This is a genomic window from Pseudomonas sp. RGM 3321, assembly GCF_022836805.1.
Lineage (GTDB): Bacteria > Pseudomonadota > Gammaproteobacteria > Pseudomonadales > Pseudomonadaceae > Aquipseudomonas.
The window spans coordinates 114,047-226,190 of record NZ_JALHBH010000121.1 but is presented as its reverse complement, the minus strand read 5'-3'; the positions used below and the strand labels follow the sequence as shown (position 1 = coordinate 226,190).

General features: G+C 57.9%; 119 protein-coding genes, 1 tRNA gene and 1 pseudogene (2 of these 121 cut by a window edge). 44 read left to right on the top strand and 77 right to left on the bottom strand.

The window, feature by feature from the left end:
- The 22 genes from RGM3321_RS26625 to RGM3321_RS26520 all read right to left on the bottom strand — a co-directional run.
- Positions 1-743: the beginning of a phage tail tape measure protein gene (locus RGM3321_RS26625; RefSeq protein WP_244395530.1), read on the bottom strand. It extends 1,999 nt beyond the left edge of the window; the window shows 743 of its 2,742 coding nt (coding positions 1-743); its start codon is at positions 741-743; its stop codon lies beyond the left edge, outside the window.
- Between the two features lie 139 nt (positions 744-882).
- Positions 883-1,155 carry a phage tail assembly protein gene (locus RGM3321_RS26620; RefSeq protein ID WP_003377418.1) on the bottom strand — a complete coding sequence of 91 codons (273 nt, stop codon included), beginning with the start codon at positions 1,153-1,155 and terminating at the stop codon, positions 883-885.
- Positions 1,156-1,201: 46 nt separating this feature from the next.
- A complete protein-coding gene (locus tag RGM3321_RS26615) occupies positions 1,202-1,711 on the bottom strand; it encodes a phage major tail tube protein (protein WP_244395529.1) in 510 nt (169 codons plus the stop codon).
- 12 nt (positions 1,712-1,723) lie between these two features.
- A complete protein-coding gene (locus RGM3321_RS26610) occupies positions 1,724-2,887 on the bottom strand; it encodes a phage tail sheath family protein (protein ID WP_244395528.1) in 1,164 nt (387 codons plus the stop codon).
- A gap of 92 nt (positions 2,888-2,979) precedes the next feature.
- Positions 2,980-3,522 (bottom strand): phage tail protein, encoded by a 543-nt coding sequence (locus tag RGM3321_RS26605; protein ID WP_122339628.1) that lies wholly within the window; start codon positions 3,520-3,522, stop codon positions 2,980-2,982.
- Positions 3,523-3,530: 8 nt separating this feature from the next.
- Complete coding sequence (locus RGM3321_RS26600; RefSeq protein WP_244395527.1) at positions 3,531-5,600, bottom strand: phage tail protein; 2,070 nt, start codon at positions 5,598-5,600, stop codon at positions 3,531-3,533.
- Positions 5,597-6,202 carry a phage tail protein I gene (locus RGM3321_RS26595; protein ID WP_060400784.1) on the bottom strand — a complete coding sequence of 202 codons (606 nt, stop codon included), beginning with the start codon at positions 6,200-6,202 and terminating at the stop codon, positions 5,597-5,599. Before RGM3321_RS26595 ends, RGM3321_RS26600 begins: the two co-directional genes overlap by 4 nt.
- A gap of 1 nt (position 6,203) precedes the next feature.
- Positions 6,204-7,085, bottom strand: coding sequence for a baseplate J/gp47 family protein (locus tag RGM3321_RS26590; RefSeq protein WP_058822401.1), 882 nt, complete (start codon positions 7,083-7,085; stop codon positions 6,204-6,206).
- The gene (locus RGM3321_RS26585; RefSeq protein ID WP_058822400.1) at positions 7,082-7,408 is read right to left on the bottom strand and encodes a GPW/gp25 family protein; all 327 of its coding nucleotides are present in this window, start codon (positions 7,406-7,408) and stop codon (positions 7,082-7,084) included. Before RGM3321_RS26585 ends, RGM3321_RS26590 begins: the two co-directional genes overlap by 4 nt.
- 3 nt (positions 7,409-7,411) lie before the next feature.
- Positions 7,412-7,690 (bottom strand): hypothetical protein, encoded by a 279-nt coding sequence (locus RGM3321_RS26580; RefSeq protein ID WP_244395526.1) that lies wholly within the window; start codon positions 7,688-7,690, stop codon positions 7,412-7,414.
- A 42-nt stretch (positions 7,691-7,732) separates the two neighbouring features.
- Positions 7,733-8,317: a phage baseplate assembly protein V gene (locus RGM3321_RS26575; RefSeq protein WP_244395525.1), complete on the bottom strand. Its 585-nt coding sequence runs from the start codon at positions 8,315-8,317 to the stop codon at positions 7,733-7,735.
- On the bottom strand, positions 8,317-8,844 hold the full coding sequence (locus RGM3321_RS26570) for a hypothetical protein (protein ID WP_244395524.1): 528 nt from the start codon (positions 8,842-8,844) through the stop codon (positions 8,317-8,319). Before RGM3321_RS26570 ends, RGM3321_RS26575 begins: the two co-directional genes overlap by 1 nt.
- Positions 8,837-9,493 (bottom strand): hypothetical protein, encoded by a 657-nt coding sequence (locus RGM3321_RS26565; RefSeq protein ID WP_244395523.1) that lies wholly within the window; start codon positions 9,491-9,493, stop codon positions 8,837-8,839. The genes RGM3321_RS26570 and RGM3321_RS26565 overlap by 8 nt, the downstream gene beginning before the upstream one ends.
- Positions 9,490-9,804, bottom strand: a complete 315-nt coding sequence (locus RGM3321_RS26560; protein ID WP_244395522.1) for a hypothetical protein — start codon at positions 9,802-9,804, stop codon at positions 9,490-9,492. Before RGM3321_RS26560 ends, RGM3321_RS26565 begins: the two co-directional genes overlap by 4 nt.
- A 2-nt stretch (positions 9,805-9,806) precedes the next feature.
- Entirely contained in the window at positions 9,807-10,028 is a 222-nt protein-coding gene (locus RGM3321_RS26555) for a hypothetical protein (protein WP_244395521.1), read from the bottom strand.
- A gap of 1 nt (position 10,029) precedes the next feature.
- A complete protein-coding gene (locus RGM3321_RS26550) occupies positions 10,030-11,058 on the bottom strand; it encodes a major capsid protein (RefSeq protein WP_122287411.1) in 1,029 nt (342 codons plus the stop codon).
- 12 nt (positions 11,059-11,070) lie between these two features.
- The gene (locus RGM3321_RS26545; protein WP_116894010.1) at positions 11,071-11,421 is read right to left on the bottom strand and encodes a head decoration protein; all 351 of its coding nucleotides are present in this window, start codon (positions 11,419-11,421) and stop codon (positions 11,071-11,073) included.
- A gap of 13 nt (positions 11,422-11,434) precedes the next feature.
- Positions 11,435-12,667, bottom strand: coding sequence for a S49 family peptidase (locus RGM3321_RS26540; protein WP_244395520.1), 1,233 nt, complete (start codon positions 12,665-12,667; stop codon positions 11,435-11,437).
- Between the two features lie 2 nt (positions 12,668-12,669).
- Positions 12,670-14,271, bottom strand: a complete 1,602-nt coding sequence (locus RGM3321_RS26535; RefSeq protein ID WP_244395519.1) for a phage portal protein — start codon at positions 14,269-14,271, stop codon at positions 12,670-12,672.
- A 2-nt stretch (positions 14,272-14,273) separates the two neighbouring features.
- Positions 14,274-14,489, bottom strand: a complete 216-nt coding sequence (locus tag RGM3321_RS26530) for a hypothetical protein (protein ID WP_004663043.1) — start codon at positions 14,487-14,489, stop codon at positions 14,274-14,276.
- Between the two features lie 10 nt (positions 14,490-14,499).
- Positions 14,500-16,389 (bottom strand): terminase gpA endonuclease subunit, encoded by a 1,890-nt coding sequence (locus RGM3321_RS26525; RefSeq protein ID WP_244395518.1) that lies wholly within the window; start codon positions 16,387-16,389, stop codon positions 14,500-14,502.
- 43 nt (positions 16,390-16,432) lie between these two features.
- Positions 16,433-16,954, bottom strand: coding sequence for a terminase small subunit (locus RGM3321_RS26520; protein ID WP_225651189.1), 522 nt, complete (start codon positions 16,952-16,954; stop codon positions 16,433-16,435).
- 236 nt (positions 16,955-17,190) lie between these two features.
- On the opposite strand from RGM3321_RS26520, the gene RGM3321_RS26515 reads away from it, so the two are divergent.
- A complete protein-coding gene (locus RGM3321_RS26515) occupies positions 17,191-17,418 on the top strand; it encodes a hypothetical protein (protein WP_244395517.1) in 228 nt (75 codons plus the stop codon).
- Between the two features lie 51 nt (positions 17,419-17,469).
- On the opposite strand, the gene RGM3321_RS26510 is transcribed toward RGM3321_RS26515, so the two are convergent.
- The 8 genes from RGM3321_RS26510 to RGM3321_RS26475 form a co-directional block, all read right to left on the bottom strand.
- Positions 17,470-17,658 carry a hypothetical protein gene (locus RGM3321_RS26510; RefSeq protein WP_244395516.1) on the bottom strand — a complete coding sequence of 63 codons (189 nt, stop codon included), beginning with the start codon at positions 17,656-17,658 and terminating at the stop codon, positions 17,470-17,472.
- Positions 17,618-18,004: a hypothetical protein gene (locus RGM3321_RS26505; protein ID WP_244395515.1), complete on the bottom strand. Its 387-nt coding sequence runs from the start codon at positions 18,002-18,004 to the stop codon at positions 17,618-17,620. Before RGM3321_RS26505 ends, RGM3321_RS26510 begins: the two co-directional genes overlap by 41 nt.
- A complete protein-coding gene (locus RGM3321_RS26500) occupies positions 18,001-18,324 on the bottom strand; it encodes a phage holin, lambda family (protein WP_060402700.1) in 324 nt (107 codons plus the stop codon). Before RGM3321_RS26500 ends, RGM3321_RS26505 begins: the two co-directional genes overlap by 4 nt.
- Positions 18,325-18,575: 251 nt before the next feature.
- A complete protein-coding gene (locus tag RGM3321_RS26495) occupies positions 18,576-19,058 on the bottom strand; it encodes a hypothetical protein (RefSeq protein ID WP_244395514.1) in 483 nt (160 codons plus the stop codon).
- A gap of 328 nt (positions 19,059-19,386) precedes the next feature.
- Positions 19,387-22,080, bottom strand: coding sequence for a bifunctional DNA primase/polymerase (locus tag RGM3321_RS26490; protein ID WP_244395513.1), 2,694 nt, complete (start codon positions 22,078-22,080; stop codon positions 19,387-19,389).
- Entirely contained in the window at positions 22,077-22,283 is a 207-nt protein-coding gene (locus RGM3321_RS26485) for a TraR/DksA C4-type zinc finger protein (protein ID WP_004407080.1), read from the bottom strand. Before RGM3321_RS26485 ends, RGM3321_RS26490 begins: the two co-directional genes overlap by 4 nt.
- A complete protein-coding gene (locus tag RGM3321_RS26480) occupies positions 22,276-22,764 on the bottom strand; it encodes a phage regulatory CII family protein (RefSeq protein ID WP_024681704.1) in 489 nt (162 codons plus the stop codon). Before RGM3321_RS26480 ends, RGM3321_RS26485 begins: the two co-directional genes overlap by 8 nt.
- A gap of 228 nt (positions 22,765-22,992) precedes the next feature.
- Positions 22,993-23,220, bottom strand: coding sequence for a YdaS family helix-turn-helix protein (locus RGM3321_RS26475; protein ID WP_244395512.1), 228 nt, complete (start codon positions 23,218-23,220; stop codon positions 22,993-22,995).
- 99 nt (positions 23,221-23,319) lie between these two features.
- Between RGM3321_RS26475 and RGM3321_RS26470 the strand changes: the two genes are divergently transcribed.
- The 13 genes from RGM3321_RS26470 (at position 23,320) to RGM3321_RS26410 (ending at position 31,045) form a co-directional block, all read left to right on the top strand.
- Entirely contained in the window at positions 23,320-24,036 is a 717-nt protein-coding gene (locus RGM3321_RS26470) for a LexA family transcriptional regulator (RefSeq protein ID WP_057422735.1), read from the top strand.
- Positions 24,037-24,177: 141 nt separating this feature from the next.
- Positions 24,178-24,471 (top strand): DUF1654 domain-containing protein, encoded by a 294-nt coding sequence (locus tag RGM3321_RS26465; RefSeq protein ID WP_244395511.1) that lies wholly within the window; start codon positions 24,178-24,180, stop codon positions 24,469-24,471.
- A 75-nt stretch (positions 24,472-24,546) separates the two neighbouring features.
- Positions 24,547-24,741 carry a hypothetical protein gene (locus RGM3321_RS26460; RefSeq protein ID WP_244395510.1) on the top strand — a complete coding sequence of 65 codons (195 nt, stop codon included), beginning with the start codon at positions 24,547-24,549 and terminating at the stop codon, positions 24,739-24,741.
- Entirely contained in the window at positions 24,738-25,310 is a 573-nt protein-coding gene (locus RGM3321_RS26455) for a deoxynucleotide monophosphate kinase (RefSeq protein WP_244395509.1), read from the top strand. Before RGM3321_RS26460 ends, RGM3321_RS26455 begins: the two co-directional genes overlap by 4 nt.
- A gap of 49 nt (positions 25,311-25,359) precedes the next feature.
- Positions 25,360-25,596 (top strand): hypothetical protein, encoded by a 237-nt coding sequence (locus RGM3321_RS26450; RefSeq protein ID WP_244395782.1) that lies wholly within the window; start codon positions 25,360-25,362, stop codon positions 25,594-25,596.
- Positions 25,593-25,967 carry a hypothetical protein gene (locus RGM3321_RS26445; protein WP_244395508.1) on the top strand — a complete coding sequence of 125 codons (375 nt, stop codon included), beginning with the start codon at positions 25,593-25,595 and terminating at the stop codon, positions 25,965-25,967. Before RGM3321_RS26450 ends, RGM3321_RS26445 begins: the two co-directional genes overlap by 4 nt.
- Complete coding sequence (locus tag RGM3321_RS26440; protein ID WP_031596526.1) at positions 25,964-26,206, top strand: pyocin activator PrtN family protein; 243 nt, start codon at positions 25,964-25,966, stop codon at positions 26,204-26,206. Before RGM3321_RS26445 ends, RGM3321_RS26440 begins: the two co-directional genes overlap by 4 nt.
- Positions 26,207-26,255: 49 nt before the next feature.
- Positions 26,256-26,606: a hypothetical protein gene (locus RGM3321_RS26435; protein ID WP_003342461.1), complete on the top strand. Its 351-nt coding sequence runs from the start codon at positions 26,256-26,258 to the stop codon at positions 26,604-26,606.
- 40 nt (positions 26,607-26,646) lie between these two features.
- Complete coding sequence (locus RGM3321_RS26430; protein ID WP_244395507.1) at positions 26,647-27,456, top strand: DUF2303 family protein; 810 nt, start codon at positions 26,647-26,649, stop codon at positions 27,454-27,456.
- Between the two features lie 220 nt (positions 27,457-27,676).
- The gene (locus tag RGM3321_RS26425) at positions 27,677-28,033 is read left to right on the top strand and encodes a hypothetical protein (protein ID WP_244395506.1); all 357 of its coding nucleotides are present in this window, start codon (positions 27,677-27,679) and stop codon (positions 28,031-28,033) included.
- On the top strand, positions 28,030-30,090 hold the full coding sequence (locus RGM3321_RS26420) for a DNA cytosine methyltransferase (RefSeq protein WP_244395505.1): 2,061 nt from the start codon (positions 28,030-28,032) through the stop codon (positions 30,088-30,090). Before RGM3321_RS26425 ends, RGM3321_RS26420 begins: the two co-directional genes overlap by 4 nt.
- Positions 30,087-30,779 carry a hypothetical protein gene (locus tag RGM3321_RS26415; protein WP_244395504.1) on the top strand — a complete coding sequence of 231 codons (693 nt, stop codon included), beginning with the start codon at positions 30,087-30,089 and terminating at the stop codon, positions 30,777-30,779. Before RGM3321_RS26420 ends, RGM3321_RS26415 begins: the two co-directional genes overlap by 4 nt.
- Complete coding sequence (locus RGM3321_RS26410) at positions 30,776-31,045, top strand: pyocin activator PrtN family protein (RefSeq protein WP_244395503.1); 270 nt, start codon at positions 30,776-30,778, stop codon at positions 31,043-31,045. Before RGM3321_RS26415 ends, RGM3321_RS26410 begins: the two co-directional genes overlap by 4 nt.
- Before the next feature lie 173 nt (positions 31,046-31,218).
- Here RGM3321_RS26410 and RGM3321_RS26405 read toward each other — a convergent pair whose 3' ends face one another.
- Positions 31,219-32,598, bottom strand: coding sequence for a P-loop NTPase fold protein (locus RGM3321_RS26405; protein ID WP_244395502.1), 1,380 nt, complete (start codon positions 32,596-32,598; stop codon positions 31,219-31,221).
- Between the two features lie 694 nt (positions 32,599-33,292).
- Here RGM3321_RS26405 and RGM3321_RS26400 point away from each other — a divergent pair.
- Positions 33,293-34,933 carry a methyl-accepting chemotaxis protein gene (locus RGM3321_RS26400; protein WP_244395501.1) on the top strand — a complete coding sequence of 547 codons (1,641 nt, stop codon included), beginning with the start codon at positions 33,293-33,295 and terminating at the stop codon, positions 34,931-34,933.
- Positions 34,934-35,436: 503 nt separating this feature from the next.
- Here the strand turns inward: RGM3321_RS26400 and RGM3321_RS26395 are convergent.
- The 8 genes from RGM3321_RS26395 to RGM3321_RS26360 form a co-directional block, all read right to left on the bottom strand.
- Positions 35,437-36,360, bottom strand: coding sequence for a LysR family transcriptional regulator (locus tag RGM3321_RS26395; RefSeq protein ID WP_244395500.1), 924 nt, complete (start codon positions 36,358-36,360; stop codon positions 35,437-35,439).
- Between the two features lie 282 nt (positions 36,361-36,642).
- The gene (locus RGM3321_RS26390) at positions 36,643-37,089 is read right to left on the bottom strand and encodes a cupin domain-containing protein (RefSeq protein WP_244395499.1); all 447 of its coding nucleotides are present in this window, start codon (positions 37,087-37,089) and stop codon (positions 36,643-36,645) included.
- Positions 37,090-37,096: 7 nt separating this feature from the next.
- A complete protein-coding gene (locus tag RGM3321_RS26385) occupies positions 37,097-37,807 on the bottom strand; it encodes an iron-containing redox enzyme family protein (RefSeq protein WP_244395498.1) in 711 nt (236 codons plus the stop codon).
- Complete coding sequence (gene ectB / locus RGM3321_RS26380) at positions 37,807-39,075, bottom strand: diaminobutyrate--2-oxoglutarate transaminase (RefSeq protein WP_244395497.1); 1,269 nt, start codon at positions 39,073-39,075, stop codon at positions 37,807-37,809. The genes RGM3321_RS26385 and ectB overlap by 1 nt, the downstream gene beginning before the upstream one ends.
- Positions 39,076-39,116: 41 nt before the next feature.
- The gene (locus RGM3321_RS26375) at positions 39,117-39,776 is read right to left on the bottom strand and encodes a GNAT family N-acyltransferase (RefSeq protein WP_244395496.1); all 660 of its coding nucleotides are present in this window, start codon (positions 39,774-39,776) and stop codon (positions 39,117-39,119) included.
- Positions 39,751-40,974: an MFS transporter gene (locus RGM3321_RS26370; RefSeq protein ID WP_244395495.1), complete on the bottom strand. Its 1,224-nt coding sequence runs from the start codon at positions 40,972-40,974 to the stop codon at positions 39,751-39,753. The genes RGM3321_RS26375 and RGM3321_RS26370 overlap by 26 nt, the downstream gene beginning before the upstream one ends.
- Before the next feature lie 43 nt (positions 40,975-41,017).
- A complete protein-coding gene (locus RGM3321_RS26365) occupies positions 41,018-41,947 on the bottom strand; it encodes a ThiF family adenylyltransferase (protein ID WP_032660524.1) in 930 nt (309 codons plus the stop codon).
- 15 nt (positions 41,948-41,962) lie between these two features.
- Positions 41,963-43,072 carry an alpha/beta hydrolase gene (locus tag RGM3321_RS26360; protein ID WP_244395494.1) on the bottom strand — a complete coding sequence of 370 codons (1,110 nt, stop codon included), beginning with the start codon at positions 43,070-43,072 and terminating at the stop codon, positions 41,963-41,965.
- Positions 43,073-43,215: 143 nt separating this feature from the next.
- Between RGM3321_RS26360 and RGM3321_RS26355 the strand changes: the two genes are divergently transcribed.
- Positions 43,216-44,031, top strand: coding sequence for an isocitrate lyase/phosphoenolpyruvate mutase family protein (locus RGM3321_RS26355; RefSeq protein WP_244395493.1), 816 nt, complete (start codon positions 43,216-43,218; stop codon positions 44,029-44,031).
- Positions 44,032-44,110: 79 nt separating this feature from the next.
- The gene (locus RGM3321_RS26350; protein ID WP_244395492.1) at positions 44,111-44,404 is read left to right on the top strand and encodes a hypothetical protein; all 294 of its coding nucleotides are present in this window, start codon (positions 44,111-44,113) and stop codon (positions 44,402-44,404) included.
- A 93-nt stretch (positions 44,405-44,497) separates the two neighbouring features.
- On the opposite strand, the pseudogene RGM3321_RS26345 reads toward RGM3321_RS26350, so the two are convergent.
- The 4 genes and pseudogenes from RGM3321_RS26345 to RGM3321_RS26330 form a co-directional block, all read right to left on the bottom strand.
- Positions 44,498-45,626, bottom strand: a pseudogene (locus RGM3321_RS26345) (HAMP domain-containing sensor histidine kinase).
- A gap of 132 nt (positions 45,627-45,758) precedes the next feature.
- Complete coding sequence (locus RGM3321_RS26340; RefSeq protein ID WP_244395491.1) at positions 45,759-45,998, bottom strand: hypothetical protein; 240 nt, start codon at positions 45,996-45,998, stop codon at positions 45,759-45,761.
- Between the two features lie 78 nt (positions 45,999-46,076).
- Positions 46,077-46,520 carry a S24 family peptidase gene (locus RGM3321_RS26335; protein ID WP_244395490.1) on the bottom strand — a complete coding sequence of 148 codons (444 nt, stop codon included), beginning with the start codon at positions 46,518-46,520 and terminating at the stop codon, positions 46,077-46,079.
- 137 nt (positions 46,521-46,657) lie between these two features.
- Positions 46,658-47,920, bottom strand: a complete 1,263-nt coding sequence (locus RGM3321_RS26330; RefSeq protein ID WP_244395489.1) for a M20/M25/M40 family metallo-hydrolase — start codon at positions 47,918-47,920, stop codon at positions 46,658-46,660.
- A 354-nt stretch (positions 47,921-48,274) separates the two neighbouring features.
- Here RGM3321_RS26330 and tal point away from each other — a divergent pair, with 354 nt between their 5' ends.
- The gene (gene tal, locus RGM3321_RS26325; RefSeq protein WP_244395488.1) at positions 48,275-49,201 is read left to right on the top strand and encodes a transaldolase; all 927 of its coding nucleotides are present in this window, start codon (positions 48,275-48,277) and stop codon (positions 49,199-49,201) included.
- A gap of 87 nt (positions 49,202-49,288) precedes the next feature.
- Here tal and rssC read toward each other — a convergent pair whose 3' ends face one another.
- A complete protein-coding gene (gene rssC / locus RGM3321_RS26320; protein WP_003315067.1) occupies positions 49,289-49,774 on the bottom strand; it encodes an anti-sigma factor antagonist RssC in 486 nt (161 codons plus the stop codon).
- Positions 49,771-50,955: a two-component system response regulator RssB gene (gene rssB, locus RGM3321_RS26315; protein WP_244395487.1), complete on the bottom strand. Its 1,185-nt coding sequence runs from the start codon at positions 50,953-50,955 to the stop codon at positions 49,771-49,773. The genes rssC and rssB overlap by 4 nt, the downstream gene beginning before the upstream one ends.
- Positions 50,956-51,222: 267 nt before the next feature.
- On the opposite strand from rssB, the gene RGM3321_RS26310 reads away from it, so the two are divergent.
- A complete protein-coding gene (locus RGM3321_RS26310) occupies positions 51,223-51,522 on the top strand; it encodes a PilZ domain-containing protein (RefSeq protein ID WP_002552896.1) in 300 nt (99 codons plus the stop codon).
- Between the two features lie 88 nt (positions 51,523-51,610).
- Here the strand turns inward: RGM3321_RS26310 and RGM3321_RS26305 are convergent, their stop codons facing one another.
- Entirely contained in the window at positions 51,611-52,312 is a 702-nt protein-coding gene (locus RGM3321_RS26305; protein WP_244395486.1) for a VacJ family lipoprotein, read from the bottom strand.
- Positions 52,313-52,510: 198 nt separating this feature from the next.
- On the opposite strand from RGM3321_RS26305, the gene RGM3321_RS26300 reads away from it, so the two are divergent.
- Together RGM3321_RS26300 and RGM3321_RS26295 are read left to right on the top strand one after the other, a co-directional pair.
- Positions 52,511-53,119 carry an HAD family phosphatase gene (locus RGM3321_RS26300; protein WP_244395485.1) on the top strand — a complete coding sequence of 203 codons (609 nt, stop codon included), beginning with the start codon at positions 52,511-52,513 and terminating at the stop codon, positions 53,117-53,119.
- A 103-nt stretch (positions 53,120-53,222) separates the two neighbouring features.
- Positions 53,223-53,492 carry a DUF4404 family protein gene (locus RGM3321_RS26295; RefSeq protein WP_122280301.1) on the top strand — a complete coding sequence of 90 codons (270 nt, stop codon included), beginning with the start codon at positions 53,223-53,225 and terminating at the stop codon, positions 53,490-53,492.
- A 158-nt stretch (positions 53,493-53,650) separates the two neighbouring features.
- On the opposite strand, the gene queF is transcribed toward RGM3321_RS26295, so the two are convergent.
- From queF to RGM3321_RS26275, 4 genes are all read right to left on the bottom strand, one after another.
- Positions 53,651-54,481 carry an NADPH-dependent 7-cyano-7-deazaguanine reductase QueF gene (queF, locus tag RGM3321_RS26290; protein ID WP_244395484.1) on the bottom strand — a complete coding sequence of 277 codons (831 nt, stop codon included), beginning with the start codon at positions 54,479-54,481 and terminating at the stop codon, positions 53,651-53,653.
- 130 nt (positions 54,482-54,611) lie between these two features.
- Positions 54,612-55,856, bottom strand: a complete 1,245-nt coding sequence (locus RGM3321_RS26285) for a lipoprotein-releasing ABC transporter permease subunit (RefSeq protein WP_244395483.1) — start codon at positions 55,854-55,856, stop codon at positions 54,612-54,614.
- 76 nt (positions 55,857-55,932) lie between these two features.
- The gene (gene lolD, locus RGM3321_RS26280; protein ID WP_011168252.1) at positions 55,933-56,616 is read right to left on the bottom strand and encodes a lipoprotein-releasing ABC transporter ATP-binding protein LolD; all 684 of its coding nucleotides are present in this window, start codon (positions 56,614-56,616) and stop codon (positions 55,933-55,935) included.
- A gap of 7 nt (positions 56,617-56,623) precedes the next feature.
- Positions 56,624-57,874 carry a lipoprotein-releasing ABC transporter permease subunit gene (locus RGM3321_RS26275; RefSeq protein WP_244395482.1) on the bottom strand — a complete coding sequence of 417 codons (1,251 nt, stop codon included), beginning with the start codon at positions 57,872-57,874 and terminating at the stop codon, positions 56,624-56,626.
- Positions 57,875-57,976: 102 nt separating this feature from the next.
- On the opposite strand from RGM3321_RS26275, the gene RGM3321_RS26270 reads away from it, so the two are divergent.
- Both RGM3321_RS26270 and RGM3321_RS26265 read left to right on the top strand, forming a co-directional pair.
- The gene (locus RGM3321_RS26270; protein ID WP_244395481.1) at positions 57,977-58,564 is read left to right on the top strand and encodes a PilZ domain-containing protein; all 588 of its coding nucleotides are present in this window, start codon (positions 57,977-57,979) and stop codon (positions 58,562-58,564) included.
- Between the two features lie 71 nt (positions 58,565-58,635).
- On the top strand, positions 58,636-59,358 hold the full coding sequence (locus tag RGM3321_RS26265; RefSeq protein WP_244395480.1) for a glycerophosphodiester phosphodiesterase: 723 nt from the start codon (positions 58,636-58,638) through the stop codon (positions 59,356-59,358).
- A gap of 42 nt (positions 59,359-59,400) precedes the next feature.
- On the opposite strand, the gene sthA is transcribed toward RGM3321_RS26265, so the two are convergent.
- Together sthA and RGM3321_RS26255 are read right to left on the bottom strand one after the other, a co-directional pair.
- Positions 59,401-60,795 (bottom strand): Si-specific NAD(P)(+) transhydrogenase, encoded by a 1,395-nt coding sequence (gene sthA / locus RGM3321_RS26260; protein WP_058409715.1) that lies wholly within the window; start codon positions 60,793-60,795, stop codon positions 59,401-59,403.
- 166 nt (positions 60,796-60,961) lie between these two features.
- Positions 60,962-61,945 carry an FAD:protein FMN transferase gene (locus RGM3321_RS26255; RefSeq protein ID WP_244395479.1) on the bottom strand — a complete coding sequence of 328 codons (984 nt, stop codon included), beginning with the start codon at positions 61,943-61,945 and terminating at the stop codon, positions 60,962-60,964.
- 426 nt (positions 61,946-62,371) lie between these two features.
- Between RGM3321_RS26255 and RGM3321_RS26250 the strand changes: the two genes are divergently transcribed.
- Positions 62,372-63,664, top strand: coding sequence for an MFS transporter (locus tag RGM3321_RS26250; RefSeq protein ID WP_058402029.1), 1,293 nt, complete (start codon positions 62,372-62,374; stop codon positions 63,662-63,664).
- A gap of 83 nt (positions 63,665-63,747) precedes the next feature.
- Here RGM3321_RS26250 and RGM3321_RS26245 read toward each other — a convergent pair whose 3' ends face one another.
- Both RGM3321_RS26245 and RGM3321_RS26240 read right to left on the bottom strand, forming a co-directional pair.
- Positions 63,748-65,010, bottom strand: coding sequence for an MFS transporter (locus RGM3321_RS26245; RefSeq protein ID WP_244395478.1), 1,263 nt, complete (start codon positions 65,008-65,010; stop codon positions 63,748-63,750).
- Between the two features lie 146 nt (positions 65,011-65,156).
- On the bottom strand, positions 65,157-66,620 hold the full coding sequence (locus tag RGM3321_RS26240) for a glyceraldehyde-3-phosphate dehydrogenase (protein ID WP_219171208.1): 1,464 nt from the start codon (positions 66,618-66,620) through the stop codon (positions 65,157-65,159).
- Between the two features lie 190 nt (positions 66,621-66,810).
- Here RGM3321_RS26240 and mfd point away from each other — a divergent pair, with 190 nt between their 5' ends.
- The 3 genes from mfd (at position 66,811) to RGM3321_RS26225 (ending at position 73,619) form a co-directional block, all read left to right on the top strand.
- Positions 66,811-70,263 carry a transcription-repair coupling factor gene (gene mfd, locus RGM3321_RS26235; protein WP_244395477.1) on the top strand — a complete coding sequence of 1,151 codons (3,453 nt, stop codon included), beginning with the start codon at positions 66,811-66,813 and terminating at the stop codon, positions 70,261-70,263.
- An 11-nt stretch (positions 70,264-70,274) separates the two neighbouring features.
- On the top strand, positions 70,275-70,799 hold the full coding sequence (locus tag RGM3321_RS26230; RefSeq protein WP_011267303.1) for a CsiV family protein: 525 nt from the start codon (positions 70,275-70,277) through the stop codon (positions 70,797-70,799).
- A 75-nt stretch (positions 70,800-70,874) separates the two neighbouring features.
- Entirely contained in the window at positions 70,875-73,619 is a 2,745-nt protein-coding gene (locus tag RGM3321_RS26225) for an SNF2-related protein (RefSeq protein WP_244395476.1), read from the top strand.
- 13 nt (positions 73,620-73,632) lie between these two features.
- Here the strand turns inward: RGM3321_RS26225 and RGM3321_RS26220 are convergent, their stop codons facing one another.
- Positions 73,633-74,199, bottom strand: coding sequence for a cysteine hydrolase family protein (locus tag RGM3321_RS26220; protein ID WP_244395475.1), 567 nt, complete (start codon positions 74,197-74,199; stop codon positions 73,633-73,635).
- A 113-nt stretch (positions 74,200-74,312) separates the two neighbouring features.
- Here RGM3321_RS26220 and RGM3321_RS26215 point away from each other — a divergent pair, with 113 nt between their 5' ends.
- The 3 genes from RGM3321_RS26215 to RGM3321_RS26205 all read left to right on the top strand — a co-directional run bounded on the left by RGM3321_RS26215 (position 74,313) and on the right by RGM3321_RS26205 (position 75,957).
- Positions 74,313-75,062 carry a 3-oxoacyl-ACP reductase family protein gene (locus tag RGM3321_RS26215; RefSeq protein WP_244395474.1) on the top strand — a complete coding sequence of 250 codons (750 nt, stop codon included), beginning with the start codon at positions 74,313-74,315 and terminating at the stop codon, positions 75,060-75,062.
- Between the two features lie 178 nt (positions 75,063-75,240).
- A tRNA-Ser gene (locus RGM3321_RS26210) sits at positions 75,241-75,330 on the top strand.
- 48 nt (positions 75,331-75,378) lie between these two features.
- Positions 75,379-75,957 (top strand): helix-turn-helix domain-containing protein, encoded by a 579-nt coding sequence (locus RGM3321_RS26205; RefSeq protein ID WP_244395473.1) that lies wholly within the window; start codon positions 75,379-75,381, stop codon positions 75,955-75,957.
- A gap of 117 nt (positions 75,958-76,074) precedes the next feature.
- Here RGM3321_RS26205 and RGM3321_RS26200 read toward each other — a convergent pair whose 3' ends face one another.
- From RGM3321_RS26200 to RGM3321_RS26190, 3 genes are read right to left on the bottom strand one after another with little or no spacing between them, the layout of a single operon-like run.
- Complete coding sequence (locus tag RGM3321_RS26200) at positions 76,075-76,527, bottom strand: hypothetical protein (RefSeq protein WP_044323915.1); 453 nt, start codon at positions 76,525-76,527, stop codon at positions 76,075-76,077.
- Positions 76,505-76,900 (bottom strand): polymorphic toxin type 44 domain-containing protein, encoded by a 396-nt coding sequence (locus tag RGM3321_RS26195; protein WP_004659794.1) that lies wholly within the window; start codon positions 76,898-76,900, stop codon positions 76,505-76,507. Before RGM3321_RS26195 ends, RGM3321_RS26200 begins: the two co-directional genes overlap by 23 nt.
- A gap of 29 nt (positions 76,901-76,929) precedes the next feature.
- A complete protein-coding gene (locus RGM3321_RS26190; protein ID WP_057401578.1) occupies positions 76,930-77,430 on the bottom strand; it encodes a type VI secretion system tube protein Hcp in 501 nt (166 codons plus the stop codon).
- A gap of 69 nt (positions 77,431-77,499) precedes the next feature.
- On the opposite strand from RGM3321_RS26190, the gene RGM3321_RS26185 reads away from it, so the two are divergent.
- Complete coding sequence (locus RGM3321_RS26185) at positions 77,500-78,477, top strand: IS5 family transposase (protein WP_244395471.1); 978 nt, start codon at positions 77,500-77,502, stop codon at positions 78,475-78,477.
- Between the two features lie 128 nt (positions 78,478-78,605).
- Here RGM3321_RS26185 and RGM3321_RS26180 read toward each other — a convergent pair whose 3' ends face one another.
- The 3 genes from RGM3321_RS26180 to hrpL form a co-directional block, all read right to left on the bottom strand.
- Entirely contained in the window at positions 78,606-78,908 is a 303-nt protein-coding gene (locus RGM3321_RS26180; protein WP_279614139.1) for a CesT family type III secretion system chaperone, read from the bottom strand.
- A 146-nt stretch (positions 78,909-79,054) separates the two neighbouring features.
- Positions 79,055-81,358, bottom strand: a complete 2,304-nt coding sequence (locus RGM3321_RS26175) for a type III effector HrpK domain-containing protein (RefSeq protein ID WP_244395468.1) — start codon at positions 81,356-81,358, stop codon at positions 79,055-79,057.
- 73 nt (positions 81,359-81,431) lie between these two features.
- Entirely contained in the window at positions 81,432-81,986 is a 555-nt protein-coding gene (hrpL, locus tag RGM3321_RS26170) for an RNA polymerase sigma factor HrpL (RefSeq protein ID WP_244395467.1), read from the bottom strand.
- 242 nt (positions 81,987-82,228) lie between these two features.
- On the opposite strand from hrpL, the gene sctW reads away from it, so the two are divergent.
- Genes sctW through sctU form a run of 12 tightly spaced genes read left to right on the top strand, consistent with a single transcriptional unit; the run spans position 82,229 to position 92,703 of the window.
- Positions 82,229-83,335 carry a type III secretion system gatekeeper subunit SctW gene (gene sctW / locus RGM3321_RS26165; protein WP_244395466.1) on the top strand — a complete coding sequence of 369 codons (1,107 nt, stop codon included), beginning with the start codon at positions 82,229-82,231 and terminating at the stop codon, positions 83,333-83,335.
- A complete protein-coding gene (sctV, locus tag RGM3321_RS26160) occupies positions 83,335-85,422 on the top strand; it encodes a type III secretion system export apparatus subunit SctV (RefSeq protein ID WP_244395465.1) in 2,088 nt (695 codons plus the stop codon). Before sctW ends, sctV begins: the two co-directional genes overlap by 1 nt.
- Positions 85,423-85,455: 33 nt before the next feature.
- Positions 85,456-86,430, top strand: coding sequence for a type III secretion system inner membrane ring subunit SctD (gene sctD, locus RGM3321_RS26155; RefSeq protein ID WP_244395463.1), 975 nt, complete (start codon positions 85,456-85,458; stop codon positions 86,428-86,430).
- On the top strand, positions 86,427-87,776 hold the full coding sequence (hrcN, locus tag RGM3321_RS26150; protein WP_004418817.1) for a type III secretion system ATPase HrcN: 1,350 nt from the start codon (positions 86,427-86,429) through the stop codon (positions 87,774-87,776). The genes sctD and hrcN overlap by 4 nt, the downstream gene beginning before the upstream one ends.
- A gap of 2 nt (positions 87,777-87,778) precedes the next feature.
- On the top strand, positions 87,779-88,225 hold the full coding sequence (locus tag RGM3321_RS26145) for a type III secretion protein (RefSeq protein WP_244395462.1): 447 nt from the start codon (positions 87,779-87,781) through the stop codon (positions 88,223-88,225).
- Between the two features lie 6 nt (positions 88,226-88,231).
- Positions 88,232-88,804: a type III secretion system HrpP C-terminal domain-containing protein gene (gene hrpP / locus RGM3321_RS26140; protein ID WP_244395461.1), complete on the top strand. Its 573-nt coding sequence runs from the start codon at positions 88,232-88,234 to the stop codon at positions 88,802-88,804.
- On the top strand, positions 88,801-89,517 hold the full coding sequence (locus tag RGM3321_RS26135) for a type III secretion system protein (protein ID WP_244395460.1): 717 nt from the start codon (positions 88,801-88,803) through the stop codon (positions 89,515-89,517). The genes hrpP and RGM3321_RS26135 overlap by 4 nt, the downstream gene beginning before the upstream one ends.
- Entirely contained in the window at positions 89,507-89,908 is a 402-nt protein-coding gene (locus RGM3321_RS26130) for a FliM/FliN family flagellar motor switch protein (RefSeq protein WP_244395459.1), read from the top strand. Before RGM3321_RS26135 ends, RGM3321_RS26130 begins: the two co-directional genes overlap by 11 nt.
- The gene (sctR, locus tag RGM3321_RS26125; protein ID WP_004406534.1) at positions 89,905-90,558 is read left to right on the top strand and encodes a type III secretion system export apparatus subunit SctR; all 654 of its coding nucleotides are present in this window, start codon (positions 89,905-89,907) and stop codon (positions 90,556-90,558) included. Before RGM3321_RS26130 ends, sctR begins: the two co-directional genes overlap by 4 nt.
- 7 nt (positions 90,559-90,565) lie before the next feature.
- A complete protein-coding gene (gene sctS / locus RGM3321_RS26120; protein WP_003339811.1) occupies positions 90,566-90,832 on the top strand; it encodes a type III secretion system export apparatus subunit SctS in 267 nt (88 codons plus the stop codon).
- On the top strand, positions 90,833-91,627 hold the full coding sequence (sctT, locus tag RGM3321_RS26115; protein ID WP_104653024.1) for a type III secretion system export apparatus subunit SctT: 795 nt from the start codon (positions 90,833-90,835) through the stop codon (positions 91,625-91,627).
- Positions 91,624-92,703: a type III secretion system export apparatus subunit SctU gene (gene sctU / locus RGM3321_RS26110; RefSeq protein ID WP_004406538.1), complete on the top strand. Its 1,080-nt coding sequence runs from the start codon at positions 91,624-91,626 to the stop codon at positions 92,701-92,703. Before sctT ends, sctU begins: the two co-directional genes overlap by 4 nt.
- 390 nt (positions 92,704-93,093) lie before the next feature.
- Here sctU and RGM3321_RS26105 read toward each other — a convergent pair whose 3' ends face one another.
- The 14 genes from RGM3321_RS26105 to RGM3321_RS26040 form a co-directional block, all read right to left on the bottom strand.
- Positions 93,094-93,441, bottom strand: coding sequence for a negative regulator of hrp expression HrpV (locus RGM3321_RS26105; RefSeq protein WP_003339817.1), 348 nt, complete (start codon positions 93,439-93,441; stop codon positions 93,094-93,096).
- 2 nt (positions 93,442-93,443) lie between these two features.
- Entirely contained in the window at positions 93,444-93,647 is a 204-nt protein-coding gene (gene hrpT / locus RGM3321_RS26100; RefSeq protein WP_003314144.1) for an HrpT family type III secretion system protein, read from the bottom strand.
- Positions 93,644-95,749: a type III secretion system outer membrane ring subunit SctC gene (sctC, locus tag RGM3321_RS26095; protein WP_244395458.1), complete on the bottom strand. Its 2,106-nt coding sequence runs from the start codon at positions 95,747-95,749 to the stop codon at positions 93,644-93,646. Before sctC ends, hrpT begins: the two co-directional genes overlap by 4 nt.
- A 1-nt stretch (position 95,750) precedes the next feature.
- Positions 95,751-96,191, bottom strand: coding sequence for a type III secretion system protein HrpG (locus tag RGM3321_RS26090; protein WP_244395457.1), 441 nt, complete (start codon positions 96,189-96,191; stop codon positions 95,751-95,753).
- Entirely contained in the window at positions 96,169-96,393 is a 225-nt protein-coding gene (locus tag RGM3321_RS26085) for a type III secretion protein (protein ID WP_003314139.1), read from the bottom strand. The genes RGM3321_RS26090 and RGM3321_RS26085 overlap by 23 nt, the downstream gene beginning before the upstream one ends.
- A gap of 83 nt (positions 96,394-96,476) precedes the next feature.
- Positions 96,477-97,058 (bottom strand): type III secretion system stator protein SctL, encoded by a 582-nt coding sequence (gene sctL, locus RGM3321_RS26080; RefSeq protein WP_244395456.1) that lies wholly within the window; start codon positions 97,056-97,058, stop codon positions 96,477-96,479.
- Positions 97,059-97,091: 33 nt separating this feature from the next.
- A complete protein-coding gene (locus RGM3321_RS26075) occupies positions 97,092-97,619 on the bottom strand; it encodes a type III secretion protein (protein WP_244395455.1) in 528 nt (175 codons plus the stop codon).
- Positions 97,619-98,425 carry a type III secretion inner membrane ring lipoprotein SctJ gene (sctJ, locus tag RGM3321_RS26070; protein WP_244395454.1) on the bottom strand — a complete coding sequence of 269 codons (807 nt, stop codon included), beginning with the start codon at positions 98,423-98,425 and terminating at the stop codon, positions 97,619-97,621. The genes RGM3321_RS26075 and sctJ overlap by 1 nt, the downstream gene beginning before the upstream one ends.
- 8 nt (positions 98,426-98,433) lie before the next feature.
- Positions 98,434-98,808 (bottom strand): type III secretion system inner rod subunit SctI, encoded by a 375-nt coding sequence (gene sctI, locus RGM3321_RS26065; protein ID WP_003314135.1) that lies wholly within the window; start codon positions 98,806-98,808, stop codon positions 98,434-98,436.
- Positions 98,809-98,835: 27 nt separating this feature from the next.
- Entirely contained in the window at positions 98,836-99,864 is a 1,029-nt protein-coding gene (gene hrpZ / locus RGM3321_RS26060; protein WP_244395453.1) for a type III secretion system effector HrpZ, read from the bottom strand.
- Between the two features lie 52 nt (positions 99,865-99,916).
- Positions 99,917-100,243, bottom strand: a complete 327-nt coding sequence (locus RGM3321_RS26055; protein ID WP_244395452.1) for a hypothetical protein — start codon at positions 100,241-100,243, stop codon at positions 99,917-99,919.
- A 92-nt stretch (positions 100,244-100,335) separates the two neighbouring features.
- The gene (gene hrpS / locus RGM3321_RS26050; protein ID WP_244395451.1) at positions 100,336-101,244 is read right to left on the bottom strand and encodes a transcriptional regulator HrpS; all 909 of its coding nucleotides are present in this window, start codon (positions 101,242-101,244) and stop codon (positions 100,336-100,338) included.
- Between the two features lie 45 nt (positions 101,245-101,289).
- Positions 101,290-102,234 (bottom strand): transcriptional regulator HrpR, encoded by a 945-nt coding sequence (gene hrpR, locus RGM3321_RS26045; protein WP_244395450.1) that lies wholly within the window; start codon positions 102,232-102,234, stop codon positions 101,290-101,292.
- Between the two features lie 1,074 nt (positions 102,235-103,308).
- Positions 103,309-104,832, bottom strand: a complete 1,524-nt coding sequence (locus RGM3321_RS26040; protein ID WP_244395449.1) for a lytic transglycosylase domain-containing protein — start codon at positions 104,830-104,832, stop codon at positions 103,309-103,311.
- A 219-nt stretch (positions 104,833-105,051) separates the two neighbouring features.
- On the opposite strand from RGM3321_RS26040, the gene RGM3321_RS26035 reads away from it, so the two are divergent.
- Complete coding sequence (locus tag RGM3321_RS26035; protein ID WP_244395448.1) at positions 105,052-110,421, top strand: AvrE-family type 3 secretion system effector; 5,370 nt, start codon at positions 105,052-105,054, stop codon at positions 110,419-110,421.
- Positions 110,422-110,483: 62 nt separating this feature from the next.
- Here RGM3321_RS26035 and RGM3321_RS26030 read toward each other — a convergent pair whose 3' ends face one another.
- Both RGM3321_RS26030 and RGM3321_RS26025 read right to left on the bottom strand, forming a co-directional pair.
- Entirely contained in the window at positions 110,484-110,873 is a 390-nt protein-coding gene (locus tag RGM3321_RS26030; protein WP_244395443.1) for a type III secretion system chaperone, read from the bottom strand.
- A 105-nt stretch (positions 110,874-110,978) separates the two neighbouring features.
- Positions 110,979-112,144, bottom strand: the 3' portion of a protein-coding gene (locus tag RGM3321_RS26025; protein ID WP_244395442.1) for a restriction endonuclease. It continues 997 nt past the right edge of the window; 1,166 of the gene's 2,163 nt are visible here — the last part of the coding sequence; its start codon lies off the right edge, out of view — the gene reads right to left on this strand; its stop codon occupies positions 110,979-110,981.

The window sequence follows — 112,144 nt, the reverse complement described above, 5'->3', positions numbered from 1 at the left end:
AGGGCTTTTTCCATGACCTTGGGGTCGGTGATCTTGGCGTTCTGCTGCAGCGCCTGAATCATGTTGGCCGTATCGTTGCCGCTAGCCCCCTGCCCGACCGCAAACTTCGCAGCGACCGGAGCGTAGGAAAGCGCCTTCTCCAGGCTCATGCCCGCACCAACCAGCTTGTTGACCAGGTCGGCGACGTCATTGCGTGCCATGCCTGTGTCTTGCGAAGTCTTGATCACCGAGGTGGTCAACTCCGCTTCCTGCGGCTGATTGGCTACACCGGCCTTGATGGCGATGTCCCGGATGATTGCCTGATAGTCGGCGCTGATCTTGGTCGGCACAGCCATTGCGCCAACACCGGCGACGGCGGTGCCGATCCCCGACTTGAGCCCGGCCTTGCCCTGCTCGATCTGTTGATGCCCCTTGACCTTGAGGTCCATGCTTCTTGCCACACGGTCAAGGGACTGATATTCCTGCCTGAGCTTTCCAACCTGGACACCCTGTTTACGCAGCGTGTCGAGGTTGGTCTCAAGCTTGCGCAGCAAACCAGAGGCCGATGCAGCACCACTGTCGTGCGTTTTCTTCCACTCATCACGCAGGCGCATGGTTTCGCCAATCGTGTTTCTCAGCACCTTGGCCTGATTACCGCGCTGCTCCAGCTTCTTGATGCGGTTTTCAACGGTGTTGAACGCTGCACCCACAGTCGGGCTGACAGCGCCGCCAATCACCAGGCCCAATGCCAGATTGTTCGCCATCACTCCACCTCTGATGTTGGGATGGGCTCAGTCCGTGAGCCACCAGATCATGTCCGAGAAAGACATGGACATGATTTCCGCCGACGAAAACCCCAGCTCTTTTGCGAGCCGCTTCGCCGCGATCCTCTGCAATGCGGGGTCAAAGCTCGTCGTCGCGCACCAGGCGAAAATAACCGGCCTGCAGGCGGCTGTAGTCCTTGAGGGACAGCCCTTCAAGATCGCGGACGCCCATCTCGGCCAGGGATGCAAACAGGTTCAGCTCGCGTTGTTCGTCGTCGCCGTTGGCAGCTGCCTGGGCGGTGCGCACATCGCGCACGGTAGGTGCGCGCATGGTGATGGTGTCGACCTGAACGCTGTTGACCTCGGCAGGCTTGGTCAGCTTCACCGACACACTCTCGGCCGTCAGGGTCATCCACTTTGGATTGGTATTTACTTGAGACACAGGATTTATCCTTCTATCAGAGGCCAAGGGCCGAACGTTCTGCCGCGAGTTGATCGACACCGTTGATCACACGCTTCATGCCCAGCGCATCGATCTCGTAGACCACACGGCCATCGACTTCCAGCTTGTAGTAAGTGAGCGCGACCGCGTGTTTGATCTCGGCCTTGTCACCCGCTTTCCAGTCCCCCATGTCGACCTCTTTGAGTCGACCACGCTGGGTCACCACGACCGGGGTGATTTTGCCTTTGAGCCCTTTGAACGCCCCACGGAACACGCCATTGAAAGCAGTGCCGTCCGCCAGGCCAAAGAACTTCAGGGACTCGTGACGCACGCCTGTGGTGGTGAAGTTGGACTCCTGCTTTTCCATCCCCATGTCCAACTCGACCGGCAAGTCCATGCCACCGCCACGGTGTTCTTCAGTCTTTAGCGTCATCTTGGGCAGGGTCAGGCTGGGCACATCGCCCTGAAAGCTGACACCGTCCACGAACAGGTTCAGGTTGCTCAGTGTTTCGGGAATCATTGCCATCGTTGCAGCTCCTTAAGCGGCAGAGTCGAGCACTTCGGTCAGCCATTGATTGGTGACTTCAACGCGGAAGTTGGGGTTTTCGGCAGGTGGCACGTCGGTGAAACGGATGTTCCAGTACACCTTGCCCTGCTCCAGCTGGCTGGCCGTGTTCAACTCGGTGTCCGCGAACACTTCAAAGTTGATGATCGCGCCCTGGTTTTTCAGATCACGCATGAACGCCTGCAGGCCCTCGGTCACATCCTTGACGTAGGTGGCAGTGATCGAGCGGTCGACCGCCCACTTGTGCCCGTAGAGGATCGCGTCCATGACGATGTCCATGGTGCGCACGCGGGTGACGAACGCCCATTTGGGATCGCTGCTGAGCGTGCGATTGCCCCACAACCGATAGCCGTCGTCACGGATGATGGTGGCGATATTGGCGTTGTTGAGCAGGTTGGCCCGGCAGGTTTCATCACCGTCGAGAAACTCGATGGGCCGCTTGGTGCCCGTGATGCCTGCAAACTCTTTGTTCGACGGCGAGGCCCAGAACCCGTACTCCGCATCAGTCCAGGCGAACAGGCCCGCCACCCAGGCAGAGCCCGGTGCATCAACCGTCTCGCTGGCCGTCGTATCCCAATACTGAACGCCGGGGTCGACCATGAAAGAGCGCTTGCCGCCGAAGTTCTTGGCGTAAGCCATAACGGCTTCATCAGTGGTATTGGGGCCATCGAAGATCGGCAGCGCCCGCAACTTGTCCGCAAGTGCAGCCATGGCAGTACCAACCGCCAGGATCGAGCTGTGCTCGGGAGCGATCAACAATCGCGGCTGAGCATTGAAGCGGCTCTTGCCGTCGAGCAGTGCTTGAAGTCCTGTACGGGTACCATCGGCTTTGACACCGCCGATGATGGCGGAGGTCTGCAGGGCCGCGTCGTCCAGCTTGGCGACGCCGCACGCAACGATCACTGCCTTGGCTTTGACGTAGATCGCCTGGCAGGCTTTGGTGATCGCCGAGTCAGGGCCAAACGCTGCAATGGCCTCGCGCTCGGAAGTGATCAGCACCAGGTCATTGACCTTGGCGCTGTAAGCAGGCGCTTCAGTGAACGTATCCACCAAGCCAATGATCGAGGACGTGGGCAACGAGATGGTGCGCGCGCCGGTGTCGACGTTCGTGACAGTCACGCCGTGGAAGAAACTCATGGGACGATCTCCAGAAACGAAAAAACCCCATAAGAGGGGTTGGTGGTGGAATGCGAACAGCAGGAAAGAAAACGCCCCGTTAGTGCGGGGCGTCAGGTCTTGGGCGCTTCATCATCAGCGGCATCCTGCGCAGAGCCTTCGGACTCAGGCGGCTCGTACACGAACGGATTCGCAGGCGGCGTCGGCCATTCAAAGTCCAGCGGATAGCCTGGCAATGTGTCGAGTTGGGCGAGCTTTACGCGGTACACACGCTGCGCATTGAGTTCGGCCTCCACGGCAGGCAGCGCCTTGAGTTGCTCGTCGGTGGCCATTTTCAACGCTACGGCATCCTGCACTGTCTGGTACTCGGTCATCAGCTCGTCAATCCGGGCCGTGGCCGCAGCCGAGCGATCACCACGAATGCACATGACCTGCACACGCACCAGCTCAATCGGCGTGTCTTGAACCGGACCAAACTCACCCGCCAAGGCTCGTTCGTACAGCTCTACACCGTGGGGCTCAGGGTCATGGGGAGAAGCCGTGAACGGCAACTCCCCATGTGTTTCCACCAGACCCTCGAAAGCCACCATCAATTCGATGGTAGTGCGGGCCTGAGAAGACCAGTATGGATTGCGGGCACTTAATATTGTGGACATGGTTGAACCTACTGGATTCGTTGAAAGAGCGTGCGCTCTGTATTGTTGAAAGCACCATGGGCGCGCCAAACACCTATTGCGATAGCGCCGGAGTTGCTGCTTGTGCCATCACCCACAGCCGTGGAACTGAAAATAAGGTTAGAGCCGGGGACTGAAGTGCCTTGGTTAATTGAATTTCCGTAGGCGGTAATGACTCGCGCAAATGCGTATTGCCCAATGCCAGTAAGCCCCTGCCCCGCAACCTTGGCCCCGAGATTCAGGTCGCTGACCAGATAGTAAACCGCACTGTCGGCAGAGCGCCGCATGTAGGGCGCAGCTGTATTATCTCCGGCAAAACCCACATGCGTGATTGAGTCAGCTACAGGCCGTGTCGAAATACGTGTGTCAGTTTCAGACTTCGTGTAAACATCGGCCTTGGCATAAACCTCCGATTTTAGAGGCCGCTCCATGTCCCGAGCATCTGTTTCGTTCTTGGTATAGGCGTCGGTAATACCGTAAGCAAATAACGTGCTGCCGACGTTGGCTTTTTTGGACGGATCAAAGTTGCCGGAATACCAGAGATTCCCGAAGTCGGTGTTATCGACCGCCAACTTAACCTGACCTGCGGACGTATATCCGATCTTGATCAGGTTGTTTAACTGGCCTGCCCCGGTACCTTGCTGGACAGGCACAAAACCAAGCCTCGTCTGAAGAAAATACGTCGTGTTGTCACTGGCACGCCGCATGTAAGGCTGGGTCGGGTCATTGGCCGCAAGCCCAATGTTCGTGATGCTGTCCGCCAACGGTCGTTGCGAATCCCGCGCATCGGTTTCAGCCTTGGTGTAGACATCGGCTTTGGCATAGACCTCTGTCCTTAAAGCCCGCTCGGACACTCGCTGGTCAACCTCCGCCTTGGTGTAGGCATCGGTGATGCCGTAAGCAAACAACGTGCTGCCCACGTTGGCCTTGGTGGAAGGATCAAAGTTGCCCGAATACCAGAGGTTGCCTAAATCAGTATTATCGACCGCCGCCTTAAGCCCGCTACCCGACCAGCCGAGCCTGACCTGATTGTTCAGTTGGCCCGCGCCAGTGCCCTGCTGCACAGGAACAAACCCGAGCTTGGGCTGCAACGCCGCCACCCGCGCATCAATTTCCGTCTTGCTGTAAGCGTCAGCGATGCCGTAACCGCCCAAGGTGGTCGGGTTAAAACCAGCCATCACCAGGCCGCGCCGGTCTACCGTGACCCGGTTGTAGGTACCGGGCAAAACGCCAGTCGGACCTGCGATTTGCTCAAAGACCAGTGCAGTCGTACCCAAGGTAATTGGCGCGTTCGTCGTCAACTGCCAGAGCGTGTCGAACAACGTTTCACCCTGCTCGACGCTGACCATAAGGTTAGGTGTCACCTCGACGTTTGCATCCGCGTCAACTACGCGCAACCAGGCATCACCCGCGACGACTGAGTACAGACCATTGTCTTTGCCGCTGGCCTGATTTTTCACCAGCACCCGGTCGCCTGCAACGAGCGCAACGCCATCGACCGTCTGGATGCCAACAAGGGCAATGGGGCCGGTCGTAGCAGCACGAGCCGATTGTTTATTGTCGAGTTTGGAAAGCTCTTCTTGAATCCGCAGATCCACAAAGGAACGTGTTGCCAGGACAGCCGTTGGGTCAATGCGCAACTCGACATTGCTGGTATTGCTGACCAGCAGGTTGATGCGCACGATCTGCGTGCGCCCAGACCCTTGTGCCAGTGACGGCTTGTACGACGGCGCGCAGTTCGCAACCGCCACCAGATCCCCATCCGTATCGTACAAGCCAATTTCACGAATCCAGAAGCCACCGACTTCAGCAGGGATAACCTGTTCGGCGATGATGATCGCGTTGTTGGCTGGATCAACCTTGAGCTGGTTGAGCGGAGCACGGCGGCGCTCGTTAATAAGCTTCTTCTGTGTAGCATCTGGCACCGGGTCGGCCCCGTTTGCATCACCCACACCCATTTGAGCTATTTTCCAAGGCACGCCGAGGGCATCGGCATTGGCCTGCTTTGCCGCACCGACATTGGTCAGGGTGGCAAAGAATTGCGAAGTCTGATCGATCATGCGAAGACATCCAGAGTATCGATAGTGGTTTCACGCCCACCCAGCCCCATACGCCCCGTGACTTCAATGTCTCGCGGTACAGGTGGGTAAACATCGATTTCGTCGCCTTCAGAGACCGAAGCGGCGAGGTAGAAACGGCCGGTCGTTTCAAGGCTGATGGCCAGTTCCAGCATGTGACGGCTGACAGGCTTGGCGTCATCGATCAGGGCCGTCAGTTCCTGATACATCTCCTCGGTGATGCCGGTGTCCAGCACACCCACCTTGAGCGCAAAAGTACCGGGGATTCCCTCAGGTGCGGTCTGCCACCATTCCAGGACATCGATGAGGTAGCCAAGCGGTTCAACCACTCGGCGTATCGCGCCAATCGTCCCTTTGCGTTCATGGATGAAGAACGAAGCGGCAATGGCTGCACGCTTTACCGGCTCAGACCATCCATCATCCCAACGGTCCACAGACCAGGCCCACGCAAGGTGGTAGAGCAAGTGCGCGGGACAGGTCTGTGGGTTGTACAGAGTGCGCAGGGGAATCGTGGTGACTTCATCCGTGGCAACCTCAATGGCGCGCTCAAGCGGGGAACTGTTGAGGGGGAGCAGACTGGTCATCTCAACTACCCCGCGTCACGGTGAATGCTTCGCACCATGCTGCCTGCGCCTTGGTCGGACGGATGTCCGTCCAGCCCTGCAGATCCACCCGACTGACGCCGCTGATGTGCAGCTGCGCGTCAATGCCAGATCGAGCCACCTCAAGACCCAAGCGTCTCCTGGGGTTGATCCAGGCTCCCAGCCGGTTCTTGCATTCAGCCAGGGTGGCCTCAGTCTCAGGTCCGCTCCCGACCATGTGGACGACAGCATTGATGCGGTAAGGCAGAATCTCAGCGCTCTGAACCGTCAGGCGATCCCCCAAGGGGCGCACATCCTCGTCATTGAGGTTGAGCCTAACTGTCTCCAGCAGATCCGCTGCAGCCGCACCGCTACCGTCCAGAGCAAGTACCGTAACCACCACGACCGCCGGGGTTGGGCTTTCCGCTGTAGCGTCGGCCACCTGACCAGAGGCGTTGCGCGCGTGAAGGATGTAACTGTTACGCGGGCCAGCAGTAGTCAGCCCCTCGTAAGCAAGCTGCACCCGCTCCCGAAGCGCATCGTCCTCTTCCATCACAGCTGCAGTAGGCGGCACTGCAACAGGGTCCGCTGCCTGTATCTCCAGACGTTTGAGATTGACGTTGGCTGCCAACTGATCAAGGTCGGCTTTCTGGGCGTATGCCAGCATCAAAGACTTTGCCGCATCGTTGACACGCGCCCGGTTCTGAAGTCGCCTGTAAGCCCCCAGCTCGAGCAATTTGGTGACCGGGTCGCTTTCCAGCAAGGCGCTCCAGTTGTCACCCATGTATTCGCGAAAGGCGGATAGCTCGCCCTGATACTCTTCTTCAAAGTCCAGGTCCTCAAGGACTTGCGGCGCGGGCAGCGCCGACAGTTCAATCAAGCTCATGCCGTCACCTCCAACACCGCATTGTCACCCAGATACATCCCCTGCACCTCCAAGGTGACCTGGCCGTTCAGGACCGCAATCACCCTGACACGCTCAAGTCTCAGGCGAGGTTCCCAACGCCCGAGCGATCTGGCCACCTCGGCCTGCACCGCGCTTTTCCAGCCATCATTCACAGGCAGATCGACAAAGCGCCGGATCTTGCTGCCGTAGTCCGGGCGCATTCGGCGGCTGCCGACGGGAGTGCCCAGAATGTCTTCGATGGACTGCCGCAGGTGCGCCAGGCCGGAGACAGGCTGACCGGTACGGCGATCCATTCCTATCATGAATTACTCCAGCGGCTCAAGGTCCGGATGTGCACGCAGATACTCCAGCGCGACAGTGTCGTCGGCCTGCGCCTTGGCAATGCCCTTAGCGACAGACAGGGTGCGGTCATCCGGCAGAATCAGCGTGCGCGAGGTGAACAGCGTGTCTCGATACATCCGCACCGCTACTGCGGGCGCGGGATTAGACACGGCTTCCGCTACTGATATCGCCGTGGGTGTGACCTGGCTTGTTGGTGCTGCTGGTTCATCAACAGAAGTCTTGTCGATTTTTACGGTCGCCATGGGTTATCTCCAGACATTAAAAAGCCCGCAGTGCGGGCCGGGTCAGTGCTTGTGGTTCGGGGTGTTGCCACCCGTGTCGATAATCTGCCCGCCGCCATGGATATCACCGACTACGGCGAGCGTTCCGCTGATCGTGACATTGCCATCAAGCGTGATCGTGGCTGCCTTGGCAGTGATCGTTCCGGAGGTCGCAGTGATAGAGTCGTCGGTCACAACGGCCGAGCTGGCTCCGACTGTGACAGTCACCGTTCCCGAGGGCAGATCAATTGTGTAAGTGTTGGCCTGCCAGTCGTAGATCAGGGAGCCGCCGTCGTCAAAGCGCCAGACTTCGACATGGTCGCGGTTATCAGGCTGTGCACCGGCATTGCCATACAGTCCCGGAATGAACGTGCCCTGCGACACGTCACCGCTGGCACTGAACAAGGTGCCCTGCTCACCAAGGGTCGGTGCACGCCAGTGCCGCGCCTTGCCCGCCGCAACGCTGTGCCAGCGCACCCAGGCACTCACCCAGTTTCCGTCTGAAACACGACAGACCGGAGGTGATGCGGTGAGGTCCAGCGCTACGACGTAGCAGTCCTTCACCACACCGGCCAGCATGCGGTCATGTTCTGCCAACGCGAAACTCATCACATATCCTCAGGCGATTGGTACCGGTTTTCGTTGTCACGCCCGGTGTCGGGACTGAACGCGAACACCAGCGTGCCGGGTGGCTCATTTGGCCACGGCCATTCCTCCTCGCCGAGATAGATCCCTTGAGTCCACTCGACGACCCAGACCGCGTAGCCGTCCAGCTCGGGACGCGACCAGTCCTGCGCGGCCCGGACAAACTCGGAAGGCTCGACTTCAAGCCCCCAGGTTTGCAGCCTGAGCAGGACAGCAAGTTGCGAGGCTGCAAAGGCTGCCTGCTGCTGACATTGCTCGCGCTCTGACCCCACGATGACCCGTGCTTCGAACCGGGCAATCAAGGCCGTTTCCCCGGTGCCCTGATCAACGCCTGGCTCCAGCTCCACCAGTTCGATCAGCACGGCCGGCACAGCGACCTGCTGAAGCATGTCAGGCATGGTGCCGACGTACTCAAGCCCGACTATCGCGGCACTGATGTGTCGCTCCATCGCTTCGTAAAGCGAATCGAGACTGAAAGCTTCGTCAGGCACGGGCAGTTCCTTTCAAGTGCTTCTGCAGTTCGTAATTGAACTCCTGCTTGAGGATCTCCAGCAGGCGCTCATCAGCACGTTTCACCCAGCTGTCGAAATGTGGCCTCGCCTCTTCAAGCGACACCTTGGCTTTGGCCAATGGAAAGCGGCTGCCGTTTTCTTCGATAAAGCCGGAGCGACGTTTGCCTTGTCTTGTCTCCGCATACGCACCTGAGTCGAAGTGCTTGCTCGCGGTGCGGATCCAGATATCGGGACTGCCGCCGTAAACCGTTTTGAAGAACGCGCCCTGATAACGGCGACCGGCAACGGATACGCCGGTACGGCTCTGACGCGCACGGCCGATACGACTGGCAGAAATGGCATCCAGACCAAACCAAAGCTTGCCGCGCATCGCGCCACCGCTGACCGGGTAGGCCCGGAGGCGTTGCCGAACGGCCACGACCGCGATGCGCTCTTGCCGCCCAACTGCCCTGGCAATGTGCGTGCGCAACCAGCGTAGCGTCTTGTTGATGGCTCGCCGCTGGGCCGCTGCCGCAGCTTTGGGAACCGCTGCAGCAAAGTCCTTGAACGCGTCCAGATCACCCCCAGAAGGCTGCAGGGTGATCATGCCGTCCTTGGCTGACTGCTTGTAGAAGCTGCCTATGCTCATCGCTTAAGCCTCAGGATAAGAGATACCCAGCCGGTACCGTCAGGCTCCAGGCCGACCAGGTCATACCGACCGCCACCGTCCTGCTCAGGCAGGTCGATGGAGACGATCTGACCAATCGCAACCGCAGTAGCATCATGAACACGTATCGCGAAGTGCGGCTCCCTGATGCCGGTGTTGATGCGTCCGAGCTTGGGTTGCAGCCACGGGATTGAAATAAACCCCGCGATATCGCGTCCGTCGACGGTTGCGATATCGCCCAGAGATTCAAGAATCTGGGCGTCCATGTCCTCAGCCAGTTCTCGAAAGCTCATGGTCAGTCACCGTCAGTGGCGTCGTCAGTATCGCCACCGCTAGCTGCCTGGGACTGGATGGCCTCTTGCGCCCGAGGGTCCGTGCTCATGGCGATACGCCCCTCTACAACCAGCGCATCCTCCATCTCTTTGCTGGCCGGAGTGTATGGGCTGCCTCTGACGATGACGTTGCGTCCCTCCTGAATGCAGCCATCCACCACGATATAGCCGGGCTTCTTGGCCATATCACACCACCTTGGCGTAGATGAATGCGTCCGGCTCCAGCAAACCGGCGAGTGCCGCGCTCTGCAGCTTCAACCAGCGGGCGCTCGGCTCCTGGGTCGTCCAGCTCTTGGGGAAGCGTGCCGCTTCGACCAGCCCGCTCTCGATGGCTTCCAGATCCTGAATGGCACCGTAAAGCATGGCGTTACGCGTGGACGTCGCGCCCAGAATCAAACCGCCTGCAGGGATCATGGGCTGCTCATCACCCTCGTCATCCAGGTACCACTCGTCATAACCGTAAAGGTCGACGCCCGGATCGTTCAGGTAGCCCAGATAGGTGACGCCGTCTGGCAGCTCTTCTGGCTTGATCAGGCCCATGTCTACGCGGCGAGTATTCAGTTGCTTGATGACCGTCAGATTGGACTGGAATGCATCAAGCGCCTCACCGCTCAGCGCAGCAGTGTTGGCAGTGCGGCCGGAGTCTTTGGCAATTTTGCGTTTCCAGGTGCGCAGGTTGCCAATCGGATCAGAGTTGTCGGTGCCCCACTGCCCGGTGCCCAGCGTGATCTTGTGATCGTTGGCCATCAGGAAGTCGATCGTGTCATCAACGCCGTCGCCCAGCACGCGGACCTTGCCGGTGGTCAGTGCCTGGGCACACATCCACTCCTCACGACGAATGATCTCGTCGTCCAGATCGCGCAGATCCTTGCCCAGCATCTGGCCTGCCCGCTCCAACGGCGTCCGGCTGGAGAAAGGGTTGTCCCCTGCCGAGCGTTTGAGGACCAGCTCAGCGGTCGTTTCACGCTTGGGCTGGATGTACGGCGGCGCGTAGGAGTCAGTCCGGTAACCGTCACGAAGCGAAATGCTGCCGGGCAGGCGCGGATGAACAAACGGTGCCATTTTGCGCTGGCCTTTGACGATATCAATGTCCACCGTTTTGGTGGGGAACGTCACGGGACTGCCGCCATTGAAGAACGTGTTCAGGAGAAACCGTCGCGCCGTGGGCATCTGCTCGACGGCTTCAAGCATGGTACGGGTGTCAAAAATATCCATCAGAAGCTCCGGTTAACGAATGAACAGGCACAGCGGCCGCAGGGCTGCTTTTGCTTTTGCGAGTGACAGGCCTTCGCCCAACATGAGCTCAGAGCCCAGCACCTCGCCGGTGAGAAGGATTGATGCTGGAAAAGCACCGCCGGTGGTGTCTACGTCTTGGTCGAGCACAGCCTTGGGTGCCTGAGAGCCGTTGTCGGCAGCGGCGGCGCTGAGCACGTACTCGCCCGAGGCTTCGACCTGACCGAGCACCGCGCCGCGCTTGAGTTTCTGGCCTGCCGCAATGATTCCGGTCTCAATCACCACAGGGAATGCACCTGCAGAGAGATGACTGGGGACATAGGTCTGACGGGTTGGGTTACTCATGATGTTCTCCTGATCAGCGACGCGAAGCGCCCGCGACAATGGCTCCGACTACGGCTTTGCGCTCACCCTGAGCGTTGCCATCGGAAGGTGTAGAAGTCGACGCACGGGTGCTGTCGGCCTTAATGGCGCTCAACGAAATGCCACGGTCCTGGGCAGCCTTGAACAACTGCAAGGCGGTTGCCTCGACCGAGGCCCCGGAATCGATGGCCGCCGTGATCTCAGCCTCGAACCCCTTGCTGGCCAAGCCGTTGATGCCCTTGATCCGTTCACGCTCGGCGGTGACTGCCTGCGCGCTCGCTTGCGTACGTGCGCTCTCCAATTCGGACTGGCTGGCCTGGGCAATTTCGATGGTGTTTGGGTCGGTACCAGCGGCCAGTGCTTCGCGCAGCTGAGCGGTGGAGTTGACGGTGGTCATAGTGAATGTCCTCGGTTGTGTCGCGGCCGGTTTGGCCAGTTCAGTAATTAGTCCTTCCAGCGAGCCCAGGCGGTGTGCAAGACCCGATTCAACGGCTGCTACACCTACCCGCAAGCCGCCAAAATCTCCCATTGCAGGAACAGCTTCGGATGCCACACCAAGGTTGCGGGCGACCTTTGCCACAAACACCTCGCCCATTGCGTCCACGGTTTCACCGACCTTGGCGCGCCCCTCTTCGGTGGCCATGTCGAGCCGTTTGTTGGGAGCGTTGCGGCTGACAATCTGGTAGCGCTTGCGCCCGCTGCTAGCCTCCCCCTCGACCACGGCTTCCACCACAACGCCGATGCTGCCGAGCAATGCCGTCTCATCGATGACAATCTCGCTGGCCGCAGACGCCAGCCAGTAAGCAGCGCTGGCCCCCGTTCCACCGACGTAGGCCACAATGCGCTTGCGCGCGCGTCCCGCATGGATCTGGTCAGCCAGCTCGTTGATGCCCGCCGCCACCCCGCCAGGGCTGTCGATATTGAGGATGATGGACGTGATGCTTGGGTCATCCAGTGCCGACTGCAGGTCGGTGGCCAGTACCTGGGTGCTGGTCGCGCCACTTATCTCGGTAAACAGATTGGCGTAGCGAAAAACCGGACCGACCACCGGGATGATGGCGACGCCGTTGCGAACGCTGACCGTGCGGCTGTTCTCCAGCCGAATACCGGTTTTGCTCTCCAACGCACCCGGATCGCCCATGCGATCAGCAATAGTCAGCAAGTTATCCAGGGCGTCAGGCAGCATCAGCCAAGGCTGCGATGCAGCCAGCTCCAATGCGCGGGGCATGGTTATTCCTCGTTGGGTGGTGTGGGTGGGTCAGCGATGACGCCGCCTTTGGGCAACATGTGCAGGTTGTCTGCGCGTCGCTGCTCGACCTCGCGAACACGCTGGCGATAGACCTGCTGCCAGGGCTCGCCCGTCATCGCGGCCGTTTCTAGGGTCTCGTTGCTGACCCCGATTTCGATCCGCTTACCGGCTGCGTTGGCTTCTTTGAGCTCATCAATAGCGCCCCGCGCCGGGCCGATCCAGATCCCCTGACAATAGGCTTTACGCTTCGCAGGATCTGAATAACCCGGCAGGTGAATCAGTCCCCTCGCCACGGCCTCATCAATGATCAACTCTCGGCTGGGCTGACAGAAGTCACAAGCCAGCCACCAGCGCCGAACGCTGTAGAACCGCCACGCCTGCAGCATCGCAGCGCGAGCCGCGCTGTAACTGCTGCTGTAATGCAGCAGCAACTCTTCCATCGGCTGTTCCAGCGCCGCGCCAATCTCTTTAACGACCGCCGTGAAGAAAGGGTCGAACTGGGCGTTGGGTCGAGCCGGGTTTGCTACCACCGGCTCCTCGCCCATACCCAGGTCGACAATGGCACCCTCCCCCAATGCCAGCTCACCATCGTCGGTGGTATCACCACCCGCGCCCTCGTTACCCATGGCGGACATGGGCAAGTTGGAGACGTTGAAGTCGTTGTTCTTTTTGATGAACACGGTGAACATCGCCGAGATAACCGCCGCCATCAACTCGGCACTGCTGTAGCGCTCCAGCTTCTGCAACGGTTCCAGCACCGGAGCCAGGTAGGGAGCGCCTCGCTTCTGGCCGGGCCTTTCCTTGTCCGACATGACGTGCATGACCCGACGTCTGCCGGTCGAATCACCGAACGCAGGCAGGCGCTCCCACGCAAGGCTCTGCCCTGCCAGAAACTCATTGGGATAGCCATTGCAAACGTGATACGCCAAGGGGGCTCCCAATCGGTCAAACTCGACACCTTCAACCATATCTGCGCGGTCCATACCCCCGTCGGGATTGCAGACACGATCCGATTCAATCAACTGCAAACGGGTGCTGAAGATGCATCCCGGACGCTCATCGTCGGGGCTGGCGATCAGAACGTCGCCGCAGACCATGGCCGATATGAGCACCAGCGCCTGCAGTTGGTAGTGATTGAGCGTGGCTTCGGCATCACACTCGCGGGGGTCATCGGCATACAGCGACCAGATCCTGTCCAGTTGAGCATTGAGTTGCTCGGCCTGCTGCTCGTCGATGCCGACAGCGACATGATCGATCTGTGCACGGCAGACCAGGCCGGTGCCCACCACATTGGTGCGCAGACGGGTGATAGCCGCCCGAGCGATCAGGTGGTTGCGCATGGCATCACGCGACCGGGCTACCAGCATGCGCCGCTCGCTGTGGTGCAGGTCGCGCCTGGCACTGCCCAATCCCGGAATCCAGCCTGCCATGCTACGCAGCACACGGGATGCACCGCGCCAGCGGGTTTCAACCCCGCCACCGCCACCCTGCGCTTTGGCAGGCGACCCTTCAGACACAGACTTGGCGAGCTTGAGTGCCTCTCGCATCAACAACTCGGCAGGGTCTTTACGGAAAAAACCCATAATCAAATCACCATGTAGGAGATGCGATTTCGCCCCCTGCCCTGCAGCGATGCTTGTTCCAGCGCGACCTCTTTGGCGTATTGCTGTTCCAGCAAACGCAGACTGTCGAGCTCGGCCCGATAGATCTCGCGATCCGCTCGCTTCAGCCGCTGACCCTTTTTGAGGACGTCAGAGATCGCCGCCCGTACCTGCTCCAGGCGCATTTGTGCGTCAGTCATGATTGAACCTCTAGTAGCCTGCACGGCTGCGCGTGCCACGACCGCGAGCATTCGCTTTACGTGGCACAGGAGTGACGGCCTGCTCGGTGTTGAAAAGAGTGGGTTGCAGCAGTTGTTGCTCCAGTTGGTCCCACTCATGTTCGCGTAACAGATGGGTCTTCAAGCTTCTGGCCGCATGCAGTGCATACACTTCGCAGTCCAGCGCTTCGTTACGGCGGCCCGCCTTCTTCTGCCACACCATCTTGCTGGGGTTGCGCGCGTGCGGGGCCAGCACTTCATTGGTGAGCTGCTCGTAATAGTCCGAGCGGATCTCGCTGTACCAGTGCATCCGCCCCGGCCCTGTGCCGGTCAGTCGAAGACGCCCGTCGATCAGCGTCTTGGCCTTGTGGGTTCCGACAATGTAGACGCGCAGACCGTATTTCGATGCTTTGGTATTGTCCTGAGAGGAGTCAACCGACGGGGATGGCCGGGTAAAAATCTCCTTGTCACGGCTGTCAATCGACGCACCTTTGATAGCCATGATGTTGTAGCGCTGCCGGTCCCGGACGTACCCGTAGACCGCGTCGCTGGTGTTGCCGTCCGAGCTGTCGATACTCACGGCGGAAATGACCAGCTGCGCGCCGCCCTCTGTCGCCACCGGCTTGGCGATTAGTCGATCCAGCTCCTGCCAAACGGCGTCATGCGGATCGATGGGATTACCGTAGAGCTCACCCCAGTACAGTCGCCACGATTCTTCACCCCGGCCCCAGCCGATGATTACCAGCGCCAGCCGGTCCCCCTGAACGTCGACGCCCACCGTAATCAGCAGCACCCCGTTGGGGGCTGTCAGCTCTGCGTAAGGCTCAGCCCGCTTTTCCAGTTCATCGGTTTTGGGTGCGTCGCTTTTGTATTCGTAACTCTCCCCCTTGGAGCTGTTGACGAAGGCAATCATCGGCCCAATGTTGCCGTGGGACGCGGCGTGCTCGGCCTGAAGCTTTTTCTCCATCAGCGCCTGGAAGCGCGATCCCCAGAAGGTGGCGTACAGCTCGTTGAGAATGTAACCGGCGATGCCTCTAAACTCGGCCGTCGCGACCCAACGGCCGTGTTTGAGGTTGGCGTTTTTCTGGTTGTCATCCCACGAACAGCCGCAGTGTGGGCAGGCGTAATACGCATGTTCCGGCCGCTTCTTGCCGTACACCTCGTGGTGATAGTCGGGGTCGTCCGCACAGAACAGATTGTCGAAACTCAACGCGTGCGACTGACCACATTCGTGGCAAGGCACGAGCCCTTCGCGCTTGTCGGAGATTTCCAGCTCCGCATCAATGGCCGACAGGCCCTTGATGGTCGGGGTGCCGCCGATGATGATTTTCGAGCGGCGAAACGTCTTCAGTCGTTCCTTGGCCAGCTTGATGCTGTCCCCCTGCCCCCGCAGGTTGAGGTTGCAGTCGTCAGGCTCCTCGACAGCGACTCTCGGTACCGGCGTGGACTTCACGCTCGCAGGACTGTTGGAGCCCACCATTTTTAGAAAGCCGCCCGGAAAACGCTTGAAGTCTTGACGCTGTTGCAGCTTGCGACTGCGTAGATCGACTTTCTTGCGAAGCCGGGGCGTCGCCTCAATCATGGGCTCAAGCTTCTCGCCCACGTACTGCTTGGCCGCTTCAGCTTTGGGAAACAGCACCAGTATCGGAGACGGGTCAATGTCGATCCACTTGCCCAAGGCGTTACCCAGCACGCCCGATGTCCAGGCCACCTGCGCAGACTTGCGCCCTACGATTTCAGTAACGTTCGGGTCGTCCAGCGCCTCAAGCGGGCCACCCGGCCAGACCAGATGCGGGGTCACATCGAACCGGTACTTACCCGGCCGAGCCGCCTCCTCCGCAGACAACCAGCGATACTTGTCTGCCCACTCGATGATGCTCATCCGTGGAGGTGGAGCCCACTTCAAACAGGCCTTGTGTAGCGACTCACTCGCCGTCTTCCTCAACGCCCTCCGGGTATGGCGATTCGTCAGAATCTCCAGCTGAGTCAGCATCATCGTCATATTCAGATAGCCTTCTCAGGATTGCCTCGATGGGCTCACGAATCAGTAGATCGTCCACCTCTATGCCGTAACGGGCTGATAGCTCAGCGGCGAGCACATCTGGAAATGTATTAAGCAGTTCGACCTTGGCCGACATGATCATGGCCTCGAAGCGCTGGATCATGTCGGAGGCGATCACCACCTCCCCAAGTTCCTTGGCCAGCGCCAGCTCTTCACGGTTGGCCCGAACCCGGTCAAGCCTGTCACGCGACGATTCCTTCTTGCCGTTGAGCGAAGCCTGCTGCATCAACCACTGGACCACCGCTTCGGTGTCGTACTGGTTTTCGTTGCCACGACCCAGACCAAACTCAACCACCGGCATGCCGTCGTGTTGCCACCGGGTCAGGGTGCGTTCGTCCCGGCCAACGATCTCACTCAAGTCGGCCTTGCTGACTTTCCTGCCCATACAGAACCCTTTAGAAAGACGGACATACCTGCAAAAAACTCAGCTGCACAGGAACCGCGAGTCCACGTACCCGTGTAAGGAGCCCCCCTCCGGGAGGACCCGAAACCAAGGGGTGTGGCCCGCCCGAGCCCGGCTCGCCGCCCATCGCTAACAGCTCACGACTGATGGCTTTTTGCCGATACACTGAGATCGGTGAGCATTCATGCTCACCAAACTTGGATAAGTAATAATAAAATATGAATGCCCCCGAAAAGTTGCTCGCTAAGTACGCCGCAGTCACCGAATCGCTGTCTATGCTCAAGGACATCGGCGTAATCCAAGACCGTAATGTGATGCATGCGCTTGAAGGGCTGCAGATGGTCATGGCAGAGCTTGCCGATGTGCTGACACAGCTGCGAGTGGCAGCAGATCAGGATCAAGCTCTAACTGAACATATGTCACCTCATCTGTACTTGGTGAAGTAGATACTCGCGAAGTCACCAGCAGACTGTGAACGATTCAGAAGGCAACCAAAGTCATCGGCTCTGGCTGCGCAGGATCTGCGCATCGACCTGATCGGCGCAGGTGTCGAGCAGCTTGATGGCCTGATCCTTCAGCTCCCAGACGTCGCCGTTTGAACGAAGGTCAGCCTCATCGGCGTTGACGCGTTCGCAAGGAATCAGCTCAGGGGGTTCGATTCGGACTGCTGATGTTTTTGTGACCACCACCGGCTTTGCCGCGCAGGCCGTCAGGCAAAGGCTGAGAAGCCCAATCACGAACGGGCTTGCTATTGCGCTTGAGGTCTTCAAATTCTTTCCTCGCCTGTTTGGCTTTGTTCTCGCTGGCCTTGATCCGTTGATTCAAGTCCTTCAGATAAGCAGCGTTACGTTGCGCCTCGGCACGCAAGGTGGTGATGGTGGCCTCGCTTTCAAGGTTGGCGTCGAGCGCTTTCTTCTTGGCCGTTGCTTCCACTTCCACCTCGCCGCGCAATGCGACGACCCGGTACTGCTGAATGCCGACAAGCAGTACACCCACCAGCGCGATGATGATTGCAGCGGCGATAGCCTTCATAGGGAATCCACCTTCCGGCCTATGAAACGGGCCACTAATTCGCGAATGGCCGTAACGCCAAGAAAGCCAATCGTTCCACCTGCAGCTACCGATAAGCTGGGCGGCCAGGTCATCCACTCAATCAGGCTGGACGCGACCAGACTCAACGAACCGCAGATAAGCGCTTCGAATAAGATCCGGCGCTTACTGGTTTCTTTGGCGTCGTAGAGGATGCGCAGTAGAGAAACGACGATGGCCATGATCATGCCCTGCCACAGTGGATTTGAAATGGCCGCGATGAACCGCGCCCACGTATCTGGTTTGTCGGGCATGGTCCGCATCCGGTTGCCACCCTTCCGGGGGAGCTGAAATGGAAAACCCCGCCGGAGCGGGGTTGGTGACAGCCTGGGGATGGCTGGATGGAGCGTGCACAGCACGTGCTCGGACAGCGACTCAGACGCAATTCGCAGATCGTGCCCACGTTGTACCGGCGTTCGGAAAAACCGAAAAGGGCTGTTTAAAGGTTGGGCCAAATGTGACCGCAATACAGCATGAATACGACCACAATACGACAACTCGCCCGGACGAACGGTCAGCGCGCCCGAGGGATTGAAAAGTTCGCCGAGGAACCGGTTGCGACCTTCAAGTGGCGGTCGGTTTGCGGTCCAACCGGGTAGCCACGGATCGAGCCGCTCCGGATCGTGAGAATCAACAGGACCTGCTGATGCAGGCGATCCACCCAGTTGCGATAAGTACGGTCAGCACCTTCGGCAATACCCACCGCTTTCATCTGTTCCCGGACTGTGGTCATGGCGCAATAACGCTCCAGTGCCAACCGTGCCAGCGGTGCACGCCCCGACCGTCCCAGCTCAGCCACCGCTGCCTGAACCTCACTGGCAATGTGATCAATTCCGCACCCCGCACCACCAAGCACCCGTGAACCCGGCGTACCACGCGGCGGCGCGCCGCCCCATTCGATAATGGCTCCCATCTGGCTGCCCAAGCCGCCGCCTTGGCCGCGCTCGCGCATCTGCGCGCCCCAATGCACCATCAACGCTTCGATTTCCTTGATCACTGCCCTTTCCTCTCGAAATCTAAACCCGACACACAAAACACCCTACCCAACACAGACCCAACACAGTTAAAACCCTTTAAAAACAATGAATTAATAAAGAGTGTGCTAGGTGTGTTGGGTTTGTCGGGTTTATAGGTCCTCGCATGGAGAAAAAATAACTGCGCTTTAACCGGCATAAATAACGTCACGCATGCGCGCACGCGACGCCAAACCCAACACACCCAACACACACGTCTGCACCCCGCGAAAAATGGGCGTTTGATCTGTGTCGGGTTACCAAAACCAACCCAAAACATACCCAACACACCCGACACACTTTTAGAGGTACTCATGCTGCGACCGCCTTCACGTGGTCCCAGCTGTCGACGTTCCACCCCGCAAGGCGCGCCTTGGCCCGCCAGGCCTCGACGGCAACGCCTAAGTCCGGCGCTCTCATTGATGGGGGAAGGGAAGCCTCAGGATCATCGGGCACAAAGAAAGCGCCGAAGCGCCGATCATTGCGTTCAGTCCAGGGTATTGACCGGGTCTTCTCCACCTCCGAGCTGATGAACAGCGAGAACTTCGTCTGGCTCATCACATGCTCTTTGTTGCGCTGACACCACTCCAGGAACAAAGCGTATAGATCCGTTGAAAGACATACGCCCCAGAGCCCGCGACCAAGTTCGCCATACCGCCAAAGGTACAGAAACGTTTGCCACCCGGCCCGACTGAGCGCAACCAGCCGCTCGCGTGACGCAGTGCTGGGCGGGCGGGTGCGTTCATTGAAGTCCCCCAGATCCACACGCAGCAGCCATCCATAAAGCGCAGCGACACCGCCATTCTCCAGCTCGCGGCCGATGGCTTTCTGTCGGGCGACCGGTAAGGTTTCCATCGGCCACATGACCAACATTCGCCGGTCACTATCGCTGATCGGCCACGGCAGGATCTCGTTGCTGAGGAACACCGCGTTCATGTGGTTGGCCTCCTCCCAGCCGTTGATGAACTTCGACTCCATGCGCACCGTCTTGCCGGTGACCAGGTGCTTGATTTTGCCGACCTGGTTGTAACGCTGATCGCGGCTGACCACCTCTTCGAACACGGCCCACATCTTCCTGCTTTGCCAGGCGTTGAAGTTGCTCTCCAGCTGGGTCTGGCCAACTGTCGCGGCGTACTGCCCGTAAAGCGCGCCGAAGGTGTCGGCGAACAACAGGCTTTTGCCCGAGCCCTCCATGGTGGAATGCATCAGGACCGCCGTATCCATCTTGGCCCCGAGGTGTTGCAACGGATATGCAAGCCACCGAGTCAGCCACAGTGCCGCAGCCTCATCATGGTTGCAGAGGAATGAAATCAGCCAGCGCAGGTTGGCGCACGCCGCATCGTCATTAACCGGCTCCAACGGCAGGCCGTCAAAAGTGTTGATGTAAATGCTGGGGTCTTTGGTCATGGTCGGGTCGAAGACAATGTGCTCGACGTCGACCACCCGCCGCTCGCTGCTGTTCAACCAGAGCGCATAGGTGTCGCCCAAGGCCATCTTGACAGCCCCCTCGGCGATCCGACGTTTCTTCTCTCGGTCCCAAACGTCCTTGGTTCCGTCGATGTAAACGTACCGTTCGGTGGGCCGCATGCCCAGCGCACCGCCCTTCTTGCCCGCCATTTTGCGGGCCTGCTCGATGTCTTTCACCTGATCGTCGGCGATCAGCTTTTTGTCGGTGGCATCCAGCCAGAGCTTGGCAATGGGCTTGCCCACACGCGCTTCAAAGGCCGACTTCTTCATCACTCGGGACTTGTCGAAGTCCCACACATGCGTCGTGCCTTCGACCAACGCAAAACGCCGCAGCACTTGCTCAATAGTCAGCTCCTCCCCCGCCCCCCCGTCAGGTGCAGGAGCCGCCTCGCTGACAGCAGTTGGTTCTGCCGCATCTGGCTGGTCGCTACCCTCAGTTGGGGCCGGTGGAAGATCGCTTGCTCTGAGTCGGGTCGATTGCATGCCGAGCATCCGCGCTGCCTCCTTCACCGCTTTGGACTGATCACCTCCGTGCTCCAGCAGACAGAACACTTCAAATGCATCGTTTTGGTGACCGTTGGCCAACGGATCAGCCGCATGGTGCGAGTACACTTTGCCTTCAGCGACGGTGACCCCCGGCAGCCCGGTACTACTTTGCGGATACAGCCATTTGCCGCCGCGCTTGGCATAGCCGTGGCTGCGCAGGATCTCTTCTACGTCGTGGCAGTTGTTGAATTCGTCGATGACAGACGGCCGCTTGCCACCTGCAGGGGCTGGCTTCGGTTTCGGCTTTTGTTTGCCGGAAGGCTTGGCGTCCTTCGGAAGCCATGGGCACGCAGCCTCCGCGCCCCGCTTGAAGACGTCCCAGTTGTTCCAGACATTCAGCAGATCGCTGATCAGAACCGGAAGCCCCGAAGCATCAGGCGGCGTGCGCCAGGTGTATGGCTGGCCGGTGCCTGGATGAATGGAGGGAGGCAGTACGTCCTGCACCAATCCTGCACGCAATTCAAACACAGTGAACCGCTTGTACTGCTCGGCATCTGCTCGATACAAGGCCTCTCTGGCCGTATCGCCCGCCTCCCGAGCAGCGTTTGCCTTCAGCATGATTGACTTGTGCTTAGACCCATCCGGGTCGTTTTCATTGGGCCAAGACAGGGAGTGCCGCGTCAGTTCCAGCCCTTCCGGGACCTGAAACAGGACCCGGAACCGCAGAGGATTACCAACGACAGTCGGGAAAGCCAGTGCAAGCGCATCCAGATCAACGCCCAAGAGTTCGTAAAGGACGAACCGCGTCCACTGGACATCGTCGACGTCCAACGAACACACCCGACTCGGCCCCAGCACAACGCCGAGGTTATGGTTGGGATTTTTCGTCCAGAACGCCTCGGCCTTGGCAGGATCATCGATGTACTTACCGGGCTGGTTCCATCCCCTTCCCTTCGGGCCTTTCTCGCCCGGTTGAATCGGTACTAACGCAAAATTGAATGTCTCACAGTAACGACGTGCCCAAGCAGAAAGCGGGATTGGACGATCACTCATCTACGCTGCTCCCGCAGCGACTGACAGTGAATACACGTCTCGCAGCCAACAATCGCAGCACGGCGTGGCTCCGGGATCGGATCGTCGCAGTCTTCACAGAACTGTGAGCTGACCAAACTGGTCGGGATTCGGCGATGCTTAAACAGAGCGACGTCCAACAGGTACTGAGCCTGTTCCGTAGCGCGGTCGATATCGTCAGCCATTGGCACGATCCTCCATCGCCAGACGAGCGCCGGCCATGATGCCCAGCACCGCACGAATGATGTCATTGCCCTGCTTCTCCAGCAGAGCGACTTCGTGCAGCTCCCATACACCGTCGGCAGCACCGTTATGCATGCCTGATACGAACTCGCCCGTTTCGGTCAGCAGCTTGCCAACCGACTTGAGCGCATCTTGTGTGGCAGCGACCGGCTCCGGCTGATACCAAACAGCCCCGGCGGGACGCATCAAGGCATCGAGCAAAAGCGGGCTGCCTGTCAGCCGGACGATGTCTTCAAGTTCGTCCGGATTGAGCCAGCGCCGCTCCTCATCAAGCTTGAGCTTTTTCTGGAGGGTGTCGTTGTCCAACACCATGTCGTGGGCAAGGGCAGTCACCCCGCCCTTGTAGTCGCGTCCGGCGCGGTAAAGCGCCTGGCGCAACGAAAGCACCTGACCAGCGTCAGGCAAAAGATCCGTGCGACTCATAACCGTAAAATCCCCGTTTACGGTGTAGCCATAGGCAGGGGCACGCCCTATCCTACGACCACGACCGATGTGCTGTGCTAAACGTGCTGTGCGGCACGGTTCATCGTTCTAGCCAACCAGGTGATTCTTGTGGTGAGAGGACCTGGTCAGCGGAGTCGGCAGTGTTTTGCACTACCGTTGCTGGGTCGGGGGAATCTTGTGGTGAGAGGTCCCCGACCCTGCTGCTTTTTATGCGGCTTCGGAGCCGCGAAGGTAAGCCCAGTCGATGTCTGGGCGCAGCACCTCGCATACAACCTCGCCTTTCGACTCTCTTTCAATGTTCACTGCAAGAGCGGCACTGGCCCGGCGATTACAGTAAGCAACTTGTCTGAGCTGTCCGGCAGACGTCCCGCAACGCTGGGCAAATGCTTCTAGGTCAGGTTTATTCAAAGGCTTCAAATATTCGTGCAGTGTCATATGCACCTCCGTTCAAGATGCGCAGATTAGCAATTGCTAATCGATACAGCAATAGCAAACCGTAATTTACTGTTTGCTAACGGAAAGCGATCATGGGGTATGGATATCTATAAGCAGCGAATCAGCGCTCTGCGCGCCGCCATGGCGGGGCTTAGCCAAAAAGACTTTGCAAACCAACATGGGTTGGACGCATCGTATTTGTCTCAGCTTTTAAATGGCCACCGGAAGCTCGGCGAAAAAGCAGCTGCAACCCTCGAAGAAAAGATCAACCTGCATCCAGGGAGCTTGGTGAACCCGCAGGTAATGAGCGATTCCGAGCTGACTGAAGTCGTGATGCTCGACACCCCACCCATTGATAGTCGAACGCTGATGCAGTCGCTCGGGTTCATTACCATCCCTCACCTCAACGTGGCGGCGTCCATGGGGTCCGGCAATGTTCCACCCGAATCGCACATTGAAGTGATCAGAGACATTACTGTCCATCTCGACTGGCTCAAGACCCAAGGGTTGGCCTTCTCCAGGATCGAGAACCTGGCCATTATTACCGGCGATGGCGACAGCATGGACGGTACGTTTCGCGACGGCGACTCCCTGCTCGTTGACCGGGGAATTACCGAGATCAGAACTGACGCAGTTTACGTATTCACACTGGACGGGGACCTGTACATAAAACGGCTGCAGCGCATGACTGGCGGGTCCTTGCGGATGATCTCGGACAACCCTTTGTATCCTGCAATAATCATTGAAGGAGCAGACCTGACAAAGGTCCACATTCAAGCCCGAGTGCTCCTTGTGTGGAATGCCAAGAAGCTGTAGACCTCACGCCAATCGAAGCCCGCAATAGCGGGCTTTTTTATGCCTGCCCGGAGTAGAGTACAGATGTACTCCATTTATTCTTGCGGAAAGACCCTCTGCGAAATACTGTATGCATATACACATAAAGCCAAGGAGGACCCAATGGCTAAAGCTGCATGCAAGCGGGTAGTACCGATGTCTCCCGCAGAAATTCTCGCGGCTCGACTTCAAACCATTATTGGCTCCCAATCCGCTCAGGAAGCTCGTTCTGCGGTTATCTACAAAAACCCTGATGAGGATCAGCGGCACTGGGATCAGATCATTGCGGCGATAAATGAAACAGAAGGCGTCTACGTAAAAATCCTATCTGACGGGGTCGCACGGATATCTTGGTATCTACCCGAAACCCTACATCGTCCAGAAGGGAGTAAGCGGAGCACCAAAACCGGCCATTAATTAGCAATTGCTATTGCATAGATATTTAGCTTTTGCTAATTTGTCTCGTACCCCTCTCACCACAGAGTACGAGCTATGCAAACCACTCATCGCAACACCCGCTGCCCGGTGTATCTCCACCCGGCAGCAGCCTCCAACCGCGAATCCATCGCCTCCATTCAGCGCCAGACCGGTCTTCTCTTGATCATCCAGTCCAAAAGCAGCGCCGCGAAAGCAGCACCGTTACCGGCAGTCGATGACTTCGGCCCATGGGGAGGTGATGCGGCATGAAGCAGATCCTGATCGGCCTCACCGGCCCTGCCCGCTCCGGCAAAACCACCGCCGCCCAACACCTGGCCCACGAACATGGCTTTGAGTGCTACGCATTCGCCGACCCGTTACGCGACGGCATCATGGCCATATTCAACCTCAGTCCCGAAGATCTCGAAGGCGAGAAAAAGGAGCAGCCCATTGACTGGCTGGGTCGCTCACCTCGCCAACTGATGCAACTGCTCGGCACCGAATGGGGCCGTCACATGATCAGCGCCAACCTGTGGATTGACCTCGCCGAACAGAACCTTGATTGCCTCAGTGCGGTGTTCGACGGCGTGCCGGGCTTTGTGGTGAGCGATGTCCGCTTCGAAAACGAGGCCGATTTCATCCGCAAACGCGGTGGGACCGTCATTCATTTGTCCCGACCCGACGCAGCGGAAGTGAATCCCCACATCAGCGAAGCGGGTGTGTCAGTCCATCCGGACGACTTAGTACTGACCAACGACAGCGGCCTTCAAGATCTGTTTGGGGCACTGGACGAGTTGTATCGCGCTATCCGCTCACGCGGTCTGCTGGCTGTGGCCTGAGGCATTCCTCATGAACAGAACCCTAGACGCTACAGCAGTGATTCTCGGCATTAAGCCAAGGGCATTTCGAAAGAAGTTGCGCGAAATCGGCGTGTTGACCCAGACAGGCGAGCTTGCCACCAAGCACCGCGACCAAGGCTACCTGTACGAAGATTCGCGCAGCCGCTGGAACAAGAACATTCACGCCTACAGCCACTATGCAGTGGTGATGGTCAAGGAGGCGGGTGTTGCCTGGCTTTCGGACCAGCTTGGCATCACCACCACGAACAAGGACGCCGCAGCATGACTCTGAACGCAATTACTCACGCCGTATGCACGTTGAAACTGGTTCCTTTGCACCTGAACCACCCGACCATCGTAAGTCGCTCGACATTGATCGGAGCGACGTCAGAGGCACTCAGCATGCTGGACGGTTTGCCACCTGTAACTGCCGAATTGGCGGAAGTTTTTCGGATGGTGGACGCCGTGCTGCTTGAAGGCCAGGTCGCGTATGTCACCCCAACACGCTGCCCAGAGCGCCCGTACGGCGCAGTGGTGGCGGACGCGAAGGGAAGACTGTGCGCGACTGCCACCGGCAAATCAAAAGAGGGTCTCGCGGAGCTGATTCGCCTTCAGTTGGTGCCCCAACAGGAGGGGTATGGGGAGGATTCTGCGTGAGTGAAACGCTAATTCAGCTCCGGGACGAGTTTGCGACCCCCTGCCCGACGCTGAGTACTGTACGTGAACGTTACTTCTCGCACATATCGAGTGATCGCTACCTGCTCCGCAAGATCAACGCAGGCCGCATCAAACTCAAGGTCACACGGCTCGGCGGATCGAACAAGGGCCAGCCGGTGGTGTACCTGCACGACCTCGCTGCATATCTCGATGCACAGGCCAAGTCGAAAGCGGCCTGATTAAAAGGTGGTCACTGCCGTCCAGTGACAATAACCAGAGGCACAGGACATGAAACCCACGGATACAGCCGAGTTTATCGGCGAACTCAACGCTGGCGTCTTCGCCAATCAGATCGGCCATGCGCTCTCCGAGGTTGCTGCTGGTGTCGTCGACAACAAAAAGGTCGGCACTGTGACGCTCACGTTTTCGCTCAAACAAATAGCTGACAGCCACCAGGTCACCGTCAACCACAAGCTGGCCTACAAAGTGCCGACCAAGCGCGGCAGCCGCACCGAGGACACCACCCTCGATACGCCGATGTACGTCGGCGAAGGCGGTCGGCTGACGCTGTTCCCTGAAACACCTGCGGCAGACCAGATGTTTGATCGCAACGCCGCACCCGTCCCTGCCAGATCGTAATTCAACCCTATTCCATACCTCTCACCACAGGAAATGATTCATGGAAGCCAAAGCAATTCAGTTGATCCAAGACACCGCCGTGATCGCAAACGCCAAGGCGCTGGACACCTTCACACCTTCAATCGCCCTACCCGCGACCGTGAATGTCGTCAGCTTGGAGAAGTTTCAGCAGACTCGCAGCCGGTTTCGAGGCGTGCTTGAAACCTCGTCGTTGAAGGACTTTAGCGAATACGTGCTGAACCAGGCAGATGGCAACACATCGGGCTTCGTTGATAGCGACGACATGACGTGCACGGTCTTTTTTAACCTCGGCAATCAGGACAACCCTGGACACGGAGACTTTCGCGCCAAGCTCACCCTGAAGAAGACTGCTGCATTTATCGCTTTGGAGCGCGCAGCCGGGTCCAAGCACACTCAAAAAGAGCTGAGCGACTTTATTGAAGACTGGGCACCGAACCTGACAGCGCTCACGCCCGACGGTGCCGATATCGATCTGCGCCGCGCAGTTGGTGCAGTTAGATCAATCACCATCGAGCAGGCCCGCAAAAGCGAACACATCGTCGGCGACATGAGCGTATCCCGCTCGGCAATGGATCAGATCGAAGCCAAATCGACAGACGGCCTTCCCGCTGAGCTGCTGTTCAGCGTGATCCCTTACGAAGGCCTGCAGGCTCAGACCATCCAGTTGCGCGTTGCGGTCCTCACTGGAGGCGACCAGCCCGTGCTTCGTCTGCGCTGGATCGGCGAGGCTCAGTTGCGCGAAAACCTTGTGCAAGAATTCAAACAGGTCGTAGCAGAAGAAGTGGGCGAAGCAACCGACCTCACCATCGGCAGCTTCACCCTGGCATAACCAGCCCGCGTCAGTCCGTCGCCGTCCTCTCACCACCGATCCGGCGACGGGCTCTTTCCCAAGGACACAGCACATGCAAGCACAGCACATCATCACTCTGGTCGGCCTGGCGGCCTGCTTTCTGCTCCTCACCGTCTTCATACGGAGAGCAATCAAGCGGGCATTACGCAGGTCGTACTGGGCAGGAAAGTCCGCAGGTATCGCCGACAGCAGCGCCCGCATGGACGCATTGAATGCAGACATAGCAATGCTTGCACGCCGCCGAGAACGCGACCGCAAAGGATTTCTGCACACTATCGAACTCAAAAACCTCGCTATCAGGCAGCTCGAGGAGCAGTCGAACTCGGGCAGTACCGGCTCGCTCACCAAAGCCGATCTCCAGGTTATGTCAGACACCGCCATCACGCTGGGGCTGGCCCACAAAACCTGGGTTCACATAAAAGGCACAGAGCCATGGCGCACACGCGCAGCAACGCAACTTGAGCAACTGAACAGCATCGTGCTGCGAATCCTTGGCGAGATTCGCATCAGCAGCAGGTCGGCGGAAAACCACACTGATGCGGAGGAAGCAGCATGACCTCACTCACTCGCCCGCCATTTGATTTCAAAACTCAGTACAGCCTAGGGTTTAACGCGCAAGACGACGAGATTGTTGTCGACTATTTCTGTGGTGGCGGTGGCGCTGGTACTGGGCTAGAAATGGGCCTCGGCCGGAAAGTCAGCGTGGCCAAGAACCACAGCGCTGCAGCCATCAGCATGCACACAGTCAATCACCCAGGCGCGAAGCACTTCATCACCGACGTGTTCGACGGCGATCCGGATGCCGAATGCGGCGGCAAGGCCGTGGGCTGGTTCCACATGAGCCCCGACTGCACCCACCACAGCCAGGCAGCCAGTGGCCAGCCGCGCAAACGCGAGATCCGCAACCTGTCTTGGATCGGTTTGAAATGGGCAGGTAAGAAGAAGCCCCGCGTCATCAGCTTGGAGAACGTAAAGCAAATCCTGCAATGGGGGCCGCTGGTGGCCAAACGAGACCCGGCCACAGGTAGGGCGATCAAGCTGGTCACAGTTCTGGGCACCAATGACAAAGCGAAGGTGCAGCACACTGTTGCCGCACCTGGTGAGGTCGTTCCAGTAGATCAGCAATTTCTGGTGCCAGACCCAACGCGGCGTGGCCAAACATGGGCCGTGCTCGTGGCCGAGCTGGAACGACTGGGCTATACCGTCGAGTGGCGTGTGATCCGGGCCTGCGACTTCGGCGCACCCACCAGCCGGGAACGACTGTTCATGATCGCCCGCTGCGATGGCGAGCCTATCGTATGGCCAGAACCAACCCACGCCAAGCGTCCTGCCAAAGGCCAGAAACCTTGGAAGACTGCCGCCGAATGCATCGACTTTACAGACCTGGGGAAAAGCATATTCGGACGCAAAAAAGACTTGGCTCCAGCCACCCTGCGCCGAGTCGCGAAAGGTATGAAGAAGTTCGTCATCGATAGCCCGGCACCTTTTATCGTCCCAATTGCAAACTGGTCAGGCGAGACGGTGCAATCGGCCAACGAGCCGCTGCGCACGGTCACGTCATATCCAAAGGGCGGCGCGTTCTCTGTGGTCAGCCCGGTTATCGCACCGGCAACCCACCAAGGCAGCGACCGCATCAACGATCCACTGGAGCCATTGCCGACAATCACCTGCGCCAACCGTGGCGAACTGACGCTGATCAGCCCCACCCTTATCCAGTCAGGTTATGGCGAGCGCAATGGGCAGCTACCTCGCGTGCCAGGAATAGACCAGCCGCTCGGCACAGTTGTAGCTGGCGGCGTGAAACATGCGGTCGTCTCCGCATTCATGGCTCAGATGAACGGCGGCTTCAACACCATCCACGGCAAAGGTGCAGACGAGCCGATGACGACAGTCACCAACACTGGAAGCCAGCAGCAATTGGTGACAGCCACGCTGATCACCAACACCACTGGCCACGGCCCGACAGATCTGGACGATCCAGTCCCCACAGTGACGACTGGACAGCACCATGCCCTTGTAGCAGCAAGCCTGGTCCACCTGCGGGGCAACTGTGATGCGCGGGATTTGATAGATCCGCTGCACACCATCAGTGCTGGCGGGCAGCATCACGGACTGGTCACTGCATTCATGGAACGCCAGTTTGGAGCGAGTATCGATCAGGCATTGGACGAACCAGCTCCGACGGTAACGGCAGGTGGCGGCGGCAAAAGCGCTGTTGTTTCATTGAAGCTGTCACCGGAACACGAGGAAGGCGCTCTGCGTGTCGCTGCCTTCCTGATCAGCTATTACGGGACAGAGAACTTCAGCGGCGCGGGAGAGCCGACACCAACGATCACGACCAAGGATCGCCTGGCGCTGGTCACCGTGATGGTCAAGGGCACGCCATACGTGATCGTCGACATCTGCCTGCGAATGCTCAAACCGCCAGAGCTATACAAGGCTCAGGGCTTCCCCGCCGGCTACATCATTACCCACGGTGCAGACGGCAAGCCGTTCACAAAGACCAAGCAGGTACACATGTGCGGAAACAGCGTAAGCCCTCCGCCGATGGCCGCACTTGCCAAAGCAAACGACCCATGGCGGCAGATCGAACTCTGCTGGGAGGCAGCATGAGCCGCACAGGAGCGCGTGACAAAGCGCGCCGGCAGCTTACCGAAACCCTGACGCTCTTGAGTGAAGCCGTAGCCATTCTTGGCACGTCACGCTCGCTGATCGAGCACATGGGTACCTCAGACGCAGCTCAGTATCTTGCCGGTCTGGGCGCTTTTTGTTCTCGCCCGTTTCCAGCGCAGGTCGACCAGCACCCTGATAACCAAGCTGTTGATAGGTTCGCTGCCGCAATGAAAACCAAGCTTGCAGAGGCTCGCGTCAAAGGTCGTCATAGCTGGTGTGAGTCATGGGTGCAGGACAAGCAACTAGCCGAACTGATGGTTGGGCACATTCCCAAGAGCAATGCTGGCAACTTCGAGGACATAGCGAACTTTGCCATGATGCTGCATCAACGGGGCGCGGATCCTATGGAACTGACATTGGCGTTCAACAAAGCCAAGCTCGGCCGGGATTTGATGGCGCGTGTTGAACGTGTGCTAGAGGAAATGACCAAGCAAATTACCATTCAACCAGCCAATCTGGACAGCAAGCCAGTGGCTTGGGATGTCCGATCCAGTCGTGGAAGCTGGTGCAAAACGGTGAGAAGCCTAAAGACCGTAAAGGCTGCTGAACAGTGCGGCTTCAAGATAGAACCGCTCTATCGCCAAGTCCAATCAGTCAGAGCGAACGCAGACGGGGGTGGGGCATTATGAATACGCTCTTTCTCCTTATGGCCCAATACGAAGGCCAAGCAGTGATACCCGTCGACAGGGTCTGCTCCGACTATATGCATCTGTCTGTAGAGAAGTTTAAGCGCAAATGCCTAGACGGAGAGATAGATATACCAATTGTTAGACTTGGTGCCGACAGCCAAAAAGCAGCGTTAGGCATTCACCTAAAAGATTTGGCTGACTATATTGATCGACAACGGGAGAAAGCAACGAAGGAGCAGAACAAGTTGATGGGCAGAGTCGCATAAAGCAAAGCAGTGAGCTGAGACTTATCAAACTACTAAACTTAGGCGCATCGCAAACATCTTATACATACCAAAAATAACTACCAAAACAAATAGAAAAAGACCCAGCCACCTTCTGGCTGGGCTTTTCGTTACATTCGCTGCAAGCCCGCGCGAGCTTACACGACCACCTATCACTACTCCAGATTATGAGCCAAGTCCACAATTGTATAATATGCGGACATATGACTGTAATTTTCACCAAAAGCTCGGCTAATTGCTTCAACGTATTCAGTTTGACCACTAGCGCGCCGGTAATTCTCTCGCGCCGCGGATGCTCCTAATGCAAAGAAATTCAAATAGTTATGAAATATATCATGCACCGAAATACTTGTATCGCCAAAATAAAGAATTGCTGCCTGATACTTTTCCTTTAAGCGCCTAATAGTCTCATTGGAAGGTGAATTCTTAGACTCCCAGTACAACTCGGGGTTGCGATCCTTTAAAAAAACAAGGTAAGCCCCCCAAAAAAAATGGAATTGCCCCTTCACATTTGATTCAAGAGATTGTATTTGAAAAACAATCTTCTCTAACTCTCTCAGTTTAGCGCCAAACGTTTGTGCTAGAGCTAGGAAAACGATCTGTCTCAAATTGAGATCTTCTTCGCCTTTCAATACTGTACCGTAAACCGGAGTTGCAAAATGCATGGAATCATGGCGATCTCGGGGATCATAATCAGATATGACCGGGATACCAATATCATGCCGCCAGTCTTGCGTGTGACTGCTCAAGAATTTGGTTTTGATCCACTCTCTAGGATTTGAGTTATCCAATGAAAATTCAGCATCAAAAAATCTTTTTAGATACTGCCTAGATTCGAAAGACTGTCCATAAACCGCATTGATTGAGTGCGCTAACTGCTTGGTGTCGCTAGCGATAATAAATTTGCATTCAGATATATCGAAAAGATGTTTAATTCTTTCTAATAACTCGATAGCATAAGTCGGACGACATCGATCTAACTCATCAATAAAAATATAAGCAGGCTTTGAATCACCCCCTTTCTTTAGCTTGGCCTTACTTAAAAGCTCAATAAATATTTTTTTGAAATTATCAACACTTTCTATAGCATCCTTATTTGAAGATATCAAATGTTCCACGGCTTTCTCGGCGGCATCAGCCAAACTATCGCTTACAGCTTCTGAAATAGCATCACTGTCTACAGCTAGATATTTTTTTACTAACCCTTTAGCAACCACCGGTGTGGCAGCGACTAAAGTTTTTGCCGCACTTGCAGTGAATTTTTTTAACGTCTTGGTGGCATCGGCGGTTTTTTCTAGCTGACCTTGAAGCTGCTCCCTTATCGTTGCAACAAGAGATACGAACGGATCACCTGAATAGTCATGCTTCCAAGCATCAAAATAAATACATGGACGAATGGGATGTTGCTCCTCATGCCAAGCCTGTAAAAAAAATGTTTTACCTGACCCCCACTCCGAATTCACATTCAAGACTTTGATATGAACAGATGCATCAAGGTGCTGACTTAAGAACTTAGCGACCCCTTTGCGGTTCATAAGATCATGTCTCCACGGGTCATTGTCGTTGATTACAGTCATTCCCTAACTACCCCACTTGGCAAAAAAATGTAGACCAAATCGATCAGCAGCTGGATCTTACCCGCCTGATAGAACCCGTGTACAGCTGCGGGCTGAGAAGATACAGCGTTGAGTCCATACGATCCTCATTACGAGGGGACGCTATGCATGATATGCATTTGATACATTGCACTCTATCTGTACTAGGATCTGTTTGGAATATCCCGTGCGTGCATACGTAGCCTACTTCCCTCTCCGCCCACAGAAGCTTCTCGGAATTTCGAGCACCTTCTGAGTAGCTATCACTGCAAAATTGGTACACCACCTCAACCAGCTACCGTTTCACCCAATAAAATAAGGGCCTTTACGATAGGCTCATCCAATCCATCATAATGAAGCTAAAGAATTTCTCAAACTCGCCAGGCGGCTCTGGGCACAGCGCTGAGAATGTCAGCCTATAACAATAGCGGTTGGATGGTACGCCAAGGCAATCGCGCAGAGCTCACACCCCCGTCCCCCAGATAGAAAGAACGAATGCGAGGGCTAGGATCAGGCCAACCTTACCACCCGTCGCTTTCAGGTTAATTCAGCTCAGCAATCCAGCGGTCCAGCAGATACAGCGTAAGGCCCTGCTTTTCATGAGGCCGAGCAATTTACTGACAGTGAGTCTGAAATGAATATATTGCGTGAAACGATGCTTACAACACGCCTAGTATCTGCATTTGTGGCCTGTGCCATAATCACGTTAGGGGTAGGACTGGTAGCATACACGGGCATTGAAAGCCTAAAGGCAAACGTCGACGATGTCATCAATAATAGTTTAGTATCTGTATATAAGACCAGCAACGCCCGAGCAAATACTGTGGCTCACTATCGCGACCTACATCGAGCTTTATTGTTTAAATATGAAAAAGTAGACCAGGCAAAGTACGAGACTGTACTTCAATCACTGACAGACAACCAAAAAGAAGTAGAGCAGCTTTTCAGAGAATACCGACAAACTCCACTAGAAGATGACGAGCGTGTTGCGGGCGACCAATTTGAAAAAGATTGGCCTGCTTATATTGCGGCAGGCAATCGCCTGATAGAGTTGACCACAGCCGGTGATCTGGAAGGCGCAACCAGATTATTTGAAAAGCAAATCGACCCTACGTACAAGGCGGTGAACGACGAGCTCAAACTTATTATAGCCTCTAACAATCGTCAAAGTATGGAAGCAGGACCTGAGGCAGAATCAACTACCCATGGAGCTTACTTGTCATTAGCCATCGGCGTAGCTGCCGCGTTTATAGCCGCGATCGCTTTGGGATTACTCGTAACCAGGTCTATAACACGCCCCCTATCGTCAGCTCTGCTTACTGCACAACAGGTTGCCAGTGGAGACCTTTCACGTACTATTGATGTTAGCGGCAAAGACGAGACAGGGATGCTACTTACTGCGCTTAGCACCATGCAGGTCAATCTGAGAGCTACCATTAAGGAGATCGGCAGCGCAGCCGACCAACTCGCTTCCGCATCCGAAGAGCTGAATGCTGTTACAGAGGAAAGCTCTAGGGGGCTCATCCGCCAAAATGACGAAATCCAACAAGCCGCGACTGCCGTTAACGAAATGACAGCGGCAGTGGAAGAAGTAGCTAGAAACGCTACCGGCGCTTCAGAAGCCTCTGAACAGACAAGCCGCGATGCGATAGACGGACGCAATCAGGTCAAAAAAGCTGTCGACTCCGTCAGTGCTATGGCAGACAAGATTACCGACTCAACCGACAAGGTTCAGGTCTTGGCTACGCGCGTTAACGAAATCACTAAAATACTCGCAGTCATCCAATCTATCGCCGAGCAGACCAACCTGCTGGCGCTGAACGCTGCCATTGAAGCGGCCAGAGCTGGCGAACAGGGGCGAGGCTTCGCTGTAGTTGCGGATGAAGTGCGTGCTCTTGCGCACCGAACTCAAGCATCGACCGCAGATATTGAGACGATGATGGGACAGGTACGCATTGGTGCGGAAGATGCAGTTCTCGCGATGAATACTAGTAAAGCTCTCGCCGCAGAGACTCGTAATCAGGCTGTCGAGGCAGGCATGGCTCTTGATCGGATCACAGAAGGCGTTTCAACGATAAATGAAAAAAATCTCGTAATAGCTAGTGCTGCCGAGGAACAGGCTCACGTTGCCCGTGAAGTTGATCGCAACCTCATCAATATTCAAGATCTTTCCACACAGACCGCCACAGGGGCACATCAGACCAACGCTTCCAGCTCAGAGCTCTCGAGACTTGCTGCCTCATTCGGAGTACTCGTAGGCAAGTTCAAAACCTAACTGACGTCTACTCTGTTGACGATTGAATGTCTCATGTGTAGCCACACCCATGTGAGACATCGTTGTTAAGTCACGACGTTCATCTGAATATCATTGCGTCAAATTTGCTACAAGGCGACTGTGGAATGCTGTTATCCCTTGCAAACACTGGTCGCACCCCCAGAGTTCGTCCAGTCCATCATGGGGGCGACGGAGAAGCGGCGGGACAGTGTTGCAACCGGCTCGCCTATGTTTGCTGAGGCTTCGTTGTTTTCGATGTTCATGTGGATTGGTCTTTTACGCGGCGGGTTATCGCCATCCCTTAGCTGGCCTTAACAACATGCATCATTGAGAGGCGGCCAGTGAGAAAATGGCACAATTGAATCGAGTGATGCGCGGGACCACGCAGTGGCCCGCACGCAGAGACGCGGTCAATCGGGAAAGGCCGATAGTTTATCAGGAAAGCGACAGCCCTGATGACGTGCTTATTTGCAGCCGGATTTCAGGCACAGGAGCTGAACGAGTCAAAAAGCGCCAACAGCAAAGGCATTTTCCGGGCGTGTTTTTCCAAGGATATTCTGCTCGCAGTCAGCATTGACGCTCCTCACAACGCTGGTACTAATTCTGGAAAGGACAGCTCTGGAAATACGATCGTGGTTGGAGAGTACAGACATCCGTATGGCGGGCAATGCGGGAAGCAGCGAGCTTGTGATAATAGGCGTATCGCCCGGAATGAGTGATAACTCGCCCACGCCAATACCCACACCGGCACTGATGGCATTGAAAACGGCAAAATTGGACTCTGAGGTGAATCGTATCTCGGACGCCATCCCGGCAAACTGCAAGGATTGGACAGAGACCTCTCGGCATATACAACCATCGGGAAAATGCACCAACGGTATCGGATGCCCTGCCCTGATCAGCCTGGCATCGCCGATCCAGTGCAGTTCTTCACGCCTGATGTATTCAGAATGCTCCATGACCCGAGATTCCGGTACTGCGACAACGGCCATGTCCAGTAGACCCTGGTCGACGTCGTCTATCAAGAACGACGACGTCTTGCAGACCAGCTTTATCTTGAGATCGGGGTTTGATCGAGACAGGGCTTTTACAATCCCGTGAACGAAAAAGAGTGCGTAATCATCCGGCATGCCCAGACGCAATTCGCTATCAGGGTTCTTGTTCTTCAAGCGGAACAGATTGTCATGCATGGCGAGAATCTTTTCAGCGGCCGCCAATACTTCTTCGCCAATGACCGTCAGCCGAAAACCGTCGTCGCCTCTGACGAACAATTTCAGTTCCAGAAGTGCTTCCAGCTTTTTTATCTGCATGCTGATGGCAGGTGGAGTTTTGCACAGCGCAACCGCAGACCGCGTGATACTTCGAGTTTCGCTCACCGATTTGAACGTGCGCCAGAGGTGCGTATCAACATCAAAGATTCGAGACATCCGTTTTCCCTGTTTACCCGGTGCAAAGCGGATGGTCGACTTTGTCAACCGGGTGTTTTCCCGCTCCGGGGTTTTTCCACTGCACCCCGGCTTTCGTTCCCTATATAGTTAGGCCATTTGGCGGGTATTCGCAAAGTATTCCTGAGCATCAGAGGAAATAGGGTTAAAAAACGGCGGGCTGAATCGATTTTCTGCGCCCCGATCATCTTTCTGACCGTTCATTTACGGATGAAAACTTCGGTACGTCCAGACTCCATCCGCTGCACGGATACCGAGCTTCGTTCAGGAAGCTTCCTCCCGCAACGCGACGCCAAGCGCCTGCAGCAGAGGTGTATTTTCACAGGCGATGTACGTGACCTCTGCGTCCTCTGATGTATTGACGTGTTTGTGCCAACGCCAGACGGGAATATAAACGGCGTCTCCAGCTGTCCAGGCAACGAGCGTCTCTCCTACCATCGAAAAACCGGTGCCTGAAATAATATAGATGATGGTTTCATAGTTATGCCGATGCAGGCCCGACCCTTGCAGCGGCTGTAGCGCACCGAACGTCATGCTTATCGACCTGGACGGCAGGTCGACAACATGAACTTCGTGCTTTCTTGTTTTGCTGAACGCGTCCAGCGTGGTTGTTCTGACGCCTTCATGTAACAGCGTGCCCACGTCCTCGCCAACGGCCATACTGGCGGGAACATGCACGAAATCACTGGACGAAAAAGTATGGTTATTCATGCTCACCTCAAAGTTTATCGAGAAACTCAAGTCGCGCCTTGATCATCATGACGGCGGCGTGCCGGACTATTTCAAAACGAGTCGGTTTTTCCATCACCAGACGCGACAGAATCGCCAACAGGGTGTCCGCGTGACCATCGTCACATTCGATATGCAACGTGAAAAACCTGAGCCTCTCTGCAGCAACGCCCTGACCCGAGAAGCCAGTGACAATGTCACTGTACAGATGAGGAACAATGGCCTCAGCCCCCAGGCACAACGCCGAGAGTCCATAAATACCATTGGGCTGTTTGCAAAAGTTCATCATTGTATCGATGAGGTTCTGCGTGGAAGGAAGCGTGGCGTGCGCCTCGAGGTTCAGGTCGAAGGAGCACAACATCTCACGGTAGATAGCCGAATGAGTGGGTTCGGCGACTTCACCAAAACCCAGTTCTTCGAAAAGATTTTCGAACACTGCCAGAATATCTTCATCACCCTCAAGATGACTCATTAACTGGCAGATGTACCGCGTGAAATAACGGCTGTATTTTCCTTGTTGCACGAGAAAGTTCTTCAGCCGGTCTATCGGCATGCTTGCCGCACGGCACTGAACCAGAAAAGGATGATCGAAAACCTGCTGGATCAGTTCGTCTCTTAATTGTGCAAGCTCTTGCAGGATGAACTCATTGCCCAACGCACGGGCAGACAATGTACGGGTATCTCCAACCATTAAATCCATCAGGCAATCCCTCGCGATGATTCGTTATGTAAGGTAGAAAGGTAGGCACGTTTCAAGATGTCCAGTCCGCGCTCTAGTACAGGCAGATCGATGGTCAGCGGCGGCATCAGCTTGAGCACTTCATTCAAGGGGCCACAGGTTTCCACAAGCAGACCTTGTGACAGGCATTCTGCAGACAGTCTGCTCGCGCGCCGTGAGTTGCCAAATCTCAATCCCATGAACAGCCCTCTCCCGACAATGCGGACAGCCTCGGGGGGTGAATGAGCAATTATTTTTTCCAGTGCAAGGCGCAGAACGGCGGAACGTTGCGCTATCGAGCGCTCGAACGCGTTGTCTTGCCAATAGCTCAGTGCCGCCGCAGCCGTCAAGAATGCAGTGTTGTTTCCACGGAAGGTGCCATTGTGCTCACCGGGCGCCCACTGATCGTGCTCCGGTTTTATCAGCACCAGTGACATCGGCAGACCATAACCGCTGATGGACTTTGAAAGGCAAATGATGTCGGGGGATATATCGGCAGATTCAAAACTGAAAAATGTGCCCGTACGACCGCAACCGGCTTGAATATCGTCAATGATCAGTAGCGCACCTGAGGCCCGGCACAGCTGTTGAATTCTCTGTAACCATTGCGGCCGCGCGCAATTCAAACCGCCCTCGCCCTGCACAACTTCCAGAATAATGGCCGCTGGCGGCTCGAAACCTGCGCCTGCTGAGGAGAACATCGTTTCAATGATATGCGCGCTGTCAATGTCACGCCCCAGAAATCCGTCATAAGGTAGCCGAACGACGTTTGACAGCTCTACGCCAGAGACGGCTCTTTTATCGGCGTTGGCGGTCAGCGCCAGCGAGCCCAGCGTGACGCCGTGAAATGCATGGGTAAACGCAGCGATGCAAGTGCGTCCGGTGATCTTGCGGGCCAGCTTCAAGGCGGCCTCGATTGCATTGGTGCCCGTGGGCCCGGTGAACTGCAGTTTGTAGTTCATCCCCCGCGGCGTGAGGATAATCCGCTCGAATTGTTCGATAAACCGAGACTTCGCAGCGCTGTGAAAGTCCAGGGTTGTCGTGATGCCGTCCTGCTGAATATAGTCCAACAGCTCTTTTTTCAAACGCGGGTTATTGTGGCCATAGTTCAGTGATCCGGCCCCCGCAAAAAAGTCGATGAACTGCCGCCCCTCGACGTCTTCGATCACTGCCCCTTGCGCCGTCGCAAACACAACGTCACAGTCGCGACAATAAGAACGCACATTCGACTCACGCTCGTAGATAGCCATTGATGGGTTCATGCCTGCTTCCCTTGCCCAGAAAAATTAAACTACGCTCGCGCCATGATGTAATGGCCCAGGCTTTTCTCGGGCCCGTAAAATATCGACAGCATGTCCTTGATGTCCAAATGCAGAACCGTACACTCTGACGTTTCATGCAACTCGTCTCGAAAGCGAATGTTCAAGTCACGGAACCCCATGTGGGCCAGTGCTTTTATCGGTGTGTGCGGTGTATCGATAAAACAATTGGCAAGGACGTCGTAGTTTTTATCTTTCAGGCAATACTGCAAAGCCGCTTTTACCAAGGCAGCAAAAATACCGTAGGGGTAAGCCGAAAATATCTGATCGCGGTGCCTGGCCGGAACCATGAGTCGCGCACATTCGATCAGCGCGCCTTGCGCGGTTGCCCGTATCCCGGAAATATCGGCAAAGTTGTCGATGGGCAGACCTTGGTCCCCATCGATAATCATGCGCATGACCCCCACGGCGGCTCCCTCTTCGTCAGTGGCGAGCAGGTAGACCGAGTTGGCATGGTAGCGATCATTGCGAGGATCGGTGTCATCCCCGTCCAGCCAACCTAACTCCTCGCTGTACACTTCCTGCCAAACAGCCTTGACCAGGGCGAGTTCGATATCAGAGTTTGCAAGTAACACGTTACCTTTGAAATCCTTCGACGTGGCTTCGTCAAAGGACAGTGTCGATTCGTTCATGTTGTGCATTCCATAGCGTGTAGGTATAGGAAACTGCCATTATTGAAACAATCATTGCGACTGCACTGATGACACCTACGACGGGCGCTTCAACGAACTCGAGAAGTGTTCCCAGCAGGAAAGAACCTATCGGACTGCCCCCCATGAAAAACAACATCAGTAACGCTAACACCTGAGCTTTATTGCCTGAAGGGGCATTTTCCTGAATCAGCGTCTGCCCCATGCTGAGGGCAATACCGCCCAGAAACCCCCAACTCAATACCCCTAAAAACAGAATCCACTCTGTGAGCACGGACGGGATAACCGCCAGTAGTAACGACGCGAGCAGGCAGGAACTGATCAGTGCCCGTAATTTGTTTTCTATCCCGCCCTTGACGGTCAAGACAATGACGGAAGCGATCAACCCGACCATAAACACGATATTGAACAGCGCCAACAACGAGGCCTCGTACCCCGGCAACCGGGAAATATGTAGGGGCAGCATGACGAAAAACGAGCCCAGAAAGAACACACCGATCAGGCCGTTCAATAACAGTACCGGGAAGATGACCGGGTGCTGAATGGAAAACCGCAGTGCGGTACTGGTTTCAGCGATCAGGCCGGAATGAGGCTTGCTGGGCGTGGTCACCGAAATATAAGAGGCGGCCAGGGACGACATCCCGAACAGAAGCGACAACAACAAGAACATCAGACCGACGCCCACCTGCGGTGCAAAACCTCCAATGGCGAAACCCACCGTCTGAATCCCGAACTCAATCCCGATGTTTATAGTGACGATCTTTTGCAACTGTTTCTTGCCCAGTACATTCAAGTAAAGTTCTCTGGCGGGCGCACAAAAGGCCGACAGCACGCCAAAAGCCAACGCATACACCAGCACGTTGGCGTAGGTTATTGCGGACTGGTAACTCCAGACGGCGAAGACCAATGCCGTCAGCGCGCCACCCAGGTACACGCAGACCAATAACCTGCGCACCGGTTTGCGATCGGCAACATAACCGCCATAGATCACCAGCAGCAGCACCGGCAACATCAGGCACATCTGGGCGATGCCAAATTGAAAGGCCGATGCATGAACGACGCTGATCAGTACCCAGGGCAGAAATACGCTTTGTATTCCCACACAAATGAACCACAGACTGGAGGCCAGGAGGAACCTGGAAATATTGTGCCGTTCCTGAGTATCGAGCACTTCGTTCACGGCGCCGTCCTCAAAGGGCTGGCCCCAATCGGGGCCAGCTGGTTCAATTGACATTGAAGTGTTTGCGATGCTCCTCGGGGTTTGCCCACGTGCCGTCGAATTCATAAATACCGTTGTCGAACGTAGAGCCGTCGAACCAGTAATACTTGGGCATGGGAGGAAGTTCGGTGCTGTACGGTGCGCCCTCCAGGTCGCAAAGCATCAGCGCTGAACGACAGAGAATCAGGTAATGCGAGGCCGTCGGTGCCACGGAAAGAATAGGCACGTTTCCTGTCTCTTTCATCCAGCTGAAAATATCGGGAATGCTCGGAAAACGAGGCTGATAAGAGGCCTGGAGCATGACCAGCCTTTCGACCAGTTCAGGTGTCATCTGCGCCTCTTCCGGAATATCGTAAAAATCCTCCAGCGTCAGACCTGCCTTATCGAACTTGTAGATGTTCGCGCCCCAACCGACCACCGAGGATGCCAATAAGCCTTTGCACCTGGCTGAGTGACGGTACGCCCTGTGCAGTGCATAGCGCTCGGCAATGCTGTAGAAGTCCATTTGATCCAGCACCAGATCACAGTCCTCCACAAACGCTTCAGCGGTGTGCTTCTGTATACCCTCAGGAAACACATCAACGCTCACGTCACCCGCCAGCCGGTGAACCAGCTCGGCAACTACCAATGCCTTGTTACGACCGACGGTTTCCACTGAAGCACCGAACTGTCGATTGATATTGCTGATTTCAAAAGAATCGGGATCGGCAATTTTGATATGCCTTACCCCCAACCGTGCCAGACCGAGGGCCACGGCACCGCCAATACCCCCTGCGCCTGCGACGCCGACAACAGCATTGGAAAGCTTACCCTGATTGGCCATCTGCTCCAGTTTCGAATTGCCGAGAAAACAACCGCTGCGTGAAACCCGCTCGTTGTATACCTGCTCGTCGAAAACGCCTGGAAATTTAACAATGCGTGCTTTCTTCAACATGATCTGCTCCTTGCTTTAGTTGCGGCCGCCGCAAAAACTACAGGCCAGTGACAATCGGTTATATGAGCCTTCCAGAAAAACCCGTACCTCGCGATAGAGTTCGAATTGCTTTTTTTCAAATAACATGGCGTGGGTGCCTTTATCGATCAGCACGTACCGTTTACTGGAAGCATTGCTCAGGTGTGTGTACAGCCAGTCGATATCCGCCGCGGTGGTCAGCACATGATCATAATCACCGCGTGTGATTAACACAGGCACCGTGATTGTGGCAGGGTCCCAATACACGCCATGCCAGGCATCGTAGATATCCTGGGCAAAGCCTCCGGGTACTTTAATCATGTTCTTTTGATGCGCTCTTTCCAACGCCGCATCACCGGGCCAGTTTTTTATAAACCCTTGTTCAAGCTGCGTCTGGGTGCCCGCCGGACGGTCTTCTTCTATCATGGACAATCGCTTGTCGACCGGAATCTCATAAAAGCTCTTGTCGGGTCTTTCGGCACTGCCGAACAAGCCTCGGACAATCTCCGGGCTTGTGGTATCACGCCGGACGATGGGCGAGTTGAACACGACCTTGTCCACTTTTTCGCCGTGCGCGCTCAGGTAATACCCCACCGGTATCGCGCCCCTGGACGTGGCGATAATCGTCAGTTTTTTAGCACCGGTAAACTTCAATACATAGTCGACGGCGGCATCAATCACGGGCACCAGACTTTTGGCATTGCCCACCGATTCACCGTTGGCGTGTGGACTGGCCTCGCGCATTTCCGAATAATCATCAGAACGACCATACCCCGGCAGGTCCACCACCCAGGCCTCGCGTCCTGAATTGGCGACGTCTTGGGCCCAGGAATAACCGTCTATGGCGTACCCGGCCGAGAGATTACCTGAAATGGTTGCACCATGAATAAACAGAACAACTTGTGACTCTTTCATTGTTTGAGTGTGGGTCCCTTTCGGCGAATCACGCCAGAGGGCCATTTTCATCGCGTCAGTTTTTAGCGTGACGGTATGAACTTCCACACCGTCTATATTTGCGGCTGAACTGGCAGGCAGTGGCGCCGCGCTCACCATTAAGGCGGTGGTACAGGACGCAATAAACAACGCAGCAGAAGCAATCCTTTTCATCAGTCGACGTCCTTGCGATAAAGTGGATAAAAGCATTCCACAGGGGCTGCTTGTTGTCTGTTCAAACTTTTTTAAGCCCCTTCACTTTTTTTTAATCATGCGTGCTGCGAAGAGGACTATGCTTGGCCATTCAGGGAGGCGCTATGAACACCAGCCAGGCATTCAGAAAGTTACATGAACGCGATCAGTTATTCGTCATGCCCAATGCTTGGTGTGAGGGAAGCGCGCGCCTCATTCAGCAGTTGGGCTACGCCAGCCTCGGCACCACCAGCGCGGGGATTGCCTATGCACAGGGCTACCGCGATTCATCTCCCTCGATGAACAATGAAGATCGCTTTGCGGCGATTGAGCGCATCGTTCGGGCAGTGGACATACCCGTGACGGCAGACCTGGAGAACGGTCTGGCGAAAACACTGGGGAAGGTCGAGGAGCATTTCAGAAGAGCCCTGACCGTCGGCTGCGCCGGTGCGTCCATTGAGGATATATCCGACTATCATGACCCGAACACCCCGCTGTATTTCTCCATCGAAGAATCGTGCGATCGGGTACGCGCTGCGAGTGAGGCCGCCCACGCGCTCGATGCCGATTTCATGGTTACCGCCAGGACCGACTATCTGCTTGGCGCGCACGAGTATTCGTTGACCGAGGTTATTAAACGGCTGGTCGCATTTGAAGAAGCTGGAGCCGATTGTCTGTTCGCACCCGGCGTGAAATCGATAGAGGACGTTGAGACCATTCAGGGATCGCTCAGCAAACCTCTCAATGTGCTGCCTGTTTTCGGTATGACGATTGACAGACTCAGGACAGTCGGCGTTCGCCGGGTCAGCCTGGGCAGCTCGCTGTTTCGTAACGCCTACCGGCAGATCTCAACTGTTTTACTTGGATTGGAAGAACCAGAGGGACTGGATTTTCTACAATCGGGACTGAGTCTGAATCAGCTCGATGAAGTGATGCGTTAGCCAGGATCGAGTGTTTGCATGGAGCATACATGTGATATCCGATAGAACCCGAAATCCCGTTATTGGTCTCGAGAACGGCGTGACGATCAACCGTAGATCCTTTCGTCTGGCTTGGCGGACGCTGAGGTTTGGTAAAGCAGAGCAGTTGGCAACTGAGATGGCAGGCGTTGAAAACTTACCCGTTTCAACGACAGGTCTGGCGACGGTACTGAGCCCGGCCATGCGGCTTTTTGACGGATGTGCAGACATGGGTCTATGGGACGATGATGCGTATGACCTGTTGATCATTCGTCTCCCCCCCGACGGCAGCAGATCGGATACCTACAGGCATCTCATCCGTGTGGCACGTCAGGGTGTGATTATCCTGCGCTGACTTTCACGCCATGACGGGCGCGTTATCAGGGACAGGCAGCTCTGATCCGAATGCTCTTCAGTTGCCTCGCAACTCTATCGCCGCTACGCGACCTCACTCCGATTTCAACGGAATAATCACCGCAAACGTAGTCCCCAGATCCGCTTTCGACGTCACCTCGATATGCCCGCCGTGCGCATCGACAATCCTGTCGACGATGAACAGGCCCAGCCCCAGGCTTGAATAAGGTCCGTTGTCGGTCATCTTTTCGGGTGAGTAACGGTCCATCGGGTTGAAGATGAACGGAAGCACGTTTTCGGGAATCGGGCTGCCGGTGTTGTGGACGGTAAAGCGGAGCTCGCTTTCCGAGACAGCCAGCGTCACTTCGACGGGATCGCTGCTATTGCCGTGCTGTATGGCGTTGCCGATGAGGTTGGAGAAGACCTGCTCCAGGCGATCGCCATCGAAGCGGCCAATAACCGGGTCGTCTGAAGTCAGGCGAATGTCTGCTTCCGGGTGGACCGTACTCGACTCTTCAACGATCCGCGCGCAGATGGGTCGCACGTCTATTTCGGTCTTTTTCAGCGGGATGCCGGGACCGATCTGTGAGCGCGTGAAGTCGAGCAGGTCGCCGACGATCTGGTTGGCCCTTTTCACGCTGGAATAGATCCTCGATGCCACCTTGGTTGGCCGCGCGCCAAGATCATGGGTGCGCAACAACACGTCGGCACCCAGCAGTATCGCGCTTAGCGGGGTGCGCAAGTCGTGCCCGAGGATGCCCAGAAAGATGTTGCGTGACGCCTGGATCGCGCTGGTATAGCTGGAGATAGACTCGGCAAGAGCCTGATCTATTGCTTCGTTGAAACGGATCATGTCCTCGATCTGCTGTTGAGTGTCCAGCGCCTCTCGCGACATCCACTGCTTGATCACGCTCGCCCATAATGCCCGAAACTCCGAGACCACCTGATCGATGGTGAAGCCCGACATCAATCGAGTGATCGCGTGGCTTTTTCGCTGCGGTCTGTTCATTTGACACACCGTGGCCCTGCGATTTGTCGACCTGTTGTTGCAACGACTGATCCGTTTCCAGATCAGTGGCGATAGCCCGCAGCATTCGCTCGACATGGTCCCTAAGCTCTGCGGTATCCAGAGGCTCGCCTAGCGTGGACAGGGTGCGTGCAAAATCGGTCCATTCGCGCACGATAGGCTCGATGTTGTCGAGGATGAAGCCTGATAACCGCATAGCCATTCAAACCTGAACGTGAGCCCGCTGATTGCAGATTCGTAGGGTGAGCCGGGAACCCGTCCCGATCAAGCGGACAGATAACGTCTGAAGTAAAGTTCACGCCGTCAGGGGGATAGCGGAATACCGAATCTAATCGGCAAGTGCCTGTAAACGAGCTTGAACTGCGTCGTCGAAAATGATGTACAGCGCTTCGGCATCGGCTGGACGCAGCTTTCTGCTGGTCTCCAGACCATGAATGTATTCGATCTGCAACGCCGCTTCGGCTTCCACGTCGGCGCGGGTGCTGGTTGCGTCGAGCGCTCTCACCAGATCACTGATTGCTCCCTGTACAGGCTTGGGGAGCCGTAACGGGTCAAGTCGTTCTTGCATGCGCTCGGTATTCCGGTAAAAGCCATAGAGTGGGCAGCAGATCACGCAGCGGCGTGCAATGCAAGGACATGCGTCTGTTCATCGATGAGCTGATGATGCAGCGCGGCCCTCCAGCAGGTTTTTCAGGCTGTAGGTCACCACGCCCAGGATGATCAGGTCATCGTTGTCGGTGACATGCAGAGGTGGGTAATCCGGGTTTTGCGATTCCAGAATCACCACATCGCCGCGCATGTGCAAACGTCGGCAGATCTGCCGTGCATTGAGCGAGGCAACGACGATGTCACCGTGCTCGGCGTACTGGCTGCGGTCGACCACCAGCATATCCCCGCTGCACATGCCGCCCCCTTGCATGCCTTGGTCTTCGATCCTGGCCAGGTAGGCGTGCGGCTCACGGACCTCACAAAGCTCGGCGATGGAAACATGCTTCTCGACCACTGGCGATCTGGAGCCAACGGACGACAGCGATATGAACGGGAGTTTGATGCACCCTGCCGACAACGGGCCAAGGAAGGTAACACTCATGAGGCGAGCCTTTTCTGATTAACTGTATACATATACAGTTAATCGTTTATCGGTGGTCAGGTCAATCGCAATGCCAGATACCTCGACAGATGGCGCGGACCGAAGACCACGCCTTTCAGCGCTCACCTAACAGGCCATCAGGGCGTTGCATCACCCTTCGACAACTGCGTAATCAACGCCACGGTCAGGTAAAGCCTGGGGGCGATGCTCGATAATTCGATGTATTCATCGTCGGCATGCAGGCCGGCACCGACCACGCCCATAGTTTCGAGCACCGCAGGCTTTGCACTGCCCGGCACGTAGGCATAGCCAGCGTCGGTACCGAAACGCATGGCAATCGGCTCCAGAGTGCGGCCGGTTTTCTGGTAAAGCGTCTGCGCGGTTTTCGCCAACTGGTCGGAGCCGGGATTTCTGGCCAGCGGCGGCCGGCCTTTTTCCATTCGCAAGGTCACTTCGGTGCCATCTACCAGCGTCTTCTTCACGATCTTTTGTCCGTCAGCCAGTACGCGATCGCTCTCGCTGAGGTCGGAATAGCGCATGTCCGCCTCGGCCGAAGCGCTGGATGGAATGATGTTGCGCTTCTCCCCGCCCTTGATCAGCGTCCAGTTAACAGTGGTGCCTTTGCCCGGGTCGCCGAGGTCCTTGAGCTGCAGCAGTTGGTGCGCAAGCTCGATGGCCGCATTGCGCCCGGCCTCCGGCGCGGAGCCTGCGTGTGACGACTTGCCTTTGACATCGAGAATCAGGCCATTGATGCCGTTGGTGGCAACGGTAATGGCATCCTTGTCAGGCGGCTCGAACGAAAACACGTAGTCATGCTGGCGGGCGAGTTCGGCGATGACTTTTTTCGAGCCGCTGGAGCCGGTCTCCTCGTCCGGGTTGAAGAGCACAGTGAGCGTGCCGAACGCCTTGAACCGCTCATTCTGCAACAGTTGCAGCGCGTGCAGAATCATCGCTATGCCGCCCTTGGCGTCTGCCACGCCCGGACCATAGGCGCGCTCGCTGTCGAGCCTGAAGGGACGCTTGGCGGCGGTGCCCGGCCCGAACACTGTGTCGTAGTGAACCATCAACAGAAAAGACCGTGTGCCGGTGCCTTTGAAGGTACCGACAATATTGTCCCCCGCCGAAGGCTCTGCCGGCGTGGTGGAGACTTCTGCGCCCAGCGCCTTGAGACGTTCGACCAGCATTGCGCTGACGGTCTTCAGCCCGGGAGCCTGGCCGGTGCCTGTATCGACATCAACGAGCTGGCGGACAGTGTCGAGGTAGGCCGGTTGTTCGGCCTGGGCTTTTTTCAGCAACTGATCGGGTGACAGCTCGGCGGCGTTGGCAACCATGGAAAACACGCCCATGGACACCAGGGAAAGTCCGATTACGGCAGTGATGGGGAAGCGTCGTGAATGCATGCTGGTTCCTTCAGATGATCGCGAGTTGAACAGCATCTTTACCCCAATGCGCCGCTTGACGCCACCGGCCAGACCGGTTGCGAGACCGGCTTAATCTCAAGGCAAATGTCTGCTGCCAGAGGCCCGATGGCCTGATAGGCCCGTCAATCGCGCAGCGCACAGGCCGCTGGGCAGAGGTTAAATTCATATCAAGGGAACAAGCAGTGCGTGCGAGGCTCAAAAACAGTCTCGACAAAGGTATTCACGACAATGCCGTCCCTCAGGGCCTATCATCGGTAGCAGTAAACGCTGCGGCCTTGAGTGGTTGGCAGCGCTCGGGTAATGTCATCCAACCGCACAGGACAGAGCACGCTCATGACTTCCAAGCTGGATCAACTCAAGAAATTCACCACCGTTGTTGCTGACACCGGCGACTTCGGCGCAATCAAGAGCCTCGAACCCGAGGACGCCACCACTAACCCTTCCCTGCTGCTCAAGGCCGCTTCCGACGCAAACAACGCCAAGATGCTGGGCGAAGCGTTCGACGGTAGCAAGGGCGACATCGGCCTGGCCTGCGACCGCTTTGCAGTCGCCATCGGTCAGGAGATTCTCAAGGTGGTTCCGGGCCGCGTATCCACTGAAGTGGACGCACGCCTCTCGTTCGACACCAACGCCCTGATCGAGCGCAGTGAGCGTTTGATCGGTCTGTACGACGCCGCTGGCATCAAACGTGACCGGGTGCTGATCAAACTGGCCGCCACCTGGGAAGGTATCCGCGCAGCTGAAAAGCTCGAGAAGGATGGCATCCAGACCAACCTGACCTTGCTGTTCTCCTTCGCCCAGGCAGTCGCCTGCGCCGAGGCCGGGGTGTTCCTGATTTCGCCGTTCGTGGGCCGTATCTACGACTGGTACAAGAAGTCGACAGGCACCGACTACACCGGCGCAGAAGACCCGGGCGTGCAGTCGGTATCGCGCATCTACAACTACTACAAGGCCAACGACTTCAAAACCGTGGTCATGGGGGCGAGCTTCCGCAATCTGAACCAGATCGAACAGCTGGCGGGTTGTGATCGCCTGACCATCAGCACCGACCTGCTCAAGAAGCTGGCTGAAGATACCGGCACGCTGGAACGCAAGCTTGCACCGGGCAATGCCGGTGAGGCTCACCAGAGCCTCACTGAGAGCCAGTTCCGCTGGGCCTCCAATGAAGATGCCATGGCCACTGAAAAACTGGCTGAGGGCATTCGGCAGTTCGCTCGCGATCAGGAAAAGCTGGAAGCGTTGCTCTCCGCAAAAGCCTGATAACGAAAAAGGCGACACCTTCACGGGTGTCGCCCTTTTTGCTGCCTGCCGTTCGGTGATCAGAAGGACAGAAGCCATTAATGGTGCCTAGCGCTGACCTTCCAGTGCATTGACCAGATCATGGAATGCTTCACGATTCGAGTCGTTGAGGCCCATGAGGATCTTGTGTGCCTCAAGCACCTTGGCCTTGACCACTTCCTCACACTGATCCTGCGACGGCAGGTCAGTCAGGCACTCAGGCCGCGGCAGAGGCCGGTCAACGATGTTGAACACCTGATCGAAGCCCATCGACTGCAACAGGCGCGTGATGTCCTCGTGAGTGGTCACGAGAGTCGGCAACAGCCCGACCTTCTGACGCGACAGGATCGAAAGTTTGGCCAGCAAGCCAAGCGTGGTGCTGTCAATGCTGCGCGTCTCGGTCAGGTCGATGACCACCGCCGAGAAATTCAGCGCAGTGAAGATGCGCTCGATAGTCGCATCCAGAGCCGAACACAGCGTCAACCGCACTTCACCCACGAACTTGAGAACGAAGGTGCCTTCCTGCTCGGCGAACTGGATTCTACCGGTACTCATTCAAGATTCCTGCTTAACACTAACAAGGCGATATCATCCGGCATCTCCCCTAGCGTTGCCAATTCAAAAACCCGCTGCAAGCCATCCAGGCTGCCGCCAGCCGCCTTGACCAATTCGGGAAGGACGGCTTCTTTCTCTCTGAGTGTATCACCGGGTAACAAGTCCAGTATGCCATCAGACAACATGGTCAGACTGAAGGACTCGGGCAGATCGATTTCGTGATCCTGATAGGTGGCCTCGTTGAACAATCCGACCGGAAGCCCACGGCCTTCCAGATAATGCGCCTGCCCTTCGGAATACAACACAGGCAATGGCAGATGACCACCCACGGCGTACGTCAGTTTACCTGACTCTTCATCAATAACACCGCCGACCATCGTAACGTGCTTGCCCAGTTTGCAACTGATGAGGCCACGGTTGATATGCCCCAGCACATCAGACGGCTTGAATTCCGGAAGCGTGCCGCCACGCTTGGACTCGAACAGCAGCCGAGTGGTCATGAACTTCAGCAGCACGGTGATGAACGCCGATGACGCACCATGCCCTGAAACATCGGCCAGATAGAAGGCGACGCGCCGTTCGTCGACCCTGAAATAATCGACAAAATCGCCGGATAGATACAACGACGGAATGATCTGGTGCGCGAACTTGAAGTCGTCAATCGACCACGGGGTGATCGGCAACATGTTCATCTGCACTTGCCGACCTGCGTCCTGGTCTTCCTGCAACAGGTGAAGACTGGCTTCGAGTTCGCGATTGGCCTTTTCCAGCTTTTCGCGGTAGACCTGGTTTTCAGTGAGCAGACGAGCCCTGTCCAGTGCCCGACGCACTGAATGCTCCAGCACGGCAAGATCTTCAAGGGGCTTGATCAGATAATCGGCAGCGCCGAGGCGCAAGGCCTCTACCGCATCGCTCATCACGCCCGCACCGGATACAACGATGACAGGCGTCTGCGGAGCAATGGCGGTGACCTGACGGATCAGCTCAAGCCCGCCCATCTGAGGCATGCGCAGATCGCAGACCACCAGATCGGGGTTCTCTTGCTCGAACATCTGAATTCCCTGCAAGCCATTACTCGCTTGCAGAACGCTGAAGCCACTGTCTTCAAGGTAGGCGGCAAGGCTCGCGCGCACTACGTCGTCGTCATCGATAATCAGCAGCTTGGCACTGGTTTTTGGCATGGGGGCAAACGGCGCCAGATCAGGTTGGCGTAGGCGGCCCGGTGTTTCCGGAACCAGCTTACTGGATTCGCTTCTAGCCTCTCCGTAATAACACGCGACAACTGGATGTGCATGGCGTGTTTCAGAGGTGCCCTTCAAGGCGCAGACGGTACTCCCATCCGACGGGTGTTTCAAGCATGCTCCTATCCTCACTCTGCGCTCTTTACATCGCAAATCACCCGGAGTTATAAGAACTCACAAATCAGCAACTAAAACGAAGGACTGTACATGAGCGGAAATGATCGCAACTACGAGGAAAAGCGGGATTACATCCGCATGCGCGTCGAAGCAGACGTCAACCTGATCCACGCGGGCCAGGTGATTCCCGCCGTATGCATTGACCTTTCCAGTTCGGGCATGCAGGTCCAGGCACCACGCTCATTTCAGGTCGGGGACAAGCTTAGCGTGAGCATTGACTCTGATCATCCTGCGCTTAAGGGACTTGAGGCCGAAACCGAGGTGGTGTGGGTCAATGACGAAGAAGGCGGCGGACAGAAACTGGGGCTTTCCATCGTCTCGATGCGCTGACCCGCAGGCGGAATTACTTCACACTTTCGAAAAATAATAAAGGCGACCCAGGGTCGCCTTTATTAGTCATGCAGATGCAAAGTGTCGATTAAAAATCGTCTTCGACCTTTCCGTCCTTGACTTTGAACTCGCGGTTCTGCAGGTAAGCGTTACGGATGAACGTGTAACGATCACCGCTGACCATACGCTCGGCAGACAGCAGGCTGGCACGTGTATCGATCAGATTCACGGCCAGCGCCGTATTACGGGTCGGCACATGATCGATGTAGCGGTACGGAGACGTGTAGGTGTCCGGGTATTTCGCGAAGGCATCACGCACGGTGCTTGGACCCAGCAGCGGAATCACCACGAACGGGCCGCTCGGCACCCCCCAGTAGCCCAGTGTCTGGCCAAAATCTTCATCGTTGCGTTGCAGGCCCATGCGGGTACCCACGTCGATGAAGCCCAGCAGGCCGAAAGTGGTGTTGACGATCAGTCGCGCGGTGTCGACACCGGCCGCTTCAGGCTTGGCTTGCAGCACGTTGTTCGCCAGATTGCCGACATCGCCGATGTTGTTGAAGAAGTTATGGACACCGTCTTCGACGAATTGCGGCGCGATGTACTGATAACCCTTCGCCAGCGGCTTGAGCGTGTAAGCGTCGAGGGTATCGTTGAAGCTGAAAATGGAGCGGTTGATACCTTCCCACGGATCGTCCTCAGCGGCCTGAACGGCTACCGGAACCAGCGCCATGCCTGCACACAGGGACAATTGCATCAAACGTTTGATAAAGCCTGCACCGGTCACGGGCATAGCTGACACTCCTGATCGAGATATCGAAATAATGACGCGGGTGCTACGCCCCACACGCTAGGACAGGGAGTATAAAGCCTTCTGTCATGAATAAGGCAGGTCTGTCAGCAAAGGGTTCCGGATAAACCCCGTCATCGCACATTCATCCAAGTGTCACAAAATACCGGTAGCGTTTCTGGATATTTCAGAGAGATCCTCATGCTCGCGCCGGTCCTTACGCCCCTGCCAACCTTCCCCGCCTTGCTGTTCGGCCTTAGCGGCTGCCTGGTGGACTTTGGTGCGCAGGCCGCGAACTCGCTTGTACCAGGCCATGAGCATGCGCAGCTCACACCTGGCGCAAAGGATATTCTGCGGACTCTGCGTGATCAGGGAATGCCTTGCGCCTGGCTTGACGAACTGCCTGAAACCGTCAGCACTACGCTGGCCGAGCCAGTAAGTGACTGGATGATTCCCGCCCCTCGCCCAACCGCCAAATGGCCCGCCCCGGATGCTTGCTGGATGGCGCTGATGGCCCTCAAGGTCAGCCAGCTGGACGGCTGCGTGCTGATCTGCGGCGACCCGCGCTTGCTACAGTCCGGGCTCAATGCCGGGCTGTGGACCATTGGCCTGGCGTCTTGCGGGCCATTGTGCGGACTTTCGCCTTCGCAGTGGCAAACGCTGAGTAACGCCGAACGCGAACAGCGACGCGCGCAGGCCACGCTCAAACTCTATTCGCTGGGAGTACACTCGGTCATTGATCACCTTGGCGATCTGGAGTCCTGCCTGGCCGATATCGCATTACGCCGCAGCAAAGGTGAAAAACCTTGATACACATGCAGCCAGGCACTGACTGGATTAGTCTTGAGTGATCATGGACCTTTAGCTCTTCGGCGAAGTCCATGAGACAGACTTATCAATCAAGGAGCACGTCATGCCCGCCCGCGAACTGCAAGAACAACTCACTACCCTGCGCGAGCAACTGGAGCATAACCCGCCACTTTCAGAGTCTGAGCGGGAAAACCTGCACGAACTCATGCAACAAATCGAAACTAAAATTCAGCTGGAACACGCCACCCATGAACAGGACAGCAGTCTGGCTGACGGCGTGAACCTGGCCGTCGAGCGTTTCGAGCTGGAGCATCCGACCATCGCTGGCACCTTGCGCAACATCGTGCAGACGCTGGGCAATATCGGAGTCTGATGGGGAATGCCGCTCTGCTGGCTCTGCGTAAGGCCGCTGATGCGCGGTGCGACGCAGAGCGTCACCCGATGCATGCCCACACACCTATCGTTCCTCACGCTCCGCGTGGGAATGCCGTTCCGGACGCTCTGCGTCCACGCCCTTGGCGGCAGAAGCTACTACTGCCGCGCCAGCCTGCGATTGTTCACGTCCAGCGTTTCTGTGCTGCGATACGGGTTGATATCCAGACCACCGCGGCGCACGTAGCGCGCATATACGGTGAGCTTCTCCGGCTTGAGCAAACGCTGCAGGTCGAGGAAGATTCTTTCCACACACTGCTCGTGAAAGTCCGAATGCTGGCGGAAGCTGACGATGTAAGCCAACAGGCTGCTGTGATCCAGCGCCGCCCCGCGATACTCGACCACTACACTGCCCCAGTCGGGCTGGCTGGTGACCGGGCAGTTCGATTTGAGCAAATGACTGTGCACACTTTCTTCGATAATTTGCGACTCATCGCAGCGCAGCAGCTCTGGCTGAGGGCGATCATAGCTACTGACCGTGATATCCAGATCGTCGATGCAGGCGCCCGGCAAAGCAGCCACACCCTCTCCTTCAATGTCGCTCAGGCTGCGAATGCGCACGCCAACCGGCTTGCCGGCCGCAGCTGACAGATCCTGTTCAAGGGTTGCCTGCACCTGTTCAACAGTGGCGAAGGCGGTCTGATTCAACGAGTTGAGGTACAGCTTGAAGGACTTCGATTCGATGATGTTCGGCGAATCGGCCGGAATGCTGAACTCGGCAATGGCCACCACCGGTTTGCCGGATGGCAGCAGCCAGGACAACTCGTAACAATTCCAGAAATCGACACCCTGATAAGACAGCGTCTGAGCCGTCAGCCCAAGCTCCGCCCATTTTGCAGCACGGGGGATCGGGAACAGCAAAGACGGCGTATAGGTGGCGATGTACTCACTGGACTTGCCCAGCGGCGAGTGTTCGGCTGCGGGATGCATGGCGATACCTGGATCGTGAATTAACGCGGCGAGTTTATAGCGTTTGCCTGGGGCTTTCAGCGAAAATCCGCTCTGCCCCGCTACCCTCGCAGGCCGCCCTGCGGCCTCGACGAAGGTGACTCAGGCCCTGTCACTCGTAACGCAGTGCGTGCGCTGGCTGGATCTGCGCGGCGCGCCACGCGGGGTAGATGGTCGCCAGAAAGCTCAGGATAAACCCGGCACTGCAGATCAACAGCACATCACCGGCCTGCAGTTCGGAAGGCAGGTTGCTGATGAAGTACACATCGGAACTGAAGATGTGCTGGCCGCTGACCCGCTCGACCCAGCCCACCAGGCTGCTGACGTTCAGCGCCGCAATAATCCCCAGGATGCCGCCGATCAAGGTACCGACGATGCCGATGACGGTGCCCTGAACCACGAAGATCGCCATGATCTGCCGCGGTGTGGCGCCGATGGTGCGCAGGATGGCGATGTCTGCGCCCTTGTCGTTGACCACCATGATCAGCGTGGCAATGATGTTGAACGCTGCCACGGCAACGATCATCAGCAGCAACAGACCGATCATGGTCTTTTCCATCTTCATGGCGCTGAACAGGCTGCCCTGGGTGTGGGTCCAGTCATCGGCGCGATAGCCCTCACCCAGACCGGCGGCAATGGCGGTGGACACCTGGGGCGCCTTGTACAGATCCTTGAGCGCGAGTCGCACACCTTGAACCTGATTGGGCTGCCAGCGTTGCATCTGCGCCGCATCGGCAATGTTGATCAAGCCCATCGAACCGTCGAGCTCGGCACCGACCTTGAAAATACCCACGACGGTCAGACGTTGCAGGCGCGGCGTGATGCCGCCCGGCGCGCTGCTGACTTCCGGTACGATCAGGGTCAGTTTGTCGCCGATGCTCAAGCGAAAGCGGCGCGCGGTTATATCGCCAAGTACCACACCAAATTCGCCCGGCTTGAGGTCTTCAAGACTTCCTCGTGTAATGTGCTGAGTGACAATCGACACTTCATGCTCCAGCGCCGGGTCAACGCCGCTGATCTGGATCGGCTGCATCGAGCCCTTGTAGGAAAGCATGCCTTCCATGTCGGTAAACGGTACAGCAGCGGTGACTTCAGGATTTTTCAACGCAGCGTCGGCCAGCGGTTTCCAGTCATCCACCGGTGTGGCACCCGCGATAACCGCATGCGGCACCATGCCCAGGATCCGCGAACTCATTTCCCGCTGGAAACCGTTCATGACCGACAGCACCACGATCATCGCCAGCACACCGAGTGCCAGCCCGATCATCGAAGTCATCGAAATGAACGAGATGAAGCTTTTGCGGCGTTTGGCGCGGGTATAGCGCATGCCGATGAAGATGGGTAACGGTCTGAACATTCGCGAAGCACCGTGGGAAAAAACACCGTATAAAAACGTAGAGCCCGACGCGATGAGTTGCGCCGGGCCGGGTCAATCAGGCCTCGACGAGGCGACCGTCTTCCAGACGCAGGACGCGGTCCATTTGTCTGGCAAGGCTCATGTCGTGGGTCACGATCAGAAACGCCGTGCGCGACGACGTGCTCAACTCACGCATCAGGTCCTGAATGCCCTGCGCGGTGTGGTGATCGAGGTTGCCGGTTGGCTCGTCAAGCATCACCAGACCGGGCTGGTTGATCAGTGCACGAGCAATGGCTACACGCTGCCGCTCACCACCGGAAAGCTCCGAAGGCTTGTGCGCCAGACGATGGCCGAGGCCGACACGTTCGAGCAACGCGGTGGAACGTTTGCGGGCCTCGGGTATCGCCGTACGGCCGATCAGCAAGGGCATGCAGACGTTTTCCAGCGCCGTGAATTCGGGCAGCAAATGGTGGAACTGGTAGACAAAACCCAACGCGCGATTACGCAGCAGGCCACGCGCCTTTTCGCCCAGCGCCGATAATTCTTCGCCCGCCAGCCAGACGCTGCCTTCGGACGGTGTGTCCAGGCCGCCCAGAAGGTTGAGCAAAGTACTTTTGCCCGACCCCGAACTGCCGACAATCGCGACCCGCTCACCGGGATGCAGTTCCAGTTGCAGACCGGACAACACCACGACCGACTCCGGGCCTTCCTCGTAGGATTTACCCAGGTTGCGGCAACTCAATACTGCTTTATCAGACATGCCCGACTCACTCATAACGTAACGCCTCCGCCGGCTGGGTGCGCGCAGCACGCCAGGCGGGATACAGGGTGGCGAGGAAACTCAGGACCAACGCCGCACCGCTGACCTGGAACACGTCCTGGGCCATCAGCTGCGAAGGCAGGTAATCAATGAAATAGACGTCGGCGTTGAGAAACTTGTGGCCGATCAGCCCTTCCAGCGCAGCGATGGCAGCGCTGACGTTAAGCGCTGCAAGAATGCCCAGCGCAGCGCCGATAAGCGTGCCGACCACACCGATCACCGTGCCCTGCACCATGAAGATCGCCATGATCTGCCGTGGTGTCGCACCCAGTGTGCGCAAAATGGCGATATCGCCCTTCTTGTCATTGACCACCATCACCAGCGTGGAAATGATGTTGAATGCCGCAACCGCCACAATCAGCAGCAGCAACAGGCCAATCATGGCTTTTTCCATGCGGATGGCCTGATAGAGGTTGCCGTGGGTGCGTGTCCAGTCACGGGAATAGAAATTGTTTTCGCCCAGCTTCTGGGCGATTTCCCACGAGGTGCGCGGCGCTGCAAACAGATCGTCGAACTTGAGTCGCAAACCCTGCACCTGATTGGGCTTCCAGCGGTGCAGACGAGCCAGGTCATCAAGGTTGGTCAACCCCAGGAAGCCGTCGATTTCGCCAGCGCCGACATGAAAGATACCGGTCACCTCGAAACGCTTCATGCGCGGGAACATGCCGGCAGGCGTGACAGTTACCTCAGGCGCGACAAAGGTTAGCTTGTCGCCGACCACGACGCCCAGTTTGGCAGCCGCCTTGTCGCCGATCATGATGCCGAAACTGCCGGGAGACAGGCTGTCGAGCTGGCCCTGCTTGATGAAGTGGTCAATGATCGAGACCTTGCGCTCCTCGGCCGGGTCGATGCCATTGAGCAGCACCTTCTGAACCTTGCCGTCATGGGTCAGCAACCCCTGCATCTGGGTGAATGGCGCGACGGCCAGCACCTGCGGGTTTTCCTGAACCTTCGCGGCCAGGCCACGCCAGTCAGTGATCGGGTCAGCCGATTCGATGGTCGCGTGTGGCACCATGCCGAGCACGCGGGTACGCATTTCGTGATCGAAGCCATTCATCACCGATAACACGACTATCATGACTACCACGCCGAGGGCGAGGCCGATCATGGACGTCAGAGAGATGAACGAAACAAAATGGTTGCGTCGCTTGGCACGTGTGTAGCGCGTGCCGATAAATACAAAAAGAGGTCTGAACATGTAGGAATTTGTTCGCAGGAATGAGGACGTCCATGTGGCGGGCCTTGACGTGCAGCTTTACACTCGAAACTCTCAGACCACCGCCGCTAGCTTGGGTTCGCCATGTCGACATTAGATGAAGCAGGACGCCGCGAATACTACCGTATCGACGACAGCGTCGCACTGGAAATTAACCCGCTGTCTGGTGCCGACCAGGCAAGTCAGGACGCCATGCAGGACACCTCGACACTGTTCGACCTGCTCAGCGAGCTGCACGTCAGCGAGTTCGAATCGCAGCATTTGATGCGCCAACTCGACGAGCGCGACCGGGTGCTGAACAGTTTTCTCAAGTCGCTGAGCAAGCGTATCGACCTGCTGGGCGAAGTGGTTGCACATACGGCACTGGGCAAACTGGGCGCTCCGCAGCCGGTAAAACTGTCCGAAGGCGGCATTCAATTCAATTCGCAACAAGGTTTTGCCGTGGGCGAACAGCTGTCGCTCAAGATGGTGCTGATGCCCCAGGCAGCAGGGCTGATGCTGCGCGCCAGGGTCAGCCAGTGCGATGCACGGGCAGATGGCGGTTTTGACATCAGCACCGACTTCGTCAACCTGCCGGACGCTCAACGCCAATTGCTCGCACGTCACGTGTTGCAGCGTCAGGCTCAGCATCGACGTCAGGCCCTTGAACAGGGTCAGCCATCCGGCAATTGAGTTTCCGGGATGCTTCGTTTCACCTCATCATTTCATATCAGCAGTGGGTGCCTTAACGGCCAGGAGTAAACGTGACCCTTATCTACGGCCACCGCGGCGCCAAGGGCGAAGCACCGGAAAACACCCTGGTAAGCTTCCAGGAATGCATCAAGCACGGCGTGCGCCGCTGTGAACTGGACCTGCATCTGTCACTGGACGGAGAGTTGATGGTCATTCACGACCCGACCCTCAAGCGCACCACCGACCGACGCGGCAAGGTCAATGAGCATCTGGCCGCCGACCTGATGACCTATGACGCGCGCAAAGGTGGCCCCGGCTGGGTCTCGCCCTGCCCTATTCCGCGCCTTGAAGAGTTGTTCGAGCAATGCGATTTCGAGCACTGGCAACTGGAAGTCAAAAGCGCTTCGCGCACCCGCGCCGCCAACACCGTGTTGGCCATTCGTGAAATGGCTCAGCGTCATGGCTTGCTCGACAAGGTCACCATCACCTCCAGCTCTCGTGAAGTACTGCGCGCCGCCCTCGACCTGACGCCGGACATCTCGCGCGGGCTGGTGGCCGAGTACGCCTGGCTCGACCCGTTGAAGGTCGCGCAAAGCTACGGCTGTGAGATTCTGGCATTGAACTGGACACTGTGTACCCCGGAGCGCCTGCACAAAGCACAGCGTCAGGGCCTGCATGTGTCTGTGTGGACGGTCAACGAGCCTGCACTGATGCGCAGACTCGCTGATTTCGGCGTCGACAGCCTGATTACAGACTTTCCCGGTTTGGCCACCGCCACGCTCGGGAGTCGCTGAAATCGGTCTCCCCGGCCGGCTCAGGCCACCGGCCGGAGTCGCTTAAAAAAGCCGGTTGAGGCCGTCGTATGCCGCTACCCGATAGGCTTCGGCCATGGTCGGGTAGTTGAACGTGGTGTTGACGAAGTACTTCATGGTGTTCGCTTCACCCGGCTGGCTCATGATCGCCTGACCGATGTGCACGATCTCGGACGCCTGGTCACCGAAGCAATGCACGCCCAGCACTTCCAGCGTCTCGCGGTGGAACAGAATCTTCAGCATCCCGACCCGCTCACCGGAAATCTGCGCACGCGCCATACCCTTGAAGAACGCCTTGCCCACTTCGTACGGCACCTTGGCCTGGGTCAGCTCGTGCTCGTTCTTGCCGATCGAACTGATCTCCGGAATAGTATAGATCCCGGTCGGTACGTCGTTGACATAGCGCCAGCTGCCGTTGTCGACCATGCTGCCGGCCGCCGAGCGGCCCTGATCGTAGGCAGCACTTGCCAGACTTGGCCAGCCGATGACGTCGCCTGCGCCATAGACATTGGAAACGCTGGTGCGATAGTTCTCGTCCACCTCGATCTGGCCACGACCGTTGGCCTTGAGACCAATGTTTTCCAGCCCCAGCTTGTCGGTGTTGCCGGTACGGCCATTGCACCACAGCAAAGCATCTGCCTTGATTTTCTTGCCGGACTTGAGGTGCAGGACAACGCCGTTATCCAGACCTTCGACCTTCTCGTATTCTTCGTTGTGGCGAACCATCACGTTGTTGTTGCTGAAGTGATAACTCAATGCCTGAGAGATTTCCGAATCCAGGAAGCTCAGCAACTGGTCACGGTTATCCACCAGCTCGACCAGAACACCCAGACCACTGAAGATCGAGGCGTATTCACAGCCGATCACGCCCGCGCCATAAATGATCAGCTTACGCGGGGTATGGCCCAAGCTGAGAATGGTATCGCTGTCGTAAATGCGCTTGTGACTGAAATCGATGTCGGCCGGACGATAGGGGCGCGAACCGGTGGCGATGATGATCTGGTTGGCCACCAGCTTTTCGACTACGCCGTTGGAGCAGACCACGTTGACACTGGTCTCGTCGGCAAAGCTGCCGGTGCCGAAGAACACATCGACACGGTTGCGGGCGTAGTAACTGGTGCGCGAGGCCACCTGCTTGGAAATGACCATTTCGGCGTTTTTCAACACATCCGGAAACGAAAACCAGCGCGGCTCGCCAATGGCCCGGAACATCGGATTGGTGTTGAACTGAATGATCTGCTTGACCGAGTGACGCAGAGCCTTGGACGGAATGGTGCCCAAATGGGTGCAGTTACCGCCCACTTGCCGACGGCTGTCGACCATGGCGACCTTGCGCCCCGCCTTGGCGGCGTTCATTGCCGCGCCTTCTCCGGCAGGGCCGGAACCCAGTACCACTACGTCGTAGTTGTAGACAGCCATGCGTACTCCTTTAAACAGACCGAGGCGCCACTCTGGCATCTCTGGCTAAATCACGCGGCGCAGTCTAGCGCTGCACCGAGGCGGCGAACATTAACCCTTGGTCGCGTCGAAGGCCAATTTTTGTCTGTGCAGGGTGGAAAGTGACCGGAACATCCGGCATCTTGACTTACTGCGGCCGCTCCACCGCCAGACGATCAAACGACGCGTTGCTGCGGATGATAAAGCGCTTATCGGCACGAATCACAAAAAAAGCAGGGATTTTATGTTCTTGCGCATAATCCCAACCGCGCTGCGGGCCGAGAATCAACAGCAGGGAAGACAGACCGTCAGCCATCAGCGCCGAGGGATGAATGACCGTCACAGACGCCAGGCTGTGGCTGATCGGCTTACCGGTCAAGGCATCGAGCGTATCGGAAATGCGCCACCCGTCATGGTCGACGTAACGACGATAGTCGCCCGATGTAGACACGGCGTAGCCCTTCAGCGGAAATACTTTTTGCGTGACAGTGCCATCATCGAGTGGCTCGTCCAGCGTCACTCGCCAGGGCGAGCCGTCGGGCTTGAGCCCGCTGACTTTCAGTTCACCCGTGGCTTGCACCAGATAATCGTGCAACCCCAGCTTTTCCATGCGCTCGCTGATGCGATCTACCGCATAACCGGCGGCAATACTATTGAGGTCCACTTGCACAGCGGCGCTTTTGCACAACTTTTGCCCGACGACGCGCAGACCACGATAGCCCACCGTCGCTCGAGTGCGGGCCAACTGGCGCACCAGCGGCATTTGCTCAAACAGTGCATGAGCGCCCAGCCCCCAAAGGTCCATCAGCGGCTTCACCGTCAGGTCGAAGGCACCATCACTGTCCCGTGACAGCTGCTCGCCAACACCGATCAGTTTCAAAACCGGTTCGGGCATGGTCTGACAGCTATTGGCAGGCAATGCATTGAAAAGCTCGATATCCGAGTCACTGCGCCAAAGCGACATCTGTTGATCGACTTCGGCCAGAATCGATTCGATCTGCGGGCGCACGACCTCAGGTTCAGGCTGCCCGGAGGCGCGCACGTATACCACTGAATAGTGACTGCCCATGGCCGGCCCGCCAAAGCTCTCCAGCTTGCGTTCCTGACCGCAACCAGCACACGCCAGCAGCATCAGGCACCCTGCAACCCTGCAAAACCCACGCAAACTCATGCCCCGCACTAAAAAAACCATTCAGAATGACTTGCCTTCATTGGCAAACAAGACAGAAAACCGTCCATAGCGGCCCACTCGGACCAGGACCAGGCCTCACCCATACGAGGTCGACCAAAGTATTAAGTGGTCAGTGTCGGGCTTATGGTTCCCATACGGCATGTCTGTTCATCCGGTTTCATCTATTTGATAAGCCGTGCACGCATCGACCGGTCATACCTGTCAAGCGTCTGTTAAGTGATAGCAAATCGCCGAAACGGTTGTCTTTGAGCCCTGTTACACATACTGTTACAAATGTGCATCGCCAGTCGCACACACGTAATGGCGATGTAAACGGGATAACAACGACAACGGACTCCAAGCCGACGAGCCTGAGCGAGTAACTAAATGGCCTCCACAACAAGTAAGGGCAAAGCGATCTTTCGCGTTGTCAGCGGTAACTTCCTCGAGATGTTCGATTTCATGGTCTACGGCTTTTACGCCACGGCCATTGCCAAGACATTTTTCCCTTCCGACAGCGCCTTCGCTTCGTTGATGCTGTCGCTGGCGACCTTCGGCGCGGGCTTCCTGATGCGCCCCTTGGGCGCGATCTTTCTCGGTGCCTATATCGACCGTCACGGACGTCGCAAGGGCCTGATTATCACCCTCGCGATGATGGCAATGGGCACTTTGCTGATTGCCTGTGTGCCGGGCTACGCCACTCTGGGCGTTGTTGCACCGCTGCTGGTGCTGCTCGGTCGCCTGCTGCAAGGCTTCTCGGCTGGCGTCGAGCTGGGTGGTGTTTCGGTGTACCTCGCTGAAATCTCGACACCGGGTCGCAAAGGTTTCTTTGTCAGCTGGCAGTCCGCCAGTCAACAGGCTGCGGTGGTATTCGCCGGTTTGCTGGGCGTAGGTCTGAACCACTGGCTGAGCCCGGAGCAAATGGGTGAATGGGGCTGGCGCGTGCCGTTCCTGATCGGCTGCCTGATTGTGCCGGCGATCTTCATCATCCGCCGTTCGCTGGAAGAGTCACCGGAGTTCGAAGCCCGCACGCACCGCCCGACGCTGCGTGAAGTGGTGCGCTCCATCAGCCAGAACTTTGGCCTGGTGCTGGGCGGCATGGCGCTGGTAGTGATGACCACAGTGTCGTTCTACCTGATCACCGCCTATACCCCGACCTTCGGCAAGAACGAACTGAACCTGACTGACCTGGAAAGCTTGCTGGTGACCGTCTGCGTCGGCGTGTCCAACTTCATCTGGCTGCCAATCATGGGGTCGTTCTCGGATCGCATCGGCCGCAAGCCGCTGTTGATTGCAGCGACCGTACTGGCCATCGCCACCGCCTACCCTGCGCTGTCGTGGCTGGTAGAGCACCCAAGCTTCAGCCATCTGCTGATGGTCGAGTTGTGGTTCTCGTTCCTGTACGGTTCCTACAACGGCGCAATGGTCGTGGCGCTGACCGAGATCATGCCGGTCGAAGTCCGCACCACCGGTTTCTCGCTGGCCTACAGCCTGGCAACGGCGACCTTCGGTGGCTTCACGCCAGCGGCCTGTACTTACCTGATCCACGTGCTGGGCAACAAGGCAGCGCCCGGTATCTGGCTGACAGGTGCAGCTGTGCTAGGCCTGGTTGCTACGCTGGTGCTGTTCCGCAAAGGCGGACAGAAGCTTGAAGCGCCTGGAGCACCTGCAACCGCCTGATTCATCGCTTGATCAATCAGATAGCTGTAACGGCTAAAAGCAAAACCCCGGTACGAGTTGATCTCGGCCGGGGTTTTGTTTTTTCAGACAGCCCACCTCCAGGGTCGAAAGCCGAGCCAGAGCAGCACCCCAGGCAATTGCAACGCAATCATTAAACCAAGCGACCACTGATAGGCCTCAAGCGGATGACCGGCACCCTGCACAACCGGCCACAGGTTGAGCACCACACCCATCAGCCACTGGAGGAAAAACGCGAGCACAAACACCACCAGATTAAAGGAAGAGCTGACCCTGCCCGCCAGCTCCGGTGCCACCGATTGCGCCACAATGGCGTAATTCATGGTGGTCGACGTGCCGAAGAAGCTGAAGCCCATCGCAACAATATAAGGTGACACCGGTAGACCACTGGCCATCAGCATCTGGAAACCGATGAAGATCACCATGCCAGCGCCACAGACCATGATCGGCTGTACGCCGAACCCGCGCAGATAATCAGTGATCGTGCCGAACGTCAGGGACCCTGCCACCATCGCGATGGCGCCGAACAGCAGTACATTGGCCATGCCTGAATCGCTCAGCCCGGCCATGTCACGCAACCACGGCCCCATCCATAGCGACAGTACCGACATATAGATGGCGTGCGCGAACACCGAGTACAACGCCAGACGCCAGAACGTCCAGGACGAGTACAGCTTGGCGACCGCAGCGAACATATCGCTGTAGCGAGTATTTTTGCTCTCGTAGGCCTTGGGGACGCTGAGGTGTATGACCACCGCCACACAAAAGGTCAGCAGCGCCAGCGCCAGAAACGCTTCTCGCCAGGTCAGCCAGCTCAGCAACGCATGCAAAGGCGTGGTCGACGCCATAGCACCCAGCCCGCCAATCGACAGCAGGCAGGCGGTACTCAGCGGCAAACGCTCGATTGGCAACCAGATGGCACACGCCTTGATGGCACTCATCAGCGAACCCGCTACCCCCAGGCCGATCAGACCCCGCCCGATCAACAACCCTGTTTCGGTGCTGGAAATACTGAAGATGACCGAACCGGCGACCGCAAACAACAGCATCGGCGCCTGCACGCTGCGCGGGCCGTAACGATCAAGCATGACGCCGAGGGGAATCTGCGCGGCAGCGAAGGTCAGAAAATAAACCCCGGTCAACAACCCCAGGCTGCTCGCGGGCAAACTCAGGTCGGCCTGCAAATCGACATAGATCACCGCATTGACGGTACGAAACAGGTACGAAACGAAATGCCCCAGACCAAAGGGGACGAAAATCGTCAGAAACAGAAAAAAGAAGCTGCTTTTGAGGTGTTGCTGCGATCCGTCCATGGCCGAACTGCTCATCCTTGACTACTCCGTCATCCACAAGGGCTGTGCCCGACAGGTTCTCATGACACGCAACAAAACAAAACGGGCCGAAGCCTGCATGCGCAGGGTTCGGCCCGTTTATTTACTGCCCGGTCAGACCGGGCAGTTCAAGCGTTCAACATTTACTGCGGAAAGGCAGGCGGATTGACGTCTGCCATGTCTTCCATCACGCGAACCACCTGGTGGCTGTAGCCGAATTCGTTGTCGTACCAGACGTACAGCACAACGCGGTTATCGTTGACGATGGTGGCTTCGGCGTCCACGACACCGGCGTGACGCGAGCCGACGAAGTCAGTGGACACCACTTCCTGCGAGTTCACAAAGTCGATCTGCTTGTGCAGGTCCGAGTGCAGCGCCATGTAGCGCAGGTACTCGTTCATTTCTTCGCGGGTGGTCGGCTTCTCGAGGTTGAGGTTGAGAATGGCCATGGACACGTTCGGCGTTGGAACGCGGATCGCGTTACCGGTCAGCTTTCCGGCCAGCTCAGGCAGCGCCTTCGCCGCAGCGGTGGCTGCGCCGGTTTCGGTGATGACCATGTTCAACGCGGCGCTGCGGCCACGGCGATCGCCCTTGTGGAAGTTGTCGATCAGGTTCTGGTCGTTGGTGTACGAGTGAACGGTTTCAACGTGACCGTTGGTGATACCGAACTTGTCGTTGACAGCCTTGAGCACCGGCACGATGGCGTTGGTGGTGCAGGATGCCGCGGACACGATTTTGTCATCCGCGGTGATTTCACCGTGGTTGATACCGTGCACGATGTTCTTCAGCTTGCCTTTGCCCGGCGCGGTCAATACCACGCGGTCGATGCCCGGGCAGGCCAGGTGCTGACCCAGACCGTCGGCATCACGCCATACACCGGTGTTGTCCACCAGCAGAGCGTCCTTGATACCGTATTGGGTGTAATCCACCTCGGACGGGTTCTTGGCGTAGATGACCTGAATCAGGTTGCCGTTGGCGGTAATGGTGCTGTTGGCTTCATCAATGGTGATGGTGCCATCGAACGGACCATGTACCGAGTCACGACGCAGCAGGCTGGCACGCTTGACCAGATCGTTTTCCGCGCCTTTGCGGACCACGATGGCACGCAGACGCAGACCGTCGCCACCACCGGTCTTCTCGATCAGGATCCGCGCCAGCAGGCGACCGATACGACCGAAACCGTAAAGCACGACATCGGTGCCCTTGCGCGGGCTGGTGCCCTGCTGACCCACTACACCGGCCAGTTCTTCACGTACGAACTGCTCGGGCGTGCGGCCGTTGCCTTCAGTCTTGAACTTCACGGCCAGCTTGCCCAGGTCCACCGAAGCGGCACCCAGTTTGAGCTCGCTCATCGCTTTTACAAGCGGGAACGTCTCGTGTACGGACAACTCAACCGCATCGGACTGACGATGACGCGCAAAGCGGTGAGCTTTGAGAATCGCGATGACTGAACGGTTGATCAGGCTGCGGCCATAGATCGAACTCACCACATTATTATTGCGGTAGAGCTGACCGATGAGCGGGATCATCGCTTCGGCGAGAGCTTCACGATCGATCCATTCACCAAGACACTGGTCGGGCTTCTGAGTCACGGGAACCTTCCACATGTAGGGGCTGAAAAAAGGGGCTACATTATGACCGCGCCTTTGTTTATGAGCAATGCGCGACTGTCATATCGGTGGGCACTACATAATTTTCGCCCGTAAATACGCGGTAACACTCCGGAAAACTGACAGCCACCACCTTCCCCCGTTACAATCGCCGCCCCTGTTGCAACGCCTGGAGCCCGACCTTCCCGTGCCAGTTCTGCGTCTACCGCATCTTTCTGCCGCTGCAGGCAAACAACACTGGGGCAATCTTCCCGGTGCCGCACTGAGCCTGGCCATTGCCGAGGCCGCCAGCGCAGCCAAGCGCTTTACCTTGCTACTGACCGCCGACAGCCAGAGCGCCGAGCGGCTGGAGCAAGAGCTGAAGTTTTTTGCGCCCACGCTGCCGGTTCTGCACTTCCCGGACTGGGAAACCCTGCCCTACGACCTGTTTTCGCCGCACCAGGACATCATTTCCCAGCGCATCGCCAGCCTTTATCGCCTGCCGGAGCTGGAGCATGGCGTTTTGGTAGTACCCATCACGACCGCCCTACACAGACTCGCGCCGACCAAATTCCTGCTCGGCAGCAGCCTGGTGCTGGATGTCGGTCAGAAGCTTGATGTGGAGGCCATGCGCACGCGCCTGGAAGCCAGCGGCTATCGCTACGTGGACACGGTTTACGAGCACGGCGAGTTCACCGTGCGCGGCGCATTGATCGACCTGTTCCCGATGGGCAGCAAGCTGCCGTTCCGTATCGACCTGTTCGACGACGAAATCGAAACCCTGCGCACCTTCGATCCGGACACGCAACGCTCCATCGACAAGGTCGAGTCGGTGCGCTTGTTGCCTGCCCGCGAATTCCCGCTACAGAAAGAAGAAGTCACGCGCTTCAAGGCGCGTTTTCGCGAGCGCTTCGACGTGGACTTCCGGCGCAGCCCGATTTTCCAGGACTTGAGCAGCGGCATCACGCCCGCCGGTATCGAGTACTACATTCCGTTGTTCTTCGAGGAAACCTCGACGCTGTTCGATTATCTGCCGCAGGACACTCAGGTGTTTTCCCTGCCGGGTATCGAGCAGGCCGCAGAGAATTTCTGGAACGACGTGCGCAACCGCTATGAAGAACGTCGCGTCGACCCTGCACGGCCACTGCTGCCACCGGCCGAGCTGTTCCTGCCGGTGGAAGATTGCTTTGCACGCTTGAAAAACTGGCCGCGCGTTGTGGCCAGCCAGCAGGATGTCGATGCCGGAGCCGGGCGCGAGCGCTTCCCGGCCCAGACCCTGCCGGATCTGTCCATTGAAGCCAAGGCCAGTCAGCCACTGGCGGCATTGTCGACATTTCTTGATGACTTCCCCGGTCGCGTGCTGTTTACCGCAGAGTCCGCCGGTCGCCGTGAAGTGCTGCTGGAACTGCTTGAACGCCTGAAGCTGCGGCCGAAAACGGTCGACAGCTGGCAGGACTTCGTCGATGGCAAGGACAGGCTGGCAATCACCATCGCCCCGCTGGACGACGGCCTGCTGCTGGAGCAACCCGCGCTGGCGCTGGTCGCTGAAAGCCCGCTGTTCGGCCAGCGAGTCATGCAGCGCCGCCGCCGCGAAAAGCGCACCGATGGCGGCAATAACGACGCCGTCATCAAGAACCTTACCGAACTGCGCGAAGGCGCGCCGGTGGTGCACATCGACCATGGCGTTGGCCGCTATCTGGGGCTGGCGACGCTGGAAGTCGAAAATCAGGTCGCCGAATTCCTGATGCTGGCCTACGCCGAGGACGCCAAGCTGTACGTCCCGGTCGCCAACCTGCACCTGATTGCCCGCTATACCGGCAGCGACGACGAGAGCGCGCCGCTGCACCGCCTGGGCTCGGAAACCTGGCAGAAAGCCAAGCGCAAGGCAGCCGAACAGGTTCGCGACGTGGCTGCCGAGCTGCTGGATATCTACGCACGCCGGGCAGCCCGTGAGGGTTATGCCTTCGCCGACCCGAAAGCCGACTACGCCACCTTCAGCGCGGGCTTCCCGTTCGAAGAAACGCCGGATCAGCAGACCACCATCGACGCCGTGCGCGCCGACATGCTGGCGCCCAAGCCGATGGATCGTCTGGTCTGTGGCGACGTGGGTTTCGGCAAGACCGAAGTGGCCATGCGTGCCGCTTTCATCGCTGTGCATGGCGGGCGTCAGGTGGCCATTCTGGTGCCGACCACCCTGCTCGCCCAGCAGCACTACAACAGCTTCCGCGACCGTTTCGCCGACTGGCCGGTGACCGTCGAGGTGATGAGCCGCTTCAAGTCGGCCAAGGAAGTCAGCGCCGCAGTTGCCGATCTGGCCGAGGGCAAGATCGACATCGTCATCGGGACGCACAAGCTGTTGCAGGATGACGTCAAGATCAAGAACCTCGGCTTGGTGATCATCGACGAAGAACACCGGTTTGGCGTTCGCCAGAAAGAACAGCTCAAGGCGCTGCGCAGCGAGGTCGATATTCTGACCCTGACCGCAACGCCGATCCCGCGCACCCTGAACATGGCCGTGTCGGGCATGCGTGATCTGTCGATCATCGCCACACCACCGGCGCGCAGGCTGTCGGTGCGCACGTTCGTGATGGAGCAGAACAAGCCGACCATCAAGGAAGCCCTGCTGCGTGAGCTGTTGCGCGGCGGCCAGGTCTATTACCTGCACAACGACGTCAAGACCATCGAGAAATGCGCCGCCGATCTGGCCGAGCTGGTGCCGGAAGCGCGTATCGGCATCGGACACGGGCAGATGCGCGAGCGCGAACTCGAACAGGTGATGAGCGACTTCTACCACAAGCGCTTCAATGTGCTGATCGCCTCGACCATCATCGAGACCGGCATCGACGTGCCGAGCGCCAACACCATCATCATCGAGCGCGCCGACAAGTTCGGTCTGGCCCAGTTGCACCAGTTGCGCGGCCGCGTCGGGCGTAGTCACCACCAGGCCTATGCCTACCTGCTGACTCCGCCGCGCAAGCAAATCACCCCAGACGCCGAAAAGCGTCTGGAAGCGATTGCCAATACTCAGGACCTTGGCGCGGGCTTCGTGCTCGCAACCAATGACCTGGAGATTCGTGGCGCAGGCGAACTGCTCGGCGACGGCCAGAGCGGTCAGATCCAGGCCGTGGGTTTTACCCTGTACATGGAAATGCTCGAGCGCGCGGTGAAGTCGATTCGCAAGGGCGAACAGCCCAATCTCGATCAGCCGCTGGGCGGCGGACCGGAAATCAACCTGCGCGTGCCGGCCTTGATCCCCGAAGCCTACCTGCCAGATGTGCACACGCGCCTGATTCTCTACAAGCGCATTGCCAACGCCGCTGACGAAGAGGCCCTCAAGGACCTTCAGGTCGAAATGATCGACCGCTTCGGCCTGCTTCCGGAGCCGACCAAGAATCTGGTGCGTATCACGCTGCTCAAACTGCACGCCGAACAGCTGGGCATCCGGAAAATCGACGGTGGCCCGCAAGGTGGCCGTATCGAGTTCGCGGCCGAGACGCCGGTTGATCCTTTGACCCTGATCAAGCTGATCCAGAGCCAGCCCAACCGCTACAAGTTCGAAGGTGCCACGCTGTTCAAATTCATGGTTCCCATGGAGCGCCCGGAAGAGCGCTTCAACACGATCGAAGCGCTGCTTGAGCGCCTGACCCCGAAAACTGCTTGAAGGATTCACGCATGCTTCTGTTTCGTTCACTGATCCTGCTGCTGACGCTGATCGCGCCGGCCGCGTTCGCCGATGGCCTGTATCAGGTCGAGATTCTGCTGTTTCGCCAGAGCGGCGAGCCGGCCTCGACCCGCCAGCTTGTACCGGAAAACTGGGACAAGGGCGCACAGAAGATCGACGCGAACGATGAACGAAGCCCCGCCCTCAATGATCTGGCGAGCAAACTGCAAGGCAGCGGCCACTATGAAGTACTGATGCAGCGCGCCTGGCAGCAGAGCATCGGCACCGAACCGGGAAAAGTCGCCATCACCAGTGGTGAAGAGCGGCTTGGGCATTTCCCGATCGAGGGAACCGTGAGTCTGGCGATGGCACGCTTCACCGATATTGGTGCACAATTCTGGGTCAACCAGCTGGACCCGCATGGCGTGGTCATCAGCAGTGAACGATTGAAGCAGACTGCCAGGGTAAAGAACGGTGAGCTGACCTATCTGGACAATGGCAACCTCGCGTTGCTGATCAAGGTTTCTCCTCTTTGATCTTTACGTACGCAAGGGACGCCCAAGCGTCCCCTTTCTTTTTGAGCATCGCTGCGGCGTAGGGCTTTTTAAAACTTGTCGTCCATTCTCGAAAAAGTCCTGGCTGCGGCCTGGACAGACCTATTCCACGAGCGAACGCTTGAGCGAGGGCGCGACTACGCCCGGCAAAAACGCATCGTGCTGGAAGACTCCAGCCCGCAGATCATCCGCACCGCCTGTCGGGGCTCGGGCCTGGAAATCTACACCCAGACGCTGCTGTTCAAGGACCCCGATCGCTACAAGAACTACCTGACCTGCAAATGCACCTGCCCGGTCCGCAACGACTGCAAGCACTGTGTGGCCGCCCTGCTGTTTCTGCAGGACCCGCACAACCGTCCGCTGCTGCAGGCCGCGCTGGCCTCGCACCAGCAAGAGATGGAAAAGCCTGTCGAACAAAAGCCCAGGTTGCCGGAGCGCCTGATCGATGACCTGCAGCCACGGCCCAGGCTGATTCTGGCCAGCATCGAGTTCAGTGCCTACGAGCCGCGCAACGGGCGTATGCAGCGACACATTCAGCACCGTGCCGCGCTGGCCTTTGCCTACGGCAAGCATTACGCGGTCGGCACCACCAACGTCAGCATTCTGGTCAGTTCGCTGGGCAGCGATCTGGTGAACCAGAAAAGCGACATTATCGAGCACACCGACACCGAAACCCTGCGCATCCGTCGTCAGGGCGAACGGGAGCGGCAGTTGCGTCAGGAACTGGCCGACCTGGGCTTCAAGGTCGCCACCCGGCAGAGCAAGGCCCTGCCCGATAGTGCTGGCGACATGTACGAGTTGCCCAACGACAAAGCCTGGCTGCACTTCGTCCTCGATGACCTGCCACGGCTGCGCGAGCAAGGCTGGGAAATCGACATTCAGGACGAGTTCGGCTTCGACGTTACCCCCGTCGAAGACTGGTATGCCGTCATTGATGAAGAGAACGAGCGCGACTGGTTCGACCTGGAACTGGGCATCATCGTCAACGGCGAACGCCTGAGCCTGCTGCCGATCCTGATCAACCTGATCCGCAGCCATCCCGAACTGATGAGCCCCTCGGCCGTGGCCAAGCGCGGCGACGAAGAACAACTGCTGGTGCAGCTCAACCACTTCACCCAGAGCGGCGGCAGCCCGGTGCAGATCGCCCTGCCCTACGGCAGGCTCAAGCCGGTACTGGCGACGCTGGGCGACTTCTACTGGCGTCAGGACGGCAACAACGCACTGCGCATGAGCAAGGCCGATGCGGCACGCCTGACCCAGCTTGAAGACCTGCCGCTGACCTGGCAGGGTGGCGACCGTCTGCGCCACTTCGCCGAACGCCTGATCAACATCAAGGACGCGCCGGTCAGCCTGCCCGATGGCCTTAACGCCACACTGCGTCCTTATCAGCTGGAAGGCCTGAGCTGGATGCAGTCGCTGCGCGAGCTGGAAGTCGGTGGCGTGCTGGCTGATGACATGGGGCTGGGCAAAACGCTGCAGACCCTGGCTCACCTGCTGATGGAAAAACAGGCCGGACGCCTCGACCGACCCGCGCTGGCCGTCATGCCCACCAGCCTGATTCCCAACTGGCTGGATGAAGCCGAGCACTTCACCCCGGACCTCAAGGTGCTGGCCCTGTATGGCGCCAATCGTCATCAGGACGCTGGCAACCTGCAGGATTACGACCTGATCCTGACCACCTACGCTTTGCTGCCACGGGACCTGGAGTTGCTCGAAAAACAGCCCTTCCACGTGCTGATTCTCGATGAAGCGCAGTACATCAAGAACCCCAACAGCAAGGCTGCCCAGGCCGCACGCAACCTCAACGCCCGTCAGCGCCTGTGCCTGAGCGGCACGCCGCTGGAAAACCACCTGGGCGAGCTGTGGTCGCTGTTTCACTTCCTGATGCCCGGCTGGCTGGGCAACAGCAAGGAATTCAACAGCAACTACCGCACCGCCATCGAAAAGCATGGCAACCAGGATCGCCTGCATCACCTCAATGCGCGCATCAAGCCGTTTCTGCTGCGTCGTACCAAGGAACAGGTGGCGACCGAACTGCCACCCAAGACCGAGATCATCCACTGGGTCGACCTCAACGACGCGCAGCGCGATGTGTACGAAACCGTGCGCTTGGCGATGGACAAGAAGGTCAGGGACGAAATCACCCGCAAAGGCGTGGCACGCAGCCAGATCATCATTCTCGAAGCGCTGCTCAAGCTGCGTCAGGTCTGCTGTGACCTGCGCCTGGTCAATCAGGACATGCCGGTCAACAGCAAACAGGGCACCTCGGGCAAGCTCAACAGCCTGATGGAGATGTTCGAAGAACTGCTGGCCGAAGGTCGCAAGATTCTGTTGTTCTCGCAGTTCACTTCGATGCTCAGCCTGATCGAGGAAGAGCTCAAGCAACGCGGTATCGCCTACGCCCTGCTGACCGGCTCGACCCGCGATCGCCGCACGCCGATTCATGATTTCCAGAGCGGCAAGCTGCCGATTTTCCTGATCAGCCTGAAAGCAGGCGGCACCGGCCTCAACCTCACCGCCGCCGATACCGTGATCCACTACGATCCGTGGTGGAACCCGGCAGCGGAAAATCAGGCGACCGACCGTGCGTACCGTATCGGTCAGGACAAGCCGGTGTTCGTTTACAAGATGATTGCGCGTGGCACCGTGGAAGAGAAAATCCAGCGCCTGCAGCGGGAAAAATCAGCGCTGGCCTCAGGAGTGCTCGACGGACGCACAACCGGTGACTGGAAGCTGCGCGACGAAGATTTGCAGGCGCTGTTCGCCCCATTGCCCGCCGCACCGAAGAAAACCCGCAAGTAAGCCCGTCAGGCGCTTATTCTACAGCAACCTGCTGGAGAATCTGCGCCGTCGACAGGACCGTAGCGTACTCGCCATGCAGATTGGCCAACGACATCGCGTGCACCTCTTCGGCACTGCGCGGCGTACCGAAGAAGTCCTGTTGATCAAAGGTAAAGCAGGCATCGTGCGCAACCAGCACGTCAAACCCCAGATTGCCGCCACTGCGCGCGGTCGACTCAACCGAGTTGTTGGTGATCACGCCGACAATCACCACCTGCCCGATCCCGTCCGAGCGTAACCACATCTCCAGAAACGAACCGCAAAACGCGTCAGGCACCTGCTTGCTCAACTCCCGCTCATCGGCTTGCGGCAAGAACGCTGGCTGGTACTCGACCCCTGACTGTTGCGGCCAGAACACTGATTCGGGTGACGTCGAGAAATGCCGGACGTGAATCACCGGCCGCCCGGATTGCCGCCAGGCATCGAGCAGAGCGCTGACATGGGTCTCAGCCAGCGGGTTATTGCGCCGTCCGAGCCTGGGATGATGGATGCCCTGCTGTAGGTCGATCAGGATCAGCGCGCTGTTGCCTTGAATATCCATGATGAATCAGTCCGAACTTTTGGTTCAGCAAGACTATCGCAATCAAGGTCTATTCTGGTCGCAATCGTCGACAGGCTCAGGCCTGTCCGAGACCTGCCCCCAAGGAGAACATCATGATCGAACACCTTAAACTCGCCGGCAAAGTAGCGCTCGTGCAGGGCGGCTCACGTGGTATCGGCGCAGCCATTGTCCAGCGATTGGCCAAAGAAGGCGCCGCCGTGGCATTTACCTACGTCAGCTCCGAGGTCAACGCTGTGGAGATTCAGGACAGCATCGTCGCCAATGGCGGTCGTGCACTGGCCATTCGCGCAGACAGCGCCGACGAAAAAGCCATCCGCCAGGCCGTGCAGACCACCGCCGAGATCCTTGGCAGGCTGGATATCCTGGTCAATAACGCCGGCATTCTGGCCATCGCCCCGCTCAATGAATTCAGCATGCAGGACTTCGACAAGACCCTGGCCATCAACGTGCGCAGCGTATTCATCGCCAGCCAGGAAGCCGCCCGGCATATGGAAGAAGGCGGCCGCATCATCAACATCGGCAGCACCAACGCTGACCGCATGCCCTTTGCGGGCGGCGCCACGTACGCCATGAGTAAATCAGCGCTGATCGGCCTCACCAAAGGCATGGCCCGCGACCTCGGTCCGCAAGGCATCACCGTCAACAACGTCCAGCCCGGCCCGGTGGACACCGACATGAACCCGGCGCAGGGCGAATTCGCCGAAACACTGAAAGCGCTGATGGCCCTGCCCCGCTACGGCACCAGCGAAGAAATCGCCAGCTTCGTCGCCTACCTCGCAGGCCCTGAAGCGGGCTACATCACCGGTGCCAGCCTGACCATTGATGGCGGCTTTAGCGCCTGACGCCACCACCACAAGCGGCCCTTTGCCCAAGGGCCGCATCCCGCGCCAGAGCCTTTTACTGGCGAATCAGCGTTTATTTGCTTAAGCGCATGAAAAATCTGAAAAAAAGTTTTGCGTTAGGAAAAGCTTTCGACTACATTAGCGCGCCTCGGCAGACACAACGTTGTCGTCGAGATACGGTGAGGTGTCCGAGTGGCTTAAGGAGCACGCCTGGAAAGTGTGTATACAAGAAATTGTATCGAGGGTTCGAATCCCTCCTTCACCGCCATATTAAGAAAACCCTGTGAATTCAGTTAGTTAGAGTTCACGGGGTTTTTTGTTTGTACTACTCACAGTGCTGCAAGTTCTCGCCGGTCAGCGCTTCCCCTCCTCCGATGGCTGGGGATGTGCATACATTCTGGACGCCCGCACACCCTTCTCCAAGCCCACCAGCTTCTCAGTGACTACTCGCCAGCCCGTCGCACTTTCTGCACAGGACAAGATTCTGTGGGTGCTCATGAAAGATCGGCACGACTACTTCACCGGCGAAGGCAAGCTGTGGTTTGACAATCAGAACCACATCGCCAGCGCGTGTGCTTGCAGCCTTACTGTTGCAAAGGCGTTCATCAAGAAATTGCGTGAGCATGGATACCTGACCATCGAGAAGCGCCGTATTCATGGCTGCGCATATTCCAACTCGATGACGATCACCTGCGACCTTATTCTGGCGTCCATGTCGCCGCTGGAGGCCATCCCTAAGCCTGTAGCGGTCACGCCAAACCCAGGAGGCGAACGTGTGCCTGAGTACACCCCTGCTCCCTTGCCAAAAGCGGCGCAGATTGCACCGGCGCCCAGCGTTATCGCGTACGACGAACACTTCGAAGATCAGCCAGAATGGATGAGAGACGTAGCCTAAATTCGATCTCGCCATGGTCGGAAATCGTCTATCCGGCGTAGACGGAATTCGACCGGTAGTAAGACCGATATTCAATAAGACAGATGTAGAAAGACAAAAGCATTAGAGGATTTGCACTCAGCGTCGCTCATCTTGCTGATTCAAGCTGACGCGGTAACTTTTAAATTTTTCGCCGTCGGTGTATTGCTTGCTGTAATAATTGTAAACAGCGCCTTTTACATCAATACCCACTCCACTCTGAGTATCGCGAATTACGACATCCTGCACATTACTGTCCGTAATCATAAAAGAAGCCTGTTTGTTTAACTGCTTTAAAATCTCCTGATCGGTTCCTTGAATCTGATTGTCGATGTAGAATCTCAGAGTATCCAAATCAGTAGCAGGTGCACCGTAGCGAGTTACGTATACCCACGCCCCGCCCTTAACCTCCTGCTTAATAACAAGCTCATCAGCATCTGCAATGCCACCGACCACCGAGTCAAGAAAGTAATCAATAACTAAAAGACCTAACAGGCACCAGAACAGAATCTTGTACACATTGCGCGACTTAGTATCCTTTTGACTTTGCATATTCAATACCTTGTTCTATCCAATATTGGTCAGTTGGATCATCGCCATACGGCGCACGCCAGTACCACTTCCCCCAATCCACCTTGGTGCTCTGCGTCCCTGAACGTTTCTGAGCAAACCCCGCAGCCCTCAGCAGAATCTGATCAGGCAGCTGACCAGCTCTGCCCACGGCGCCGTAGTGAAAATTGCCGAAATCTTCCCACGCATGATTCTGCTGCTTATAGTCCCATGGACCATGATTACGTACTTTGTAATAAAACCAACTCATGAATGCACCGACAGCGGGGTCCTTCTTCCACTGATCGTTCGCAAGCTTCATGTGCACATCGACACTAACGCCGGGAGGTATCGCTTCTGGCATTTCATAGTTCATGGCTTGTTCTCTTCCAAACGCGCACAGGATCAGGCGTAAATTTTATTGCTGATGGCATCCCAGCCACCCGCAATTTGCCCTGCGCTTTGCCCAGTCTTCCGACTTTGTTTGGAGTAGATTAATTTGATGCGGCCATAATTTAACGCAATCAGTTCACTCGGAAACGCATTAGACTGATCGCCATTGCCCGTTAAAGCGAAAGAGCTAATTATAACTTCCTCAAGCACTATCTCAAGGTATTTAACTTTCGGATCGCCAGCCCTAAATATATGAACCGACACCTGCTTAAAATGTTTTCCACTACAGCAAGCCTCATGAAGTTTGGGGGTAGCGTTATCTACAGGTTTGCGGACAAGCAAATCACTTAAGTAAGCGCGACCAGAAGTTGCACCGCCAGCGGACGTAGCTGTAGCGGACGCTGTCTGACTGGCCGAGAGGTCGAAATCCTGTAGCTCAATCCAGTTTTCGTAACCTTCGGAGAGCGTTTCTCCGGGAATACCTTCGATTTGTAGGTAGGCTTCAAATGACATACTTAAGGAAACTCTGAAGAAGATCTCTAAGTTTGGCAGAATGCCTGATCTCCACCGCCGAGACGCCTGATGAAGCAGATGACCTTCGCCGACGCCGAGTACGCTGGCAAACGCAAGCAAACCCGTAAAGAGCGCTTCCTGATCGAGATGGATCAGGTCGTGCCCTGGAAAGGATTGATCAATCTGATCGAGCCTCATTACCCTAAGGGCGAAGGTGGCCGTCCCGCCTATCCGCTAATGGCGTTGCTGCGCATACATCTGATGCAAAACTGGTTCGGCTACAGTGATCCGGCAATGGAGGAAGCGCTGTACGAAACAACAATCCTGCGCCAGTTCGCGGGATTGAGTCTGGATCGAATTCCCGATGAAACCACCATTCTCAACTTCCGGCGCTTGTTGGAAAAACACGAGTTGGCAGGCGGAATTTTGCAGGTTATCAACGGCTACTTGGGTGATCGTGGTTTGATGCTGCGTCAAGGCACCGTGGTCGATGCGACGATCATTCACGCGCCGAGTTCGACCAAGAACAAGGACGGCAAACGCGATCCTGAGATGCATCAGACGAAGAAGGGAAACCAATATTTCTTTGGTATGAAAGCGCATATCGGCGTCGATGCGGAGTCGGGTTTGGTCCATAGCCTGGTGGGCACCGCAGCGAATGTAGCGGACGTGACTCAAGTCGATCAGTTGCTACACGGCGAGGAAACCTATGTCATTGGTGATGCGGGCTACACCGGCGTGGACAAGCGTGCGGAACATCAGGATCGTCAGATGATCTGGTCGATCGCGGCACGCCCGAGCAATTACAAAAAGCATGGTAAGACCAGTTTGATCACGCAGGTATACCGCAAGATCGAGTTCGCGAAAGCCCAGGTACGAGCGAAAGTCGAACATCCATTTCGCGTGCTCAAGCGCCAGTTTGGTTATACGAAAGTCCGGTTTCGCGGGCTGGCTAAAAACACCGCGCAACAGGCCACCCTATTTGCCTTGTCGAACCTTTGGATGGTGAGAAAACGGCTGCTGGCGATGGGAGAGGTGCGCCTGTAATGCGGAAAAACGCCTTGGAAAGGCGCTATTTTAAGGGAAATCGATGAGTTAAAAGCGGGAAAAGTCTGATTATCTGACCAGGCGAGCTTTTTTGAACCTGAGGCCATGAGGGTGTAAAAAATCGATGCCTATTTCAGACCTTCCTTAAAGCCGATATACAGCTCGCTGCCTGCATCCCATCCCAACCCTGGTCCATCATTGAACAGAGGGTTAAGTGCGCCACTCAACAAACGCTCCGAGGGAAGATCAGGGGAAATGTCCATCAGTCCGATCAGCAAGAGGCGCTGGAATACGGGGTCCACGACCACTTTCAGCGCAATCTCTTCATCGACCACCAGGTCACAAGCGCCTGTGTCGTCGAACATCAAGGGTTGCATCCTCAAAGACGTTGATAAGTCGGCAAGAACTGTTTTGTATAATCGGTCAGTCATTAGTACACCTCGGTGTGCTAAACAATGTACGAATGGACGAGGTCGACAAATCACTTCCCCACGCAGGGTATGAATCATCGAAGTCTGCAAAACAACGCATTCACGGAACAGGACGGAAGGCAAGGCCGCCGCTCTGCTCCATTGCATCAATGCGCCTTGGCAATCCCGAACTGGTCCAGCACTGGATCAACGTTATGATCGAACGCCTTCTGCGCCTTGTGCTTCTTGACCGCATCAATGATCGCCGAGATACCAAAGCCCAGGGCCATGGCGCCGTCGATGGCCCAGCCGATGACCGGGATTGCAGCGCCCAGCGCTGCTCCTGCGGCAAGCCCTGTGGCTTCGCCGGCAACCAGACCGACAGCGCGGCCGATCATCTGTCCGCCCAGACGACCAAGGCCGGCAGACGCCTCGCGGCCCATCATTTTTGCGCCGGTGTCTATGCCGCCCTTAATCGCCTCCGCTCCCAGCTTGGTACTGTCATAGATAGCCTGTGTTGCCCCTAGTTTGTCGCCATGGGCAAGCATGCTGGACACTGACGCGAAGCCCATGACCGAGTTGAATGCCTTGCCTCCGATACCTTGCTCGGCGAGCTGCGCGGCCAGCGAAGGGCCGCCCTCTTCATCGGTCTTGCCCTCCAGCAACTTGCGGCCTTTTTTGGAGTTCTGCAGCTCGGACAGGGTGCTGGCCGTGTAGCTCTCACGCTCACCATTAACGAAATCAGCGGGCAGCACGCTTTCATACGCCGCTTTCTGGTTATCTGCGGTTTGCAGAGACTCGCCGGCGTCAGACTTTTTCTGGCCAAGCAGTTGTTTCAGAGCGCCCCCCTCGCTGAAATTGCGAACGTAGGAGTCGGCGATCTTCGTTTGCAGTTCATCAGGCTGGTTGTTGAACACTTGCTGGGCAGTGGGCACCTGACCATCGGGAAACAGGTCTTTTTGCAATTGCAGTTGAACCGACAGGCCGGTGATGGCGCCGCTGTAATCGGGGTTGGGGTTGTGTTTGTCGACCGCCTTGTCCGCAGTTGCCATGTCGGTCTGCAAAGCCTTTCCGCTGTTGACGTTTTGAGCCTGCTCAGTCACGGCCTTCTGCAGCGCCGAATCGCTGCGCACCAGGCTGCGCTCCTGTTCGGGAATGCTTTTGTTGAGGTACTCCTGAACGTCGGGATCGGCTTGCAACTGAGCGATTCGCTCGTTAAGGCCCGCCTCGGTCTTCTCGGTATTGCGCAAATCCCGCCCGGCTATCACGCTCTGCTGAGTCTGCTGCAACTTGATCATCACAGCGGCCTTCTGCGCGCCGGTGTAAGCCTTGGGCTTCTCGAACACCTGGCCGTTGAGCTTGCTGATATCGATACCGGCTACCGAATTCAACGTCGCGGCGTCGCTGAGCATGCTGGCGAACTGGCCACCATTTTTTGGGGCGCTCTTTCTGATCCACTCGCTCATATTGGACGCATCGAACACCTGGTCGGGGCTATGCGCAGCCTTCTTGCGCCCGGTCAGACCGGCTTCGTCCACCTGACTGAGGAAGCCAGCCTGCGACCACATGTTGCAGGACTGTTTGAGCGTGCCTGACAACCCGGGGTTACTTTTAATCAGCGCTTTCAGACCCTCGGCGCTGACATTGCCATCGACATCGGTCTTGTCCGCCGCCCCGACTGCATGATGAGGGTCGGCAGCCGTCGCCAACGGCATATTGGCGCGCATCACCGCTGCGCTGCGCACCATTTCAAGGGACTGAGGATCCGCGCCGGGGTTATCTTCCATGTACTTGGCCACGTCCTTGTCGGCATTGTCGGCAGCCTTCTCCATGTTTTTGGCGAATGCCTTGAGGTCTTTGTTGGTGATTTTGCCATCCGCATTACCGCCATCCTTGCCGACGTCGACCGCTGTCTTCAACGCAGGGTTGGCATTGATGAACGCCATCGCCTTTTCGGCGTTGGGACCATGCTCTCTGGCCATCCAGGCTGCGGCGATGGGCCGGTTGAGCTCTTTGGCGGCCTGCTCGCGCTCTTCGGGCGGCAGGTTGGCAACCATCGGTTCCCAGCGCTTGAGCGCCTCGGGCGAAGAGTATTCGGAGTTATCGAGAAACGCTGCATCGGTAGCGCTCGGGGCATTCGCCGGATTAGAGGCCGTCGTGGGTGACGCGCTCGCTGTGGCCGAGACCGATGTCATCGGGGACACCTGATCACTGTCCTGATCGACGCTGGAGGTGCTGTCACTACTGCTGCTGCGAGTCAGCAGACTCATCAGTGATGAGCCGCTTTGCTCGGTTCCCGGAAAGGAAGAGGGGCTGTCGTTGGCCTGGCCGAACTGCACAAAAGCCTGACCACCTGCGCTGCCCTGCGTAAGCGAGGCTTTAGCCAATGGCGTCTCAGCAGCCAGTTCGCCAGAGGTGGGTTGATTCACGATGCTGCCGAGGGCAGGACTGGGAGAACTGGATATACGCATGGTTGCCATCCAAGTGGTGAGGGATGGCAACTGTGTGGTTTTGCGTGCGAGTTGGTTCCAGACAGATATCCACTCAGGCGAACGGGTCAATCTGCTGCTTCAATTGCACCCGCGCCCGGGATAGTCGCGAGCGCACAGTGCCGATCGGAACACCGAGCGTGTTGGCGGTGTCCTGATAATTGCCATCCATTTCCAGCGAAACTTCCAGAACCTTCTGCATGTTCGTCGGCAGGCAATCGATGGCTGCGATGACGCGTGCCAATTGTCTGTGCCCGTCTACCTGATGAGTGATATCGCCATTCCATTCCAGCTCTGAATGAACGTCGTCTTCCCAGCTTTCCTGATAGGGCTGGCGATACATTTTGCGGAAGTGATTGCGGATCAGATTCAGCGCAATGCCACATAACCAGGTTTGCGGTTTGCTGGCGTGCTGAAACTTGTGCTCATTGCGTAACGCCTCGAGAAACACGCATTGCAGGATGTCATCCACGTCATCGGCGTTCTTCACCCGCTTCTGGATGAACGCTCTGAGCATCTGGACCTGATCGGCCGTCAATTGCCGGATACCAGCGGACGACGATGGTTGGCGTGGTTCGGTTGCATCAAGGATCACAAGATTCGGGAGCATGGACTTGCCTCAGTTGATGGAGTGCAAGTCCTATAGCGATAACCATGCCAGCCCAAAAATATTTTTAATTTATTGATTTAAAACGATATTTTAAATTGTGAAATTCTTTGTAATACATTTTATTGCGCAACACGGTTTTTAGCTCTGCAGCTTTTGGCACAAACGCATGAGCCTTCGGCACCAGGGAACCGAACCGGGTCGACGACCCACTCAGCGGTCATGACCAGGCCCAGAACCGTCCTATGAAAATCGTCGCCCCGCCTACATTACCTATTCATCCGGTAGCGCCGATCCGCGCCATCACGCCGGCTGCGCGAGCGATTCCCGGCAGCGGGTTGCCTGATGAAAAAGGCACCTCGTCACTGCAGGTTTCGCGCTTCGCCGCAGCACTGGTGCAGCACAGCCGGATCCTGCGTGAGCGAGAACTGATCGCGAGCAGGAACGCGCTGCAGTCGCGGGCCGTCAAGCTGGGCGAGCTTTATCAACTGCTGATGAGCGCCAGCGACACCGGGCTGGATAACGCCGCCAGACTGCTGCGCAAAAAACTGCTGCAGGACAACGACGCCGACCTGGAACAGGTTCTGGAATTCGCTGACGGCGACGCTGCCAAGGCTCACGTGGTGTTGCAGGCGGCACGTAAACAGGCAGAAGACGATGGAGCGGAAGAAGAATATGCAGCGCTGACCCAGACGCTCAAACATCTGCGCCGCCGATTCGGCCCGCGTGCCCGTGCCGGAATCAATACCGCAAGAGCCTTCGGGCGCCAGAACATCGATAACAAGCGCCGCACTGCCTTGCGCAATCTGTATGGCGTAGCGGTTTCCGGGCAACCCAATGTCACTGGCCTGATCGAAGCCTTGATTGGCGAGCAACAGGAACCCGGCGAGTTCGACCTGAACCTGCGCGACATGCGCATCGCCATCGCCGACGATCTTTCGGCGATTACCCCGTCGGCTTCCCATGAACAACTGCGCACGCTGATGCATGGCCTGACCACCGCGCGCCATGTCACTACGTTGCTGCGCGGCTGCGAGCACCTGCTGGGACGCATGCGCAAAAAGAATCCCAAACTGACGGTAGACCCGCCCGCCTTCCTCAAACACATGCTGACCCTGACGGCCAATGGCATGAACGTGAATCAGACCTTGCAACTGACCCAGCACATCGGGGGCAACAGGCTCGAACACCAACTGGCGTTCCTCAATGGCCTGCGGCCAATGCTGATGCAACTGCCGATCCTGCTCTGGCGGGACCTGAAAAGCCGTCAGGCCGCGCTGAATAATCTACTCACGCTGATGGCCGAGCTCACGCAGAAGGAACAGAAGCAACTATACGAGGGGCTTGCCTGATGAACCGGGTCATCAACTTTCTGAACATGGTCGCGCTGTCGGCCATGCGCCGCTCGGAACTGGTCGGTGCGTTTTTTGTGATCGCCATCGTGTTCATGATGATCACGCCGCTGCCCACCGGGTTGATCGACGTGCTGATCGCCGTGAATATCTGCATCTCCTGCCTGCTGATCATGCTGGCGATGCACCTGCCCAGGCCACTGGCGTTCTCGACCTTCCCTGCCGTGCTGCTGCTGACCACGATGTTTCGCCTGGCCCTGTCGGTTTCCACGACGCGGCTGATTCTGCTCAACCAGGACGCCGGGCACATCGTCGAGGCGTTCGGGCAGTTCGTGGTGGGCGGCAACCTGGCGGTGGGTCTGGTGATCTTCCTGATCCTGACGGTGGTCAACTTTCTGGTGATCACCAAAGGCTCGGAGCGGGTCGCCGAAGTCGGTGCGCGTTTTACCCTGGACGCGATGCCCGGCAAGCAGATGTCCATCGACAGTGACCTGCGCGCCAACCTGATCACCGTCCACGAGGCCCGTAAACGACGCGCCGAACTGAACAAGGAAAGCCAGTTGTTCGGTGCGATGGACGGCGCCATGAAGTTCGTCAACGGCGATGCGATCGCCAGCCTGATCATTGTGGCCATCAACATGATCGGCGGCATTTCCATCGGCGTGCTGCAACACAATATGGCGGCGGGCGACGCCTTGCAGCTGTATACCGTGCTGACCATCGGTGACGGCCTGATCGCGCAGATTCCGGCGCTGCTGATCTCCGTGACCAGCGGCATGATCATCACCCGCGTGCCCAACACCGAGGCGGGTGTGGAAGCCAATATCGGCCGCGAGATCGCCGAGCAGATCACCAGTCAGCCCAAGGCCTGGATCATCGCCTCGGTGGCCATGCTTGGCTTCGCTGCCCTGCCGGGAATGCCGACCGGTGTTTTCATCACCATCGCTATCATCTGCGGTGCCGGTGGACTGCTGCAGTTGCAGCGGGCAAAACCCAAGGCCGATGAGCAACGTACAGCCACTGTGGCGCCAGAAATGAACGGCAAGGAAGACCTGCGTACCTTCTCGCCAAGCCGCCAGTTTGTGCTGCAATTCCACCCCGGTCAGGACAGCGCGCAGATCGAAGCGCTGGTCAGCGAAATACGCAAGCGTCGTAACCGTCTGGTGGTGCAGTACGGCCTGACCCTGCCTTCGTTCATCATCGAGCACGTCGATGACATTGCCCCGGACGAGTTTCGCTTCACCGTCTATGACGTACCGATACTCAAGGCCACCTTTACGCAGAGCCATGTCGCCGTGGAAGCACGCCAGCTGGAAGGTGAAAACCTTCCGGCAGCCATCCCGGGCAATACCGACCGCCAGGAAGATCAATGGGTCTGGCTGCCTGCCGAGCAGTCCGGCGAACTGAACCCGGTCAGCTCCACAACCCTGATCATCGAACGCATGGAGCGCGCATTGCAGTCCTGCGCACCGCAGTTCATCGGCTTGCAGGAAACCAAAGCCATCCTCGGCTGGCTGGAGTCCGAGCAACCGGAACTCGCTCAGGAAATGCAACGGGTCCTCACCCTGACGCGCTTCTCGGCTGTCCTGCAACGCCTGGCCTCGGAGTGTGTGCCGCTGCGGGCGATCCGGGTCATTGCCGAAACCCTGATTGAGCACTGTCAGCATGAACGCGATACCAATGTGCTGACCGACTATGTGCGCATTGCGCTCAAATCGCAGATCTACCACCAGTACTGCGGTGCCGAAGGCCTGCAAGTGTGGCTGCTGACGCCGGAAAGCGAGGGGTTGTTGCGTGATGGCCTGCGCCAGACGCAAACCGAAACATTCTTCGCGCTGAACAACGAGATCAGCCAGATGCTCGTGCAACAGCTGCACATTGCCTTCCCGGTACGAGCTCCCGAACAGGCGGTTCTGCTGGTGGCACAGGATCTGCGCAGCCCTCTGCGTACCTTGTTGAGGGAGGAGTTCTACCATGTACCCGTACTATCTTTCGCGGAAATCAGCAACGCGGCCAAGGTCAAGGTCATGGGTCGATTCGACCTTGAAGACGATCTCGAGGCGCTGGACAACGAGCACGCTGCCTGAGCCTGCAAGGCCTGAACGCACGGAGACTTTCAGATGTTTGAATTACGCGTACTGAACGGCCAGCACCAAGGCGCGGCATTACCGCTGATCGGTGAGCAATGGTCGATTGGCTCTGCCGGGCAACACGATCTGGCGCTGGACGATGCGGGCGTGGAAAGCCTGCATTGTCGCCTGCAACGTGTCGACGACAACTGGACACTGAATGCTGAACAAGGCGCGGTCTGCGACGAACAGGGCAACGCCCGGCCGAGCATCGACCTGACGCTCAATAACGCCTTCATGCTGGGTTCGGTGTGGCTGTGCGTTTCGCCTGCAGGCGATGAGTGGCCCTCGGTGCCCGCCGTGATTCCCAAACAGCCTGAGGCCGAGTCCGGATCTGCACGCAACGACGTGCCGCTGGAGAAGGTCAAGTCCCGCTCGCAGTTTCTCAACCGCACCACGGGCATCATCGCCGGGCTGCTGGTGGGCGTCATTGGCAGCGCCTGGAGCCTGACCCGCCCGCCCGCTATTGCGATGGATCAGAGCCCGGCACACCTGGCGGCCGCCACGACAGAGGCCTCGCCCGGTACACCCAAGGCGCCAGCCAGGGCGGCAAACCCTGTGACCGACAACCGCATACGCCTGAGCAGCGCAGATGCCGTCCGCCACCAGTTGAGCACCATGCTCAGCGACCGCCTGCTGACCGACGTCAGCGTGGAAGAGACGCCCGACGGGCTGGTCCTCAACGGCGATCTGAAAGAAGAATCGCTGCTGGTCTACCAGCGCATGCTTCAGCGCTTCAAGGCCCTGTACGACTCGCCGGTCACCGTTCTGGACAACGTGGGCAGCAATCGCAACACCCTGCCCTTTGTGGTGGTTCAGATCATGACCGGGCCGCATGCGCACCTGGTGACTGCCGACGGTCGACGTGTGTACGTAGGTGATGAAGTGGATGGCCTGCGCCTCACCCGTATCGACAATCAGCGTCTGCAATTCGACGGTAATCGCCATATCGAGGTGAACTGGTGAATGCAGCACTGAACCTGTGGAAAGACGCGCACGCCAAGCGTTTGAGCCAGTACTGCGCGGTGCGCGTCATTGGCCGGGTCAGCGCCGTGCGCGGGATTCTGCTGGAGTGCAAGATTCCATCGGCCAAGGTCGGCGATCTCTGTGAAGTGAGCAAAGCCGACGGCTCGTTGCTGCTGGCCGAAATCGTCGGCTTCACCCAGGAATGCACGCTGCTCAGCGCCTTGGGGCCACCCGACGGTATTCAGGTCGGCGCGCCGATCCGCCCGCTGGGCGTGGCACACCGGATCGGTGTCGATGACAGCCTGCTCGGCTGTGTACTGGACGGTTTCGGGCGCCCGCTGATGGGCGATTGCCTCGGCGCTTTCGCTGGTCCCGAGGATCGCCGCACGACTCTGCCGGTGATCGCCGACGCCCTGCCGCCGACCCAGCGACCGCGTATCACCCGGGCGTTACCCACCGGGATACGCGCCATCGACAGTGCGATCCTGCTCGGCGAAGGCCAGCGTGTCGGGCTATTCGCCGGTGCAGGCTGCGGCAAGACCACGTTGATGGCCGAACTGGCGCGCAACATGGATTGTGACGTCATCGTTTTCGGCCTGATCGGCGAACGGGGCCGCGAGCTGCGCGAGTTTCTCGACCATGAACTGGATGAAACCCTGCGCCGTCGCTCGGTGCTGGTCTGTGCGACATCCGATCGTTCCAGCATGGAGCGCGCCCGCGCTGCGTTCACCGCGACCGCCATTGCCGAAGCCTTTCGCGCCCGCGGCCAGAAAGTGTTGTTGCTACTCGACTCGCTGACCCGCTTCGCCCGCGCGCAACGGGAAATCGGCATTGCCTCGGGCGAGCCGCTGGGGCGCGGCGGTCTGCCGCCCTCGGTGTACACCCTGCTGCCACGCCTGGTGGAACGCGCCGGGATGAGCGAAAACGGTTCGATCACCGCGCTCTACACGGTACTGATCGAACAGGACTCGATGAACGATCCGGTCGCCGACGAAGTGCGCTCGTTGCTCGACGGGCACATCGTACTGTCGCGCAAACTGGCTGAACGCGGGCACTATCCGGCGATCGATGTGTCGGCCAGCATCAGCCGGATTCTGAGCAACGTCACCGGTCGCGAACATCAACGGGCGAACAATCGCCTGCGTCAGTTGCTGGCCGCCTATAAACAAGTGGAAATGCTCCTGCGCCTGGGTGAATACCAGGCCGGGGCCGACCCGGTCACCGACTGTGCCGTGCAACTGAACGAGGCTATAAACGCGTTCCTGCGCCAGGACCTGCGTGAACCCGTGCCGTTGCAGGAAACCCTCGACAGGCTGCTGCAACTCACCTCTCAACTGCCGGAGTAGCCATGGACGAACCACTGGAAGACGACCCGCAACAGGTCGCTCTGCAGCAGGTAATAGGGCTGCTCACGCCACTGCGCCAACATCGTCAGGCCAGTGCCGAGCGCGCCCATTGCCAGGCGCAGTTGGAACTGAAATCGATGCTCGACCACTTAGCAGAGACCAGGGCGTCGCTGAATCAGGAACGCGACAACCATAAGCGCCGCCGCGAGAGTCTGTCCGATGCGCATTTGCAAAAGACGCTCAGCCTGACTGATGTCGACGGCTGGCACGAAAAGGAAAGAACCATGCTCGACCGCCTGGCTTACATCCGCCAGGACGTGGAGCAACAGAAAATGCGAGTAGCTGAACAACAGGCGTTGCTTGAACAGAAACGGCTGCAAGCCAAGGCGTCTCAGCGCGCGGTCGAGAAACTCGCCTGCATGGAGGAGACGCTCAACGAAGAAGGTTAAGTGACGATGACCGCACCGATCAAAACCCCTGCCAAAGCGCCACCCGTGCCGAGTGCCCCGCCGGCCACCTCGCGCGCCCTGCCTTCGCTGCGTCAACCCGCCAGGTCCGATGACCAGCCGCCAGCCTTTGCCGGGGCGCCTCGCGGCGATGTACAGAAGGTTCGTTTCGCGCTGAACCGTTCAGTCACCGACAGCCCGATGAGCGCCGACGGCATGTTCTTCTCGCAACTGCTGATACCGCAGGTAGGTGAAGAGCCGGATCAGCAGGGCTTCGGAGGCAGCGGTGTGGCCTTCTCTGCACAATCCGAAAACGTACCGACGCAGTTGATCGACGAGCTGGCGCAGCGTTTGCCCGATCAGCCGGACGGTCCGCTGGCCTTCAGCCTGCTCATGCCCAATCTGGGCAGCGTGCGGGTCAACGCCTGCAAATCCGAAAACCGCTGGAGCATTCAACTGGGCTTTGGCCGACGTGACGTTCTCAAGCGCTTGCAGGGCCAGGTCGGCGCATGCCGGGACTCGCTGGCGCAGGCACTCGGCCAGGATGTCGAGTTGGACATGCATGAAGACTTCACAGCATGAGCGCCCTGCGTCTGCGCAAGGTCGACGCCCTGCTGGCCCAAGCCACACGCGCACTCGGCGCCGGACGGCGCCTGGGCTTCAGCACCCGCGGTCAACACGCCGAACTGAGCCTGCTGCCGCAGCTCGAAGACGCGCGGATACCGGCAGACGGTGTCTGGTTGAATACTGCGGTCGGCCCCTTGCTGCTGAGCGATGCCGAAGCGTTGCTCAGCCTGCTGGGCGAAATACCTTTCACGCTTGGCGGCGAGCACCAGGCCTGGTACTGGCAGCTATTCAACCAGCGCCTTAGCCCGGTGATTGCCGACCTGCTGGCGCCTGTTGCGCCGTTTTCCGACGCCCCGACCGAGCCGGCCATCGGCTGCCGGGTTCACGTGCAGCTGGGCAGCGAACGACTCGATGCCTACCTGCACGCCGCACCCGCCACCCTGCTCAGGCTTCTGGGTTCGGCTGACTGGCAAGTCTTGAAGCGTGACGTGGACCAATCCTGGTCGGTAGCGACACCGCTGATCGTCGGCGAACTGTCACTAACCCTGGAACAAATCGCCGCGCTACGCCCCGGTGACGTGGTGCTGCCTGCCCGCTGCCGGTTCGACAGCGCCGGACAAGGGTCCGTGACACTCGCTGGCCGTCAATGGGCGGCCTGCACCGACCAACAGGCACAGCATCTTTTTCTGCAGCTCAGTCATGAGGAGCACAGTCACCATGAGTACTGAAGACCTGTATCAGGACGACGTCGAGATGCTCGACGACTATGAAGAACCGGTGCCTGAACAGGCTGATCAGCAACCGCATGACGACGAACACGCCGAACAGGCATTCGGGTATGCGGACAACGAAGCGGAGCATGAAGAGCAGTCCGGAGACCACCATGAGTCGCCGATGCTCGACTCACTGGAGCTGGACCTGACCTTGCGCTGCGGCGAGCTCAGATTAACCCTTGCCGAACTGCGCCGACTGGACGCCGGAACCATTCTCGAAGTCAGCGGCATCGCGCCAGGCCACGCCACGCTGTGCCATGGCGAGCAGGTGGTTGCCGAAGGCGAACTGGTCGACGTCGAAGGCCGCCTCGGTTTGCAGATTACCCGGCTGGTGGCGCGCTCATGATCATGGAGGGCATCAACCCGATCATGCTGGCGCTGTTTCTCGGCTCGCTGTCGCTGATCCCGTTCCTGTTGATCGTCTGCACCGCCTTTCTGAAGATCGCCATGACGCTGCTGATCACCCGCAACGCGATCGGCGTTCAGCAAGTACCGCCGAACATGGCGTTGTATGGCATCGCCCTGGCCGCGACGATGTTCGTCATGGCCCCGGTGGCGCATGACATACAGCAGCGGGTCCATGAACACCCGCTGGAACTGAGCAACGCCGACAAACTGCAGAGCAGCCTCAAAGTCGTCATCGAGCCGCTGCAACGCTTCATGACACGCAACACCGATCCGGACGTCGTCGCCCACCTGCTGGAAAATACCCAGCGCATGTGGCCCAAGGAAATGGCCGATCAGGCCAGCAAAGACGATCTTCTGCTGGCAATCCCGGCCTTTGTGCTGTCGGAATTGCAGGCCGGTTTCGAGATCGGTTTTCTGATCTATATCCCCTTCATCGTCATTGACCTGATTGTCTCCAATCTGTTGCTGGCACTGGGCATGCAGATGGTCTCGCCGATGACACTGTCGCTGCCGCTCAAACTGCTGCTGTTCGTGCTCGTATCGGGTTGGTCGCGTCTGCTCGACAGCCTGTTCTATTCCTACATGTGAGGCGGTCATGGAAGCGTTGGCGTTGTTCAAGCAAGGCATGTTTCTGGTCGTCATCCTGACCGCCCCGCCGCTGGCCGTTGCGGTGCTGGTGGGTGTGGTCACCTCGCTGCTGCAGGCACTCATGCAGATTCAGGATCAGACATTGCCCTTCGGCATCAAACTGGGCGCCGTCGGACTGACCCTGGCCATGACCGGTCGCTGGATCGGCGTCGAGCTGATCCAGTTCATCAATATGGCCTTCGACCTGATCGCCCGCTCCGGGGTCAGTCACTAAATGCCCTTCGACGCGCACAGCGCCTTTCAATTCATGCTGGGCATGGGACTGGCAATGGCGCGACTGATGCCCTGCATGCTGCTGGTGCCAGCCTTTTGCTTCAAATACCTGAAAGGCCCGTTGCGTTATGCCGTCGTGGCGGTGATGGCGATGATCCCGGCACCGGCCATCAGCAAGGCCCTGGAGTCCCTAGACGACAACTGGTTCGCAATCGGCGGCCTGCTGATCAAGGAAGCGGTACTCGGCACGCTACTGGGGCTTTTGCTGTATGCGCCATTCTGGATGTTCGCCTCGGTGGGCGCACTGCTCGACAGCCAGCGCGGTGCGCTCAGCGGCGGCCAGTTGAACCCGGCGCTGGGCCCTGACGCCACGCCACTGGGCGAATTGTTTCAAGAAACCCTGATCATGCTGGTAATCCTCACCGGGGGGCTCTCGCTGATGACTCAGATCATCTGGGACAGCTACAGCGTCTGGCCCCCGACGGCCTGGCTGCCGGGCATGAACGCTGGCGGCCTGGATGTCTTTCTGGAGCAGTTGAACCAGACGATGCAACACATGCTGCTGTACGCGGCGCCCTTCATTGCGCTGCTGCTGTTGATCGAAGCGGCGTTCGCGATCATTGGTCTGTATGCGCAACAGCTGAACGTTTCGATCCTCGCCATGCCGGCCAAAAGTATGGCCGGCCTCGCTTTTCTGCTGATCTATCTGCCGACGCTGCTGGAACTGGGCACCGGTCAATTGTTGAAGCTGGTTGATCTGAAGTCGCTACTGACGCTTCTGGTGCAAGTGCCGTGAGCGAAAAAACCGAAAAGGCCACGCCCAAGCAACTGCGTGACGCGCGGGAAAAGGGTCAGGTCGGGCAGAGTCAGGACCTCGGCAAACTGCTGGTGTTGATGGCCGTCAGTGAAATTACCCTGGCCCTGGCTGATGAAAGCGTCAACCGACTGGAGGCGCTGTTGTCGCTGTCCTTTCAAGGCATCGACCGCAGCTTTGCCGCGTCGGTCGAGCTGATCGCCAGCGAAGGACTCTCCGTACTGCTCAGCTTTACCTTGTGCAGCGTCGGTATAGCGATGCTGATGCGTTTGATCAGCAGCTGGATGCAGATCGGTTTTCTGTTCGCGCCCAAGGCGCTGAAGATCGATCCCAACAAGATCAACCCGTTCTCCCACGCCAAACAGATGTTTTCCGGGCAAAACCTGCTCAACCTGCTGCTCAGCGTTCTCAAGGCCATTGCCATCGGTGCGACGCTGTATGTGCAAGTCAAACCTGTGCTGGGCACCCTGGTGTTGCTGGCCAACAGCGATCTGACGACCTACTGGCATGCCCTGGTCGAGCTGTTCAGGCACATTTTGCGAGTGATATTGGGGCTGCTGCTGGCGATCGCGATGATCGACTTCGCCATGCAGAAATACTTCCATGCGAAAAAACTGCGCATGAGCCACGAGGACATCAAGAAAGAGTACAAGCAATCGGAAGGCGACCCCCACGTCAAAGGCCATCGTCGGCAACTTGCCCAGGAGATCCTCAATCAGGAGCCCAGTGCTGCGCCCAAGCCGGTGGAAGACGCCGACATGCTGCTGGTCAACCCGACGCACTACGCGGTGGCCCTGTATTACCGACCAGGCGAAACGCCTCTGCCGCTGATTCATTGCAAAGGTGAAGACGAGGAAGCCCTGGCATTGATTGCCCGCGCCAAAAAAGCCGGCATCCCGGTGGTGCAGAGCATCTGGCTGACCAGGACGCTGTACCGCTCCAAGGTCGGAAAATATATCCCCCGCCCCACACTGCAGGCTGTCGGCCACATCTACAAAGTGGTTCGCCAGCTGGATGAAGTCACCGATGAAGTGATTCAGGTTGAGGTGGAGCTTTAAGCTACCAGCCGGGAGCTTCAGCCCTGGGCTCTGTACGAAAAGTCGGCGAGCGAAGGTCAGGCAAGGCAAAAACAGACGAGGAACGGCCGGGGTCGCGTTCGACTCTACGTGTTGTAAATGAGCATTCCGATCGGACTCGCGCTCAAGCCTGTTTTAACGCAGCATCACCGAGCGAAGCCACTTTACGTACAGAGCCTGGTGGTTGCTTATGCCCCAGCCCTCTCCCATTCCCTGCGTATTATCTCCTGCTACTGACTGCGTCCTGCAAGATGCCCCAATACTGCTTGCCGCTTGCCGCTTGCCGCTTGCCGCTCGCAGCTTTCAGCTGCCCCAAAAAAAGACCGCCCCATCTGCACTGGGGCGGTCTTTTTTTCACTCGGGAGTTATCTCCTAAGCCAGATGATCCAGGCCTGCCAGTATCAGTTCGTTTCGCCGGATATCATCCAGATTGGTGACGGCATGGGGGGCGTCGCTCACCGCGTGCCACACGACGAAATCACGCCGCATATCCAGGAACAGAAAGTAGTCATTGAATCGTTCGGCTTCTGAAAACCTCAGTTGCAGCGCCTCTCTGAGTTGTTCGGGACGCAGCGCTCGACCCTCGATGTGCAGCGCAATGCCCCAGTCATGGTGCTCGCGACGGCTGACGAAAGAGACTCCGTTTGCCACCGGCCAGACCGCAGGACTCTGTGCCGCAACGTTGTAGTAGAACGCTGTTTTCTCCTCGACCTCAATCATGTCTAGTCCCTTAACTTCACGACGGTGTAATCGCGCTCGTGGTCTTGATCGTCAAGACCGTCACGCATGTCCGGGGGCCACCAGATGACCAGTTCGCGGCTGGTGGAGTCCGGACGTTTGCAGGCAGTGCCCGAACAACCGTGGGTGGCGCACCCGGTCAGGGTAGCGAACACCACCAACACGACTGCAACGCTGCTGATCTTCATGGTTTTGCCCCCCGGAGCAGTGATGGCCGGCTCTCTTTGGCCATTTTCGATATCTGTGGCTGACGTACCGCGATATACACTTCGCTCTCCTCGCCCGGTTGCAGCCATGCGTGGGGCCAGGCGGCGACGCCGATGACCCAGCGACCACCGCAGCGACTCTCGTCGATGCGCACCGGTTTGTCGGTATTGTTACGCGCTACCACGACGGCCACACCCCAGTCCTTGCGTGCATACCATTGCGAGCGCTGGCCATCGAGGCTCAGGCCCTGGCCCGGGTCACACAGGCTGTCGGTTTCAAAGGGCAGTGTTTCGCCATCATGCATGCCCTCTGGCGCAGCGCCATCGACCATCTGCGTGAAGACTTTCTGGATGTCGCCGCGGGTAGGCAGCTCACCGCCGTCACGCCGTTCCTTGATCCTTTTCATCTGGTCATCGACATCGTGAGGGTTGCCGTTCTGCACATAGCGAGCCGGGTTGACCTGGTCGCCAATCAGTCTTGGCGTCAGAATGAACAGGCGCTCACGCTGGCTCAGTTCGCGACTGCGGGACTGGAACAGCAGCTTGCCGATGTAGGGGATGTCGCCCAGCAACGGAACCTTGTGGACCTTGTCGTTGGCTTCAAGGCCATGGAAACCGCCGATGACCAGTGAACCGTGTTCGGCTATGACGGCCTGGGTACTGACATTGCCTTTGCGCACACTTGGCTGCGTGTCATTGATGTCGGAGATGTCGATCTGACCATCCTCGATATCGACGATCAGTTGCACCTGAGGCTTGCCATCGTGATCCAGCGAGCGCGGAGTCACCTGCAGACTGGTGCCTGCGGTGATGGGCTCGATATTGGCCACGCGTTCCGACGTCGCGGTGAGGTATTCGGTGCGACTGAAGTCGATCACGGCCGGCTGGTTTTCAAGGGTAAGAATGGACGGGTTGCCGATCACCGAGGCTGAGCCGTTACCTTCCAGCGCATGCAGTTCGGCAGCGAACTTGCCGGCGTTCTGGATGAACAGGGTGGAGCTGGTGCCAGCGTCGAACATGTTGGCGCCCCCGTTGACACTCCCGGCATTGAAGTTCCAGCGGCTGGACAGTTCTGCCAGCTCGTTGCGATCGATGTCGAGAATCACGGCGTCGATTTCGATCAGGTTGCGCGAAACATCCAGCTCTTTGATGAGCTTTTCGTACATGGCCTTGCGCGAGGGCAAGTCGTAGATCAGCACGGCGTTGTTACGGACATCGGCCGTTACACGGATGTTGGCCCGACCGCCAGAGCCGCTTTTTCCAGCGCTTTTGCTGCCGCCGCCGCCATAGTGCAGCACCTGATCGAGGCCCTGCTCCAACGCATTGGTATCGAGGCCGCTGGAGCTCATCGGCAGACTCGGAGCGTCCGGGCCGCCACCGCCCGCCAGGCCGTTACCGCGACCGCCTCGCCCCAGCAGATCCATGCCATTGATGGACCCGCCACGAGAACGGGTATCCAGCAAATCCTGGAGAATACTGGCGACCCCGGCGACCACCAGTTGTTGATCGCGATAGCGAATGGTGCGGTCCGCGGCACTGGCGTACTTGAGCGGGAATACGATGATGTCCTGCTTGTCGCCCTTTTCCGGCGCTTCGACTTTCTTGCTGTAATCGCGCACCAGTTCCACATATTTTGCCGGGCCGCGAACCAGAACCACGCCCTCGTTCGGCAGTACCCCCCACCCGAAGCGCTTGTCCAGCAGCCCCACATCGGTCAAGGCAGTTTGCAAGTCATCTACCGCGTCGGATGACACTTCGATGCGTGCCGAGGTGTGCTCGCTGGAGGGGCTGACATACAATGTGTCGTTATACACAAACCACTGGAAGTGATATTCCTGGCCCAGGCGGTCGAGAAACTCTTCCGGGCTCTGAGCGCGTATCCGGTCATCAAGGACCCCGGGAATGGGCGGCATATCCAGCGCCATGCCGAATTCCTTGGCGAAGTCGGCCAGCGCTGTCGCCAGCTCGGTCTGCCGGGCATCGTAGGCGTAAGCCGTATGTTTCCAGGCTTCGGGGGTCACCGCCCACGTGGCGGGGGACAGCCCGATCAACAATAAAGGCAACCACATCAAGGCCTTGCGCATTTCAAACTCCCGGTTGCCGGTGATTGAGGGTCGTGCGCCCGGCTAAGGCGGGCACGGAATTGACCAGAGTGGTGTGCATCAGGCTGAGCAAAGCCGCGCGCTGATTGGCCAGGCTTTCCAGACGGTTCAGCAGATCGGCAAGGCTGCAGGGGCCAGGCATCCAGCTGACCAGCACCATGCAGCGCGTTTGCGGATCGATGGCGAACGCGCCGTCACAGGCGCACGCCAGGCTGGCACCGCCGTGAATGAGCAATGCTTCGATACGCTGAGGGTCGTTGGCGTCATAGGGGTCGAGTAACTCGATGCTGCAACGGACTCCGCCGCCCACCATTTCCAGCCGTGCGTTGGCGTCGTCAACCCAGCAGTCGAGCGGGCTCGCCGGACGCTGATCACGCCACAGGCCGACGACCTCCTCGAACTCACTGAAATCCATCGATGACATTTTTGGTCATTTTATAACCAGCCTGCTGGCATTGATCAGCGATGTTGGAGCTGACCGCAGCCTGCTGGCTCGCCTCACTGAAGGCATCAATGTCGTCGGCGGTGAAATGCCCATTGCCCCCGTCCAGCACGTCATCCACGTCGGACAACGCGCGGGTGAGCGTGGAATCGAGGTTATTTTGCAGGGATTTGAAATTTATCATGTCCTGACACTCCAGCAGAAAGGTTCAAACCTTGAGTGGAGCAAACAGGTGGAGCGGTTCCATTTTCGCCGCAAGAGTCTGTTTCAGGCAGCCGGCTCCGCGCCTGTCAGCCCATTGCGCAGCGTTGCCCAATCGATTTCGAAAGCGCCGTTGGCGTCGCTCAGGCGCAGGCTTTCAGTGGCCAGCGTCGCATCCCGTTTGAGCGCCCAGTGCTCGGCAAAACGGCTCTCTGCCAACCATTCGGCGACCGGCTCGGCCATCTCTGGATGAACGCTGAGTGTGGCCACTGCTTCGTTGAGCTGGCTGGCTGCCAGGTTCCTGACCAGTGCCCGAGCACGCTCGGCAAGGGTCGTTTTGTCGAGTAACTGGCTCAATGCCTCAGTCAGCAGTTCCTCTACAGCAGTCATGGCCTGCTGCTGCAAGGCTTCGCGCTGGACGTGCAGCTCGTCCAGAAAAGCATTGGCGCGCTCCCAGAACTGCGCAAGCGCCTCCTGATGCCGACGATCGGCTTTAGCCTGCTCAAGTACCAGCATCTGCTCCGCCTGACGTTGCGCGCCAGTCAGAATATCGCGAGCCAGCAGACTGTTGGCGATGTCTTCACGACGCAATACCGGCTCGGGCAGCACCGCGTCGGCAGTCAGGGTAATACTGCGTTTGGCAAGCATCGGGGAATTCCTGGTGCAGAGGGAAGCGGATATTCAGGCCGCGGTGACACGCCATAGAACAGCCTGCCACAGCGTCTGAAGTTTATTTTCGGGGGCCGAGCAAGTGCTGTCGGCGACCTCATCGGGCGCCCAGGCCAGACGCAATCGCGGCCAATACTCAGGCCCAAGCCAGGCACCCAACAGCAAGCGCGCATCTTCATGTTCCAGCTCCAACCAGACACCAGGGCGCAACGCCTTGGTCAGGGCCCAGCACCACTGCCCGTCATGGGCGTCGCTTTCGTTACGGGAAAAACAGATGCGCTGCGCCAGATCCAGCGCCTGATCACGCTGCACGGGTGTCAGTGCCAGCCAGTTCAACACAGGCTCTGCAGGCATCGGCGGTTGACTTGGCGTGATGCCGACACTCTGCAAAAACACGCCGTGACGGCTGACCATGAGCGCTTCACAGTCGCTAACGGTCAGTCCGCAGCGCTCAGCGAACCGGCTTTGCCAGCCTGGATGCGCCCAAGGCCAGGGGTTGCACCACCACTGAGTCCAATAGTCCTCGGCGGTCAGGTCCATCACGCGCGCGCCGGTACGGTCGAGCGGCTACGGCCGGCAAAGCCGATCCGCCGAAGCACCGAGGCGCGCCAGTCACTGCGCAACAGCAGCGCCATGATCAGCAGCAACACCGCCAGGCCAACCGGTACCAGCCAAAGCATCAGACTCCAGAACGGCAGATTGGCGCTGTCCAGCTTGAACGGTCCGAAACTGACCCACTGTGTGGTTTCCTGAAACTCGGTAGCCGGTACGAACACGATGGAAAACTTTTTCGATTCTGCCGCTTGCGTCGACATGCCGGGGATACTGCTGGCGACCATCTGCTGAATGCGCCCACGCACGCTGTCCGGGTCAAGCGCTGCGGAGTGTTTGATGAACACCGCAGCAGAGGCAGGTTGCACCGGTTCACCCGGTGCGATGCGTTCCGGAAGTACCACGTGCACCCTGGCCACGATGACGCCGTCTATCTGCGAAAGCGTCGCTTCGAGTTCCTGAGACAGGGCATAGATGTAGCGGGCGCGCTCTTCGAGCGGGGTCGAAATGACCCCTTCTTTCTTGAAGATATCCCCCAGACTGGCGCGAGACTGACGTGGCAGGCCGGCAGCGTTGAGCACCCTGACGGCGCGGTTCATGTCGCTGGTCGCGACAGTGACGACAACGCCGGTTTTTTCCAGACGTTTGCGCGCGTCGATATGCTGATCGGCAAGACGGGCAACGACCTCGTTGGAGTCCTGCTCGGACAAGCCTGTGAACAGATCGGTTTCATCACTGCAGCCGCCGAGCAATACCATGCAAATCAGCAGCAGCCCTGCGCTCAGAAATTTCACGGAAACCTCTACTGCAAGTTAGTCAGCTTGTCGAGCGCCTGCGCAGTCTTGCTCACTACCTTGGTCGTGAGCGCAGTCTGCAACGAGCATTGCGACAGGGTCCTGGTCATCGCCGCGATATCCAGCGCGTCTCCCGTCCCGGAGGCTTTTTTCATCGACCGCATCGCTTGCTGAGACATTTTTTCGGTTTCGCCCAGACCGCCGGAAATTGCGCTGGCGATATGCTCGGAAAGCGGCGCTCCGCTCGAAACGCCGTCCGGCTGCGTGGCAGCGGTGAAGATGTCGACATCCGCCTGGGCCGGTTCTGAAACGAGCCCCTGTGGCACATCCTGCCCGAGTTCCGGCGAGATGCTTTTAACATTACCAAGGTGGGAAATGGTCACGTGAGTTCTCCGTCAGGCGGGTGTCGGTCAGGCCGCGGCGTGATTGCGGGTGCCTTGCAGCAGTGTACTGACCAGCAAGGTGGCGATTTGCGCAGCGCTCGACTGCACGTCGGTAGCGGTTTGTCCGGCGTCCTTGAGCGTCGCTTCAAGACCCCTGAGCAGCAAGCCGCCCAGCAACTGGTCAAGATCCTGAGCGGACTGTCCGCCATTCGCCGCCGTGCCGGTCTGCGGGGTGTTTACGGGTGTGCCCAGTCCACCACCGGCCAATACCGATTGCAGGCCACGGTCGATAAGCTCGCCGATCAGTTGCCCCGCTTCACCACTGGTAGTGCCGCTGTCACCGGGACCGGTATTGGCGTCGATCAGCGGATCACCCGTCACGGACGAGTTGCTGGAAAAACTGCTCGGAGTGCCCAGACCTCCACCCGTCCCCGCCAGACCGCCAGCGCCACTCTGCTGATTACCCAGTTGCTGGCCAATGATGTCGAGTGCCGAGCGGAATGCAGCCGTTTCGTCGCCATCAAGGAAGTTGTCTTCCTTGAGTTCGTTCACCCAGGAACCCGAGTCCGGCTTGGGAAACTGTGCGGGATTGTCATCCATGAACTGCGCGATCTTGTTCAGCATCGGCATATCGTCTTCGGAGAAGCTTGTCCCGCCATCCTGTTTGGTCAGAAGATCATCGAGCATCGACTTGGCCAGGCCATTGAGCACCTGAGTCATCAGGTCCTGCTGTCCGTTACCCGAGGCGTTGTCCGCAGACGCGCCGAAGTTGTCACCCAGCTTTTCATGGATCAGCTTGTCCAGCGCAGCGATGACATCCTCGATACCGCCGCCCGCCTTGCCATCCGCGGCCATCGACTTGGCCAGCAGTTTGCCCAATGGCGAGCTGTCGTCGAGTTGACCGTTGCGCATCAATTCCTCGGCCAGCTTCACGACAACTTCCTGAAGCGCCTTGCTCGACGTACTGGCGCCAGTCGTCTCGGTTTCAGGACGCACCAGGACAAGGGCCGTTGCCGGGGTTTGCAGCGAGCTGCTGTTAAGACTGAGACTCTGCATCACAACCTCCTCAAAGTAGCAGCCCCCTCAGGCACGAAGGGGCTTCAAGAAATCAGAACTGGACGACCGAGTTCCGGATCTTGCTTGCGACGATCTGGTTGGAAAGCGCCTCTTTCTTGTCCTCAAAGCCCGCCAGCATGCTCGATTCGCGCAGCAGGCCGTTCTCTTCGTTCGCGGTGCCGTCAAGCTCGGCACTTTTTGCATCGCCTTTGCTGATGCTGGAGCGAGTCGCGTCGATACTGTCAGTGCTGCCGGTGTTGCTCACCAGTGCAGTATTACGGTCGGCGCTGCTCTTTACGCTGTTGATGCCTTGAGCGGCACCACCGATCGTGTTGACGACACCGCGACCTGCACCCGCCAGAGAACTCATGATAGTCATAACGTCATACCCCTTCGTCTGTACCAGCGTAATTGCTTGGTACAGCTAGGTGGCATGCGTCCGCGAATCGGTTCCAGAACTTCTGCAAAAAATCAGATGCTCAATTCCTTGATGCGGCGGTAGAGCGTACGACGTGGGATATCGAGCTCCAGGCTGGTCGCGTCGATGCAATTGCGGTGGCGCTTGAGCGCTTGCTGAATCAAGGCCTTTTCGATCGCTCGCAGCTGGAACTTGAGCCCGCACGCCAGGTGCTCTTCGGCCTGCGAATCAGCCCCCAGCAAGGGAAAGCCCAACACATGGCGCTTTGCAGCGGCCTTGAGCTCGCGGATATTGCCGGGCCAGCGATGCCCCGTCAGTACCTGCTGAAGCAACGGACATACATCGGGAATCGCGAGGTTAAGTTCTTTGGCCGACGCCGCCACAAATCGGGTGAACAACGGCAGGATACGCTCGGGCTGATCGCGCAGCGGCGGCAGTTTGAGGGTCAGCACGTTCAGGCGAAAGTACAGGTCGCGCCGAAACTTGCCCTCTTCGACGGCGTCGTCCAGACAGCCCTGGGCCGAGGCAATCACACAGATATCCAGGTTGATTGTGGAGGTCGAACCCAGACGCTCCAGTGCACGGGTTTCAAGCACCCTCAGCAGCTTGGCCTGGAGGGCGAGCGGCATGCTATCGATCTCATCCAGGTACAAGGTTCCGCCCTGCGCCGCCTCGATGTAGCCCATTCGGGAGCGGTCGGCGCCGGTATAGGCCCCACTCACCACTCCGAACAGCTCGCTCTCGGCGAGCGATTCCGGAATGGCTGCGCAGTTCATCGGGACGAAACGACCCTGGCGTCCGGACATGTTGTGAATGCGCCGGGCAATGGTGTCTTTACCGGTACCGGTCTCGCCCGACAGCAGGACATCAATGCCGAGCTGCGAAATACTTTCGGCAACGATCCCCAGATTGGGTACGCGCTCCGCATCCAGGTGATCGTCAAACTCATCGTCGAGATTCATTTCATGACTCCAATGGCATCAGCGTTGCGCGAGCGCAGCAGCGATTCAGGACTCGGCTACCAGGTCGATATGCGAAGCAACCCCCAGCTCTTTCATGCGGTGGTAGAGGGTGCGCCGGGGCAGTTCGAGCTCCTCGAGCACAGCGTCGAAATTGTGCCGATGTCGCTTCAAGGCATCCTGAATGAGCATTTTCTCGATAACGCGCATCTGCATGCGCAGCCCTGTTACCGGGTCACGCGCTTCGACCGGCTCAGCGCCCAGCAACGGCAACCCCAGGACAAATCGCTTGGCAGCCGACTTCAGTTCGCGCACGTTGCCGGGCCAGTCATGGCTCAACAGGATCTGTACACGTCGATTGTCGAGCGTTGGAACGGAGCGGCCGGATTCTGCGGCGATGTCCTGGGTGAACTGGTCGAACAATGGCAAAATCTGCTCGCGACGCTTGCGCAAGGCTGGCAACTGCAGTGTCAGCACATTGAGCCTGAAAAACAGGTCACGACGAAAAAGTCCTTGTTCCACCAGTTCATCCAGCGGACGCTGGGCCGAAGCAATCACTCGCAGATCCAGTGGTATGAAATCGGTCGAGCCTAGCCGCTCGACGCCCCTGCTTTCCAGCACCCGCAAGAGCTTGGCCTGAAGGCTCAACGGCATGCTGTCGATTTCATCCAGATAGAGGGTGCCGCCGTTGGAGGCTTCGATGTAGCCCTCGCGAGCCCGGCACACGCCGGTGAACGCACCATTGACCACGCCGAACAACTGGCTCTCTGCCAACGATTCGGGGATGGCCGCACAGTTCATGCCGACAAAGGGCCCGGTCCTGCTCGACAGCTCGTGAATCCGGCTGGCCAGGGTATCTTTGCCGGTGCCGGTTTCCCCGCAAAGAAGCAAATCCATATCCAGTAGCGCGCTGTTCATTACAATTTGATGACCAGCCGATAATGCAATTACGTTCCAACACGTTCGAACGTCGTTATCAATGTCTGTGCTCATCGATCACTCTCATAGCGGGAGGAAGTCGGGATATTAATACCACGTCTTACAAGGCACACATATAGCCATTTAGTTCCCCGCCGACTGTGAAAAATTTCACAAATTCGAGAATGACTATCAAGTAGCGCCAGAACCTTAAGCCCCACTTGGTATAGCGAAAGCGCTTTAAAATGATCCCATTAATATATACTTATTCCAAAACTATCATAGGCTTACGCTGGCCATTCGTCGCTGCAGCCCCCGTGACTGCGGGGAATTCAGCCGCATGCCCGATCATGGGTCATAATGAAATCGAAAAATTTGTAACTTGCCAATCGCAGAAAAAACAGATAGCCACCCCATGAACCTGATAGCACACTTAGTAGGCGCCGCAGCACGTTAGTTCTTTACAGCAATATAAAATGAGCAAACCAAAACAGCCATTTTTACGAACGTACTGTATTAACTTTCCATACACCCACAACTAATACACTCAAGAAAAAACCGGTTAACGTTTAACTTACTCCATACGTCCAACTAGGGAGAACCGGTTGCAAGACAGAACCCGACAACTGGGCTGATACAAACAAGACCACAGTCGGATTTCCGAACGATAGCGCATCTCTGATCTGGTTGGATCCATAACTCTCCCATTTTTTGGGCTCATCTCGCGATAGCTTTTTGCCACCCATGCATTCGGTAATCCGAACGCGTGGCCTTTTCAGAATGCGTATTTGCAGGTTTTGAAAATGGCTAATTAGCTGAAAGGATTCACTGTAGGACAATCTGCCAATCCAGGCTTATAGCGTTATGAACGCCTCTCACCATAAGCAGCGCTGATACCCCGTCATCACTGAGATTGCTTCAAAAAATGTGTACGTATTTCCTTACAATTCTTTACAAAGTTTGCGTGAGCCATTGAGAAACATATTTGGTAAAGCTTGGTCCGCCACCCTTTTCACGCCCTTGTAAAGACAAAAAAAGGAGCAGAATTTTTTATTCGAAGGTTTCGGGCACGCGCTGGGAGCGCGAAAAAGCACTAAAAAAGGGCAATTTTCAGGTGCTTTAAGCGCTCAGGAGAAAAAAATCGAGAGGTTATTGGCGTGGATCGTTTGCGTACACCACGACACGAGGACCGTTCGGCAGCTCACGCGGCTCATCGCGGTACGCGATCTCGTCGCGCTTGCGTGGCGACGAACGGTCATCGATGTACAGCCTCTTTTGTATCCGGCGGTCCAGTAGCGAACGCTCGTTTGTCGCCTGCGACGACGCCTGACGCGCAGGCTGGATAGGCTCAGACGCTGGCACCTGCTCTGCAGCCTCAACGGGTTGCGCGGGGCCGGGCAAGGGCTCCTGCCTGGCAACCTGGACGACTTTCGGTTGCGGTTCACGCCTGACCGGCTGCACCGATTCCGGTGCTGGCTCGCGCTCAAGCACCTGCATCAGGCCTGCCGTCTGCTCGCGCCCTGCTGCCTGCAACGGTTCAGGCGTCGGAGCGCGCTCGGCCACTTGCGACGATGGCTGCCGCTCGATCACACGCTTTCCGGGACTTGCCGGGATGACAGCGGTTGTCGGCGACTCTCCGGTGATCCGCTCGATACCTGCCGTCAACACCTGCGTGTGGGTCTTGGGAATCAGCAAACGTCCCGGCCCATCCGGGGTCTTTTTTCGCAGGAATGCCGGGTTGAGGCGCAACAACTGTGCCTCGTCTACCCCAGTGGTGGCGGCGAGCTGAGTCAGGTCTACCGTGTGGTTGAGCTCAACCACATCGAAATACGGCATGTTGGCGACCGGCGTCAGTTGCACGCCGTAGGCGCCTGGATTGCGCACCACCAGCGAAAGTGCCAGCAGGCGCGGAACGTAGTCCTGGGTTTCCCGGGGTAAATTCAAATGCCAGTAGTCGACAGGCATGCCACGTCGACGGTTGGCGTCGATCGCTCGTGCAACCGTGCCCTCGCCTGCGTTATAGGCCGCCAGTGCCAACAGCCAGTCGTTATTGAACTGATCATGCAGGCGAGTCAGATAGTCCATCGCCGCCTTGCTTGACGCGACGACATCGCGGCGGGCGTCGTAGGTAGCGCTCTGGTTCAAGTTGAACTGGCGACCGGTGGACGGGATGAACTGCCAGAGGCCGGCTGCCGCCGCCGGGGAGTTGGCCAAGGGATTGTAAGAGCTCTCAATCATAGGCAGCAGCGCCAGTTCCAATGGCATGTTGCGCTCATCGAGACGTTCGACAATGAAATGCAGGTAAGGCGTGGCGCGCTTGCTGGCCCCGGTCAGAAAACCGCGATTGTTCAGCAGCCAGTCACGCTGGCGAGCGATACGTTCATTGACGCCCTGCCCGTCAACCAGCCGGCATCGCTGCGCCACCCGTTGCCAAACGTCCTCGCCGTTGTAGACGGGCAAATCGACAACAGTCGTTGCAGCTCGAGGATCCGCCTGCGCGTCGTCAGAGCGATGCCCCAGCCCGGCGACCAGTCGCGGCAAGCGGTCCAGGCGCGATGGTGAGTCATCGACTGACTGACAGCCCACACACAGCGCCCCCAGGGCCAGAACGGCGATCTGTACCGAACGAGCCAGCAAACGAGGAGACGAAACGTGGAGGGCAACGGCGGCCATGTGCGGAATGTCCTGAACGTGTCCCCCTACGTGGCACGCCCGCCTTTCCAGTTCCCTGCAAGGCGTATTTCGCTTGCGTACGCACAAGCCTGAAACGTTTCAGCCAGCTGTTTTTCTGTGGAACCGGTGCCTTTCCCATGCCACACAGGAGCTGAAGGACTTTTCAAAAGGGTTACACAATCGCCGTCGTCGGGCGGCAAATGGAAAGGGAGATGCACCGTGCAGGCACCAACGGTCAACCGAAATACCGGAAACGTCATTGCGACAGAAGCGACAGCAAGAGCCGACAACCCTTCAAATCTCCGGCAGCAAACCGAACAGCCGACCCAGCGCTCCTCACATTCGCTGGGCAGTATGGGCAAACGGCTGCTGAAAAGCGTCGGTAAGGTGTTCCAGAAATCCAGGGCACCCCGGCAGTCGGCAGCCAGACCGCCCAGTACACAACCCCCCTCAAGCTCACCGCCGCGCTCCAGTCGCGAGGCGGGCAGAAACACCAGTCGTGACAATCGTCTGCCAGATAACCCGCCGCCGCGCAACGATCCTCCCCCCAAGTCAATTCTGCGCACCCGTGCGAACAGGGCAAACGCTTCAGGAACGACGAAGCATGAAATAGAACAAGGATCGACGCGGGCAGACACTGCCCCCCGCAACAATCGCCGTGTCACGTTCAATCTTCCGCAGGATCAGCTCACACGCAGCGTCTCAGAGCAGTTAGCCGCAGAGCCCATGACTGACGAAGAGGCGGTCGCCAGCGCTGTGCGTGAACGCCGTAACCCCGGCGGCCGTCTGCAAGGCCTCGATGGCACACGCCAGTCAATGCAGCCTGTAGGCCCGAATACGGCAAGCAGTTCCGGTACCAAAGCCGACGATCCTGATGGGCCGCTCGCACGCCGCAATACCCAGCTGGAAAGTAGCACCGGCGGGCGCTCCGAGCTCAGTAGCGAGCAACTGATGCGCGATACGCGACCACAGGCCACTATCAGGCTGAGTGCCGATGGCAAGCCGGATTTCTCTTCGTTCAAGACGCCCGGCATGGCCGCGTTGCTGAACGACATACTCGCCAAGCCCGGACAAACCTATCTGGCGCAGCAGAGTGAGCAAGGCGTGCAGGGCCATCAACTGTTGCAAGCCAACGGGCATCTGCTGCATCTGGCGCAAGGTGACAGCTCGCTGGCGGTCATCCGCAGCAGCGAGCCAACACTGCCGGTGGCAGGCGGGAAACCTCCGCCGGTGAACATGCAGCGTGAAGAAAATCACATTCATCTCGACACCCTTGACAGGCGGCGCAGCCAGGAGTTGCCAGGCAAGGCACATATCGCCCACCTCACCGACGTCCATCAGGCCACCAACGGCGACCGCCTGCGCGTACACGAAGACCGGCTGTACCAGTTCGAATCGCTCGCCGCACGCTGGAAGCCGGTGGATGAAATCGAGAACATCGCTTTCAATCGCCTGATAACCGGAGGCAACGGCTCGGTCTACGCCAAAAGTGACGATGTCGTCGTCGATCTCTCCAGCCCGTTCATGCCGCACGCAGAGTTCAACGACCTGAAGTCATTTTCGGTCGCGCCTGACGATACCGCGGCACTGCTCAGCGGCTCGGATGTGCAGACCGTCCTGCTCACCGACATGAGTCCGGTGATTGGTGGGCTGACCCCAAAAAAAACCAAAACCCTGGAACTCGACGGTGGTCAGGCACAGGCCGCCGAAGTCGCCCTGAGCAACGACAGGCTATTTATTGCCGACACGCAGGGCAGGCTTTACAGCACTGATCGCAGCGCCTTCGAAAGCAACGAGCCAACGTTGCGCCTGATGCCAGAACGGGCCGACTACAGGCTGGACGATCAACCAATGGGCGGCCACAACAGCGTCAGCGGATTCATCAGCGGCGATGACGGTCGCGTGCACGCACTGATCAGGAATCGTCAGGGCGAGGTGCACTCCCATGCGCTCGACGAGCAGGGTGCGAAGCTGGAAAGCGGCTGGAACCTGACCAATGCGCTGGTCCTGGACAACACACGCGGACTGACGGTTATGCCGGCGCCCGTCGGTGCAGACCGCCTGCACCTCGACCGTGCCGGTCTGGTCGGTCTGAGCGCCGGACGCATCCAGCGTTGGGACGCGACGCCGCAGTGCTGGAAAGACGCAGGCATCAAGGATGTCGATCGCTTGCAGCGCGGAGCCGACAGCAATGCCTACGTGTTGAAAGGTGGCAAGCTGCTCAGGCTCGACGTGGCCCCTAAACACCCCAATGTCGCCTTCGACCACAATACGGCACTGGCCCAGATAGCGCGCTCGACCAAGGTGGCGATGGGCAAGGAAATCGCAGGGCTGGAGAATCGGGTCGTGACCGCCTTTGCCATGGTCAGCGACAAGCGCTTTGTCGCGCTCGATGATCAGAACAGGCTGACGGCCCATAGCAAGGACCACAAACCCATTGATCTGGATACCTCCGCAATTGACGGAGACATCAAGGATCTGGCCCTGGACGAAAAGCATAATCTTTACACGCTGAGCAGCACCGGCAAGCTGTATTGCATGCCCAGAGAGGCATGGCAGGCAACTCGATTCGGAGGCCAGTTGGCCGCCAAATGGACGCCGCTGGCAGCGCCCGACGGGCAACCGGTCAAAGCGCTGTACAGCAATGATGACAATCGCTTGAGCGTCCAGGTCGAGGACGCCGCCGGTCAAGGCCTGATGCAACTGAAAGAGGGTCAGTGGCAAGCGTTCAAGCAGCGTCCCGTGGAAAAAAACGGCTTGAACGACGTTTACAACCGCATCACGCGCGCACACAAGACCTGGCGGATTCCAGGCACCGGGTTGACAGCAAAGCTGGACATCAATGCATTCGGGCGCAGCGGCATGGAGAAAAGCAATCGCCCCTCCGCCAGCGAGGCCATGCGGGCCAACGTTTACAAGAACACGCTGGAACCGCCTCGCTGGATGAAGAACGTCGGCAACAATATCCAGCATCGCTATCACGGTCGCGAGGGCCTGAAGGAGCTCTACAAGAAAGAGCTGATCGCGTTCAAACAACTTGAACTGATTCATGAAGCCGACGGTACACCGCCGACCCCGGGCAACGATCTGAAAGCGCGAATTGCGCGCCTGCAGCTTGGCCCTGAAGGCGCTGAGCTGGCAAAAGAACTCGAAGTATTCCGCGACGAACTGGAAAAGCACGCCAGGACGGCGTTGGAGAACATTGGCAAGGATTACGGCAAGCTCAAAAATCTCAGGCAGAACGACGGTGTGCTCAACCAGCACAGCGCATTGGCAAAGTCATCGAAACGCACTCAGCTAGGCAAGAAGCTGGCTGAACTTGGGTCGATGCTCAACTTCAAAAGCTCCGGCCATGATTTCGTCAATGAGCTGGATAACGCCCTGACCCGGGTCGCCCCGTCCGCAGAAAACCCGACGGCCACAACGCTCAGGCTGCTGAAAGATAACGGTGTAAAGCTTTCTCACACCAAAACCGATATCGGTATGGGCCAACGCCGCGATGCCAATGAAGATCACGGGCTGAGCAAGGCCCGTTTGGCGCTCGATCTGGTCACCCTGAACGACCTCGGTGCGCTGATCAGCAAGGTTGAGTTGCTGGCACGCAGCAGCGACCTGCCCAGGCTGCAAGCGGAATTGACCACGTTACGCGATGTGATCTATGGCGAGAATCCGGTCAAGCAGGTCACTGACATGGGCTTTACCGATAACGCAGCACTGGAAGGCGCGTATGACGCGGTCAAGGCGTTCTCGAACGCACTCAAGAAATCCGACCACGCGGTCAGCGTCAATATGCGCGCGGCAACCGGCAGCCAGGATCAGTCCGAACTGGCCGACACGCTCAAGGCCATGCTCAAAAACCTGGAGCATGGCGACGATGAAATCGGCGTGCAACGCAGTTACGGCCTGAACCTGACCAGCCCGTTCGCCGTCCTTGCCGACAAGTCGACAGGCCCGTGGCCGACCGCCGGCGCTACCGGCAATCGCAACTACCTCTTCAGTGCCGAACGTTGCGAAGGCGGCGTGACCCTGTACCTGATGAGAGAAGCGGCCGGCAATATCAGCGGCGGGGTGGGCGGCGGCAAGGACTACTGGCCTGGCTTTTTCGACGAAAACCACCCTGCCCGCAGCGTCGATATCGGTAACAACCGCAAGATGACGCCGAACTTCCGTCTTGGCGCAGACGTGACCGCAACCGCTGCCGCCAGCCAGCGTGCCGGGGTGATCTTCAATGTGGCGGACGACGAAATCGACGGGTTCGTCGACGACCTGTTCGAAGGCAAGCTCAACCCCTTGCAGCTGTTGAACAAGGTCAAGGACCACGAAACCTATGAAGCGCGCCGCTTCAATTTCGATATCACCACAGGCTTCAGCGCTGATATGCGCGTCGGCTTCGGCCTGTCGGAGGCCGACAGCGCGCCGCTTTCCGCGGTTGCGCGTCTGGGCGTGGCGGCGAATGTCACGGTCAACCTGCTGAGCTACACCGATTACTCCCTGACCCAGAAGAACGACAAGACAGAGCTACGCGAAGGCGGCAAGAACCGGCCGCGTCTTTTCAATAGCCTGATCTTCGGCGGACAGGCGCGCGGGCAGATCGGTGGCACGCATACCAACTCCACAGCTACCCCGGCCTCCGCTGCCGGGCCGACACCGGCGACTCAATCGGCGGCCAATAACCTGGGGGTCGCAGCGAACGTGACCATTGATGACAAAACCGTCAAACGGGTCAAGTTCCGCTTTAACGTAGCGACCCCGATGACCACCGAGAGCCTGGACAAACTGTCGAAAAGTCTCGGTGCAGCCTTCAAGGACAAAGCCACGACAGCCCGCCTTGCAGAGCTGCAGAATCCGCTGAACGCTCTTTACGTCGACATGAACCCTGAGCAGGCTATTCAGGCACGACTTGACGGGCTCAAAGCGCTGTTTGCCGAGAGACCGTCGCAGAACGACACGCAATACAAGGCGCTTCGAGACCTGAAACGGGTAGGCGTGCAACACGAAGCGTCGATCAACAATCACAGTGTGCTGGACAATGCCCGCTTTGAAACCAGCAAGACCAGCCTGTCCGGCCTGAGCAAGGAAAGTATCCTCACCAGAATCATGGGTTCGATACGCGAAGCCAGTGCGCCAGGCAACGCGGCCAGGGTCGCCGAGTACATGCGTCAGGACCCGACGCTCAGCGCCATGGTCAAGCAACTTGAAAACAGCCAGGGCACCCTCGCCCGGGTACGCCTTGAACCGAAAGACTCGCTGATCGACGAGATCGACGAAGGCAGCCGCAGGGGGACGCTGACGCAGACCGAACTCTCCAGCCTTCTGGAAAATCGCAACAACATGAGAATCAAAAGGCTGGTGGTGTTCCATGCCCCACCGCAGACCGAGAACTTCACGTCACCTACGCCACTGATCAGCTACAACAGCGGCGCCTCGCTGAGCGTGAACAAGACCCTCGGGCGGATCAATTTCATCTATGGCGAAGACCAGGACAAACCCATCGGCTACACGTTCGACGGGGAACTGTCGCGACCCTCGGCGTCGCTGAAAGATGCGGCAGGCGAGTTGAAACTGTCGGGCTTCGAAGTCAAAAGCTGATAGTTGAAACACCGTAAAAAGCGCCGCATGGAAGCGGCGCGTTGGCGGGCAATCCCGTCTGCTCAGGCGTGCAGAAATGCGCGGGCTTCGCGAGCCTGAGCAATAAAGCCACGCGTCAGGTCGCAAAACGCTGGCTCATCGAGCGACACCAGCTCACGTTGCGCACACAGGCGCACATCGCCCTGATCGACGGCAAACCAGCAACCGTGCAAGCGGGCGACGTCGAAGTTCAGGCTCAACAACTGCTGCAAATCGGCAGAGCGTTCAGGGCAGCGCCCGACACGGCAATGAAAGATGACCATCTCACTGTGCTCGGGCAACTCGATGATGGCGGCTTCGTTGTCCTGGCCGTCATACAGCGCGCATACCCCGTTCTGCCAGGTAAGCGAAGTGCCAAGCTGGGCACCCAGCGCAGTGATGAAACGGGAGAACTCGTGTTGCGAGGTATTCATCGTCATAGTCCTTTAGGAAAAGCCTGAGCTGACCAGGCAGTGAGTGGCTGCCTGGCTCTGCAGGTTCCACAAAAAGGGGCCGCCAGGGACACAGCCCCCGTGTGTTTATGAGCCTCGACGGCCCTCCTCCATCGAACTCAGTTCGACATCGACGGGGTCAGCGTTGTCCGCAGGCAAGGGTGTCTCTGGCGCGTTGCGTGAATTGCGCAAGGCCGAAACACCTTTCGATACGCCCTCTTCCACCCCGCGGAGTGTATCCACCACCAATTGGGTCGGCAATTGCAACGCCCCTCTGCCCATGTGATAGGCGCTTTCAACGGCTCTGGGGATACCAAGCGCAGTCCCCGGCTGGAACGTGTGTGGCAGTGAAGCTCTGTCTGGATGGCGAATATTGTTCCAGGCGCTTTCAGTACGCGGCAGCATCGGCATTGCGCCGCCCATGCCCGCCTCTTTCAGGGCCTTGGCCTCGGCCGTAACCGACTGGTTGGCATACAGGGTCGACAGGTAAGACACCGAACCGGTTGCCGCCAGCGCCATGTTGCGCAGGATATTCCCCGCGCTGAGCGTGCCGGATGCACCTTGGGGCTGGACGGCAACCGGTGGTAGCGCACCGTTCAGCGCTGCGCTCTGCACACCTGAAACAGCCTTGCTGTAGAACGCGGTGCGTACCGCCGGTTCGCGAAGGTCCAGGCCTTTGGCCAGGTCCTTGCCCAGGTCGGCATTGGCGCGGTCCGGGGTGAAGACCGGGATCTTGCGCCCGCGCGGATCGACATAGGTCGAGTTCAGCTGTGCAATGGTCTGGGTGCTGGCTGATATGGCCCCGGCGATCCCGGAGGTCACCGCTCTGGCCGACAGGGTCTGGCCATTGAGCAGATTGAAATCATTGAGCATCTGGCGTACCGCCTGCCCGCCACCAAAGGCGCCGTAGGGGATCATCTCACCCAGTGGATGGGTAGACGAAACCTGAACCTTTTTCTGATTCAAAACCGCTCGCTCGCTTTCGACGAACGCCTTGTCCTCAGCGGCTTCCTCAGGCGTTTTTCTGACCAGCGCGCCGTTGTCGTTCTTCAACTCGAAAGGGTCGGGAATCACCGAGTCAGTATCAATCCCCTTGAGCGGCACCATATTCAGCCGCTCGTTGAGGCCGGCTTTCTGAAACCCGGCCTGCACCATCGGCTTCAACAGGTTGGTAACGCCCTCGTGAGCCACCCCGGCAGTCAGTCCTACGGCCAGGGCCCTCTTCATGCTGGCGTCGGCGCTTTTTTCGGGAA

Coding starts and splice junctions, on each gene's coding strand:
- RGM3321_RS26190 (WP_057401578.1), bottom strand. CDS start 77,430: ATGTCATTTGAAGCCTACCTACAAATCGAAGGTATTCCCGGAGAAACG.
- sctS (WP_003339811.1), top strand. CDS start 90,566: ATGGAAGCGTTGGCGTTGTTCAAGCAAGGCATGTTTCTGGTCGTCATC.
- RGM3321_RS26285 (WP_244395483.1), bottom strand. CDS start 55,856: ATGTTCAGACCGTTACCCATCTTCATCGGCATGCGCTATACCCGCGCC.
- RGM3321_RS26465 (WP_244395511.1), top strand. CDS start 24,178: ATGGCTAAAGCTGCATGCAAGCGGGTAGTACCGATGTCTCCCGCAGAA.
- RGM3321_RS26400 (WP_244395501.1), top strand. CDS start 33,293: ATGAATATATTGCGTGAAACGATGCTTACAACACGCCTAGTATCTGCA.
- RGM3321_RS26105 (WP_003339817.1), bottom strand. CDS start 93,441: ATGATTGAGGTCGAGGAGAAAACAGCGTTCTACTACAACGTTGCGGCA.
- RGM3321_RS26490 (WP_244395513.1), bottom strand. CDS start 22,080: ATGAGTGATCGTCCAATCCCGCTTTCTGCTTGGGCACGTCGTTACTGT.
- RGM3321_RS26215 (WP_244395474.1), top strand. CDS start 74,313: ATGATCGAACACCTTAAACTCGCCGGCAAAGTAGCGCTCGTGCAGGGC.
- RGM3321_RS26275 (WP_244395482.1), bottom strand. CDS start 57,874: ATGTTCAGACCTCTTTTTGTATTTATCGGCACGCGCTACACACGTGCC.
- RGM3321_RS26545 (WP_116894010.1), bottom strand. CDS start 11,421: ATGAGTAACCCAACCCGTCAGACCTATGTCCCCAGTCATCTCTCTGCA.
- RGM3321_RS26310 (WP_002552896.1), top strand. CDS start 51,223: ATGAGCGGAAATGATCGCAACTACGAGGAAAAGCGGGATTACATCCGC.
- hrpT (WP_003314144.1), bottom strand. CDS start 93,647: ATGAAGATCAGCAGCGTTGCAGTCGTGTTGGTGGTGTTCGCTACCCTG.
- RGM3321_RS26245 (WP_244395478.1), bottom strand. CDS start 65,010: ATGAGCAGTTCGGCCATGGACGGATCGCAGCAACACCTCAAAAGCAGC.
- RGM3321_RS26145 (WP_244395462.1), top strand. CDS start 87,779: ATGGACGAACCACTGGAAGACGACCCGCAACAGGTCGCTCTGCAGCAG.
- sctV (WP_244395465.1), top strand. CDS start 83,335: ATGAACCGGGTCATCAACTTTCTGAACATGGTCGCGCTGTCGGCCATG.
- RGM3321_RS26525 (WP_244395518.1), bottom strand. CDS start 16,389: ATGAGCATCATCGAGTGGGCAGACAAGTATCGCTGGTTGTCTGCGGAG.
- RGM3321_RS26255 (WP_244395479.1), bottom strand. CDS start 61,945: ATGCTGCTGGCGTGTGCTGGTTGCGGTCAGGAACGCAAGCTGGAGAGC.
- RGM3321_RS26340 (WP_244395491.1), bottom strand. CDS start 45,998: ATGCAAGAACGACTTGACCCGTTACGGCTCCCCAAGCCTGTACAGGGA.
- sctT (WP_104653024.1), top strand. CDS start 90,833: ATGCCCTTCGACGCGCACAGCGCCTTTCAATTCATGCTGGGCATGGGA.
- RGM3321_RS26365 (WP_032660524.1), bottom strand. CDS start 41,947: ATGTTGAAGAAAGCACGCATTGTTAAATTTCCAGGCGTTTTCGACGAG.
- RGM3321_RS26180 (WP_279614139.1), bottom strand. CDS start 78,908: ATGACTGACCGATTATACAAAACAGTTCTTGCCGACTTATCAACGTCT.
- RGM3321_RS26395 (WP_244395500.1), bottom strand. CDS start 36,360: ATGTCTCGAATCTTTGATGTTGATACGCACCTCTGGCGCACGTTCAAA.
- RGM3321_RS26610 (WP_244395528.1), bottom strand. CDS start 2,887: ATGAGTTTCTTCCACGGCGTGACTGTCACGAACGTCGACACCGGCGCG.
- RGM3321_RS26415 (WP_244395504.1), top strand. CDS start 30,087: ATGAGCCGCACAGGAGCGCGTGACAAAGCGCGCCGGCAGCTTACCGAA.
- RGM3321_RS26240 (WP_219171208.1), bottom strand. CDS start 66,620: ATGTGGAAGGTTCCCGTGACTCAGAAGCCCGACCAGTGTCTTGGTGAA.
- RGM3321_RS26600 (WP_244395527.1), bottom strand. CDS start 5,600: ATGATCGATCAGACTTCGCAATTCTTTGCCACCCTGACCAATGTCGGT.
- RGM3321_RS26090 (WP_244395457.1), bottom strand. CDS start 96,191: ATGTCATCGATGGATTTCAGTGAGTTCGAGGAGGTCGTCGGCCTGTGG.
- RGM3321_RS26375 (WP_244395496.1), bottom strand. CDS start 39,776: ATGAACGAATCGACACTGTCCTTTGACGAAGCCACGTCGAAGGATTTC.
- RGM3321_RS26620 (WP_003377418.1), bottom strand. CDS start 1,155: ATGACCCTGACGGCCGAGAGTGTGTCGGTGAAGCTGACCAAGCCTGCC.
- RGM3321_RS26410 (WP_244395503.1), top strand. CDS start 30,776: ATGAATACGCTCTTTCTCCTTATGGCCCAATACGAAGGCCAAGCAGTG.
- RGM3321_RS26230 (WP_011267303.1), top strand. CDS start 70,275: ATGCTTCTGTTTCGTTCACTGATCCTGCTGCTGACGCTGATCGCGCCG.
- tal (WP_244395488.1), top strand. CDS start 48,275: ATGACTTCCAAGCTGGATCAACTCAAGAAATTCACCACCGTTGTTGCT.
- RGM3321_RS26540 (WP_244395520.1), bottom strand. CDS start 12,667: ATGCCCCGCGCATTGGAGCTGGCTGCATCGCAGCCTTGGCTGATGCTG.
- RGM3321_RS26075 (WP_244395455.1), bottom strand. CDS start 97,619: ATGGACCTGACCGCCGAGGACTATTGGACTCAGTGGTGGTGCAACCCC.
- RGM3321_RS26590 (WP_058822401.1), bottom strand. CDS start 7,085: ATGAGCTTGATTGAACTGTCGGCGCTGCCCGCGCCGCAAGTCCTTGAG.
- RGM3321_RS26030 (WP_244395443.1), bottom strand. CDS start 110,873: ATGAATACCTCGCAACACGAGTTCTCCCGTTTCATCACTGCGCTGGGT.
- sctW (WP_244395466.1), top strand. CDS start 82,229: ATGAAAATCGTCGCCCCGCCTACATTACCTATTCATCCGGTAGCGCCG.
- hrpR (WP_244395450.1), bottom strand. CDS start 102,234: ATGAGCACAGACATTGATAACGACGTTCGAACGTGTTGGAACGTAATT.
- RGM3321_RS26305 (WP_244395486.1), bottom strand. CDS start 52,312: ATGCCCGTGACCGGTGCAGGCTTTATCAAACGTTTGATGCAATTGTCC.
- RGM3321_RS26055 (WP_244395452.1), bottom strand. CDS start 100,243: ATGACTATCATGAGTTCTCTGGCGGGTGCAGGTCGCGGTGTCGTCAAC.
- hrpP (WP_244395461.1), top strand. CDS start 88,232: ATGACCGCACCGATCAAAACCCCTGCCAAAGCGCCACCCGTGCCGAGT.
- RGM3321_RS26220 (WP_244395475.1), bottom strand. CDS start 74,199: ATGGATATTCAAGGCAACAGCGCGCTGATCCTGATCGACCTACAGCAG.
- RGM3321_RS26425 (WP_244395506.1), top strand. CDS start 27,677: ATGGACGCATTGAATGCAGACATAGCAATGCTTGCACGCCGCCGAGAA.
- RGM3321_RS26385 (WP_244395498.1), bottom strand. CDS start 37,807: ATGGATTTAATGGTTGGAGATACCCGTACATTGTCTGCCCGTGCGTTG.
- RGM3321_RS26475 (WP_244395512.1), bottom strand. CDS start 23,220: ATGACACTGCACGAATATTTGAAGCCTTTGAATAAACCTGACCTAGAA.
- RGM3321_RS26420 (WP_244395505.1), top strand. CDS start 28,030: ATGACCTCACTCACTCGCCCGCCATTTGATTTCAAAACTCAGTACAGC.
- RGM3321_RS26430 (WP_244395507.1), top strand. CDS start 26,647: ATGGAAGCCAAAGCAATTCAGTTGATCCAAGACACCGCCGTGATCGCA.
- hrpS (WP_244395451.1), bottom strand. CDS start 101,244: ATGAATCTCGACGATGAGTTTGACGATCACCTGGATGCGGAGCGCGTA.
- RGM3321_RS26355 (WP_244395493.1), top strand. CDS start 43,216: ATGAACACCAGCCAGGCATTCAGAAAGTTACATGAACGCGATCAGTTA.
- RGM3321_RS26575 (WP_244395525.1), bottom strand. CDS start 8,317: ATGAGTTTCGCGTTGGCAGAACATGACCGCATGCTGGCCGGTGTGGTG.
- sthA (WP_058409715.1), bottom strand. CDS start 60,795: ATGGCTGTCTACAACTACGACGTAGTGGTACTGGGTTCCGGCCCTGCC.
- RGM3321_RS26560 (WP_244395522.1), bottom strand. CDS start 9,804: ATGAGCTTTCGAGAACTGGCTGAGGACATGGACGCCCAGATTCTTGAA.
- RGM3321_RS26200 (WP_044323915.1), bottom strand. CDS start 76,527: ATGCAAAGTCAAAAGGATACTAAGTCGCGCAATGTGTACAAGATTCTG.
- RGM3321_RS26040 (WP_244395449.1), bottom strand. CDS start 104,832: ATGGCCGCCGTTGCCCTCCACGTTTCGTCTCCTCGTTTGCTGGCTCGT.
- RGM3321_RS26530 (WP_004663043.1), bottom strand. CDS start 14,489: ATGACTGACGCACAAATGCGCCTGGAGCAGGTACGGGCGGCGATCTCT.
- sctR (WP_004406534.1), top strand. CDS start 89,905: ATGATCATGGAGGGCATCAACCCGATCATGCTGGCGCTGTTTCTCGGC.
- RGM3321_RS26295 (WP_122280301.1), top strand. CDS start 53,223: ATGCCCGCCCGCGAACTGCAAGAACAACTCACTACCCTGCGCGAGCAA.
- RGM3321_RS26250 (WP_058402029.1), top strand. CDS start 62,372: ATGGCCTCCACAACAAGTAAGGGCAAAGCGATCTTTCGCGTTGTCAGC.
- RGM3321_RS26470 (WP_057422735.1), top strand. CDS start 23,320: ATGGATATCTATAAGCAGCGAATCAGCGCTCTGCGCGCCGCCATGGCG.
- RGM3321_RS26520 (WP_225651189.1), bottom strand. CDS start 16,954: ATGGGCAGGAAAGTCAGCAAGGCCGACTTGAGTGAGATCGTTGGCCGG.
- RGM3321_RS26505 (WP_244395515.1), bottom strand. CDS start 18,004: ATGAAGGCTATCGCCGCTGCAATCATCATCGCGCTGGTGGGTGTACTG.
- RGM3321_RS26085 (WP_003314139.1), bottom strand. CDS start 96,393: ATGATAAATTTCAAATCCCTGCAAAATAACCTCGATTCCACGCTCACC.
- RGM3321_RS26585 (WP_058822400.1), bottom strand. CDS start 7,408: ATGATAGGAATGGATCGCCGTACCGGTCAGCCTGTCTCCGGCCTGGCG.
- RGM3321_RS26515 (WP_244395517.1), top strand. CDS start 17,191: ATGAATGCCCCCGAAAAGTTGCTCGCTAAGTACGCCGCAGTCACCGAA.
- RGM3321_RS26455 (WP_244395509.1), top strand. CDS start 24,738: ATGAAGCAGATCCTGATCGGCCTCACCGGCCCTGCCCGCTCCGGCAAA.
- RGM3321_RS26300 (WP_244395485.1), top strand. CDS start 52,511: ATGCTCGCGCCGGTCCTTACGCCCCTGCCAACCTTCCCCGCCTTGCTG.
- sctD (WP_244395463.1), top strand. CDS start 85,456: ATGTTTGAATTACGCGTACTGAACGGCCAGCACCAAGGCGCGGCATTA.
- RGM3321_RS26445 (WP_244395508.1), top strand. CDS start 25,593: ATGACTCTGAACGCAATTACTCACGCCGTATGCACGTTGAAACTGGTT.
- RGM3321_RS26485 (WP_004407080.1), bottom strand. CDS start 22,283: ATGGCTGACGATATCGACCGCGCTACGGAACAGGCTCAGTACCTGTTG.
- RGM3321_RS26335 (WP_244395490.1), bottom strand. CDS start 46,520: ATGAGTGTTACCTTCCTTGGCCCGTTGTCGGCAGGGTGCATCAAACTC.
- RGM3321_RS26135 (WP_244395460.1), top strand. CDS start 88,801: ATGAGCGCCCTGCGTCTGCGCAAGGTCGACGCCCTGCTGGCCCAAGCC.
- rssB (WP_244395487.1), bottom strand. CDS start 50,955: ATGCCAAAAACCAGTGCCAAGCTGCTGATTATCGATGACGACGACGTA.
- rssC (WP_003315067.1), bottom strand. CDS start 49,774: ATGAGTACCGGTAGAATCCAGTTCGCCGAGCAGGAAGGCACCTTCGTT.
- RGM3321_RS26595 (WP_060400784.1), bottom strand. CDS start 6,202: ATGACCAGTCTGCTCCCCCTCAACAGTTCCCCGCTTGAGCGCGCCATT.
- RGM3321_RS26175 (WP_244395468.1), bottom strand. CDS start 81,358: ATGCGTATATCCAGTTCTCCCAGTCCTGCCCTCGGCAGCATCGTGAAT.
- RGM3321_RS26130 (WP_244395459.1), top strand. CDS start 89,507: ATGAGTACTGAAGACCTGTATCAGGACGACGTCGAGATGCTCGACGAC.
- RGM3321_RS26580 (WP_244395526.1), bottom strand. CDS start 7,690: ATGGCGACCGTAAAAATCGACAAGACTTCTGTTGATGAACCAGCAGCA.
- lolD (WP_011168252.1), bottom strand. CDS start 56,616: ATGTCTGATAAAGCAGTATTGAGTTGCCGCAACCTGGGTAAATCCTAC.
- hrpZ (WP_244395453.1), bottom strand. CDS start 99,864: ATGCAGAGTCTCAGTCTTAACAGCAGCTCGCTGCAAACCCCGGCAACG.
- RGM3321_RS26565 (WP_244395523.1), bottom strand. CDS start 9,493: ATGAGCATAGGCAGCTTCTACAAGCAGTCAGCCAAGGACGGCATGATC.
- RGM3321_RS26480 (WP_024681704.1), bottom strand. CDS start 22,764: ATGAGTCGCACGGATCTTTTGCCTGACGCTGGTCAGGTGCTTTCGTTG.
- RGM3321_RS26360 (WP_244395494.1), bottom strand. CDS start 43,072: ATGAAAAGGATTGCTTCTGCTGCGTTGTTTATTGCGTCCTGTACCACC.
- RGM3321_RS26405 (WP_244395502.1), bottom strand. CDS start 32,598: ATGAACCGCAAAGGGGTCGCTAAGTTCTTAAGTCAGCACCTTGATGCA.
- ectB (WP_244395497.1), bottom strand. CDS start 39,075: ATGGCTATCTACGAGCGTGAGTCGAATGTGCGTTCTTATTGTCGCGAC.
- RGM3321_RS26500 (WP_060402700.1), bottom strand. CDS start 18,324: ATGCGGACCATGCCCGACAAACCAGATACGTGGGCGCGGTTCATCGCG.
- hrpL (WP_244395467.1), bottom strand. CDS start 81,986: ATGCTCCCGAATCTTGTGATCCTTGATGCAACCGAACCACGCCAACCA.
- RGM3321_RS26185 (WP_244395471.1), top strand. CDS start 77,500: ATGAAGCAGATGACCTTCGCCGACGCCGAGTACGCTGGCAAACGCAAG.
- queF (WP_244395484.1), bottom strand. CDS start 54,481: ATGCATCCCGCAGCCGAACACTCGCCGCTGGGCAAGTCCAGTGAGTAC.
- RGM3321_RS26460 (WP_244395510.1), top strand. CDS start 24,547: ATGCAAACCACTCATCGCAACACCCGCTGCCCGGTGTATCTCCACCCG.
- RGM3321_RS26435 (WP_003342461.1), top strand. CDS start 26,256: ATGAAACCCACGGATACAGCCGAGTTTATCGGCGAACTCAACGCTGGC.
- RGM3321_RS26330 (WP_244395489.1), bottom strand. CDS start 47,920: ATGCATTCACGACGCTTCCCCATCACTGCCGTAATCGGACTTTCCCTG.
- RGM3321_RS26390 (WP_244395499.1), bottom strand. CDS start 37,089: ATGAATAACCATACTTTTTCGTCCAGTGATTTCGTGCATGTTCCCGCC.
- RGM3321_RS26270 (WP_244395481.1), top strand. CDS start 57,977: ATGTCGACATTAGATGAAGCAGGACGCCGCGAATACTACCGTATCGAC.
- sctL (WP_244395456.1), bottom strand. CDS start 97,058: ATGCTTGCCAAACGCAGTATTACCCTGACTGCCGACGCGGTGCTGCCC.
- RGM3321_RS26615 (WP_244395529.1), bottom strand. CDS start 1,711: ATGGCAATGATTCCCGAAACACTGAGCAACCTGAACCTGTTCGTGGAC.
- RGM3321_RS26550 (WP_122287411.1), bottom strand. CDS start 11,058: ATGGATATTTTTGACACCCGTACCATGCTTGAAGCCGTCGAGCAGATG.
- RGM3321_RS26535 (WP_244395519.1), bottom strand. CDS start 14,271: ATGGGTTTTTTCCGTAAAGACCCTGCCGAGTTGTTGATGCGAGAGGCA.
- RGM3321_RS26195 (WP_004659794.1), bottom strand. CDS start 76,900: ATGAACTATGAAATGCCAGAAGCGATACCTCCCGGCGTTAGTGTCGAT.
- sctC (WP_244395458.1), bottom strand. CDS start 95,749: ATGCGCAAGGCCTTGATGTGGTTGCCTTTATTGTTGATCGGGCTGTCC.
- RGM3321_RS26555 (WP_244395521.1), bottom strand. CDS start 10,028: ATGGCCAAGAAGCCCGGCTATATCGTGGTGGATGGCTGCATTCAGGAG.
- RGM3321_RS26605 (WP_122339628.1), bottom strand. CDS start 3,522: ATGTCCACAATATTAAGTGCCCGCAATCCATACTGGTCTTCTCAGGCC.